This is a genomic window from Tengunoibacter tsumagoiensis (assembly GCF_003967535.1).
In the GTDB taxonomy this organism is placed as follows: domain Bacteria; phylum Chloroflexota; class Ktedonobacteria; order Ktedonobacterales; family Ktedonobacteraceae; genus Tengunoibacter; species Tengunoibacter tsumagoiensis.
This window is the reverse complement of record NZ_BIFR01000001.1, coordinates 1,425,001-1,540,343: the sequence shown is the minus strand read 5'-3', so window position 1 is coordinate 1,540,343 and position 115,343 is coordinate 1,425,001. Positions and strand designations below refer to the sequence as shown.

The 115,343-nt window shown below is 49.4% G+C and carries 86 protein-coding genes, 1 tRNA gene and 2 rRNA genes (2 of these 89 only partly in view); 54 read left to right on the top strand and 35 right to left on the bottom strand.

What is annotated here, in order from left to right; translation table 11 throughout:
- The 3 genes from hrcA to EL628_RS06065 form a co-directional block, all read right to left on the bottom strand.
- A protein-coding gene (hrcA, locus tag EL628_RS06075) for a heat-inducible transcriptional repressor HrcA (protein WP_126579081.1) crosses the window boundary here: on the bottom strand, positions 1-383 show its 5' portion. Its footprint begins 718 nt before the window's first position; 383 of the gene's 1,101 nt are visible here — the first part of the coding sequence; its start codon is at positions 381-383; its stop codon lies off the left edge, out of view.
- A gap of 282 nt (positions 384-665) precedes the next feature.
- Positions 666-3,485 carry a transglycosylase domain-containing protein gene (locus EL628_RS06070; RefSeq protein WP_126579080.1) on the bottom strand — a complete coding sequence of 940 codons (2,820 nt, stop codon included), beginning with the start codon at positions 3,483-3,485 and terminating at the stop codon, positions 666-668.
- A gap of 352 nt (positions 3,486-3,837) precedes the next feature.
- Positions 3,838-6,864, bottom strand: a complete 3,027-nt coding sequence (locus EL628_RS06065) for a transglycosylase domain-containing protein (RefSeq protein ID WP_126579079.1) — start codon at positions 6,862-6,864, stop codon at positions 3,838-3,840.
- A 409-nt stretch (positions 6,865-7,273) separates the two neighbouring features.
- On the opposite strand from EL628_RS06065, the gene EL628_RS06060 reads away from it, so the two are divergent.
- From EL628_RS06060 to EL628_RS06035, 6 genes are all read left to right on the top strand, one after another.
- The gene (locus tag EL628_RS06060) at positions 7,274-8,773 is read left to right on the top strand and encodes a peptidase MA family metallohydrolase (protein ID WP_126579078.1); all 1,500 of its coding nucleotides are present in this window, start codon (positions 7,274-7,276) and stop codon (positions 8,771-8,773) included.
- 10 nt (positions 8,774-8,783) lie between these two features.
- Positions 8,784-9,950: a DNA-processing protein DprA gene (gene dprA, locus EL628_RS06055; RefSeq protein ID WP_161975303.1), complete on the top strand. Its 1,167-nt coding sequence runs from the start codon at positions 8,784-8,786 to the stop codon at positions 9,948-9,950.
- Between the two features lie 224 nt (positions 9,951-10,174).
- Complete coding sequence (locus EL628_RS06050; protein ID WP_126579076.1) at positions 10,175-10,501, top strand: nucleoside triphosphate pyrophosphohydrolase; 327 nt, start codon at positions 10,175-10,177, stop codon at positions 10,499-10,501.
- A 113-nt stretch (positions 10,502-10,614) separates the two neighbouring features.
- Positions 10,615-13,254, top strand: a complete 2,640-nt coding sequence (alr, locus tag EL628_RS29730) for an alanine racemase (protein WP_161975302.1) — start codon at positions 10,615-10,617, stop codon at positions 13,252-13,254.
- Positions 13,255-13,369: 115 nt separating this feature from the next.
- Complete coding sequence (locus EL628_RS06040) at positions 13,370-14,347, top strand: diacylglycerol/lipid kinase family protein (protein ID WP_161975301.1); 978 nt, start codon at positions 13,370-13,372, stop codon at positions 14,345-14,347.
- Positions 14,348-14,557: 210 nt separating this feature from the next.
- The gene (locus EL628_RS06035; protein WP_126579074.1) at positions 14,558-16,309 is read left to right on the top strand and encodes a dynamin family protein; all 1,752 of its coding nucleotides are present in this window, start codon (positions 14,558-14,560) and stop codon (positions 16,307-16,309) included.
- Between the two features lie 235 nt (positions 16,310-16,544).
- Here EL628_RS06035 and EL628_RS06030 read toward each other — a convergent pair whose 3' ends face one another.
- A complete protein-coding gene (locus EL628_RS06030; protein ID WP_126579073.1) occupies positions 16,545-16,934 on the bottom strand; it encodes a hypothetical protein in 390 nt (129 codons plus the stop codon).
- A 260-nt stretch (positions 16,935-17,194) separates the two neighbouring features.
- Here EL628_RS06030 and EL628_RS06025 point away from each other — a divergent pair, with 260 nt between their 5' ends.
- The 3 genes from EL628_RS06025 (at position 17,195) to leuD (ending at position 20,947) form a co-directional block, all read left to right on the top strand.
- Positions 17,195-18,607: an amino acid permease gene (locus tag EL628_RS06025; RefSeq protein ID WP_126579072.1), complete on the top strand. Its 1,413-nt coding sequence runs from the start codon at positions 17,195-17,197 to the stop codon at positions 18,605-18,607.
- Positions 18,608-18,874: 267 nt separating this feature from the next.
- Complete coding sequence (gene leuC, locus EL628_RS06020) at positions 18,875-20,281, top strand: 3-isopropylmalate dehydratase large subunit (RefSeq protein WP_126579071.1); 1,407 nt, start codon at positions 18,875-18,877, stop codon at positions 20,279-20,281.
- 21 nt (positions 20,282-20,302) lie between these two features.
- The gene (gene leuD, locus EL628_RS06015) at positions 20,303-20,947 is read left to right on the top strand and encodes a 3-isopropylmalate dehydratase small subunit (protein WP_126579070.1); all 645 of its coding nucleotides are present in this window, start codon (positions 20,303-20,305) and stop codon (positions 20,945-20,947) included.
- 156 nt (positions 20,948-21,103) lie between these two features.
- On the opposite strand, the gene EL628_RS06010 is transcribed toward leuD, so the two are convergent.
- A complete protein-coding gene (locus tag EL628_RS06010) occupies positions 21,104-21,307 on the bottom strand; it encodes a hypothetical protein (RefSeq protein ID WP_126579069.1) in 204 nt (67 codons plus the stop codon).
- 270 nt (positions 21,308-21,577) lie between these two features.
- On the opposite strand from EL628_RS06010, the gene EL628_RS06005 reads away from it, so the two are divergent.
- The 11 genes from EL628_RS06005 (at position 21,578) to EL628_RS05955 (ending at position 33,505) form a co-directional block, all read left to right on the top strand.
- A complete protein-coding gene (locus EL628_RS06005) occupies positions 21,578-22,282 on the top strand; it encodes a hypothetical protein (RefSeq protein ID WP_126579068.1) in 705 nt (234 codons plus the stop codon).
- A gap of 3 nt (positions 22,283-22,285) precedes the next feature.
- The gene (locus EL628_RS06000) at positions 22,286-23,092 is read left to right on the top strand and encodes an ABC transporter permease (RefSeq protein WP_126579067.1); all 807 of its coding nucleotides are present in this window, start codon (positions 22,286-22,288) and stop codon (positions 23,090-23,092) included.
- 84 nt (positions 23,093-23,176) lie between these two features.
- Entirely contained in the window at positions 23,177-24,103 is a 927-nt protein-coding gene (locus EL628_RS05995; RefSeq protein ID WP_126579066.1) for an ABC transporter ATP-binding protein, read from the top strand.
- Positions 24,104-24,251: 148 nt separating this feature from the next.
- Entirely contained in the window at positions 24,252-25,709 is a 1,458-nt protein-coding gene (locus tag EL628_RS05990; RefSeq protein WP_126579065.1) for a sensor histidine kinase, read from the top strand.
- A 41-nt stretch (positions 25,710-25,750) separates the two neighbouring features.
- The gene (locus tag EL628_RS05985) at positions 25,751-26,404 is read left to right on the top strand and encodes a response regulator (RefSeq protein ID WP_126579064.1); all 654 of its coding nucleotides are present in this window, start codon (positions 25,751-25,753) and stop codon (positions 26,402-26,404) included.
- Between the two features lie 91 nt (positions 26,405-26,495).
- On the top strand, positions 26,496-27,587 hold the full coding sequence (locus EL628_RS05980; RefSeq protein WP_126579063.1) for a Gfo/Idh/MocA family protein: 1,092 nt from the start codon (positions 26,496-26,498) through the stop codon (positions 27,585-27,587).
- A 54-nt stretch (positions 27,588-27,641) separates the two neighbouring features.
- On the top strand, positions 27,642-28,409 hold the full coding sequence (locus EL628_RS05975; RefSeq protein WP_126579062.1) for an SDR family oxidoreductase: 768 nt from the start codon (positions 27,642-27,644) through the stop codon (positions 28,407-28,409).
- Between the two features lie 326 nt (positions 28,410-28,735).
- Positions 28,736-30,253 (top strand): catalase, encoded by a 1,518-nt coding sequence (locus tag EL628_RS05970; protein WP_126579061.1) that lies wholly within the window; start codon positions 28,736-28,738, stop codon positions 30,251-30,253.
- A gap of 302 nt (positions 30,254-30,555) precedes the next feature.
- On the top strand, positions 30,556-31,158 hold the full coding sequence (locus EL628_RS05965; protein ID WP_126579060.1) for a DUF2087 domain-containing protein: 603 nt from the start codon (positions 30,556-30,558) through the stop codon (positions 31,156-31,158).
- Positions 31,159-31,217: 59 nt separating this feature from the next.
- Positions 31,218-31,640 carry a hypothetical protein gene (locus EL628_RS05960; RefSeq protein ID WP_126579059.1) on the top strand — a complete coding sequence of 141 codons (423 nt, stop codon included), beginning with the start codon at positions 31,218-31,220 and terminating at the stop codon, positions 31,638-31,640.
- Between the two features lie 170 nt (positions 31,641-31,810).
- On the top strand, positions 31,811-33,505 hold the full coding sequence (locus tag EL628_RS05955; protein WP_126579058.1) for an MptA/MptB family glycosyltransferase: 1,695 nt from the start codon (positions 31,811-31,813) through the stop codon (positions 33,503-33,505).
- Positions 33,506-33,670: 165 nt separating this feature from the next.
- Here EL628_RS05955 and EL628_RS05950 read toward each other — a convergent pair whose 3' ends face one another.
- Both EL628_RS05950 and EL628_RS05945 read right to left on the bottom strand, forming a co-directional pair.
- Positions 33,671-35,107 (bottom strand): glycosyltransferase family protein, encoded by a 1,437-nt coding sequence (locus EL628_RS05950; RefSeq protein WP_126579057.1) that lies wholly within the window; start codon positions 35,105-35,107, stop codon positions 33,671-33,673.
- Between the two features lie 312 nt (positions 35,108-35,419).
- Positions 35,420-36,874 (bottom strand): glycosyltransferase family protein, encoded by a 1,455-nt coding sequence (locus tag EL628_RS05945; RefSeq protein WP_126579056.1) that lies wholly within the window; start codon positions 36,872-36,874, stop codon positions 35,420-35,422.
- 429 nt (positions 36,875-37,303) lie between these two features.
- Here EL628_RS05945 and EL628_RS05940 point away from each other — a divergent pair, with 429 nt between their 5' ends.
- Entirely contained in the window at positions 37,304-38,206 is a 903-nt protein-coding gene (locus EL628_RS05940) for a Yip1 family protein (protein WP_161975300.1), read from the top strand.
- A gap of 240 nt (positions 38,207-38,446) precedes the next feature.
- The gene (locus EL628_RS05935) at positions 38,447-38,902 is read left to right on the top strand and encodes an SRPBCC family protein (protein WP_126579054.1); all 456 of its coding nucleotides are present in this window, start codon (positions 38,447-38,449) and stop codon (positions 38,900-38,902) included.
- Between the two features lie 98 nt (positions 38,903-39,000).
- Here the strand turns inward: EL628_RS05935 and EL628_RS05930 are convergent, their stop codons facing one another.
- The 10 genes from EL628_RS05930 to EL628_RS05885 form a co-directional block, all read right to left on the bottom strand.
- The gene (locus EL628_RS05930; RefSeq protein WP_126579053.1) at positions 39,001-40,194 is read right to left on the bottom strand and encodes an ABC transporter permease; all 1,194 of its coding nucleotides are present in this window, start codon (positions 40,192-40,194) and stop codon (positions 39,001-39,003) included.
- Entirely contained in the window at positions 40,191-40,973 is a 783-nt protein-coding gene (locus tag EL628_RS05925) for an ABC transporter ATP-binding protein (protein ID WP_126579052.1), read from the bottom strand. Before EL628_RS05925 ends, EL628_RS05930 begins: the two co-directional genes overlap by 4 nt.
- An 81-nt stretch (positions 40,974-41,054) precedes the next feature.
- Positions 41,055-41,666, bottom strand: a complete 612-nt coding sequence (locus EL628_RS05920) for a TetR/AcrR family transcriptional regulator (protein ID WP_161975299.1) — start codon at positions 41,664-41,666, stop codon at positions 41,055-41,057.
- 85 nt (positions 41,667-41,751) lie between these two features.
- The gene (locus EL628_RS05915) at positions 41,752-42,693 is read right to left on the bottom strand and encodes a hypothetical protein (protein WP_126579050.1); all 942 of its coding nucleotides are present in this window, start codon (positions 42,691-42,693) and stop codon (positions 41,752-41,754) included.
- 201 nt (positions 42,694-42,894) lie between these two features.
- Positions 42,895-43,122, bottom strand: coding sequence for a helix-turn-helix transcriptional regulator (locus EL628_RS05910; RefSeq protein ID WP_126579049.1), 228 nt, complete (start codon positions 43,120-43,122; stop codon positions 42,895-42,897).
- Between the two features lie 304 nt (positions 43,123-43,426).
- The gene (locus EL628_RS05905) at positions 43,427-44,650 is read right to left on the bottom strand and encodes a hypothetical protein (protein ID WP_126579048.1); all 1,224 of its coding nucleotides are present in this window, start codon (positions 44,648-44,650) and stop codon (positions 43,427-43,429) included.
- Complete coding sequence (locus EL628_RS05900) at positions 44,631-45,296, bottom strand: sigma-70 family RNA polymerase sigma factor (RefSeq protein WP_126579047.1); 666 nt, start codon at positions 45,294-45,296, stop codon at positions 44,631-44,633. Before EL628_RS05900 ends, EL628_RS05905 begins: the two co-directional genes overlap by 20 nt.
- A 361-nt stretch (positions 45,297-45,657) precedes the next feature.
- Positions 45,658-46,206 (bottom strand): RNA 2'-phosphotransferase, encoded by a 549-nt coding sequence (locus EL628_RS05895; protein ID WP_126579046.1) that lies wholly within the window; start codon positions 46,204-46,206, stop codon positions 45,658-45,660.
- A gap of 478 nt (positions 46,207-46,684) precedes the next feature.
- On the bottom strand, positions 46,685-48,493 hold the full coding sequence (locus tag EL628_RS05890) for an FAD-dependent oxidoreductase (protein WP_126579045.1): 1,809 nt from the start codon (positions 48,491-48,493) through the stop codon (positions 46,685-46,687).
- 352 nt (positions 48,494-48,845) lie between these two features.
- Positions 48,846-49,769 (bottom strand): FHA domain-containing protein, encoded by a 924-nt coding sequence (locus EL628_RS05885; protein ID WP_126579044.1) that lies wholly within the window; start codon positions 49,767-49,769, stop codon positions 48,846-48,848.
- Positions 49,770-50,086: 317 nt separating this feature from the next.
- Between EL628_RS05885 and EL628_RS05880 the strand changes: the two genes are divergently transcribed.
- The 4 genes from EL628_RS05880 (at position 50,087) to EL628_RS05865 (ending at position 54,858) form a co-directional block, all read left to right on the top strand.
- Complete coding sequence (locus EL628_RS05880) at positions 50,087-51,154, top strand: ABC transporter ATP-binding protein (protein ID WP_126579043.1); 1,068 nt, start codon at positions 50,087-50,089, stop codon at positions 51,152-51,154.
- Positions 51,151-52,191: an ABC transporter permease gene (locus EL628_RS05875; protein WP_126579042.1), complete on the top strand. Its 1,041-nt coding sequence runs from the start codon at positions 51,151-51,153 to the stop codon at positions 52,189-52,191. The genes EL628_RS05880 and EL628_RS05875 overlap by 4 nt, the downstream gene beginning before the upstream one ends.
- A 32-nt stretch (positions 52,192-52,223) precedes the next feature.
- Positions 52,224-53,462, top strand: a complete 1,239-nt coding sequence (gene queG, locus EL628_RS05870; protein WP_126579041.1) for a tRNA epoxyqueuosine(34) reductase QueG — start codon at positions 52,224-52,226, stop codon at positions 53,460-53,462.
- A gap of 178 nt (positions 53,463-53,640) precedes the next feature.
- Entirely contained in the window at positions 53,641-54,858 is a 1,218-nt protein-coding gene (locus EL628_RS05865; RefSeq protein WP_126579040.1) for a zinc ribbon domain-containing protein, read from the top strand.
- Positions 54,859-55,037: 179 nt separating this feature from the next.
- Here the strand turns inward: EL628_RS05865 and EL628_RS05860 are convergent.
- A 23S ribosomal RNA gene (locus EL628_RS05860) occupies positions 55,038-57,992 on the bottom strand.
- Positions 57,993-58,467: 475 nt separating this feature from the next.
- On the opposite strand from EL628_RS05860, the gene EL628_RS05855 reads away from it, so the two are divergent.
- Positions 58,468-59,316, top strand: a complete 849-nt coding sequence (locus tag EL628_RS05855; protein ID WP_126579039.1) for a sugar phosphate isomerase/epimerase family protein — start codon at positions 58,468-58,470, stop codon at positions 59,314-59,316.
- A gap of 330 nt (positions 59,317-59,646) precedes the next feature.
- On the top strand, positions 59,647-59,937 hold the full coding sequence (locus EL628_RS05850) for a hypothetical protein (RefSeq protein WP_126579038.1): 291 nt from the start codon (positions 59,647-59,649) through the stop codon (positions 59,935-59,937).
- A gap of 213 nt (positions 59,938-60,150) precedes the next feature.
- Here EL628_RS05850 and EL628_RS05845 read toward each other — a convergent pair whose 3' ends face one another.
- A complete protein-coding gene (locus EL628_RS05845) occupies positions 60,151-60,507 on the bottom strand; it encodes a winged helix-turn-helix transcriptional regulator (RefSeq protein WP_126579037.1) in 357 nt (118 codons plus the stop codon).
- Between the two features lie 202 nt (positions 60,508-60,709).
- Between EL628_RS05845 and EL628_RS05840 the strand changes: the two genes are divergently transcribed.
- Entirely contained in the window at positions 60,710-62,068 is a 1,359-nt protein-coding gene (locus tag EL628_RS05840) for an NYN domain-containing protein (RefSeq protein ID WP_126579036.1), read from the top strand.
- A 176-nt stretch (positions 62,069-62,244) separates the two neighbouring features.
- Positions 62,245-63,309: a M42 family metallopeptidase gene (locus tag EL628_RS05835; protein WP_126579035.1), complete on the top strand. Its 1,065-nt coding sequence runs from the start codon at positions 62,245-62,247 to the stop codon at positions 63,307-63,309.
- 214 nt (positions 63,310-63,523) lie between these two features.
- On the opposite strand, the gene EL628_RS05830 is transcribed toward EL628_RS05835, so the two are convergent.
- The 3 genes from EL628_RS05830 to EL628_RS05820 all read right to left on the bottom strand — a co-directional run bounded on the left by EL628_RS05830 (position 63,524) and on the right by EL628_RS05820 (position 65,731).
- A complete protein-coding gene (locus EL628_RS05830; protein ID WP_126579034.1) occupies positions 63,524-64,690 on the bottom strand; it encodes a serine hydrolase domain-containing protein in 1,167 nt (388 codons plus the stop codon).
- Between the two features lie 132 nt (positions 64,691-64,822).
- A complete protein-coding gene (locus EL628_RS05825; protein WP_126579033.1) occupies positions 64,823-65,230 on the bottom strand; it encodes a hypothetical protein in 408 nt (135 codons plus the stop codon).
- A 427-nt stretch (positions 65,231-65,657) separates the two neighbouring features.
- Positions 65,658-65,731, bottom strand: a tRNA-Gln gene (locus EL628_RS05820).
- Positions 65,732-66,075: 344 nt separating this feature from the next.
- On the opposite strand from EL628_RS05820, the gene EL628_RS05815 reads away from it, so the two are divergent.
- The 5 genes from EL628_RS05815 (at position 66,076) to EL628_RS05795 (ending at position 74,652) form a co-directional block, all read left to right on the top strand.
- Complete coding sequence (locus EL628_RS05815) at positions 66,076-68,088, top strand: tetratricopeptide repeat-containing protein (protein WP_161975298.1); 2,013 nt, start codon at positions 66,076-66,078, stop codon at positions 68,086-68,088.
- Positions 68,089-68,206: 118 nt separating this feature from the next.
- The gene (locus tag EL628_RS05810) at positions 68,207-68,866 is read left to right on the top strand and encodes an MOSC domain-containing protein (RefSeq protein ID WP_126579031.1); all 660 of its coding nucleotides are present in this window, start codon (positions 68,207-68,209) and stop codon (positions 68,864-68,866) included.
- 149 nt (positions 68,867-69,015) lie between these two features.
- Positions 69,016-70,461 carry a hypothetical protein gene (locus tag EL628_RS05805; protein ID WP_126579030.1) on the top strand — a complete coding sequence of 482 codons (1,446 nt, stop codon included), beginning with the start codon at positions 69,016-69,018 and terminating at the stop codon, positions 70,459-70,461.
- Positions 70,462-70,570: 109 nt separating this feature from the next.
- Complete coding sequence (locus EL628_RS05800) at positions 70,571-73,255, top strand: protein kinase domain-containing protein (protein WP_126579029.1); 2,685 nt, start codon at positions 70,571-70,573, stop codon at positions 73,253-73,255.
- Positions 73,256-73,275: 20 nt separating this feature from the next.
- Positions 73,276-74,652 carry a serine/threonine-protein kinase gene (locus tag EL628_RS05795; protein ID WP_126579028.1) on the top strand — a complete coding sequence of 459 codons (1,377 nt, stop codon included), beginning with the start codon at positions 73,276-73,278 and terminating at the stop codon, positions 74,650-74,652.
- Between the two features lie 378 nt (positions 74,653-75,030).
- Here the strand turns inward: EL628_RS05795 and EL628_RS05790 are convergent, their stop codons facing one another.
- From EL628_RS05790 to EL628_RS05775, 4 genes are all read right to left on the bottom strand, one after another.
- Positions 75,031-76,023, bottom strand: a complete 993-nt coding sequence (locus EL628_RS05790) for a zinc-dependent alcohol dehydrogenase (protein ID WP_126579027.1) — start codon at positions 76,021-76,023, stop codon at positions 75,031-75,033.
- A gap of 121 nt (positions 76,024-76,144) precedes the next feature.
- On the bottom strand, positions 76,145-77,617 hold the full coding sequence (locus tag EL628_RS05785) for an LCP family protein (protein ID WP_126579026.1): 1,473 nt from the start codon (positions 77,615-77,617) through the stop codon (positions 76,145-76,147).
- A gap of 698 nt (positions 77,618-78,315) precedes the next feature.
- Positions 78,316-79,515 (bottom strand): Gmad2 immunoglobulin-like domain-containing protein, encoded by a 1,200-nt coding sequence (locus tag EL628_RS05780; RefSeq protein ID WP_126579025.1) that lies wholly within the window; start codon positions 79,513-79,515, stop codon positions 78,316-78,318.
- Positions 79,516-79,585: 70 nt separating this feature from the next.
- Positions 79,586-81,556: a serine/threonine-protein kinase gene (locus EL628_RS05775; RefSeq protein WP_126579024.1), complete on the bottom strand. Its 1,971-nt coding sequence runs from the start codon at positions 81,554-81,556 to the stop codon at positions 79,586-79,588.
- A gap of 318 nt (positions 81,557-81,874) precedes the next feature.
- Between EL628_RS05775 and EL628_RS05770 the strand changes: the two genes are divergently transcribed.
- The 8 genes from EL628_RS05770 (at position 81,875) to EL628_RS05735 (ending at position 90,193) form a co-directional block, all read left to right on the top strand.
- A complete protein-coding gene (locus EL628_RS05770; RefSeq protein WP_307719289.1) occupies positions 81,875-82,444 on the top strand; it encodes a YceI family protein in 570 nt (189 codons plus the stop codon).
- 284 nt (positions 82,445-82,728) lie between these two features.
- On the top strand, positions 82,729-83,724 hold the full coding sequence (locus tag EL628_RS05765; protein ID WP_245993998.1) for an NAD(P)H-quinone oxidoreductase: 996 nt from the start codon (positions 82,729-82,731) through the stop codon (positions 83,722-83,724).
- A gap of 217 nt (positions 83,725-83,941) precedes the next feature.
- Positions 83,942-84,694 (top strand): response regulator transcription factor, encoded by a 753-nt coding sequence (locus tag EL628_RS05760; protein ID WP_126579023.1) that lies wholly within the window; start codon positions 83,942-83,944, stop codon positions 84,692-84,694.
- 9 nt (positions 84,695-84,703) lie between these two features.
- On the top strand, positions 84,704-86,503 hold the full coding sequence (locus tag EL628_RS05755) for a sensor histidine kinase (protein ID WP_126579022.1): 1,800 nt from the start codon (positions 84,704-84,706) through the stop codon (positions 86,501-86,503).
- Positions 86,504-86,639: 136 nt separating this feature from the next.
- Positions 86,640-87,803 carry a mannosyltransferase family protein gene (locus EL628_RS05750; protein ID WP_161975296.1) on the top strand — a complete coding sequence of 388 codons (1,164 nt, stop codon included), beginning with the start codon at positions 86,640-86,642 and terminating at the stop codon, positions 87,801-87,803.
- Between the two features lie 233 nt (positions 87,804-88,036).
- The gene (locus EL628_RS05745; protein ID WP_161975295.1) at positions 88,037-89,308 is read left to right on the top strand and encodes a GAF domain-containing sensor histidine kinase; all 1,272 of its coding nucleotides are present in this window, start codon (positions 88,037-88,039) and stop codon (positions 89,306-89,308) included.
- 176 nt (positions 89,309-89,484) lie between these two features.
- Positions 89,485-89,724, top strand: coding sequence for a hypothetical protein (locus tag EL628_RS05740; RefSeq protein ID WP_245994211.1), 240 nt, complete (start codon positions 89,485-89,487; stop codon positions 89,722-89,724).
- Positions 89,725-89,740: 16 nt separating this feature from the next.
- Entirely contained in the window at positions 89,741-90,193 is a 453-nt protein-coding gene (locus EL628_RS05735) for a hypothetical protein (protein ID WP_126579018.1), read from the top strand.
- 514 nt (positions 90,194-90,707) lie between these two features.
- Here the strand turns inward: EL628_RS05735 and EL628_RS05730 are convergent.
- Positions 90,708-91,577 carry a hypothetical protein gene (locus tag EL628_RS05730; RefSeq protein WP_126579017.1) on the bottom strand — a complete coding sequence of 290 codons (870 nt, stop codon included), beginning with the start codon at positions 91,575-91,577 and terminating at the stop codon, positions 90,708-90,710.
- 124 nt (positions 91,578-91,701) lie between these two features.
- Positions 91,702-92,511 (bottom strand): hypothetical protein, encoded by an 810-nt coding sequence (locus EL628_RS05725; protein ID WP_126579016.1) that lies wholly within the window; start codon positions 92,509-92,511, stop codon positions 91,702-91,704.
- 200 nt (positions 92,512-92,711) lie between these two features.
- Between EL628_RS05725 and EL628_RS05720 the strand changes: the two genes are divergently transcribed.
- The 3 genes from EL628_RS05720 to EL628_RS05710 all read left to right on the top strand — a co-directional run bounded on the left by EL628_RS05720 (position 92,712) and on the right by EL628_RS05710 (position 95,729).
- A complete protein-coding gene (locus EL628_RS05720) occupies positions 92,712-93,125 on the top strand; it encodes a hypothetical protein (protein WP_126579015.1) in 414 nt (137 codons plus the stop codon).
- Between the two features lie 97 nt (positions 93,126-93,222).
- Positions 93,223-94,896, top strand: coding sequence for a hypothetical protein (locus EL628_RS05715; RefSeq protein WP_126579014.1), 1,674 nt, complete (start codon positions 93,223-93,225; stop codon positions 94,894-94,896).
- A 17-nt stretch (positions 94,897-94,913) separates the two neighbouring features.
- Entirely contained in the window at positions 94,914-95,729 is an 816-nt protein-coding gene (locus EL628_RS05710; RefSeq protein ID WP_126579013.1) for a hypothetical protein, read from the top strand.
- Positions 95,730-95,970: 241 nt separating this feature from the next.
- On the opposite strand, the gene EL628_RS05705 is transcribed toward EL628_RS05710, so the two are convergent.
- Positions 95,971-96,741, bottom strand: a complete 771-nt coding sequence (locus tag EL628_RS05705; RefSeq protein ID WP_126579012.1) for a hypothetical protein — start codon at positions 96,739-96,741, stop codon at positions 95,971-95,973.
- 44 nt (positions 96,742-96,785) lie between these two features.
- On the bottom strand, positions 96,786-97,319 hold the full coding sequence (locus tag EL628_RS05700) for a DUF3592 domain-containing protein (RefSeq protein WP_126579011.1): 534 nt from the start codon (positions 97,317-97,319) through the stop codon (positions 96,786-96,788).
- Positions 97,320-97,591: 272 nt separating this feature from the next.
- Here EL628_RS05700 and EL628_RS05695 point away from each other — a divergent pair, with 272 nt between their 5' ends.
- The 7 genes from EL628_RS05695 (at position 97,592) to EL628_RS05665 (ending at position 106,421) form a co-directional block, all read left to right on the top strand.
- Positions 97,592-98,401, top strand: coding sequence for a DUF4097 family beta strand repeat-containing protein (locus EL628_RS05695; RefSeq protein WP_126579010.1), 810 nt, complete (start codon positions 97,592-97,594; stop codon positions 98,399-98,401).
- Positions 98,402-98,924: 523 nt separating this feature from the next.
- Positions 98,925-100,382 (top strand): UDP-N-acetylmuramoyl-tripeptide--D-alanyl-D-alanine ligase, encoded by a 1,458-nt coding sequence (locus EL628_RS05690; protein WP_126579009.1) that lies wholly within the window; start codon positions 98,925-98,927, stop codon positions 100,380-100,382.
- Between the two features lie 18 nt (positions 100,383-100,400).
- On the top strand, positions 100,401-101,519 hold the full coding sequence (locus EL628_RS05685; RefSeq protein ID WP_126579008.1) for a D-alanine--D-alanine ligase: 1,119 nt from the start codon (positions 100,401-100,403) through the stop codon (positions 101,517-101,519).
- Positions 101,520-101,668: 149 nt separating this feature from the next.
- On the top strand, positions 101,669-102,742 hold the full coding sequence (locus EL628_RS05680) for a dipeptide epimerase (RefSeq protein WP_126579007.1): 1,074 nt from the start codon (positions 101,669-101,671) through the stop codon (positions 102,740-102,742).
- A gap of 486 nt (positions 102,743-103,228) precedes the next feature.
- On the top strand, positions 103,229-103,546 hold the full coding sequence (locus EL628_RS05675; RefSeq protein WP_126579006.1) for a hypothetical protein: 318 nt from the start codon (positions 103,229-103,231) through the stop codon (positions 103,544-103,546).
- 244 nt (positions 103,547-103,790) lie between these two features.
- Entirely contained in the window at positions 103,791-104,633 is an 843-nt protein-coding gene (locus EL628_RS05670; protein ID WP_126579005.1) for a sulfurtransferase, read from the top strand.
- A gap of 216 nt (positions 104,634-104,849) precedes the next feature.
- A complete protein-coding gene (locus tag EL628_RS05665; RefSeq protein ID WP_126579004.1) occupies positions 104,850-106,421 on the top strand; it encodes an acyl-CoA carboxylase subunit beta in 1,572 nt (523 codons plus the stop codon).
- Here the strand turns inward: EL628_RS05665 and mce are convergent.
- Together mce and EL628_RS05655 are read right to left on the bottom strand one after the other, a co-directional pair.
- Complete coding sequence (gene mce / locus EL628_RS05660; RefSeq protein WP_126579003.1) at positions 106,418-106,852, bottom strand: methylmalonyl-CoA epimerase; 435 nt, start codon at positions 106,850-106,852, stop codon at positions 106,418-106,420. The genes EL628_RS05665 and mce overlap by 4 nt on opposite strands.
- 72 nt (positions 106,853-106,924) lie before the next feature.
- Complete coding sequence (locus EL628_RS05655; RefSeq protein WP_126579002.1) at positions 106,925-107,482, bottom strand: ribonuclease FAU-1 family protein; 558 nt, start codon at positions 107,480-107,482, stop codon at positions 106,925-106,927.
- Positions 107,483-107,734: 252 nt separating this feature from the next.
- Between EL628_RS05655 and EL628_RS05650 the strand changes: the two genes are divergently transcribed.
- Positions 107,735-111,772, top strand: coding sequence for an adenylate/guanylate cyclase domain-containing protein (locus tag EL628_RS05650; RefSeq protein WP_126579001.1), 4,038 nt, complete (start codon positions 107,735-107,737; stop codon positions 111,770-111,772).
- Between the two features lies 1 nt (position 111,773).
- Here the strand turns inward: EL628_RS05650 and EL628_RS05645 are convergent, their stop codons facing one another.
- From EL628_RS05645 to EL628_RS05635, 3 genes are all read right to left on the bottom strand, one after another.
- Positions 111,774-112,685 (bottom strand): MBL fold metallo-hydrolase, encoded by a 912-nt coding sequence (locus tag EL628_RS05645; RefSeq protein ID WP_126579000.1) that lies wholly within the window; start codon positions 112,683-112,685, stop codon positions 111,774-111,776.
- 47 nt (positions 112,686-112,732) lie between these two features.
- Complete coding sequence (locus EL628_RS05640) at positions 112,733-113,575, bottom strand: amidohydrolase family protein (protein ID WP_126578999.1); 843 nt, start codon at positions 113,573-113,575, stop codon at positions 112,733-112,735.
- 425 nt (positions 113,576-114,000) lie between these two features.
- Positions 114,001-115,343, bottom strand: a 23S ribosomal RNA gene (locus EL628_RS05635); it runs 1,612 nt beyond the window's last position.

Sequence of the window (115,343 nt, the reverse complement as noted above, 5' to 3'; positions counted from 1 at the left end):
GGGGTCATCAACGCCGCACTATTCAGAAGCCTTGCCATCACTGAGGCCGTCAGCCGTACCCACTGGTCCAGTTGATCCTGAACCTGATAGAACATATGACGGATCAGCCGCTGCTCATCAAGCGCTAACGCCGATTCCTGCATAAGATGCTCAACAAAAAACCGGTACCCAAGGTCCGTAGGAACACGACCGGCAGATGTGTGGGGCTGATGGATCAGGTTGGCTTCCTCCAGTCCGGCCAGTTCGTTACGCACTGTAGCTGAGCTGAACGGTAATGCATATTTACGCACAAGCGTCTCAGAGGCAACTGGGGTCGCGTTGTGGATATATTCCTCCACCAGCGCACGCAGTATCTGCTGTTTGCGTGGGCTTAAAGCTGTCATGTCCTGGCTTTCCTCGCTGGTCCTGTGTATCTCCTGGACGGGCTCTGGTTAACCTGCTAGGATGATACAACATCTGTCAACAATGATTGCTAGCAGTCTCACCCGGAGACTGCAAACAAAGCATAGCACTCTCAACAGGGGATTGTCAAGTCCTTCCGCTCGCTTGGAAGCGATTTGTGAGCGCCATTAGATCTTTGCCCCAAAAGTAAAAGAAGGAGGGCCAGGCTGTTTCAGTCTGGCTCGCTCCTTCTTCAGTATGGTCGCTCTGGATCTCTTTACGCCTTAGTTCCTGGCTGGTGGCGTTCCAGCCTGCTGTGGCTGCTGGCCCGCCAGCATCCAATCACATGTTCCTGCTGAGCCCTGAAGGCCGTTATAGCCCGATGATGGGGCACAGACCAGTCCATCTGGCTGGGCAAATTGGGTCGCCGATCCTAGATTCCAGCCCGCTCGATTCACATTCTGCGGGCACGGGATCTGGTCAGTATCCGTATTACACCATCCATTGGCAGCAAACTCCATGACGCTATGCCAGATGGGGGCGGCACCAGTGATACCAACTACGCCCTGATTCATGGGCTCTGCATTAGTATTGCCAGCCCAGACTCCTACGACCAGATTCGGCGTATATCCAATGGTCCAGTTGTCAACAAAGCCATCGGTGGTTCCCGTTTTCGCAGCCACTTGATAGGTGCACCCCTGGTAGTTATTGGGAGAGTGCTGATAGCCGCAGGCTCTGTCATGATCGGTAAATGAGAGATCGCTATCTCCCGCAAATTCATAATGTCGCGCATATTCATCTGAGAGTACCGACGTCATCATGTATGAGACCTGTGGAGACATAACCTGGTCCCCTTTCGCCCCTGGCGCATCATAATGATAGAGATGATGGCCATAGTTATCATAGATGTCCAGCACTCCCTGAGGCGGAATACGGCTCCCCTGATTGGCAAAGACCTGATAAGCACCGGTCATATCCAGCAAAGGCACGCCAGCGGTTCCTAAAACGAAAGGCATGCTAAAGCATTCGCTCAGTGTCGGGCTGGCACAGTTATGCGCGAGTGCATCCTTCTTTAAAGCAGTTTCCAGGCCCATTCGCTCTGCCGTATTGACGGCATTATCCAGGCCCACAAATTGCAGGGCTTTGACGGCCGGGACGTTAAATGAGTTGGCAGTCGCTGTTCTGATGGTCATTGGATTAATATAGGAATGGTACGACTGCATATAATCCGGCGGTGCCCAGGCATAATCTGGATCTTGCTTGTCTTTCTGGGCCTGTGTTAGGGGCACAGGCGCACCTGGACCCAGTTTATTTGGGAAGTAGGTCTCAATATCGGGTAAGACGATACCTGGATACCAGCCCATCTCAAACGAGGTGGAATAGACAATTGGTTTAAAGGTTGAACCCGGCTGACGCGGCGATGTGGCCATGTTGATCAAACCGCCAACTCTCACATCGGTACTGTTGCGGTCCAGGCTCCCATCCATCGCAAGTATCTCACCTGTCTTTGAGTTCATGACAACAACAGCTGCGTTATTCACATTATCGTCTGTGTTCAGAGTAAGATAACGCCCTCCCTGGAATTGTTGATACTCAGGCTGCGTCAGATGACGTTTGACGGCATCTTCGACGTATTTCTCAAGGTTGATATCAATGGTGGTCCGAACGTTAAAACCACCATTGGTGAAGATCGTGGCCCCATCTGGGCCCAACGACTGCTCGATCTGGCTGATAACCCAGTCCACAAAGTACGGCGCAAGGCCCAGCTTCTGATAGGGCACAAAGGTCATCTGGGCGGTCAGATCTTCGGCCTGTTTGGCGATGGCTGGCGTGATAAGTTTGCCAGGTTTGTATTCAACGCCATTGACCATCATCAAATTCAAGACATCTTTTTGACGGGCCAGGGCTCGCTCTTTCGCATCCTTATTGACAGTAGGATCATTATAACCTGGTTTCTGCGGCATACCAGCCAGCAGAGAGGCTCGTGCGAGGGCAAGAACAGGGTTGTGCGGATTGGCATCGCTCTCATAGTCTAAACGCGCCACACCTGGCACACAGTTAAAAGCGGCATCGCACTGTGGCATGAGATGAAAGTATTCTTCAACGGCTGACTCAACCCCAAGATCATGATTGCCAAAGGGGACGACATTAAAGTACATCTCCATGATCTTGGCCTTACTAAATTGTTGGGTTAAGCCGATGGCCATGGCTGCCTCTGTGATTTTGCGCTGATAGGTAGGGGCGTCGTTATGCGATAGCTGCTTAATCAACTGCTGAGCAAGACCGCTACCACCGCCGCTATTATCAGCGTAGGCTCTGATCGTTCCCAATGGATCAAGACCATAGTTGCTCCAGAAGGTCTTATCTTCGGTACTGGTCATGGCATCCTGAAGGACCCGGGGGAGATCTTTATAGGCAACTGGGGTTCGCCGACCATAGAGATCATCATAAGAGTCATAAAGCAAGACGCCATTGCGATCATAGATATGGGTCGTCTGCGAGATCTGGGAATTAGCTAACCGCTCCATTTGAGGAAGCTGACTTTGATAATAATTATAGCCATAAGCGCCCGCTCCACCACCACTGAAGGAGAAGAGTACGATCACGGCGATGCCAAGGGCCAGCCAGACCCGAGCTGTGACGCTCTGTCTACGGCCCTGCCAACGATGACGCCGATGGCGCATCTGATGCACAATCCGGGTCGTACGCGAACGACGCCACCTTCGTCGCGCCAGATGACCCGCAGGCTGGCTATTCTGCACCGAAGAAGGACGAGGCGCTGGTGGATGATAGCGCTCCCTGGGAGGCTCAACAGCATCAGGCTGATAACCTGCCACCGCAGCCATCTTGCCCGACCAGCGCCTCATCAAATCCAGGGTATTTGTGACAAGCTTTGCAGGATCTTGAGGATGTAGCCCTCCCTGACCTCGTGGACGGGCCGGAATGGGAGACGGTACAGATGACCCCTGAGGACCCGTTTGCACTGGATTTACCGCCTGTGACCCCTGAGGAATAGGCGCAATCTCTCCCTTGTATGGATTGTTCTCAAAAGGCAACTGCTTCTCTTCATAGGGCGGCTGAGGTGGCTCGGACCAATTACTCATAATTCTTCCTTTTATCTACACAGAAGATGCTGCCCTTATCTGGCTCATACACATCCCTGTGCCTATCACGTTCGGCTTACTCTCTTCCTGCGCCAACGACATCCAGCCCGAACTCCTATTTAAATCATACGATTTACAAATTATTATTTTTTGTAACAAAAGAGAGGGAACACACAAAACAATACCCTGCCCAACTTCCTCACGACAATGTATATTTGACGCTATCTGTAAGATAGCTCTCTCTTACGCGAGAGTTGACGCTCTATGTTAGATAGCTCTCTCTTACGCAGAGTTGCAACTATAATGCTCACCATCATAGCTGCAACCCTGGTAATCGTCAATGTGCCGAATATTACCCCTGCTTGGCGGGATCTTTTGCAGGATCGGGCGGCATTCCGCTCTGCAACGGTGTCTGGCCATTAATGACCCAGTCACACGGTGCGCCTGATCCCTGAAGACCGTTGTAACTATTCAGACCACAGGATAAGGAAATGCCATCAGGAACTGGGAATTGAGCGGTAGCCCCCAGATTCAGTTTCGCTCGATCGACCTCTGGACAGGGAACCCCATCGCGATCCTGACCACACCAGCCGTTTGAGGCATATTCCATCACACTATGCCAGATAGGGGCGGCTCCTGTGATACCAACCACGCCTTTTTTCATAGGCTCCTGGTTGGTATTACCAGCCCAGACCCCTACAACTACATTCGGCGTGTACCCAATCGTCCAGTTATCTTTAAAGCTATCTGTCGTTCCAGTTTTAGCTGCCACCTGGTAAGGACACGTGCGAGCCAGGTAGTCGCTGGCACAGACGGGATAACGATCCGTGAACGAGAGGTCATGGTCATCCAAGAATTCGCGGGCACGATCCACTTCATCCATCAGGACCGAGGTCATCATATAAGAGACCTGAGGCGAGAAGACCTGTTGTCCTTTCACTGCCGCTGGATCAAAATGATAGAGGTTGTGACCATAATTGTCCCAGATATCCAGCACACCCTGTGCAGGAACCTTCTGGCCCTGATTGGCAAAAGACTGATAGGCATTGACCATATTGACGAGAGGAACTTCGGCTGTACCCAGTACAAGCGACATACCATAACAATTGATTGGGCTGGTCGCAATCACATTCGTAGCACAGGGAGGATCTAGCTTCGCTGCATCAGTCTTCACATCATCTAAGAGACCCAGACGCGCTACAGTATTGGTGATATTATCGAGTCCCACTATTTGAAGAGCTTTTACCGCAGGAACGTTAAAAGAATTGGCAGTTGCCATACGAATGGTGGTTGGCAGGTTATTAAAACCACCGCCATAATCGCTTGGTCGGTAAGCTTGATTTGGCCTTGGATTATTGAGCTCGTCTGGAGTCAGTGGAATGCCCGCTCCTGCTCCCAGACCGTTCGGGAAATAGGTGGGGAAGTCTGGCAAAACAGTTCCTGGATTCAATCCCATCTGGAAGGCGGTTGCATAGACAAAGGGCTTGAATGTTGAACCTGGCTGGCGAGGCTCGGTCGCCATATTATAGTTACCAGCGACCTGAAGACTGGGATCATTGTAGTCTACCGCGCCATCCATCGCCAGGACTTCTCCTGTTTTGGAGTTCATGACCACCACTGCTGCATTATGCAGATTATCATCTTTATTCAGCGTTAAATAGCGATGCCCCTGGAACTGCTGGATTTCAGGCTGAGTGATATGCCGCGTTACCTCAGCCTCAGCATAGTTCTCCAGATTAATATCTAATGTGGTGCGAATATTAAATCCGCCAGTGAGAAAGGCCCCTGTTCCGGCATTTGTATCACCATTCCCCAGCGCTGCCTCGACTTGTCCACTAATCCATTTTGCAAAGTGCTGCGCTTTTCTCGTAGGCTGATAGCGATTGAACGTCATGTGGGTGGTAATATCTTCAACCTTACTCACAATTGCTGGTGTAATCTTGCCAATGCCCGGCTCAGTCATCCCTAGCATCTGATTTAAGACGTAATCCTGACGCGCAAAGGCCGCTTTCTGCTGCTTCGCCCCTTGAGAAACGTCAAATGCCACTGGCTGCTGTGGAATACCCGCCAGGAGCGAGGCTCGTGCCAGACCCAGAAGAGGATCATGCTTATTGGTCTTTGTATCAAGATCAAGCTGGGCAACAGCTGGTACACATTTGAAGTTCTGATCACATTGTGGCTGCAAACCAAAATAATCTTGAATTGCCGACTCAACACCCAGGTTCAAAGAACCATAGGGAGCCACGTTAAAATACATCTCCAGCACTTTCCATTTGGGATATTCCTGGGTTAATCCAATCGCCATGGCGGCCTCAGGGATCTTTCGCTGGATACTCGCATCTTCGTTATGAGATAAGTTTTTGACTACCTGCTGAGTAATCGTACTACCACCACCATAATGGGTCAGAGCAGAACGCACAATAGCCTGTGGGTTAATGCCCACTGGATTGGTCCAAAACGAACCATCTTCGGCTGCCACCTGAGCATCTTGAAGCGCCTGCGGGATGTCTTGATAGCTGACTGGCGTTCGACGCCCTGTGTCGTCAGATACATCATAGATCAAGACACCATTGCGATCATAAATACGCGTGGTCTGTGAGATCTGCGAAGCTGCAAGGCGCTGTAATTGGGGCAGTTGATTCTGATAATAGGTATACCCATAGGCTGTACTGGAGAAGCTGGTGACAACGAGCAACAGAAAGAGAGCGATGGCAATTCCGCTCCAGATCTTCGTTGCTGGCCCATTTTTGCTCCAGCGCTCGCGGCGATTGCGCATCTGTCGAATAATACGCGTGGTGCGCGAACGCTTCCAGGGCTTTCTTGTGCTTTTATACTGCGGCTGAGCCCCCTGGGCAGCCCCAAAACTTCCAGCCATGGGCATCGATGAGTGATAGCGCTCCATCTCAGGAGCGGGTGGTTCAGGCTTATAACCAGCCACCGCAGCTAATTTACCCGACCAGCTACGTACGGTCTGCATCGTATTGGAGACAAAGCTGTTTGCTGGACGGTGGCCGGATAATAATCCTCCATTCCGTGGCGCTCCCTGGCTAACAGGCGGAACCATGGGCGGCACAGGCGCTGGCGACTGGAACGAGGATTTGCCTGGAGCCGGGTTTATGGGGCTGGCTCCTCCATGATTTGTCACAGGTGGGGGGGTGGCGTTCTGCTGAGCATATCCGCTTAAAAGCCCTGTCTTGCGTGGCTGCTCGCTCTTTTCGCTAGCCGCTGGCTGTGGCGTAGAGCCAGGCTGCATAGTGGGCTGCTTTGCACTCTGTTGCGCATAGTTACTTAATAGACCTGTCCGTCGTGGCGGCGGGCCTGCTTGCTCTTGATCTGGCTTATTATTGTCATTAGGAGGCTGTTGATTTGTGTTATTCATAGAAACATCATCCTTTATTTACCACTGAGAAGACCCTTTGCCTGTCTGGGCCGCACTCTGTGATGCATAGGTATTTTGTGCTTGCTCCTTACATATGTTACTGTCTGAAATATTCTTCCTCATACTCCAATTCTCCATTGGAAAGAATATCTATTGTGAGTTCTTCTATCTCATATCCATCCCCGCCCGCCTCTTCGCCCCACTAAGTTATACAGGAGAGCAAATCCTACTAAACAGAACGGATAAAATGACACACGTTAACGTAACTACCCATTTAGGTGATTGCTAGCAAACCCAAATGGATAGGTCTCTTAGCCCCTATCCAAGGTACTAAAAACCTCAGCAAAATGCTCAAAAATCAGGTACAATAAGAATTGATATTCATAAATCGTGATGAGGAGATTTTTCCATGTTCTTATGGCGCGCTCACGTCTTACGGCTCTGGCTACTCTTTCTCTGCATCGGTCTGCTTCTCTCTTTCCTCTCAACCACTTCTGCTAAGGCTGCAGATTCACCAATAACTATTACTTCTCAAACAACAACGGTCGATTTTCCCAAAGCGATTGATTTCTTGTTGAGCGCACAGGATGCACATGGATCAATCACTCAAGCAACGCTGTTCATTAAATATGATGGTGGGAGTTTTGCAGAACAGCACGTTGTTAAACCAGATACCACTGCCTCAACGGTTCATCTCTCCTGGCACGATGATCTGATAACCAATCACTTTACGCCAGCCGATACACAAGTAACATACTATTGGATCGTCTGGGATGCTGCCGGGCAGACGCTTACGGGAAGTATGCAGAACGTTAAGGTGATTGATTCCCGCTTTAACTGGCTGCATCTCACTCAAGATCAGGTACAAGTGAATTGGTATAATCGTCCAGGTGAGTTTGGGCAGACACTTCTCTCACAGGTCATGGCGACGGTCAAGCAGATTCACACGACACTTAGAGTTGGGCTAACCTCTCCTATCGATGTCTGGGTCTATGCTTCTACTGACGACTTTCATGGCTCTTTGCCTCCGGATGCTCATGAGTGGGCTGGTGGGATCGCGTTTCCTCGCTTGAATCAGACCAGTATTGTCGTAGAGGATACCAGTTCCAATCACCTGATCCGCGATATGCCCCATGAATTGACCCATCTGATCTTCCATCAAAATCTCTCAGCCTCGCTCGTCCCCCTCTGGTTCGACGAAGGGCTAGCCGTCTATAATCAGACCTACCATGAGTCCGAGATGGAGCTACGCTATAAAGATGCGGTGGCCCACAATCAGCTCCTCAAACTCAATACCATTACCGACGATTTTCCAAACGATAGCGATCAGGCCTATCTCGCCTATGCCCAGAGTTGGCAGCTACTGAACCATATGTACACGACCTTTGGTCAGACCAGAATGCAGTCTTTTATGCAGGCCATGCATACAGCATCCAAAACGACAACGTTCCAGGATGCGTTCAAAGCTTCGCTGGGCACGACGGTTCAACGAATGGAGAATGATTGGCATCTGAGCCTAGGGCTTCCTCCAACGCTCACGCCCGCCGAACTCCAGGCTCTCGATCAGCCAGTTACACAGCCAATCCCGCTCTCTTCGGTCAGTATCACCGATAGTAACGCACCAATGATGACGCTCCTCTCGCTTATGCTCATTTTTCTTCCTTTAATGGGCTATCTTACGCTGTTCTTTCAACAGCGTCTGGCGCTGCGGCAGGCCCAACAGGCCGAGCAGATGCTCAGGAATGCCTTTTTAGCAACGAAGCTTCCTGCAACACCGCAGTACTATACAGCACCTGGTTGGAAAAGTTTCGATTATCAATCTCCTACCAGTTATGCGCAGTCTTCAGATCCTTTTTCTGATGCACCTTATCACGATAGAACCGTTCCACCACCAGAGATACAGGAGTAAAACCAGATCTATGGGCAAACGACAGCAGAAGATGGTAGTGTATGATGCGGCAGCCCACTATTATCCATCACAGACATTATCGCTTGAGCAACTCGCTCACTGGATTGCATTTAGCCGGGTCCTGGGAATTGGCTCGGTCCGCTTTAAACGCTTACTCGACTACTTTGCAGATGATGCTCAACTTGCCTGGCGCGCTGATAGCAAAACCCTGGCACAGATTGAGGGGCTGGATCAGAAGACGATCGATAGCTTTCTCCAGCAGCGGACAAAGATCAATCCAGAACAAGAATTAGAGCGTCTCACGGCTCGTTGTATCCAGATACTCACCTGGAAGGATGATGCCTATCCACCACTGCTGAAAAAGATGGAGAATCCTCCTCCAATCCTCTATCTCTGTGGAAACCTGACGGATGATGATCGGCGCTATAGTATTGCCGTCGTTGGAACACGCAAAATGTCAGCATACGGTCGTCAGGTGACACAGGAGATGTGCCAGGGGCTGGTCAAAAGCCATGTGACGGTGGTAAGTGGTCTGGCTCTTGGAGTGGATACGGTGGCCCATACGACGGCCTTGTCAGAAGGAGGGCGTACCCTGGCTGTTCTGGCCTGTGGACTGGATACTATTTATCCACAGGAAAATTATCATCTGGCCAGACGTATCGTAGAGTCCGGCCAGGGTGCTCTGATTACCACCTTTCCGCTCGGGGTCAAACCAGATGGCAAGAATTTTCCAGCTCGCAATCATATTATCTCTGGCCTCTCGCTTGGTGTATTGGTGACAGAGGCCCCTCTAAAAAGTGGGGCGATTATTACCGCTAATCTGGCCCTCTCCCAGGGGCGTGAGGTCTATGCTATCCCTCACCAGATCCATGCCGCCTCAGGCAGTGGCACCAATCATCTGTTGCAAAATGGTGCCCACCTTGTGACTCAGATCGATGATGTTCTGGGCAATCTCAACCTCTATATGCTTCCACAACAGAGTGAGATGCAGGCTCTCATCCCTGAAAATGATGCAGAGCGCATCCTGCTCAATCTCCTTGCTCGGGAGAGCTTCCATATCGATGACCTGATCAGAGAATCACAGTTGGAGCCTCAAGTGGTCTCCGCCACCTTAACTATCATGGAGCTTAAAGGCATGGTACGCATGGTCGGTACTATGCAGTATGCCTCGGGGTGAACCTCTTCCTGGCTCATTGTCTCTTCTCATTGTCTCTTCTATAAGAACTATAAAGCCCTGGGTCAATTGTTCTGACAATTGACAAGGTTACTGTTCAGCAGGTATGGTGAATGGTAGCACATTTTTATTGTCTGCTCGCTTGAATTAGTCAGCAGTAGATGCGGTACCATATGCTATCATCCAGTGTTTTTAGCCTGTTTTAAACCGGGGAGAGTTCCACAACGATGCCAACAGAATATATGAAATTAGTACGCGATCGTATTCCAGCCATCATTCAACAGAATGGTTCGACCTGTGAGACAGTTGTCATAGCTGACGATAATGAATATCAACAAGCCCTGCGCGAAAAATTAATTGAAGAGGCCTGTGAACTGGCGGTGGCTACATCTGAACAGATGCTAATTGAGATGGCCGATATCTATGAAGTGCTCGATGCACTGATCAGCAGCTATGGGCTCTCCCCCGAGACAATCAGACGCGTTCAGGCTCAGCGCCGCAGCGAGCGCGGAAGCTTTAATCAGCGCATCCGACTGCTACGCACGAATCCATAAGCTGCGACTCTATAACTATCCATTATCCAGAACAGAGAGAATAATAGTCGATAGACTGTCATGGTCTATATTTATATGAGAGAATTTGTTAGCTCATATGTCAGGGGAGTTTTATGATCTATCTTGATCATCTCTTACAAGCAACACGGGGAGCCCTACAGAACGCTGGCACCGCAACTCAATTCACAGGGTTTAGCCATGATTCCCGCCAATTAGAGCCGGGCGAGCTCTTTGTTGCTGTACGGGGCGAACGTGGCAATGGTCATGACTACCTGCTCGATGCTCTTCGTAAGGGGGCCGGTGGTCTGCTACTGGAGGCTCGCACCTTTTCTCAGCTCTCTGAACAGATGCTCACGACTCTCCAGACCTCCGATTGTGCTCTGGTGGTGGTTGAAGATACCCGCCTGGCCCTCCAGGCGTATGCACAGTTTATTCTGGCACGCTGGAAACCTACGGTGATTGCTGTCACTGGAAGCGTGGGGAAGACCAGTACGAAAGAGGCTATTGCCAGCGTGCTTTCCACCCGTTATCCAACTTTTCGGAGCTGGCAAAACTATAACGACCTGCTGGGGATTCCACTCTCTCTCGGTCGTCTGGAAGAGCAGCATCGCTATGCAGTGCTAGAACTGGGCTGTGATCATCCGGGGGAGATTACTGAGCTCTGCCATCTGGTACAGCCTCAGATGGGGGTGCTCACCAATATCCAGCCTGTTCAGCTTCAGTACTTTGGTTCACTGGATCAGTTAGCCAATGAACTGGGGACGCTCCTGACCGCTTTGCCTAAAGATGGATACTGTTTCTATAATCATCAAGATCTGCTGCTCCAGAGTATGGTCAATACCTATCCCCCCCAACAACAGACTCATCTGCAACCCTTTGTCTCGCTGCCTTCTCATCCTGAAGTTCCCGTTCAGATACGTCTTCGACAACTTGATTGGGATGGTCTGAAGTTCCAGGTTGCGGAGGACGATCAAGAGCTCTCTCTTGAGACGATTGAGCTCAGTTCTCATCTCCTTGGACGGCATGCTAGTGCAACAATGCTTGCAGCCTATCAAGTCGCGATCCGCTGTGGCTTTACCCCTGAAGAGGCGAGCCTGGCTATCCAACTGCTACAACCTCTTGTGGGACGGCTCTCTCCGCTGCCAGGTCTACAAGGTGCCAGACTCCTCGATGATACCCATAATGCATCACCAGCTTCGTTGATTGCCGGTCTGGAGACGTTGAAGGCGCTTACACCTGCACAGGGAGGTGGCCGCATTGCGGTTCTGGGCGATATGCTTAATCTGGGCGCATATGAAGAGGAGGCACACCGTGTGGTAGGAACGGTTGCGGCTGAATGTGTGGATTATCTCATTGTGCGAGGAGAACTTGCCGATATTCTGGCCACCTCCGCCCTCCAGGCCGGTTTAGACAGTGAACGTATTATCTTCACATCAAGCCATGAAGACGCGGCTCAGGCAGTTCGCAACCTCCTTGATAACCTGCCCACAGGGGTTGAGGCCGTTGTGCTCATCAAAGGCTCAGAGGAGACGCGAATGGAACGGGTGACGGAGATGTTACTGGCACGTCCCTGGGAGGCATCTGAATGTCTGGTCCGTCAGACTCCTGGGTGGAAAAAGACGATCTTCCGCCATGCCGATCGTCCAACCTGGGTTGAGATTGATCTCAATGCGATTGGCAATAATACGCACCATCTTCAAGCGCTTGTTGGCCCTCATGTACAGATTCTTATTAGCCTTAAGGCCGATGCCTACGGTCATGGTGCGGTGAAGGTGGCTCGAACGGCGCTCCACAATGGAGCCCGTATGCTTGGCGTGGCAACGGTTACAGAGGCGATTCCCTTACGGGAGGCAAATATTACAGCTCCCATTCTGGTCTTTGGCTATGTGCCACTCTGGCAGATGCGCGAGGCGATCCGGCTGGGCGTGACGATCACGCTGTATTCAAGCGAGGCCGCTCAAGCGTTATCTCATGCCGCTCAGGAACTGGATAAGACGGTCAGGGTCCATGTAAAAGTTGATACTGGTATGGGACGGCTTGGCATACGTTGGGAGCAGTCTGAAGAGATTATTGCGCTTGTCCGCGAGATTACTGCTCTCCCCGGGCTGGAGTTAGAGGGGCTCTATACGCACTTCGCACAGGCCGATGCCAGCGATCAGAGCTATTCCCTGATGCAATTGGCCCGTTTTCAGCAGATTCTCGCTCTATTAGAAGAGCAGAGCCTACGCCCTCCCATTGTCCATGCCGCCAATAGTGCGGCCACGCTGAGTCTAACAGCCGCCCATTTTGATCTTGTTCGTCCAGGCATTGCGATCTATGGTCTGGACCCATCCCCTGAAGTACGGGTTCCCAGTGAGTTTCGTCCGGCCCTTTCGTTTCGTACGCAAGTCTCGCAGGTCAAATGGATTCCGGCTGGCGAGGGCATCAGCTATGGAAGTACCTATTGGACCACGCGACCCACAAAAATTGCGGTCCTCCCCGTTGGATACGCCGATGGCTTTCGGCGCGGCCCCCAGAACTGGGGCTATGTCCTGATCCATGGTCAAGAAGCGCCCATTTTGGGTCGTGTCTGCATGGATCAATGTATGATAGATGTCACAGATATTCCACATGTCCGCGTTGGCGATGAGGTCGTTCTCATCGGAAGACAGGGTGAGGCAACCCTTACTGCTGAAAAAGTCGCTGAACGTCTGGGAACTATCAACTATGAAGTTGTTGCAGAGCTGCTTGCGCGGGTGCCAAGAGTGGATTAAATCGCTCATTCCAATCATACACCTCATTTTCTTGACCTGATGACGTCCAGGCTCGTATAAAGGATAGGGAATGCATGGACCATCGTTTTTCTTGTCGGTGTTAATGAGGAATGTTATGCAAGAAGGCACATCCGAAGAGATCTCAGTCCTATCAACACGCCCAATCAGGGCGCTTCTCATTGCAAATCCCACAGCCGGTGGCAGCTATCTACACCATGAGCAGCAGATAGCTGACACACTGAGCTACCTCCGCACAAATGGCTGGCAGGCTGAACTTCAACTGACGCAAGAGGCTGGCAATGCAGGAACATTTGCGCGCGCCGCTGTGCAGGAACAGATAGATGCTGTCATTGCTATTGGTGGGGACGGAACTATCAATGAAGTGATTCAAGAGCTTGCTGGCAGCTCTACTGCCCTGGGGGTCATTCCCAGTGGAACAGTGAATGTCTGGGCTCGCGAGGTCGGCATCCCGTTAGATTTTGCTGGTGCCCGCGAGGTGCTTGTACATGGCCAGACGCGCACCATCGATCTGTGCCAGCTCAATGAGCACTACTTCTTACTCATGGCTGGCATTGGTATTGATGGCGCTGTGGCTCATGCGGTTGAGCAGACTCCGCTGAAACGGCTTGGCGTTCTGGGGTACTTACTGATCGCCACCTGGTATGGTTTTGGACATTCTCCTTTTCAGGTTATGCTTGAGCTCGATGGGAAAACAATAAAGGTGCATGCCCTGCAAATAATTATTGGCAACACTCAACTCTACGGTGGTGCCCTGAAATATACCTGGCTGGCAAAATGCGACGATGGACTCCTGGATATTTGTGTCGTTCTCAAACGCAACATCTTTGGACGGATTGTGGTTCTACTCGATTTTCTCCTGCGCCGCGAACAGCGCCGTCAATGGATTCGCTATGAACGAGGACAGGTTGTTAAAATCTATACCCGCTATCCCGAACCAATTCAGGTCGATGGAGATTACAAAGGGTTCACAACCTCTCAGCAGGATGAGGCAACGGTCTTTAAGGTCATTCCCGGGGCTTTAAAGGTGATCGTCCCACAACAACTGCCATCAGAACTTTTCACTCTTCGGTAAAATACCTGCTCACATCGGAAGACGCTTCGCTTCCAGGCAATAGATCTGACCTCAGCTTAGATCTATTGCTTCAATGAGAGCCCCTGTAACGTATCATAGAGTAGACCTTCATAAAAGGGTTTCGCCATCCGGTATACAACCTTTATTTTCAGAGAAGAGTCCCATAGATAGAATGAATCATTCAAGAGATCAGGAAGAGAGAAATGTGCGATGGCAAAAGCAGTTCTTCAGGAACAACAACGGCTCCTTTTACAGCAAGAGCGACAGCTAGCCTCTGTCCTCCAGGGTAGCCTGGCTGGTTTCGAGGGCTCTGATGCTCATGCAACAACCCTGCGACAGGTCCTTGATACGCTGGATGATCTTTTTCTTCTCGTTGTCGTGGGTGAGTTCAACGCTGGTAAATCGGCCAGTATCAATGCTCTCTTGCGCAGTGAGGTTCTGGCTGAAGGTGTCATCCCCACGACTGACCAGGTGACCGTCCTGCGCTATGGGGAGAGTCAACAGCAACGCCAGACTGAAAAAGGTCTGCTTGAGATCAGCTATCCAGCCGATTTCTTGCACGATATTAGCATTGTCGATACGCCTGGCGTCAATGCAGTCCTGCTTGAACATCAGCGTCTTACGGAAGAGTTTGTCCCTCGCAGCGATCTCATCCTGTTTGTGACCTCGGTTGATCGTCCTTTTACGCAGAGTGAACGGGTCTTTCTTGAACATATCCGTACATGGGGCAAAAAGATCATCATAATTCTGAATAAGATCGATCTCCTGCGGGATGATGATGCTCTTCAGCAGGTTATCGCCTTTATTCGCGAAAAGTGCAAACAGCTACTGGGCTTTGAACCCGATATCTTCCCTGTCTCGGCCTATCAGGCCGAACAGGTCCATTCGGCAGTAGGCAATCAAGCACTCAAATTATGGGAGAGCAGTCAATTTGGAGTGCTTGAGGAGTATCTCTTCAAAACGCTGGATGCAACTGAACGTGTCCGTCTCAAATTGCTCAACCCGCTCGGTGTGATGAACCGTATCCTGGGCGAGACACGCAATGCCATTGAAGAACGTGCAAAGCTCCTGGCCGAAGATGCTCGCACTGTCCAGACAATTGATGAGCAGCTTCAACTCTATCACACCGATATGCAAGAGGATTTTAAGCATCGTCTGGGCGAGATTGAGAATATTATTTTGGAGATGCGCACACGCGGCGATCGCTTCTTCGATGATACAATGCGCCTGCGCCGCGTGTTAGACCTTGTCCGTGGAGAGAAAATCAAACAAGAGTTTGAGAGTGAGGTCTTAAGTGATAGTGCTGCCCGCATCGATCTGGCCGTTCAAGAGCTCATTGATTGGATGGTCGAGCAGGAACATCGCTTCTGGCAGAATGTGATGGAATACCTGGATCGACGACGTCAGGTCAGTCTTCAACGAGAGGATCGAATGCTTGGTTCGGTCGGAAAACAGTTTGATTTTAATCGTCGAACGCTGCTCCAATCGGTCTCACGCACCGTTACGATAGTTATTCAAGGCTATGATCAGCAAGCAGAGGCCTTACAGCTCTCAATGGATATGCGCAACGCAGTCGCTCAAGCTGCCCTCACAAGCGCTGGAGGTCTAGGATTGGGGGCTCTCATCGTGGCCGTTATGGGGACTCTGGCAGCCGATGTGACCGGTATTATCGCTGGCCTTGGTCTGGTGCTCCTGGGCTATGGCATTATTCCACTCAAACGGCGACAGGCCAAACATACCTTTGATGATAAAATGACGGAATTACAGACAAAACTCTCTTCCGCCATGCAGGAACAATTTCAGAAAGAGCTCAATCATTCTGTCCAACGCGTCCAGGATGCCATCGCTCCCTATACGCGCTTTGTACGCGCTGAACAGCAGAAAACCACTACGGCTCAGGAGAGTCTGGCTCAACTGAACAAAGATCTCCTGGATCTGAAAACTCAGATTGAGGCCCTGTAAACACGGTGGGGTATCTTTATGGTTGAAACAAGGAGCACGCTTGCGCTCCTCTGGTAGCGAGGTTCTCCTTCATTTATAGTTCACATATAGTTCACACGCATCTCTTTGTGGCGCGATGTACATACGGATACGGAAGCTATTCAACTCCCTCCGTATGTACATTGCTTCACTCAATGGATTATGCCCATATAAATCAATCGAGGTCAGGCTGAGACTGATGGGAGCAGGCTCCACATTAGTCAAAGGTCCCATTGAACACGCCATTGATGAGAAAAATCGCCAGACATGCCATGCCAAAAGCAATCAATGAACCAATCCCACCAGCTTCATGAAAACCGGCCAGAATAATCGCAGACAAAGGTACAAGCATTACAACGGAGACAATTCCCAGGGCAAGACGCTGCCCGGGCTCCGGTGAGCTCTTTCTGCGTGGCTCCGCAAAAATCTTCCCGCCGCTCGATTGCGAAGTTCGCTGAGCAATACGGGCTGCGAGATCATCCATAAAAGCGTCATCATAACCCGCCTTCTGACGCCCATAAGTAGGATCTTGATATGGCTGTGCATACTCTGGTGCACCAGTATACCCACTATAGTGCACCTGGGATGGCCCATCAGTCTCCCCCATAGAATATTCCTCCTCAAAGAACCGAGTGCATACAATATTCTCTGCATTCCTCCTCTTGTACGTTTCGCACTCTAAAAAGTTTGATTCCCGGGCTCGCATGGCCTATCTCTCCCTGATCTTTTCCGCTGGAAAGGGGGCATCGCGCTCATCTTCATAGCGTGTCGAAGACGTGTAACGGTTTGCAACGAACAGACGTCTTTTCAACAGTGGCAGACATTCTCATCGTACAGTTTTTTTCAGCATGACATGAGGGTACCAGCATGGATCAAAACCAGCGTCACAGTCCCTGGCGTATCAAACCTATTAATCTGATCCTCAAACATGAAGAGGAGCCAGACAAAAGTCTTAAACGGACGTTGGGCCCTTTGAGTATTACGGCGATGGGCATTGGGGCAATTGTTGGAACAGGTATTTTTGTCTTGACAGGAGTCGCCGCCGCTCGTTACGCTGGCCCAGGCCTGATTCTCTCGTTTGTGATAGCCGGTATCGTCAGTGGTCTAGCCGCCATCTGTTATGCTGAATTTGCCAGTACGGTTCCTGTAGCAGGGAGCGCCTATACCTACTCTTACGCGACATTGGGTGAGCTCATTGCCTGGATTATTGGCTGGGATCTTATCCTGGAATATGCTGTTGGAGCTGCGGCAGTCAGTATTGGCTGGTCTGGCTATGTCACTGATTTCTTGCAGAGCGCCCTGGGCATTACCCTCCCTAAAGCGCTGACGGCCTCGCCCTTCTCAGGGGGTATTGTGAATCTTCCTGCGGTCCTCATTATCATCTTCTTGACCATTCTTTTAATCCGTGGCACATCAGAGAGCAGTACCTTTAATAATATTATGGTTGGCTTAAAGCTCGTGGTAATTATTTTCTTCCTGATTGTGGGCTTTGGACATATCAACCCGGCTCACTGGACTCCCTTTCTGCCCTTTGGAGCCGGAGGGATCTTCCGTGGGGCCAGTGTGATCTTCTTTGCTTACATTGGTTTTGATCAAGTTTCCACTTCAGCCGAGGAGGCTCGCAATCCCTCACGAGATATTCCCATCGGAATTCTGATTAGCCTGTTTGTCTGTACGGTCCTGTATATTCTGGTTACACTTGTGCTCACCGGGATGGTCTCCTACACTCAGTTGGATGTCTCGTCACCAGTCTCACATGCGTTAATCTTGCTGGGCCTGAATGCCGCCGGCTCGATCATCTCAGTCGGTGCTATCTGTGGCCTGACAACCGTTCTCATCGTCCTCCTCTATGGGCAGAGCCGTATCTTCTTCGCCATGTCTCGCGACAGACTGCTCCCTCCCATCTTCTCTCATGTTCATCATCGCTTCCACACACCTTATCTCTCCAGTATCGTTGTAGGCATTGTTGTGGCCCTGGTAGCTGGCCTGACACCAATCGATGTTGTGGCCGAACTGACGAATATCGGTACCCTGGCGGCCTTTGTGATGGTCTCAGCCGGAGTGCTTATTCTTCGTAAAACCCAACCGGATCTCAGGCGCGTCTTCCGTGTCCCTCTGGTCCCCTGGCTTCCCATCCTCTCAATCATATCATCGCTGATATTGATCGTTAGCCTCCCCCTCATCACCATTATCCGCTTTATCATCTGGCTTGCGCTCGGGCTGATCATCTACTTTGTCTATAGCCGCAAGCATAGCTCACTCGAGATGCTTACAGAATGAGAGAGTGAACACGCTCCAGGGACAGGCACAGCTCGCATATCTCCATATGGAGACTTGAAAGATCACTCTATCTATGAGATTATGACAGGCAAGTATACCTATTTTGCCTTCCTTCTCCTTTGCGCATTCAGCAATGTAAACGCTGCATACGGGCTATGGAAAAGTCCACGTCTCCCTTCCTCCCAGGTGACGAAACAGTGAAGCGAGCGCAAGAGAGCAGCAATAAGCAGTAACACACGACATCTTTGGAAAATGGAGAAGAGACTTATGCCGAAGAAGACGATGTTTGAAAAGATCTGGGATGCCCATGTTGTGCGAGATGTACCTGGGGAATCGACCATCCTCTACATTGATCGCCACCTCGTCCATGAGGCCACTTCACCACAGGCCTTCGCTGGATTGAAAGCTGCCGGAAGAACTGTCCGCCGTCCCGATGCCACTGTAGCCGTCCTTGACCATAATGTTCCCACAGTTACTGGTCGGCGCATGCTTGATGTCGTTGATCAAGAGAGTACCCTCTGTATTACGACGATGGAGCAGAATGCCCGTGAGTTCGGTGTGACCCTCTTCGATATGCAGGATGCCAAACAGGGCATTGTCCATATTATTGGACCAGAACTGGGCCTGACGCTGCCCGGTATGACCCTGGTCTGTGGCGATTCCCACACCTCTACCCATGGGGCATTAGGGGTCTTCGCCATTGGCATTGGCACCAGTGAGGTTGAACATGTGCTGGCAACGCAGTGTCTCTTGCAGAAGAAGCCCAAAACAATGAATATCCGCATTGAGGGGACGCTTGCTCCTGGTGTGACGGCAAAGGATGTTGCACTGGCCGTGATTGGGAAATTTGGAACGGGCGTTGGCACTGGCCATGTGATTGAGTTTAGTGGTTCAACGGTGCGCAATCTCTCAATGGAGGGACGGATGACCCTCTGCAATATGGCAATTGAGGCCGGGGCTCGAGCCGGGATGATCGCGCCCGATGAGATTACGTTCGCGTATATCCAGGGCCGCCCCTATGCTCCTCAAGGTGAGCAATTTGCACAGGCCGTGGCCGCCTGGAAGGAGCTGGCGAGCGATCCCGATGCAGAGTTCGATGCCGTCTATGAGCTCCATGTCGATAATCTGGGACCTCAGGTAACCTGGGGCACCAATCCTGGGATGGTTGCTGACGTCAAAGCTACGATCCCTGATCCCGAAGCTTTGAGCGATCCTCTTGCTCGCAAAAGTTATGAGCAGGCGCTCAAATATATGGGCCTGCAAGCCGGCCAAAAGATTGAAGATGTTAAGATTGATACGGTCTTTATTGGCTCCTGCACAAATTCTCGCTTAGAGGATCTTCGTCTGGCTGCCCCCTATGTTAAAGGGAAGCGCGTGGCATCTGGAGTGCGAGCCATTGTGGTACCAGGGTCGATGGGCGTGAGCCGACAAGCTGAGGAAGAGGGTCTGGCCGATCTCTTCCGCGAGGCTGGCTTTGAATGGCGTGAGGCTGGCTGTAGCATGTGCATTGCCATGAATGGAGATCGTCTCAGTGAGGGTGAGCGCTGTGCCTCGACCAGCAATCGTAACTTCGAGGGTCGCCAGGGGCGTGGAGGTCGCACGCATCTCGTCAGTCCGGCCATGGCCGCTGCCGCCGCAATTGCTGGGCATTTCGTTGATATTCGTGAACTCTAACATACGAGAGGAGATCGTATCGTGGAAGCTTTTACTACTCACCGTGGATTGGTCGCTCCCCTGGACCGCACCAACGTCAATACCGATGATATTATCCCCGCTCGTTTCTTGAAAACGATCAAACGCACTGGATTTGCCGATGCGCTCTTTGCAAACTGGCGCTTCCAGGTGGATGGGAAGACTCCCAACACAGATTTTGTGCTGAATCAGCCTCGTTATGCAGGGGCCAGTATCCTGGTCAGTGGCGATAATTTTGGTTGTGGCTCATCTCGTGAGCACGCTCCCTGGGCCATTCGCGAATATGGTTTTCGCTGCGTTATCGCTCCAAGCTTTGCTGATATCTTCTACAATAACTGCTTCAATAATGGTATCCTGCCAGTAACATTGGCAGAGGCAACAGTACAGGAGCTACTCTATCAGATTGTCTCTCACGAGGGCTATACGCTGGATGTCGATCTTCAGGCTCAGACTGTCACAACGCCAGATGGCCGTGTCCTGCGTTTTGAGATCGATCAATTCCGTAAACAGGCTCTCTTACAGGGGCTCGACAACATCGGCTGGACACTCTCTCACCATGATGAGATCTCTACATATGAAGCCGTTCGTAAACAGAGCGCTCCCTGGCTCTTCAAGAGCGAAGGAGAGACAGCAGCGCGCGCTCATTAATCATCACACATAATAGCCCCTTATATGTTCAGGCGATAAATCGCGGTTAGAAGCGATTTATCGCCTGAACATGTAATGGCCCATCATTCATGATGGCCGTTGTCACCCACTCCGCCCTGTCCCACTCTCATACAACAAACTACACCTTACGGGCGATTATGATCGTAAGCCAAGTGAACGTTCAAAGAGGCGAGCCAATCGACCAGGACCTGAATCGCTATCGCGGTGACGTGGGCTGCAATAGATCCGTCCTCGATCAACCGTACGGCAGCGGACACAGATCGGCTCATGACAATAAGAACAGTGCTGCATCGTCGAACGATGACAAAGAATACAGTGTTGGCGGAATAAGCGCATCATACTCCTTCGCCCTCCTCTCTTTCGCATTTTCTCTTCTTCTGCTACAGGTACGAAACAGCCTTCCAAAAGGTTGCGTCTTCAAGGTCATCCGTATCGTATCCAGGAACCCATCTCCAGACCTGCCTGCAATAGGACTATAGTCGCATCAGTAAAGTGTGCTTCTCTAGTATTCTTACTTCTGTAAAGATCAGTCCCCACTCTTCTGGCAGATAAAGCTAAAGAGGGAGACGAAATGAAGATCAGTCAACGAAAAATTAGAATGGAGCATCTATGGATCGTTTACGATATGAACTACGCTTGATGGGTCGGCGCGTTGTGCTCACACCCTTAATCATTATCCTGGCCTTTAGCCTGATTGGGATAGCGATGCATATTAATCAGCAAAATCCCGCGCGCTTACTATCCAGCATACTAGACATGTTTTTACCCCTGGCCGCTGGCGTCATTGTCGCTACAATAGCAAGCAAGGATGCTGCCTTAGAGCTGCAATTGACTATGCCACGTCTCTACTCTCGAACAACCATACTGCGTCTGAGCCTGATTGTCCTCTGGACCCTTCTCCTCTCATTCTTGCTCAGCCTTATGCTAAAGGTCTTGCAGCTTAGCTATCTACCGACACAGCTCCAGACCTGGCCTGCCATCACGGCCTTCCTGCTGGGACAATTAGGCTGGCTGGCCTCGTTGTGCTGGCTCGTAGCGATGGGGCTCTGCCTGGCTCTCGTGTTTCGTAGTGCAACCGCAGCTGGTGGTCTGCTTGCAGTCATCTGGATTGCCGAGGCCTTTTTTAAGGAGATCCTGATCACTACAGACTGGCTGAGGCCCATCTTTCTCTTCCCAACGACCTTAGAACCAGACATTACCTTCTGGCTCACTAATCGACTTGAAGTATTCGGCACCGGACTTGTCCTTCTGGTAGTTAGCTGGTTCATTCTCCACAATACCGAAGGCCTGTTAAAGAGTGCAAGTGAGGAATAAAACATGAAACAGATCTCTGTCCTGTTCGGGGCCACCCGCTATGAATTTTGGATGCAGATACGCCGACGCTCGATGTGGGTCACCCTCATTATTATGTCTCTGTTTATGACTGGTATTATCGCTCTTGTCTTCTCGAAGATGGGAGGAATCGCAAAGGTCCTCTCCTCTTTCTCTTCAGCGAATGTCGAACAGATTGTGGTGGACTGGGCCTGTATTGTGAATGTCCTTCTTCCAATCGGAGTTGGCTGTCTGCTCACCGATCGCTTCATTCGCGAACGCCGGCAGCATACTGATGAGATTTTAACCACGCTGCCCGCAGCATTGAGTGCTCGTCTCGCTGGTAAGTACCTTGGCTCGACGCTGGCAACCATTATACCAGTGATCCTCTTCTACTGTCTGGGGCTGGTACTACTCGGTGGATATCTGCACACCTGGCTGGTCATTCCCTGGGGGATTGCAGCCTTCGCAACCATCACGCTACCAGGACTCTGCTTTGTGGCTTCTTTTTCGATTGCCTGCCCGGCAGCGATATGGGCACCGCTGTATCAGTTTCTCTTCACCGGCTACTGGTTCTGGGGCAATCTGCTCAATCCACATCGTGGCATTCCATCGATTAGCGGGACAATCTTAACACCAATTGGTGGCTATGCGGCGCGCGGCATCTTTAATCCAACATATGGACTGATCGACTATGCTACCGACCCGACTCTGGCGAAGGGCATTGAAAGTATTCTCTTACTGCTTGGATTAGCAGTAGTAGCACAGATTGCTTTGTGGGGACTCTTAAAGTGGCGTCAGGCTCATGCCTGATCGTGAAGCTGACAATCCTGTTTACGAACGACTGTAAAACTGTTTCCTTATCGACAATAATAGCAAATGAAAAGAGAGACAATCATGAAAATTGAGATCAACAACCTGAATAAAGTCTACCGTGGTAACGTCCATGCTTTACGTGATTTGAATCTTACCATTGGTGGTGGCATGTTTGGTCTGTTGGGACCGAATGGAGCCGGAAAGACGACCCTGATGCGCATTCTCGCTGGTATCCTGCACTCTACGAACGGTTCGCTACAGATCGGACCCTATGATGGCACAACAGAGAAGGGTCGTACAGGTCTCAAACAGGTATTGGGCTATCTACCGCAGGATCTTGGTGTCTACCCCGATCTCAGTGCCCGCGAATTTCTGGATTACGTGGCGATCTTAAAGGGGCTTGATGACCGTACATTTCGTCGACGTCGTGTGGAAGAGCTCTTAGAGACCGTCGCACTGAGTGACGTAGCCAATCGTAAATTAAAAACATATTCGGGTGGTATGAAACGCCGGGCAGGTATTGCCCAGGCTCTGCTCAATGATCCACAATTTCTGATTGTAGATGAGCCAACGGCAGGGCTGGACCCTGAAGAGCGCATCCGTTTCCGCAATCTGCTCTCGGATCTGGCCGGTGAGAGAACGGTACTCCTCTCTACCCATATTGTTGAAGATATTGCACAGACCTGCCAGAATATCGCTGTGATGAAGAGTGGTCAGGTCATCTTCTCGGGCACCATTGCTCAGATGCTTGAGGAGACCCGTGAAAAGACATGGATTGTGACAACAAGTGGCAGCAAGCCGCAGGGAGAATTCTCCGTCATCTCGACACTAAACATGGGCCATTCAATACAATATCGCATTGTGGGAGACGCTCATGAGGTGCATCGTCTCAGTCCGACTATTCCATCCGCTAATATCGTTGCGACCGAACCAGGGCTGGAAGATGGCTACGTCTGGTTCATGAGCACGCACCGCAACAATTCTTATGCCACATCAAGCACCTTGTAGAATACCGTCTTACAGATAGTCTTGCGCCTGCTACCTCCTGGCCAGCAACAGGTAGCAGGCGCAAGAGTACAGTCTCTCGTATGGTATAATCCATTATAACTGCTTTAATTGTTATCGTTGCTTTCTCCCCTCATACCGAGGTTTCGTTATGCATCACTGGTTCCATTTCTTTAACCACTTTCGACGCTTACAGTGGAAACTCACCTTATCTTATACGTTCATCACTTTGCTCGCTTTATTGTTCGTTGAAGGGGGCCTGGGAATCAGCACGTTTGCGACAGCGAACGCCAACGCCCCCCAATCTTTAGCCTATCTTCTGGCACAAAAAGGCAGAACACTTGGCTCCTCATTTGAGACACTTGATCAGCATCAACTTACACAGTCACTTACTGATCTACAGCCGACCAGCCATAACATGCCAATTAGCTATGAGGGTTATGTACTGGCCGTCAATGCTCAGGCACAGATTGTAGCCTCGGTCGGTGCTCAGAAACCAGACTCTCTAGAGGCAATTCTCCCCAGTGCAACTCAGCAGAAGCTTCGGAGTCTGTTAGCAGGGCGCGTCATCCCGTCAGGCGAGGTAGATCCCGCAGGCGAACATACCTATATCCTGGCAGCCATTCAGAGCGATGCAGGACAACCGGTCAAAGGAGCCCTGCTCATCGACGCTCGTCATATTCAACTTCCCGTGAGCTTTTTATTTGATCGTTTCCCACTTGTTGTCTATGCAGTCCTGATTAGCTTTATCTTCTTGCTCTTTGCGACAGGAGTCATTGGAACGGTCTTTGGTTTTTTTACTGCCCGCGGCTTTGTTCGTCGTTTTAAACGCCTCTTTGTCGCAGTAGACAAATGGAGCCAGGGAGACTTCTCTGTGTTCGTGCAAGACGTTTCTGGAGATGAGCTGGGACAATTAGCACGGCAGCTCAATCTCATGGCAGGTCAGTTGCAAAATCTGTTACAGGCCAGACAGGAGATTGCCATGTTAGAGGAGCGCAATCGCCTGGCGCGGGACCTTCATGATAGCGTCAAGCAACAGGTCTTTGCCATCTCTATGCAAGTAAGCACAGCCAGGGCGCTGCTACCCCATAGCAGCAAATCAGCCGAACAGCATCTGGATGAGGCTGAAACATTGGTAAGACAGGCACAACAGGAGCTCAGTACACTTATACGCGAGCTCCGACCAGTCGCACTGGAAGAGAAAGGGCTTCCAAGAGCGTTACAGGATCTTGCCTCCGCATGGAGCTCGCAGAACGGTATTGGGGTAGAAGTCACAGTTGAGGGGCGGCAGGTGATCCCTCAACCACTGGAAGAGGCCTATTTTCGCATCACACAGGAGGCACTCTCAAATATTGCTCGCCATAGCCAGGCGTCGCTGGTCCAGATCCGCCTGCTCTGTGAGGAACAGATCGAACTTTTTATTTGCGATAATGGTCGGGGCTTTGATCTCACATCTCATCACGGACGAGGGGTCGGATTATTGTCCATGCAAGAACGGATGCATTCTCTCGGTGGAGAGATCGTCATCGAGAGCGCAATTGGCAAAGGAACCAGCATTCATATCCAGAATCAGCCCATTAAGGATACCATTCATGTATACGGGAAATAATGCTCTGATGAAACATCAGAAGAAGATGAAAGAAGATACTCATGCCAGAGAACATTACAGTGCTCATCGTGGATGATCATGCCATTGTGCGACAGGGAGTACGAGCCTTCCTGGAAATTCAGCCCGATATTACAGTAGTAGCCGAGGCCGATAATGGAGAAGTTGCCGTCAAGTTAGCAGCAGAATATGTGCCCGATGTCATCCTCATGGATCTTGTCATGCCAGGCATCGATGGAGTAGAAACAACGCGCCGCGCAAAACTCGCCAGCCCTCATTCTCAGATTATTGTCTTAACTTCTTACCATGAGGATGAATATATCTTTCCAGCCCTGCGAGCTGGCGCCCTCTCCTATGTTCTCAAAGAGATCAGCCCGAGCGAACTGGCAGAGACAGTGCGTAAAGCAGCAGCAGGTGAATCATTTTTGCATCCCCGTGTAGCGGCTCGTGTTGTTCAGGAGATTCGAGGAGTACGAAAAGATGCCCCCAACCCCTTTCTAGAGCTCAGCGAACGAGAGATAGAGGTCTTGCGGCTGATTGCCGATGGCCTGGCAAATGCAGCCATAGCGGAGAAGCTAATCATCAGTGAGAAGACCGTCAAAGGACATGTCAGCAATATTTTAGGCAAGCTACATATGCTCGATCGAACGCAGGCCGCCGTCTACGCCTGGCAACAAGGGCTTGTCAGAAGAGACTAGCTTGCAGAGAAAAAATATGGTACAACTCATCTATGAAGTCATCTATGTCGATGAACTATGTCTCCATCATAGGTAAGGAGTACCTTTCTCAATGAATAGTGCATTAAACCAGGAAAAAATCCGGGTAGGGATTATCGGGGTAGGTTTTGCAGGCGAGGCCTCTCTAAAAGGATTTAAAAAGAATCCCAACGTTGAAGTTGTTGCTCTAGCGGGCCTGGAAGAGGATCGCCTGGAGTATCTTAGCAAGACATATGCAATCGCCAATAGCTATCTTTCCTATAAAGATCTGCTGCAGCGTGACGATCTGGATGCCGTCAGTATTGGTGTACCAAATCATTTGCATGCTCCAATTGCACTGGCAGCTTTTGAGCGTGGCTTACATGTTCTCTGTGAGAAACCACTGGCTCGTACCAGCGCTGAGGCCGAAACAATGGTTGAGGCAGCTACCAGAGCCAATCGTGTCCTACAGGTCATTTTTAATCACCGCGAGCGTACAGATGTCCAGACCTTAAAACGCTATATTGATGAAGGCAAACTGGGGAATATTTATTATGCGAAAGCATACTGGATGCGCCGGCGTGGTATTCCAGGAGCAGGAACCTGGTTTGTTAACAAAAATACTGCTGGTGGCGGCCCACTGATTGACCTTGGCGTTCATGTGCTGGACATGGCCCTCTTCTTACTGGGCGAACCCTCGATTCTGACGGTAAGCGCATCCACTTATAATGAATTGGGGACGCGAGGCGTTGGCATCAATATCAGCGAGCGTAAGTCTGGTGTCGGCAGCGCGTATGAAGTTGAGGATCTGGCCTCCGCTTTCATCCGCCTCTCAACTGGTGGGACATTGCTGCTAGAGACCAGCTGGGCCACCCACAGCAGTGCTCAAGACGACTATGGAGTCGTGCTTTATGGCACTGAGGGTGGCGCTGAGATCCGCGTCAAGAACTATACCACCGAGAATGCCCTCCATATTTACACCGATATCGCAGGAGTGCCTGCCGATATCTCCCCACGCACCAGCGGCGGAAATTTCCACGTTGCGGTCGTTGATAAATTTGTGGAGAATATCCTCAGTGGCAACTGGTCGCGCTTTAATGGCAGCGAAGGCCTGCGACGGGCACGCGTCATAGACGCCTGTTATACTTCAGCTCTACAGGGTCGAGAGGTTGTCGTCGAGGCTTAACCACTCAATTCTATCAGTATCTTTTATATTTTTGTGTATGGAGAAACCCAACTAATGGAAGAGACAACGTATTCAAAGGTGGCTCTGGTAACAGGTGGATCACGCGGTATTGGTGCAGCTACAGCTCTGGCACTTGCCGAACAAGGCTATGACTGTATCATTACGTATCGCAATAAAGGGGCGCGTGCGAACGACGTTGTCTCCCAACTTACCCAACGTGGTGTTCGTGGGCTGGCCGTTGCCAGCGATATTACCAGTGCAAGCGATCGAGCTAAACTGGCAGAGACGGTGCACCAATGGGCCGGTCACCTGAACGCTCTGGTGCTCAATGCCTCAGGCGGTATGGAGCGCGAAGCCCTGGCTCAGAATCCTGATTATCCTATGCAGATCAATCATGAAGCTCAGATTGGCCTGTTAGAGCTTCTCCTGCCCTCCATGGTTGCTGGTAGCAGCCTTGTCTTTGTCACGAGCCATTGGGCTCATCTCTATGGCCGCATCTCGCAGATCCCCAACTATGAGCAGGTTGCCGCCTCCAAGTATGCAGGTGAACAGGCTATCCGCGCCCGACTCCCGGAGCTCACACAGCGTGGCATTCGCCTGGCCGTTGTGACAGGCGACTTGATTGAAGGAACGATTACCCCCAAACTATTAGAGCGAGCTGCACCGGGCCTGGCTCAGAGCCGCACCGCTTCAATTGGCAATCTACCTACAGCAACTGACATGGGGACAGCAATCGCTGTGGCCGCCTACGATCATACCCTGCCAACGGGGCAGACGATTGTCATTGGAGGCACGCTAGAATCTCTTCTCGCACACAACTAGAAGGGCCTGATCCTATACAAATGCTAGAGTAGGCAATACAGACATGATGGCAGAGGATCAAAAAATAGCTGAGCCTGGTTGGATTAGCCAGAGTAAGGATTTTACGTATGTGTATACACAAAAAGCATCTTCATATAAGAATTCTTTTTGACATGTTTGTGTGTATCTCATATAATTTTGTATAGGTATTACTTATTCATGTTGTCGCTATGCATATTCTGTCTTTTGACAGTGCAATTTGACGGTGCATTTGAAAAACATGAAAGGCCCAAGGTGTTTGTGTGTAGAGGTGTAAAGGGCCAGCCAGTAATGATGAAAGGATCCTTATGAGTAATCAGGAAGAGAATAAACAGGAACAGCCAATTCTGACAACCCGCCAGGGGCATCCAGTGTATGATAATCAGAATCTTCGTTCAGTTGGCGATCGTGGACCAGCAACCCTGGAAAACTATCAGTTCCTTGAGAAGATCGCACATTTTGATCGCGAACGAGTGCCTGAGCGTGTTGTCCATGCCCGTGGTACAGGAGCCCATGGCTATTTCGAGGCCTATGGAACAGTTGGTGATCAACCCATCAGCAAGTTCACTCGCGCCAAATTATTTCAAGAAAAAGGCAAACGCACACCAGTCTTCATTCGTTTCTCAACCGTCATTCACGGTGGGCATTCGCCTGAAACTCTTCGCGATCCACGTGGCTTTGCCGTCAAGTTCTACACCGAAGACGGGAACTGGGATCTGGTTGGCAACAACTTGAAGGTCTTCTTCATTCGCGATGCGATTAAGTTCCCTGATTTTATTCATTCCTTTAAGCCAGATCCAGTGACAAATCGTCAAGATCCTAATCGACAGTTTGATTTTGTTAGCCTGACGCCAGAGGCTATGCATATGGTTACCTGGCTCTTCAGCCCCTGGGGTATCCCCGCTGACTACCGCCATATGGAAGGTGCAGGCGTCAATACCTATAAATGGGTGAATGCCAATGGCGAAGCTGTCTTGATCAAATATCACTGGATTCCCGATCAGGGCGTGAAGAATCTCACTCAGGAGCAGGCCAACGCAATCCAGGCCACAAACTTCAACCATGCGACCCAGGATCTGTATGATGCCATCGAGCGGGGCGAATATCCCTCCTGGGAGTTGCGCGTCCAGATAATGTCTGACGATGAGCATCCCGAGCTCGACTTTGATCCACTGGATGACACCAAGCTCTGGCCTGAGGATCAGTTCCCGATGCTCCCCGTTGGCAAAATGACGCTCAATAAGAATCCTGAGAACTTCTTTGCTGAAGTTGAGCAGTCAGCTTTCGGAACAGGTGTGCTGGTTGATGGTCTTGAGTTCTCGGACGACAAGATGCTTCAGGGCCGCACGTTCTCCTACTCAGATACACAGCGCTATCGTGTTGGGACCAACTATCTACAGTTGCCTGTCAACCATCCTAAACATCATGTCGCAACCAATCAACGCGACGGCAATATGGCCTACTACGTTGATGGTGTTGCCGAGGGCGAAAATCCTCATATCAACTATGAGCCTAGCTCACGTCATGGCCTACAAGAGGCTCCACGCGCCGGTAAGGACTATACACCTGAGGTCAGTGGCAAAGTAGGACGTCAGGCCATTGATCGCAAAAATCCTTATAAACAGGCTGGTGAGCGCTATCGTAGCTTCCAGGATTGGGAGCGCGATGAGCTGATCAACAATCTGGTCACAAATCTGAAAAAATGCAATCCTGACATTCAGGAGCGTATGGTCAACCACCTGAGCCAGTGCGATACCGAATATGGGGCTCGCGTTGCCCAGGGAATCGGCATCTCCGTAAAGACAGCCGTTACCAGCAGAGACTAGCAACCTTTCAAACTAACCATTGAGTTGTTCATAGGGAACGACAACTTGCTGGTCTATCATTAAGGGTGCAAGATGGGCCTTATCTGTAAGGGTCTATCTTGCATCGTTTATCAACAACGAGGGTCAGAGAGCATCTGTCAATGCACTATCAGATGCTCTCTGACCCTCGTTGTTGGCTATCAATGCTATCCCATCCACATATAACACCAACTTGCTTAAAGCCACACTTGACAAACCAATTCCATTTAGATACAATTCTAATTAGACAACAATCTAATTAGAATTGAGAAGGGTAAAAAGGAATGACCCAGGAAGCATTTCAAGAGCTGTTACACTTTTTTAAAGTGCTGGCGGATGAGAATCGGCTCAAATTGTTGGGCATTCTAGCCACTGGAGAGCGGAGTGTCGAAGAGCTGGCTGCACTTCTACAACTTCGTGCTCCGACTGTCTCGCATCATCTTGCCAGATTAAAAGAGCTCGAACTGGTTGGTATGCGTTCAGATAAAAACACTCACTACTACTGGCTCAACACCGAAACATTGCGACAGACAAACAGATATATACTGACGCCCGAGAGCGTTTCCGCACTGGTTGATGATGTCAATGGTGATGCCTGGGAGCGCAAGGTCCTCAAAGACTTTTTTGATGGCATGCAATTAAAAGAGATTCCATCCAGCCGAAAAAAACGGATAGTGATTCTTAAGTGGCTGGCCAATCAGTTCGACTATGGAGTGATCTACACTGAAGCCGAAGTGAACGCCATTCTTAAGCGATATCATCCCGATAGCGCCTTGCTGCGACGTGAACTCATCAGTGAAAAAGAAAACTTCTTGCAGCGCGAAAATGGACAATACTGGCGGCGCGCCGTAGAAGAAAGTTCAACTCCATCCTCCCCATCTTCATAGGAGTAGCTAGAGAAATCAGGTCATGAAAACTGTTGTGAACATACAGTAGAAACTGGTGCATGATGCAAATACAACCTCCACCACTTCTAACGGCTACCGCCGAACAGCTCTTGTGTGAAACCTTTAATGTCCCGCTCAAATTGATTCAGGGAGAAGATCTGGGTGGCAGCAAGCGTTCACAGGTCTATCGCTTTCAAGTAGCATCCACTGTACAGACACTTCCAACCAGTGTCATTGTTAAGCAGGCCAATGTCTCACAGGAGACCCTACAGGGCCAGGTACCGAATGATGAATGGCTCTCATGCTTTTTCAATGATTGGGCCAGCCTGGAGTTTCTGCACAAGATTGGCTTACAGATCAGCCCTCGTGTCTATACTGGTGACCCCCTACAGAGACTCATGGTGATGGAAGATCTAGGCAATGGTCTTATTATCCTACTAAAAAAGGAGAATTGTGGCTCCTCAAATCGTACTGCTTTATAATGAGATGTTGTGTGTTGAAATAATTTTCTCACAATAAACTTTTTATTTGTTGTGAGAGAGCCCCTGACGATGCTCGTCATGCTCTAGATTTGTACAGTTGTATTGACTATTGGAGAGGATATACTCCTTTGAGGAAAGATACACTAGTTTCCTTACCATCAGATCACTCTATGACTAATGATGAAGAACAAGAGAAACTTCCACATAAGCAGAAAACGACACTTATCTTAAGCTGTATTTTGTGTCTGTTCGCTGGAGCTTATCTTTATAGCTTAATCTTAAATATCACGCCTATTGCAGCTCTTGCTCAGAGTTTATCGCTTGGCGGAGGTCCGGCATCACGGATTCAGAGAAAGCTCCTACAGTCTGGAAAATGGATGGGGACAGACTGGCACTTGATGCCATCCACTTATCTATCCCAATATCATACGGCCTATTTTCAATTACTTCTTCTTATGGCAACAGCCTTTCTCTTCTATGGTTTGTGCGCACTTTGTATTCATTTTTCACCCTCGTCAAAACGCTATGCGGCTGGCCTTATCGCAGCCATCTGGGTACTGGTTATATGTTCTGCACTCATCGCTTTTTACACACCAGGAATGCTATCAGGCGATATTTATTCCTATACTATTTATGGAAGATTGTTAGGCATTCACCATGCCAATCCTTACTTTGTAACGCCTACGGCATTCCCCAATGACCCTGCCTATGTCTATGTTTACTGGAAGAATACAACCACCATTTATGGTCCGGTCTGGACTATTATTTCGGCTGCCTTAGCTCGTCTGGCAGGAAATACTGGCCCGGGATTTGTCCATATCTTTCGCTTATTTGCGATTGCGATGTATTTTTTAAATACACTTCTGGTCATGCTCATTATGCGGGCGCTAGGGCGTTCTTTGCGTACTATTGCCCTGAGTGCATTCCTCTATGCTTGCAATCCATTGACTGTGCTAGAAGGCTGCATAGGAGCACATAACGACATTCTTATGCTCACTTTTGTGTTGCTAGGAGTACTCTTCTCTATCCACACATTGAAGGCTGATACGGATGCCAGGAGATTTCGTGCGTATGCTCTCCCAATAGTAGCCTTTAGCCTGGCAGTTCTCGTTAAGTTCACCGCCCTGGCCCTGCTTGCATTTTTCATCATTGCCCTCTTTTATAAAGTGCTGCGTGCGAAAATTTCAGTGACGAACAGACGTTATCAGTGGGGGCATGCTATTCTTACGCTATGTTGCGCCAGTCTATTAGCAGGGGCGACGATTATTGCATGCTACCTCCCATTCTGGATTGGGCACAGCCTGGCAGAGATCGCCTACAGTTTTACATCCTCTCCTTTTGCCAATCAGGTCCTTAACTGCCTACTGTACGTGCTCTATGGCTGGAATGGAGAGTATCCATTATCTCCTACGCTTCACTTTCTGGTTGAACAGAAATTTTGGAGCACTGATATGATGATAGGGATGGGGGTCGTAGGCCTTCTAGGGGTCTTTATTCTCTGGCGATCACAGAACATAAGAGCGATTCTGCTCATCGTTGTAGCCCTTTTTGCAGTCTTTCAACTTTTCACAACCTGGTTCTTTGCCTGGTATCCAACCATCCTTGTTGGATTGATTGTTCTCTGTTTACCAGTAAGGGCGAGTCGTATTGCACGAGCTTTATTTGTGTTTGTGATACTGTTTTCGCTTGGGGTTATCTCTCTCTATTATACACCGATTCTTACTGAGCTCCATGGTCAGAAAGCTCCATTTTTTAATTGGCTGTTCTTTTGTGGCCTGGCTGCATTTATTGCTCCGGTGCTCATTAGTCTCCTGAGCCTCTGTTTTCCTGTGGCAAAGCTCCATCTACAGGAAGAGCAAAGCTAACAAAACATTCAACCTTACACTGATCTGACAGAACTCTGATCTTAGATGATGCGAGATTCAAGTCCTCACAAAAAGACATGCATCATACCGAATTTTAAAGAGACAGAAGAGGCCATCTTCAACAATGGAAGATGGCCTCTTCTGTCTGGACTCACTAAGCGCTTATTAAACACCAATAGCTTCGGGAGCAGGCACCTCTTCCTGAAGCGGCAAGCTCTTTCTAAAAAGAGGCCTGACCTGTTGAAGTGGTTTACGGAAGCTATAGGCGACTAAGCAAGCTAAAGTAAAGCCAGCAAACAAAAAGTTACGCGCAATCGTTACTGGAAAGAACAATGGCCCCAACGGAACCCATTCAAAATGAGGCTCCATCCAATAGATATAAGGGAAGATCCAGGTCGTTAGATACCCAATCACCGTCCAGGTGCCCAACCACCAGGAGTTTGACGCGCCAACATAGGCGACCAATGGAAGAATCCAGATTAAGTATTGAGGGCTGAAAACCTTACCAGTGACAATAATAACTAACAAGATTAAGAGCGTAGAGGTCGCAAGGTCGATCTTATAACGCCATTGCAGCCACAACGTATAGAGAATACCAGCCACCATTGCATAGGTATCAAGGCGTGAGACAAGCGTGGTATGTGGGCCATACATATTGAGTGAACCAAAGGTCAGAGCAAAGTAGACCTGCCCCGTCGAATGATGATACACATTCTGTAACCAGGCCACCGAGGCGGCCAATGATTCAACCTGGATCGGTCGATTCCCAAAATAAGTGAAGGGCGCAATTGTTCCTTCCGCATAGAGCAAGAAGGAGACAGCCATAACACATGCACAGATGACACAATAGATAGCCAGAGGTTGCCAACGCTTCCAGGCAGACCATTTTACCTGGACTTCCCGCTGCTGACTCAATAAAAATGGGAGTAAGAGGAGAACTGGATAGAATTTCAACAATGTAGCAAAAGCAAGGAGCACAAAGGCCCAATTCCACTTTTTATAGGCAGCCAGCATAACCGCAAATAATGTTAAAGCCGCAGGGTAGATGTCAAAGCGTGCTCCTACAACCCATTCGGTACCGATACTCATGAGAAGCGCAAAGGCAATAGCTGATGATCGGGATCTCCAACGTACAAGCGCAAGATAAATCAGAATACAGATCGCAATCTCAAAATAGGAAAAGGTTACCTGATAGTTATTAGCTGTACCCAGGAGACCAAAGGTCAGTGGAATAAGCACAAGCATGGGATATTCATGAGGAAGATCATGAAAACGGCGGCTGGTAGATTGAGCAGAAAAGTACGCAACGATAGCGGAAGGCACATGAACTTTTTGCATGATACGAATAATTCGCGCCTGCGGATAGGTCAACTGTTGGGGATCAACATTCACAAGAAACGCACATTGATTGCCAAGATCCGTCGCAGCTTTCTCACCATGCACAAAAGCGAGAGCGTAACATTGATAGCGAGACGCGTCATTGCCCCAATCCTGATATTTATTACTATCTCCAAATAAGACACGGACCATTAAAACAATGATCAAAAGATCAAGGGCAATGAAGAGAAAACGAAGATACCGTTTTGGGGGAGCAATTCTCATATTGAATGATCCTTTCAAAAGCCATGCTCTATTCCTTTTGTGCACACATAATGACGTTTACTGTGTTCGGAAAATTAAAAGAGGTTAAGCATAGTGTTTATGTATATATGGCAGTAAGACAAAAAAAATTTTGTACCAGAACACGTCATCAACAAGCTGTATATTTATATACATCATTTAAGTTTTCCGGGGCAACCTTTTTATCCTTTTGGCTAGTGTTATGCCTGGAAAACAAAAAACCGCAAAAAGAAAGGACTGTATCACAATGATACAGCCCTTCAAATGCTTTCTGTATTCTGCGAATACACCACTTTAAGAGACAACCAGTTCAGTTGAAGCTGTTATTTGAGGTTCAACTTTCAGAAGGTCCTTTACATTCTGAGAAGTGGTGAGGACAGCCAACTTTTCAGGGCGCTGTACCGCATAATACCCAAGACTGGTCGCCACAAAAACTATCAGCAACATATTCCGTGCAATTGTCACTGGGAAGAAGAGCGGCATCAATGGAACCGCCTCCAATCCAGGGGCCGAAGCATAAATGTAGGGAAAGATCCAGGTAGTGAGGAAACCAATCGCAAGCCATGTGCCAATCCACCAGCGATTGGTGCCACCTACATAAGCGACCAATGGAAAAATCCAGATCAGGTATTGGGGACTAAACACCTTGCCAGTAACTATGATCACGAGGAGCAGAAACAGAGTGGCCTTCGCCAGATCGATCTTTCGTCTCCATTGCAACCAGGTAACAAAAGCAATTCCACCAACCATGACATAGGTATCTAATTTCGATACAATGCTTGTGTGTGGCCCAAATATGTTGAGCGATCCAAAGGTATTTCTATAAGCAAGTACATTGGTATGATGCTGAACTGCATTCCAGAGCCAGACGACTGATGAAGCGCAAGACTCTACCTGAATTGGACGATTGCTAAAGAAGCCAAACGGAGCCAGAGTCCCTGTGATATAGAGTACGAGGGAGACCCCCATCACAAAAGCGCAGATGCCACAATACACAATCATTGGTTGCCAACGTTTCCACGTCAACCACTTTTTGCTAGATAGCTCTCTCTGCTGCGCAAGCAGAAAAGGGATTAAGAGCAACACTGGATAGAACTTTAACAATGTTGCGACTGCAAGAAGCGCAAAAGACCAGTTCCAGCGCTTATAACTTGCTAAAACGACGGCTAAAAAAGTACAGAAAGCGGGATAAATATCAAATCTTATCCCCAACAGCCATTCTGTACCTACAATCATATAGAGCGCAAAGGCCAGGGCGCTGGCACGTGAACGCCAATGAACCAGCAGAAAGTAGATAACGATTGTTAAGGCAATCACAAAATAGGCAAATGTTTGTTCATAACTACTAGAATCACCAAGAAGTCCAAGGGATAGAGGAACGACAACCAGCAATGGGTATTCCTGTGGCAGATCATGGAAAGCTTGTGTTGGTGATTGTGATGAAAAATACGTAACGACGGAAGCAGGAAAATGTGCCGCCTTCATAAAAGAGATAAGACGGAGCTGTGTATTCATGGGCTTATGTTGACCAAAGGTCGTAATCCATGAACACTGATCACCGATCTGCGTGGCTGCCGTTTCACCATGCCAGAAAGCCGCCATATAACAGCGATAACGCCCAGCATCATTCCAGGGATCCTGATACTTATTTGTATCTCCTAAAAGGAGCCGCCCCATCAATACTACAACAAGGAGATCAAACACAAGGAACAAATAAGGAAGATACTGTTTCTTTTTCTTAAGACCCATTTTCAATTGTTTCCTCTCAGATGCTATGATCCAATCATGTCAATATGCATCTGCTTTATCATATGAAATACACCTGATAGTTACACTCCGTATGGAGAGATTACAGAGATTTTCTCTAGCTGAGACTGTATAGGTTTGAGCAGTTATGTAAAATAGCCTAAACAATATACATTTATATATACCACATCTAAACGCATAGGCAAACCTAATGAGACTTTTGGCAGGGGTTTTCAATTCAGGATAATTCTTCATCGAAGAGTCTAATAAGAGGGGGCAAACGAGCCACTGGTATAGTGGAGATTTCAGATGAAAATACGCTATACTATAGAGAGCTATGCAAACGTTCACATATGGTATTCAAGCTTTTTCTTTATTGCTTTGTTTTTATAGAAAGCATTTTGTATCGATCTTTTTCAATAGGAGATGTGTATGTCACAAGATCCACAGCTGCCCAATTCTGAGGATAAAGTACAAAATCCTTATGAGACGCCACAAAATCCTTACCAGCAAGCACCCACTCCGGGTGGAACTGGTGCTTCCTATGCTTCACCTCAAAGTAACTATGGCTATAACATTCCGCCTCAATCCACAGCTGGAAGGGTGTTCAATGGGAATGAATATGATCCTAATGCACAGATCCCATTGACGCCTCTCCCCCTGGGTGTCGCTCTGAAGCAACTGCCAAAACAGTATGCTCGCATCCTCTTTCATCCTTCAGCCCGCACATTCGATGGCGAGCTACGCAAAGCCAGTTGGGATATTGTCTGGGTGCAATTACTCATCTACGCGCTTGTTTCCAGTGTCTTATATGGCATCACCTATTCAATTAGAACGACATTTGATACACTCTTTATCACACACTCTGTCAGTTCCCCAGCGTCTCTGTTTGGAATGGGTGCATTCTTTGGCATTATCGAAGCCATTGCATTCATTTTTCTCATTCCACTCGGTTTCTTTGCCTCCGTTGGCATTTATTACTTAATTGCTAAGGCGTTTAAAGGACAGGGGACATTCCTGGTACAGAGTTATGCAACCTTGCTCTATACGGTGCCAACAAGCCTGGTTGTAGCAATCGCTTCATTGCTGTTTGCTTTTATCCCTATTGCCGGTACGCTGCTGGTCTCGGCCATTTCGTTCCCCATTAGCATTTATACCATTGTTTTGAATGTCTTCCAGATTCAATCAACCCATCGTCTAAGTGGTGGTAAGGCGACGGCGGTTGTCTTAATTCCCGTTGGCATCGGCATTCTGCTTGCAATTGTTCTTGTTGTGATCCTCTTTGTCTTCTTGTTTGCGTTGATGTCACATTTACCGCATTCGACCACCTACTAATCCCTACAAGGGCGAAGGCATCACACATTTTCAAAAATGTATGATGCCCCCTCACTAGTACTTAAATACTCATCCATTGAGTTGAACCCACATTGTCCCCTATACTATCGGCATAAGAAGGATACATTTCTTCTTATTAACTGCGATTTTTTGCTCGTCTTCTATGAGAAAGGCCTCCTTCCTGATAGATAAAGTACGAACATATAATTGATAATTCGACCGCAGAAGGGATTAGAGACAATGGAAATTACTGGTAGCCAGAAAATTAAAGCTTCTCGGGAGCAAGTATTTCAGGGTTTACTCAATCAAGATGTGTTAAAGAACAGTATTCCTGGTTGTGAAGGTGCTGAGACATTTGAGGATGCCAATGGCAAACACACCAGCTTTACGGTAACCACTGGCGTCCCTGGTTTCAAAGGCCCATACCGCATTGATCTACAGACTACTGAAGTAACTCCACCCAGCCACCTGGTGTTGACGGCATCCCCCTCCAGCTCCGTTGGCTCTGTCGTTGCTCGCTGTCCCATCGATCTAACCCAAGAGGCTGATGGTAGCACTCTGCTCAGCTATAGCGCACATGCCGAACTGTCTGGCAAAATTGCTGCTACCCCAGAGTTCATCCTCAAAGGTGCTGTTAAAGGCGCTCTCGATCACTTCTTCAAAAGCTTTGAGAAACAGGTTCTTGCTCTGGCCTAGATCTTGTTCTCTCCTCCCAATTCGCAACAAGCCCACTCTATCGCTCGCGACAGAGTGGGCTTGTTCGCTCCTCCAATTTCTCTACACTGGATGCTGAGCTAGATCTTCTCCTGTCTTGTTACAACAGCGCTCAAGAAGATCATCAATAACGCAAAAAGACAGAGAGCTCCTAGCTGATTACCTATCTCGCTAAAACTATACCCTTTGAGCATGACGCTTCTCAGCGCATCATTGGCATATGTCAATGGTAGCAGATAGGAGATCAAGCGCAGAACCTGAGGTAGCTGGCCAACAGGCCAGAGAATACCTGACAAAAGCACCTGGATTCCAAAGACGAGTGGCACAAACTGAATGATCTGAAATTCGTTACGCGCAAATGTTGATAAGAAAATGCCCAGGTTGACGCTTCCAATGGTTAAGAGGAGCGAAACTAAGAAGACCAGGGCAAGGTTACCACTATAATGAATGCGCAAAGCAAAGACAACAAACAGAAGTATAAGCAGCGATTGGATAAGCGCAAAGAGGAGGAAACCTGCCACATATCCCAATACGAGTTCCGTCCGTTTGAGCGGTGAGACCAGGACACGCTCCAATGTCCCCTGCGTTCGTTCACGTAAAAAAGCTACCGAGGTCAACAGAAAGACAAAGAAGAAAGAGAAGAGCCCAATAAATGCCGGTGCCAATGAATCGTTGAATGTATATTCGGCTCCTCCATAGAGATACTGCGGCTCCTGAATATGAAAGACTGAGATACTACTCGGTGAGATGGGCTGCACCGGGCCATTGGCTGGTGGCTGCTGACCAGGACCAGCATGTGCAGAAGTGCTGGTGAATGTGCTGATTGCAAGAGCAATATTGAGCTGATGAGCCAGCGCTTCTGTGATATCCCGCAATCCACTGGCTACTGTTGGATCTGAACCTTCTAAGGTAATCTGCACAGTTGGCTGCTTACCATTAGCAATCTGCTGCCCAAAATCGTCTGGAAAGATCAGGGCTGCATCAGCATCACCTTTTTTTAAGGTACTCTCAACCTGATCCGCCTGGATAGAGATAACGTGAAGTTTGTCTTTAGCTGGTAAGAACGAATCTAATAAGGTGTTTGTCTGTTCGCTTCCACTCCCGGTAGGGCGGACCAGAGCCAATGTATGAACACTATTCGTGTTAGTAAGCACCAGATAAAGAATGGTCATAATAAGAATTGGCACAAAGAGAATTAACGCTAACGTCCGCTTGTCACGTAAAATCTGGCGAATAATTCGTAGGGAAAGAGCTGCAATCCTTCTACCGTTCATGCCTGCACCTCCTGTTGACGACTGGCAAAATAGAGAAACGCATCTTCCATGGTGGCTTTTCCTGACAGACGCAGCAATGTCTCTGGCTCATCTTGCGCTAACAAGCGCCCAAATCGTAGCAACCCTAATCGTGTACAGCGAGCAGCCTCATCAAGGTGGTGGGTTGAGACAATAATAGTAACTCCCTCTTGATTTAGCTGAGCAAAATAATCCCAGAATGAACGCCGCAATTCCGGGTCTACGCCGACTGTAGGCTCATCCAGTAGAACCAGACGCGGCTTGTGAACCAGCGCACAGGCAAGAGAGAGTCTCTGCTTCATACCCCCGCTAAATGTTCCGACAATCGAAGCGGCACGATCGGCCAAATCGACCCGCTCTAACATCTCATGAATACGCAAACGTTGCTCTCTGCCACGCAGGCCATAAATGTCACAAAAAAACTGCATGTTCTCCTGTGCAGTCAGGTCGGTGTACAGAGCACTGGACTGTGTCATATACCCCATCGTAGCTGCAATCCTCGCATCCGACTGGCGCAGGCCCATAATTGTGATGCTCCCACTATCTGGCCGGGTTAATCCCACAAGCATCCGAATGAGCGTTGTCTTCCCCGATCCATTCGGACCGATCAGACCAAACGTCTCACCCTCTCTAATCGTCATTGTCAGATCATCGACAACCCGCAACTTGCCAAACTGCTTTCCCAGGTGCTCAATCACAACCATTGGCTTCTCTGCCTCCCTCTCAATCCGCTCTTGAGGGCTCTCATGGATCTCGCTCATAGACTAAACCTCCTTGTCTTCTAACAGGTATTAACTAATCAATCAATTAATAAATGGCCTAAAAAAAAGCGACCTGCCTGATCATGGTAGAGGAAACATACTCTGGCAGGCCGTCGATACAATAGCTTCAACCAGTTGCTCTTGACTATAGGACAGCATAACGGGATCGCGTAAGATCTGGCGTCGCAGGACCATCCCCACAATACAGCTAATCAGTATCTGTGCACTGATCGTTGGATCAACCTGACGTAGTTCTCCAGTCGCAACCCTGGCTGCAATATATTTCTCTGGAAAGGCTGTGGCTTGCAGAAAGGTGCTGGCGACCAGTGAGGCAAGTTCTGTGCTGTAAATAAGCTCTGGCAAAAAGATGCGAATAATCTGTGTAAATTGTTCGCTTTCCACAAATGCCAGGATCTGTGTAATTAATAAGCGAAAGAAGCGTTCTGGCGGTAAGCTAAAAAACTCGGTTGGTAAAGACCGCAGGAGGCCTAGAGGAGAGCGCTCCTCTACCAGGGATGTAAGGACAGCCTCCTTATTGTCAAAATAGTGGTAGATCAGCCCCGCTGTAATCCCGGCCTCCCGCGCAATATCCTTATTGGTCGCGCGATGAAATCCCTTATGGGCGAAGACACGCAGGGCAGCATCCAGAATCTGCTCTCTACGATCCTCGACTATTTTAGGGGTTCTCGCCATCTCGCTTCCTCTCATTCTATAGATGCTATCTAATTAATTGTTTGATTAATTAAATTGTAGTGAAATAAGCGGAGCCTGTCAAGTCTCAGGCGCGTACAACAAAGTAAAGACGTTGCACCAATTGCATATTCCAATAAAGCTCAACATAGCCTTCGGCTGGAGTAAGATAAAGCATTGGGATGGCCAGATTTCGAGCTACGGGAACGTTGATCAATTCCGAGCTTTTAAAGAAATGACCATTGATATACCATTTAGCCATCACTATGCCGCCGCCCGCTGGTGGCTGAACATTACAGGTAAGGTAGAGCTCTTGATCTGGTTTAAAGACCGTATCAACTTTAATTGGAAGATTCAATCTATCTACACGAGCAGAGATCGCAACGGAAGGAATGATCGCTCTCACCTCAGGAGCGCCAAAATCCCCCGTTGAGGGAGTTGGCGGGTCCGGCAGTTGGGGTGCAACGGCATTCACGCTCTGAAGTTTCTGTCCCCAGAGAAACTGTCCAGCGCGGTCCAGAAGCCCACTTGTCTTTACATAATAGCTGGTCCCGGCACAGAGAAAAATACTTACAATCAGTATGCTAAGTAGCCCGCTGATAATCCGATAGCGCGGAATCAATGGTCGCAACGCTGGATAATCAGGACGAATATAGACAATCTCCGGCTGCTCAACAGGCTGTAACTGTTCTAAAATATGCTCTGGAACAAGTTGGAGGGCAAGTGTATTCTGGTGTTCAGTCTGCTCAGGTGGCAAAGGGATCGACTGATAGAGGGCAGGGATTTGAGATGAGAGGGAAGAGGCCAATGGCCCTAGAGAGACCTGACCCGTTTCTGGGCGCGTCAGTGAATTTGTCTGATCCAGGAGATGTTCATCAAATGAGAGTTGCGGGATAGCGTCTATCTGTCCTTCCTCACTATGATCACTTTTGTCTTCCTGCTTCAGCTTCTCGAAAAAAGGCAGCCCGCAAAATGGACAGATCTCGCCCTGTTCAACAGATCCTCTTTGACAATACTGACAAGCCATCATGACCCTCTCTCTATTACTCCTAAGCTATTTTCTTACTCTTATAACCCGAATTATTCTCTTACAGCTTACGCTAAAGAGAAGAGCATTACCAATAAATAGGAGAAATGGGGTCTTATGAAATGCGACGATCCAGAGCAGGTCTATCTCTACACACAAAAACACAGGGCATCTTTGCAGATGCCCTGATAAAAAACAGTCCCGTTATGATACGAGATCAAAGGTTGCTACGCCAAGTACGCGTGCAAGAATACGCAAGTGATAAGGTTGCGGTTCTTCACGTCCAGCTTCAAAGTGGGTAATGGTATCACGTCGCAGACCTGACAGATCGGCCAGTTGACCCAGGCTTAACCCTCTCCGTTGCCGTAAAACACGCAGCTTTGGAATGCCATGAGGTCTAGTAGACCTGGCCTTAGCATTCATCATTTTCATAATCCCTCTCCTTCGAGGTAGTCCTTACCAACTATTCTCAAGCCACGCTGCTGGAGAAATATAGCACTAAGTTATGTTAACACAACTATCCACAGAGACAGGATACCAGATGATACATACTGTTGTCTAGTGAAACAGGTGCCAATTTTTGTCTCAAATATATCTTGTATCTATCAATGAACCCGCTCCTCACCAGCAGCCATATTCAATACGGAGCATCGTATTTTTTCGTTTCAAAACAAGAAAATGGCCCATTGCTTTTTGCACAGTGGGCCATTCTTGTCGGAACTGGATAGATCGCCTTTTATGAATCGGAATCAAGATCGCCATGAAGACCATGATTATGTATGGTCGTTGAAGGGGCCTGTGGAGCTCCCACTAATTTAAAGATGGGGCCATTTGGATTGTCAGGATTATCCATATAAATAACGTCGTTTGCTAAAAATGAAGGCTCATTATCTACGCCCTTCACGACACGAACCGGGTGTCCATTGATCAATGTCGTCCGCGTAGTATCAAGGAGCGAGAGAGAGGTGGCAATCGACTGTAACTCTTCTTTATCAATGCCATCACGCTCATCACCAACGATCCAGAAGACCACACCACGATCGTTCTCATAGATCAACTGGCTTCGCTCGCTATAGACCCATGTTGGTGTGGATGCATTGTTCTGATTCCACTGACCCTGAACATAGACCGCCGCCGCTGAACCATCACGGCCAATCTTTAACTGTTGAGCCGCACCATCCTGGACCACCTGCAATACTTTTCCCTGCGGCTTAAATTCACAGATTAAGATCTGGCGTGGCGACAGGCCAGGACGAGCATTGTAAAAGGTAGAGACAACAATTGGCCCATCAGACCAGGCAGGATCACCCTTATAAATAAAGATATCTCCTGAAGCGTGCGAATATTTTTCCGGTATATATTGCGGCCAGAAGATCGGAAAATGGAGCCGCTGCTGTGCCTGCATGACCGTCATCTGCTCTGGAATGTCGGGCAATGCGTTTATAACAGTTTTCGCGGGGCGTGCGTTATTTAGTGCGGTTGGATAGTGTTTGACTTGTAACACACCACTGTGGGCACCTGCCCAGAGGTATTGAAAGCCAGAAGCGAAGGATGGACTGATATAGACCGCAGTCAAAACCATAAAGAGGAGACAGGCCAATCCAATGGCCATAAAAGGACGTGACATTCCCACTCTGTGCGCAGAATGGGAAGAGCGAAAAAGGCGACGTTTAAGTTTTAAGCGGCGAAATACACGAGCATAGGTCTTCTTTTCAAAACCTACTTCCACCGCTTGAAAGCGAGGGTCAGCCGATTCTAAAAGCGTTTGCACAAAAAGTGGCGGCACTTCTTCTTCTTCTAAAGCAAAGAAGTGCTCTAACTCTTGCGCAAATTCTAGATCACACTCGGAAAAATCAGCAGGAAAATCTTCTAAACCCTCTAGAAAATCTTCAGCGCCAGTCAGGCCAAAGAGCTCGAATTCTGATCTCTGTTCCTGGCCATCAAATTCGCTCGTACTCATGTGAGTGCTCCTTGAGCGCTTCGCGTAAATTCTTTCGCGCTCGCCAGAGTCGTGTGTCAACGGCATGGCGGGTGAGGCCCGTCTTCTTCGCAAGTTCTTCCGTGCTAGCAAATTTAAAATAACGTTGATATATCAAAAAGCGATCAAGCTCGGGCAACGTTGCCAAGGCCAGGCGCAGCTCCTCACGCCTCTCACTCTGCTCTAGCAAATGTTCCATACTGGTCTCGGGATGTGGTGGCAAAGCAGCTCGCTTGTCATTCTCTCCCCAACCAGAAAAACTCCGACTGTTGTTGCCATCCGATGAACTCCATTGCCGGATCTCATCAGCTGATTGTATATTGTGTGTCTGACGGCGACACAACTGGCGTCTGCGATCCAGCGCAATATACTTTGCACGCATGGTAAGCCATGTGCGCAACGCCCCACGAGTAATGTCAAACGTATCAATCTCTTGCCATACAGCTACAAAGAGATCATTGACGCACTCTTCTGCGTCCTGTGCTACGCCGACTCCATCAAGTACCAGACGAATAAAATAAAATACTTCACGAGAATACCGGGAGATGAGCGTTTCCAATGCCTCGGGATCTTTCTCATGCAACCGTTGGGCTAAGTCCTCATCAGACCAGTCATGTCGCACCATCATCGCTCCTTGCAGACCAGAGGACACCTCTCTTCAAATTTCAGTCGCTGGCACCCGCTTTCTTTGGCTCGAAAAGCTTGGCGACTTTATGGGGGGAAGAGAGCGACCTTATCGGTGGTACACTCGCCATCGTCCTGTTAGATATATACGTCCTTGGCTACGTATATCTCTCACCGACCTGGCTTTTTTCTAATTTTGCGGAAAAACCAGAGAAAAGTCAAGTAGCTACGTTAAGAAAACGTTAAAGTACTACCCAGAAATGGGGCCTCTACCCACTTCCAACGCACATAAATCACACCAGGATAGGGGTATTCATAGATGTTTTGTCTATACGTCATTATAAAAAAAGAAGTTTTAACAAACATTAGTCAAAGTGCAGAAAGTCTACGGAAATGGGCTCGGCAAGCCAGATATCATCGTTCCCTGAATAAAAGGCGATACCTTGCCGATAGGCTTGCTGAGCCTCAACACGAATTATAACTGGCTTATGCGTCCGCCTGAGCGCAACCTGACGGGCCGTCTCTATATCTGTTGCCAGATGCACATACTGACGCTGCATGGGTTTAAGGCCCTGACGACGAATGGAAGGTGCAGCCTCAGGAGTGGTCCCATGATAAAGGATCACTGGAGGCTCTACCGGTTCATGCTGCATTTTCTGCTCGATCGAATGCCCATAATAGGCGCGAATTCTCCCCTCACGTATCTCATAACGCTTTTTATCGGACTCTGCAATGACGCGCTCTAGATCGGTCGTCTGGAGCAATCTCCATGCGCTCCGCTGTTTTCGCAGAGCCTCCAATAAGGTAGAAACCTCCACCCAGCCCTCTTCATCCAGCGTTAAACCGAATTGTACTGGCTGATGACGCAACGCATAGGCCATGGTCTTGCTCAAACTTTTCAGGTCAATTGCCATTCCTTACCTCCTGGATGTTTCTCAATGCGAGATCAGTCATCTCTAGTGTATACTAGTGGCAGGAGTTTTACCAGCAATTCACTTGATAAAAGCGCCTCAATCTGCTACCCGCTCTCCGTTTCTGGTGGCTATCTACCTCTCTCCTGTACAAAATAACCACATTTTATTTTTGCACACCAATGTTCTGCATGTATGTTTGAGAGCCCGGACTTGAGACCAATTGATCATAAAGAGTATACATAAACTCTACCGTAAATCCTGACATAAACTCTACAATGTAGAGAGGCAAAAGCTTCTCAGGTCAGTCGCAATTGTGACTGCGGAATAAGGGGATGGATGCCAGGGGACAACATAGTGTTGAACATGTTGATAAAAGTGAAGAGATTATAAGATACGTGTGGGCGGAGGTCAGTTTTGGGTGGAGGTTGCAAACAGCTCACCTGTAGAACGGGGGGATAGCCCCGTTCTACAAGAACATCTACTTCAAGTTGAGAACGGGGATCTTTGAAACGGACCAGCGAGCATTAGGACTCGAGACCTCAAACTGGACCATCGAGATCGCATCCGTAGGACAGCGCACAATGCACAATCCACAGCGAATACACTTCTCCTCATCAATGATCATATCCGCGCCACCTTCCCAATTGCTGGTACCAGTGTGCATAGGATCACCCTTAACGACACGGGATAACCCTTCCATGCTGATGCAGTCATAAGGACAGATATCAACACAGCCAGAACACAGGATACAGATGGATGGATCAATCATGATGTTCAATTGACACTGTAGACAGCGACGCGCCTGAATAACCGCCTGCTCGGGAGTATAACCAGTCTCTGTCTCACGCGTGTGACTATAACGATCGGCAAGAGGCAACGCTGGAATGAGCTGATGCGGAATAGATTCGTAGTTGTCCACCATACCACGACGATAATCGGGAAGCTCGATCTCTTCAGCAGCCTCGGCAGCTTTATCCTCACCACCAAGGTAACGGTTAATCGCAGCAGCAGCATCGCGACCATCACCGATGGCCGAGATCAGGTTACGGGCACCCTGCGTGAAGTCGCCACCAGCAAACAGGCCGGGATGGCTTGTCATCCAGTTATCAAAATCGATCAGCGGCACACCCCATTTATTCACCTCGAGCTTTAACTCATCGGCTGGCAGCCAGGAGACATCGCTATACTGACCAAAGGCTGGAATGACTGTATCCAGTTCGACTTCAAACTCGGTACCAGGAATAGGAACTGGACGGCGGCGGCCACTGGCATCAGGATCACCCAGTTTATTGCGGATGAAACGCATACCACTAACATGTACACCATCCTCGCTTAATACGGCAAGCTGCGTGACAAGATAGTTGAACTCAACATTCTCAAATACAGCCTCATCGACTTCGTACTCATCCGAGCCCGCCTCTTCCTTCGAACGACGATAGAAGATATATACTTTCTCGGCGCCAAAACGAATCGCTGTACGGCAGCAGTCCATAGCGGTAAAACCTGAACCCAGAACCGCAACCTTTTTCCCAATATAGACTGGCTCACCATAGTTAGACTTTGCCAACAGGCGAATACCATCTTCAACACCCTGTAGATCAGCACCAGGAATGACTTTATTATCGGGACCGGCCACAGGATTTGGAATATAACAACCAGCCGCCAGGAAGACAGCATCATACTGCTCGAGCAGTTCGGTCACCTGAACGTCACGCCCAACGCGGGTATTATATTTCACCTCAACACCCAGATCGGCCATGTATTCGTCACACTCTTCGGTGGTCACATAACGTGGCAGACGCCAGATGGGGATACCATTAACCATGACACCACCAGCGGTGGGGAACTGCTCGTAGATTGTGACGGGATAGCCCATCTCTCGTAGCTCACGTGCACAGGCCAGACCAGCGGAACCAGCACCGACCACTGCTACTTTCTTCTCCTTGGTGATTGGAGGGCGTACCGCATGATGGCGATACTCGCGGTGATCGGCTGCGGCTCGCTTCAGCCAGCAGATGGTGATTGGTTTCCCATCAATTTTGTTACGACGGCAGACAGGCTCACATGGGCGAGCACAGGTGCGCCCCAACACGCCAGGCACAACGTTCGCCTGACGGTTTAAGAGGTAGGCCTCGTCAAAACGAGCCTGTGAGATAAGACCAATGTAGGTTGACACATCTGTGTGCGCAGGGCAGCCAACCTGACAGGGAATGTTTGTTTGATACCAGTCTGGCGTTACCCCAATCGAATGGTATCGAGCTTCCAATTCGCTATCGGGATCAATCATCGCACAAGGTCCTTTCCTGAGTACCGGATATGCTTACTCCAAGCAGGAGGTACATGAATTGTGGAACAGGGAAGATAAAATGCATAGCGCTAATCGTAGGCAGACAGCCTATTCCTTCTATACAGCGTCTTATTTGCTAGCTGTATGGGCAGACATGTTTTTCTCTGCAAAGCATGAGACCGATGCTGACAGGAAAACATAATTGCTCTATTAATAAATGCAAAACTCGCTTATTTTTATCGAGAGAGATCGCGGGATACGTCCCCATTTGAGATTATAGCATAATGCCAGGATCCCGAACAAGATGAATGCAGCTTGATCCCTTGCTTTACAAGGCCCAACAGAAGAGGCCCTAAAAGCTGGGGGTATCGCTCATCTGGATATCGCTAATCTTCCAGCTCCCATCGCTCTCTTTGATCAAGGTCATAGGAAGACTCAAAGGGGCTGACTGCGTCGGTGAAGTAAGGATAACTGTCGCGGTCGCCTTGTTGCCATTTTCTACTGGTGTGCCATGTGTGCAGCTATTGATAGGCTGCTTCGTAAAGAATTGTGTAAACAGCGGTTCTGGCACACGGCTCTGTAGCGCTGGATCAAGCTCCCCATAAGCTGCATGGGCATCAGGTTTTTGGAGATCTGTACAGAATGCATTAAGCGTATTATCAGGAGAGGCTCCCCCTTTGCTCAGGCTCACGACCACAAAGAGAAGGCCACAGAGCACGACCACGCCCAATAGAACACTCCCCAGAATAATCCAGAGCCGACGACCCGAGCGTTGCGGTCGCCCCTGGTTTAGTGGTGCACCCGCGTAATTGTTGGGTAATTGAGGATACTGGGGGTACTGAGGATACTGAGGCGGAGCTGCCGCATACAGCGGAGGAGTCGCCACGGGAGGAGTAAATGCCTGATCAGCAAAAGGTTGAGGAGCTAGAGCTGTAGGTGGTAATCCACCAGCCGGAGGGGCTGCATATACGGTGGCTTCAACCGGTCTGGCTTCTGGATAACTATATGAAAAGGTCGTGTCGCCAATCCGGATAACATCTCCATTCACTAATGGGCGAACCTGCTGCGGAAGAAGCCGTTGCTCATTTACATAGGTACCATTAGTGCTCCCTTGATCTACAATGCCAAATCCCTGTCCCCATGGCTTTAGCTCAGCATGATGACCCGAAGCCTTTACATCTTGCAAAACAAGCTGATTATCCTGTGCACGACCAATCTTAAGCCCATTGGGGGTAAGAAGCATCTGACCAAAGGGACCAGTAAGCTTCGCATCCATGTATCTATCTCCTCAATCTTTTTCTTTTGTAATATCTCTTCTGAAAATAAAGGTTTCATACTGGGTGGTGAAACCCTTTTCATGAACGTCTACTCTATAATTGACAAAAGTCTAACATAGTTGCTTAAAACTTGTCTATGGTCTTACTGGATAGGACTATTTTCAGCCTGGATCTGCTGGGCATAAAGCAAGCCTGCGGCCTGAGTGCCTTGCTCTAACGATGAAACAGTCGCTGTAACCGAAAGAGGAAAATAACGTATAGTATGGGGATACAATGGTAATTTATACGCAAAATTTATAAAAAAAAGGAGCCGGTAATGAACAAGACATTACCCCCTCACGATGAGAAGACGATCATCAGCACATCCAGGCTCACGAAAGCTTTCGGGAATCTGGTTGCCGTCAATGACCTCAATCTAGAGGTGCAACGTGGGGACGTCTTCGGTTTTCTGGGCCCCAATGGTTCTGGTAAAACGACTACTATTCGTATGTTATTAGGATTGATTCGACCTTCAGCTGGTCGAGCTCTCCTCTTTGGCATGGATACAGCGTATCAACTCCCTGAGATTCTCCAGCGCATTGGTGCAATTGTCGAGATGCCTATTTTCTATCCTTATCTCTCAGGCCGTGATAATCTACGCGTCATTGCGGCCAATTCTGGTATGGTACTGGGCAAAGCCAATGAGGCCAGAATCTCTGAGATCCTGGATATTGTCGAGCTACGCACCTATGAGAAGCTGGCATATCGCAAATACTCATTAGGTATGAAGCAGCGCCTGGGCATTGCGGCTGCGTTGTTAAATGATCCTGAGCTGGTGATGCTCGATGAACCAACAAATGGTCTCGATCCTGCCGGCGTCATTGAGATCCGCCGACTGATCCAGCGACTGGCTTCGCTTGGTAAAACAGTCTTTCTCTCTAGCCATATCCTTTCTGAAGTACAGCAGGTCTGCAATCGTGTCGCCATCTTACGCAAAGGCAATCTGGTGAAGCTGGGCGCAGTGGAGGATCTCTTGCGCACTGATGAGGAGATTGAAGTGAGAATGAACGATACAATCCAGACTGAGCAGGCGCTTGCTCTGTTACAAGAGTTGCGAGGAGGCGCTATCAACTGGCTTACTGACGTGCGTATCGATCAAAATAAACGTAATCAGTCAATTATCAAGCTAGCAGCCCCTAATGATCGCTCTGCCGAAGTTAATCAGTTGCTGGCCCAGCATCAGTTGTATGCTGCTGAAATCCATCCGCGTGAGGGCAGCCTGGAAGAGGTGTTCTTACAGCTGGTGGCTCCTTCATCGGCTGCTGGCCCTTATATTGGAGGGACAATGGCTGGCTCCAATGAAACATCCACTGCCGCAACAGCTCTGAAAGGGGATCAAAAATGAGTAGCCAATCGCAATTCGAACCGATGATTGCAACTCCCGTTCGCAGCAAGAATGTGATTATGGGGAGCCAGAATTATCTTAATGTGCTCTTTCGCTCGATTGGCGGGGAGCTCTATAAGCTCCGTCGCCGACTGATGCCAAAGATTGTGCTGCTGGTCGCCTCGCTGGTGGTGATTGCTGCCTTCGCCCTGATCTCTACTACTGCCATTTATCAGGCTTCGCGCTCGCCTGAAAGCTTTGGTGGCTTTACCTGTAATAACAGTGAAGAATGTTCACAGGCTGCGGTCAGTCACGATCAGGGGGTACAACTTAAGCATCAGGCCGTTGAGGCTGCGGCTTCGCCTCTCCATCTCCCTGGCTCGCTCAATCAAGCAGTTGGAATTGTTAATTTCATTGGGGTGATTGTTCTCGTCATACTCACGGCTACTATTGTAGGAGGCGAGTATAGCGTGGGGACTATTCGCATTATGCTCTCTCGCGGCCCCACACGAACTCAGTTCTTCCTGGCAAAGTTGGGAACGGTCCTTATTGCGATCTTTGGGACGCTATTGTTTCTGGTCGTTGTTGGCATCATTACCGGGGCTCTCTTCAATCTCATCCCTGGTGGTACGATAGATTTTAGCTTCTTAACCGGTACATGGCTCCTCCATGCCTTTCTCTTGCTACTGATCGCAACTCTTGGCATCTTTACCTATTGTTCAATCGCTTTCTGTCTTTCTACGCTTGGGAAGGCAACTGCTGCCGGGCTGGCAGGGGGCTTGATCTGGTGGTTCCTGGAGAGTATCATTGCTCCTATCTTAACCTTTATTGGATCATCTATTGGAGGCGGCTTCGGCGATTTTCTGAAGGCTGTACCAGATTACTTCATTGGGCCCAATATTTCAGCTCTGCTGATCAATCAAAATGTGTATCTAGAGAATGATGTGAAAGCTTCTCCTATCTCAGATCTCCATGCTTTGCTGGTCATTCTGGCCTATCTCATCGTTCTTCTGGGTGGCAGCTGGTGGGTCCAGCAGAATCGTGATGTCACCAATTAATGAATTAACGCTAACCCTGGATTGCACAGACTATGCTTGAGACACAGACAATTAAAGACTATGCCTACTCACTTGGCTTTGATCTGGTTCGCGTGACTACAGCCTTGCCTTTCCGTGAGGCCAATCAGGCGATTAAAGATCGTGTGTCTCGTGGATACTTTGCGGGCCTCCCCTGGTTCAGTGCGGAACGGGCGGATGTCTCTTGTGATCCTACTGCTCTTTTGCCTGAGGCACAGTCGATCATCGCGCTCGGTATGTGCTATCTGACTGAACAGCCAGATGAGGGTGGTCCATTGCAAGGCCGTATCTCGCGCTATGCCTGGGGCGAAGACTATCATGATCTCATTAAGCCTAAACTTCAGCAGTTCACGACCTGGATCAATGAAGCTGTCCAGGAGCGTCCAGGAGAGTTACCTGGAGAACGGCTCGAGACGCGGCTCTTTGTCGATACCGGGCGTATGGTCGATCGAGCGGTGGCTCAACGCGCTGGCCTCGGCTGGTATGGCAAAAATACAAATATTCTGACCAAAGGCTGGGGATCATGGGTCTTTTTGGCTGAGATTGTGACCAATCTTCCCCTTATTCCTGATGAACCTCTCAAGTCCAATTGCGGCAATTGTGAGATCTGCCTTCACGCCTGCCCTACTGGAGCCCTCCCTCATCCCTATGAGCTGGACAGTACGCGCTGCATCTCTTTTCTCACGATTGAACTTAAAGGAAGTATTCCTATTGAGCTTCGTCCGCTCATGGGGAATCTAATCTTCGGCTGCGATATCTGTCAGGAGGTCTGTCCTGTCAATCAGGTAGCTGAACGACGGCTGGGGCTGCGCGATGAGCAAGGTGCTCCGCTCATTGGTCTTACGACGATTAAACGTCGCTCAACAGATAAGCCAGCCTTTCAGGGTCGCACAGAGTTTCAGACCCGCCCTCCTATCGGGACAACACCTGAGCTGATCCCTCTTCTTGCTTTAACCGAAGAGGAGTTTCGGCTTCGTTTCCGCCATAGCCCCATTAAGCGTACCAAGCGCCGTGGCTTCTTGCGCAATGTCTGCGTTGCTCTGGGCAATAGTGGCGACCGCAGCGCTGTTCCAGCTCTTCGTCTGGCATTACAAGACGAGGAGCCACTTATCCGTGGTCATGCAGCCTGGGCGCTTGGCCGTTTAGGGGGGGACGAGGCGTTGCAAGCGCTTCAGGCGGCCATGGCACAGGAAGCTGATCAAGAGGTACGGCAAGAGGTACGCTACGCGCTCAGTCTGCTCAATGCGCTCTAATGTTCAAGGAAGCAGGATCTTTCATTCTAAGACAGAGATAGTATCAGGCTGCCTTGAGAGATCAAGTCCTCGATGAAGCTTCCATACCTGGATGGTGACACTGTTTTTCTCCCAAAAAACTGCTCCAAAACGTTTATCTTTCATAATGGTAAGTTAGAACATAGAGGAATAACTGCTGATGAATGTCTCATCAATCTTTTGTCCCAATTGTGGACAGCAAAATCAGCGTACCGATGCTTTTTGTGCTCATTGTGGCCATGCCCTTCGTACCACTGAAGGTGCGCAGCATACATCTAGAGCAACGGAGCGTGCAAGCGGACCTCAGGCGGGGCAATCGGCATTGCCACCAACACAATATGCCTCGCTCCCACCTTCCTCTCAACCACCGACACAATACGCTGCACCGATCACAGAGCCCCCACCCCCACCACCATATTCAACGACGACGAATCAAGCACCGCTCTATCCTCTCTATCCTCCCGTTGAAAGCTATCCCTCAAATCCTGCCCCTTTGCCCATGATCACAACACCCCGAATGGTCGATCGGCGCTACCCTCAATGGCCTGTTACGACGAGTATTGTTATCACTATTATTAGTGCTCTTATATTGGTGATCTTCGCTAACTGGATCGATCAACAGCAGAGTTACTCTTCAACATGCATCAACTATACCAGTTCTCAGAGCTGTGCTACGTCGTTCAGAACGGTTGATATAGTGCATCTACCAGTCTCTCTGGTCCTGGTTGTGACTTTTATCGTTTTATTTCTGGGATTGTTCCTGGTGATCATGGCTGGACTCATTGTGAATCGCACGTATGGCGGCTTTATTATTCGACTGGTTACTCATGCTGATCCAGAGAAAGCACCTGGTTTCTTTGCTCGCGCTCTGGCAATTCTCTACTATAATAGCTTTTTTGTGGTCGTGTTAACGCTGGTCGGGCTCGGGATTGGGGAGTTGGTGGCTTTAATTCCAGGTGTCCATACCAATTTTCATTTTCTAACCAGTTCCTGGCTTCTGCATGCGGGTATCCTGGTGCTTCTCGGTATTTTAGGAACGTTTACTTATACCTCGATGACCCTCTTCTTCTCTACCTGGACGCGTTCAGGAGTGTTTGGGATCTTCCTGACCTATCTCTGGTTCTGCGTTGAGTTGACTATCAATATTATTACGCTGTTTACCCCCCATGGGCCGCTGGAAGTGCTCCAGAAATGGCTGATCAGCAATAATATCTTTTCTCTCCTGGTTAATCAGAATCACTACCTTACCAGTACTACTACCAATACCACAACTCAGTTCTTCTCAGATCAACAGGCTCTTTCTGTGCTGGTAGTCTATCTGGCGATCTGGCTGATAGGAAGTTTGCTACTACATATCACAAAGAAAGCTCCTCGCTAGATCTTTTTACATCTTGTGGCCGTCGTTATCGTGGTTCCACAACAAAACAAAGGACCATCAACTTCATCGTTGACGGTCCTTTGTTATAGAATCTGTATCATTTCCTCAATTTTGCCGAGCGCGCCGTATGCAACCACGCGTTCAAGCCGATTTCCGCTCGCTCACCCATTCAAGACCTGAATGACAAGCCGTACGATCATTAGGGCGACTTCGCTCCACCTGTTACCAGGCGTCCACGTGTCGTCTATCGACCAGGTCTTCTTCCTGGGATCTTGATCACACAAAGTGATGGGAAGACTCATCTTGGGTGCGGCTTCGCGCTTAGATGCCTTCAGCGCTTATCCCTTCTGAACATAGCTATCCAGCTGTGGCCCGGGCAGGCCAACTGGCACACCAGCGGTTCAGCCATCTCGGTCCTCTCGTACTGGAGATGACGCCCCTCAATCTTCCTACGCCCACGACGGATAGAGACCGAACTGTCTCGCGACGTTCTGAACCCAGCTCGCGTGCCGCTTTCATGGGCGAACAGCCCAACCCTTGGGACCTACTCCAGCCCCAGGATGCGACGAGCCGACATCGAGGTGCCAAACCTTGCCGTCGATGTGAACTCTTGGGCAAGATAAGCCTGTTATCCCCGGGGTAGCTTTTATCCGTTGAGCCACACTCCTTCCACTCGGGAATGTGGGATCACTAAGTCCGACTTTCGTCCCTGCTCGGCGCGTCTGCCTTGCAGTCAAGCTCTCTTCTGCCTTTACACTCTATAAGGGTGATGTCCATCCACCCGGAGAGAACCTTTGAGCGCCTCCGTTACTCTTTGGGAGGCGACCGCCCCAGTCAAACTACCCACCTGGTCCTGTCTGCCAACCGGTTCACGGTCTGGCGTGAGACACAAAACACAACGAGAGTGGTATTTCACTGCTGCCTCCTCCACCCCCACAAGGATGGATTCTCCGGCTCCCACCTATGCTACGCACGCTGTCCCTCGTATCCAGGCCAAGCTGTAGTAAAGCTCCACGGGGTCTTTTTGTCCTGTCGTGGGTAACCCGTATCTTCACGGGTACTTCAATTTCGCCGAGTCCTCTGTCGAGACAGTGCTCAACTCGTTACTCCTTTCGTGCGGGTCGGAACTTACCCGACAAGGAATTTCGCTACCTTAGGACCGTTATAGTTACGGCCGCCGTTCACCGGGGCTTCACCTCGTGGCTACGAACACCACTTAGCTTAACCTTCCGGCACTGGGCAGGAGTCAGCCCCTATACTTCCGCTTTCGCGTTCGCAGAGACCTGTGTTTTTGGTAAACAGTCGGTTGAGCCAATTTCTTGCAGCCCCCTCGCGCATCGAAACACGCTACTGGGGCACCCCTTCTACCGAAGGTACGGGGTCAATTTGCCGAGTTCCTTAACAGAGGGTCGCTCGATCACCTTGGGGGAGTTCCCCCTGCCTACCAGTGTCGGTTTGCGGTACGGGTAGCGTCAGCTCTCACGAGAGGCTTTTCTTGGCAGCCTGGGGTCCGATGACTTCCGCACGATTGCTCGCGCTCGGTGCCGCTGTCATGCACAGGAGACCGGGATTTGCCTCGGTCTCGCACTTCAAACGACACGCCGATCCTGTCCATTCGATCGGTTCACCTTCCCTACTGCGTCCCCCCATTGTTGATCACGATCTGACGCTAGTGCAGGAATCTCTGACCTGCTTTCCATCGCCTACGACTATGACGTCCTCGGCTTAGGGCCCGACTCACCCTGGGACGATTGACGGTGCCCAGGAACCCTCAGGCATTCGGTGTCTCTGGTTTTCACAGAGATTACGCTACTCATTCCGGCATTCTCACTTCTCGTCGCTCCACCAGTCCTTCCGGTCTGGCTTCTCTGCTTGAGAACGCTCCCCTACCATTGCACCTCAAGGATGCAATTCACGGCTTCGGTACACTGCTTAAGCCTCGCTACGTTGTCGGTGCCACTACACTCGACCAGTGAGCTATTACGCACTCTTTCAATGATGGCTGCTTCTAAGCCAACATCCTGGCTGTTATTGCGTACTGACTCCCTTTGACACTGAGCAGTGATTTGGAGACCTTAGCCGGTGATCTGGGCTGTTTCCCTTTTGACAATGAAGCTTAGCCCCCACTGTCTCACTTGCATGCTCCACTCTGCTGGCATTCGCAGTTTGAGAAGGGTTGGTAACCCGCACAGGGCCCCGAGCCTTTCCAGCGCTCTACCTCCAACAGACAACACATGCAGCTGTACCTCAATACATTTCGGGGAGAACCAGCTATCTCCACGTTCGATTGGAATTTCTCCCCTATCCACAAGTCATCCCCCAGTTTTGCAACACTGGTGGGTTCGAGCCTCGACGGACTGTCACATCCGCTTCACTCTGCTCATGGATAGCTCACGTGGTTTCGGGTCGCATCGCCGCAACGCGCGCCTGCTTCAGACTCGGTTGCCCTCTGGCTCCCCAGCTTTACCGCTGGTTAACCTGCTACGACGATGCACTCGCCGGATCATTCTACAAAAGGCACGCCATCAGCCCTTGGTTCCTCCTGGAACAGTGGCCTCTGACTGCTGGTGAGTACGTGGTTTCAGGGTCTCTTTCATCCCCCTCTCGGGGTGCTTTTCACCTTTCCCTCACGGTACTTGTTCGCTATCGGTCACGAAAGATGTTGAGCCTTGGAGGGTGGTCCCCCCAGCTTCCCACAAGGTTTCACGTGCCTCGTGGTACTCAGGATCCTCGCCCACGCCGGTTGATCGTCTTCTACAGGACTCTCACCTGCTCTGGTTGCGCTTTCCAACGCATTCGAATGATCGGCCATTGTTTGTTGCGAGTCCTACAACCCCGCCCGTTCCGAAGAACGGATGGTTTGGGCTCCTCCCGGTTCGCTCGCCACTACTACGGGAATCTCGGTTGATTTCTTTTCGTCGAGCTACTGAGATGTTTCAGTTCGCCCGCTGCCCTCTCCCCTGTCTATGTGTTCAACAGGGAGTATCCAGACATCACTCTGGATGGGTTGCCCCATTCGGAATCTCGAGGTTCATGGCTTGTATGCAGCTCCCCTCGAACGTTTCGCCGGTCTCCGCGTCCTTCATCGGTCTTTCGTGCCAAGGCATCCACCTCGTACTCTGTGTAGCTTGTTCGTTTCTTTGGTCTTGATGGTGTCTTGCTTGTCTCTGCTTCAACTCGTGCTTGCAATCTTCATCGCTCAGCAAAATTGAAGAAATGATACATATTCTATTGTGAATGTGCGTTGCGTTTTTCAACTCCGCGTCGCTCTCAGCGGCGCTCAGATAATATGCCACACTTTGCAAAAGCTGTCAACACTTTTTAAGGGCAATTTTCTTCATCTGGACAAAACTCATCTTTATTTCCTCACTATTTGCCACCAGGTTGGCATGGTCTCTCCTGGCAGATAGTGAGAGCAGGAGCAGACCCGTTACGAGGACAAGGCGGCTCACGGCAGTTTGATCACATTATTGGAAGCAATCAGCCGCTTCCTCACCTCTTCCGGCAACAATAAGCAGAGGCGGACCCTACTAGAGATCAACTCATCGACATAGATCAGATATAATACATTTCAATGGGAATACGTACTTTTCAAAGGAGAACTAAGCTATGTCTCACGATCGTTCATCATTGGTGGCACCTCGTCTCTCTGTCTCAACCTGGAGCCTGCATCGAACACTGGGAGATCCTGAAATCTATGGACCAGACAGCGCACAGCCATGGCAACCCAGGACGGCACTTAAGGGCTCATTATCCTTATTAGAGCTGCCTGCGCGCCTGGCAAACTTCGGCATTCATACGCTAGAGATCTGTCATTTTCATCTTCCGACGCTCGACGCGGGTTATCTGGCAGAGCTTCGCGCGACTCTGGAGCAAGAGAAGATTGAGCTCTTCTCGCTTCTGGTCGATGAGGGAGATCTCACCCATCCCACTCAGGCTACCCATCACCAACGCTGGATTGCAGGCTGGATTGAGATTGCCGGCCAGCTTGGTGCAAAGCGCACTCGTGTTATTGCAGGCAAAGCGCAACCAGGCGAGGAGACATTGAAACGAAGTGCACAGGCACTAGCAGAATTGGCAAGCCAGGCGGAGACAGTTGGCATACGCCTGATGACAGAAAACTGGTTCTCCTTACTTTCACAGCCTGAGACCGTCCACGCGCTATTTGAACAATTAGAGGGACGCGTCGGACTCTGTCTGGACTTTGGCAACTGGTCTGGACCAGATAAATATGAGCGCTTAAACCAGATCGCCCACTACGCAGAATCCTGTCATACAAAGGGACATTTCTCTAAAGAGACAGGGCTGGACACAGTAGATTATGAACGCTGCCTCAACATAACTCACACTACCCATTTCTCTGGTCCCTACACTCTCATCTATGATGGGCCCGATTCGAATGAATGGGCAGGCCTGGCAAGAGAACGTCAAGTCGTTCAAGCTTATCTGCACCCCTGAGCAGACGTTCATGAAGGGGTTTCACCACCCTGCATGAAACCTTTATTTGCAGGAGAGAAAAAGCAAACCCTGCTACTATTATTGCTTATAAAGGGCATATTTGCATTTTTCAATTTTATAACCCGGGGGAAGTTATAAACGCATTTGTTGCTAGTGCGAAGTGGAAACAATAACTTGACGTTTAATGACGGGTATGATAAACTTGACTGAGTGTAGTATGCAGGCTGCTTATCCACATATCATTGTGGTGCATCGTAGCCTGAACGAGTAGTCCCACAACAAGTATATTGAAGAAAAGAAGATATCTCCGAATTATTTAGGGAGGGAGCAATGCCGGCCACGTTTAGTTATGCGAGCATCTTGCGCGCAGTCGGTCAAGTGTTGGATCAGATTGGTGCTAGAAGTATCGCGATCCATGAAGAAGAGGATGGGCTCTTCGTAGAAGGGTTTAATAGTGACGGCCAGTTGCAAGTACAGCTACGCTATGATATTGCTAGTCTGTATGACTTGGTAAATAAGTCAGAAAATCAGGTGGATGAAGCAACCCCAATAGAAACAACCGGCGTGCTCCACCGCTTTCTGAGCAATCATGACCGGGAGTTAGCTGGGACTCTCCTTTAAAACGTTTAAAAGGGCAAAACCTTGAGGGCGTTTTGAAGGTATTAAAGCGTTTTTAAACGACTTAAGACGTTTTTCTTCTCATTATTGTGCCAGGGGTTGGGGGCTCCACCTCCGATTCTACTCCCTGGCCTTTCTTTTTCTATAGGTTGCTGTTGGGAGGGGATCAATACTTACTAAAGGTGATATGATATCTATCAGTTGGGATGATGCGAACTATTTATCCTGTTCTTTATCTGCACAATGACATAACCACTGCGTACCGTAGCTTCGCATACTCTCTATCACCCCCACAAGGTCTCTCCCTTTTTCACTGAGTTCATACTCAACACGAGGAGGTACTTCGGCAAAAGTAGTTCGGATGATAATGCCCTCTTCTTCCAGGGTACGCAATCGTTCCGATAACGTTTTGGGGCTTATTCCTTGTAACGATCGCTCTAATTGATTAAATCTTTTGATCCCGGTTGTTAGATCACGAATAATAAGAATCGTCCATTTACCACTGAGGATCTGGGCCGTACGGGCCACAGGACAGATGATCTCATTTATCGGGTTCGTTGGTAGTAGCTCCATAATTTTTTGCTCTTTGTCTCTGAGTTCTTTCTCAACTACAGAATATACCATAGTAGCTACACAAAGTAAAGCGCAGACCTCTCGACTTTACCAATAAAGTATGATATGCTCATAGCTATGAGGATATACTGCTAGGTAATCCGAGCACCTGAACAATTCAAATCTTGGCCTGCGCGGTTTCTCCCCATGAGAGGAGAAGGTTGTGCCCGAAGATATTGCTTTATTCATTGATTTTGAGAACATACGGTACAGTATGCTGAATATACAACGGCGGGAGCCTGACCCACAGGAACTTATTGCTGTTGCCCGCCGCTATGGCACCGTGATGGTGGCACGTGCTTATGCCGATTGGTCTCGTCAACCTGAACCGTTTAAAGGCAGCTTAACTGCCGCTATGATCGACCGCGTTGATTGTCCCGCGAAGCAGCGAGACCGTATCCGTATGGGCACGATCCACCATGCTTCCGGGAATCCACCAACTGGTTCTCTTGGCTCACAGAATTATGTCGCTGAACAAGGAACTGGCTCTTTCCCCAGGCAGTGGCCTTCCAGTGTCACCGGGAACTCAGGTTCTCTTCCCGCTATCCAGTCTCAAGGCTCCAGCTGGGGGGTCGACCCTGATCTTACTCTTCATAATGACCTGGATGATCATCTCCTTGATGATGACCAACCTACGGAGGAGTCGTTCTCAGTCTCCGAGTTTCAGCAACGTGAACCCTATCGTCAACCGTTCCACTATCAAAATTCCTATGGCCAGTCTAGTCCATCCGGTTCTCTTGGTCAAAGTAACACTGGTCCTTTAGGATATCCCTCTTCACCATCTCAGCAGCATACTGGGTCTACAGGTCATATGCCTGCGGTCACACCTGGCAGTAATACAATCGTTCAAAGTACGGTTGTACAAAGCACGGTTGACCTGAATATGTTGATGGATATTATTGAAACTGTTTTTGATCGCCCTACCATCTCAACCTTCGTTCTGATGACTGGCGATAAAGATTTTACTCGTATTAGTGCTCGCTTAAAGTTACGTTTGAACAAAACTGTTATTGTTGTAGGTATTCCAGGAACCGTTAGCCGAGATTTAATTAGCAGTGCCAGCCAGTTTGTTCCTCTTGTTCCCGGTGGGGTGAGTGGTAATACCGGTGCGTTACCAGCCATCTCTGGGCTCGTTCAAATGTCTCCTAGTAGTGCGCTGAATACAAATACCGGTTCGATGCCCGCTATCAATTTTGCCAATACTGCGGCTCAATTTCAGTCTCCCTATGGGGCGGCTCAGATGGATGTGCTCGATCCTCAGTTCTTACAATTTTTAGATTATATCGACCGCAATTGGTCCTGGCGCACTATTATTGGTGTCTCCAATTTTATTGGTGATCCGGTCAATCCAAAAAATCGCTTCCGCGGTCGGTTGACCCGCGAGTCCGCTCGCGAATTGTTGAATACGTGCATCCAGCAGAATATTCTTCTGGTTCAGACCGATTCAACGGGCGCTGAAGACTTGCGCTTGAATCGTTCTCATCCCGGTGTGGACGAAGTGCTCAAGCAGTTTGTACGCTAAGCTCAATGGCGCCGCCATTGTATTGCTCTATGGTCTCGCTGGCTCTTTTCTCATTAGCCAGTCGACAACTTCCATTTGCTCTACGGGGCCTGGTGAAAGTTTACATTCTCTCGCAGGAATGAGGTTTTCACCAGGCCTCCGTTTTTTGGCCTCCACGTCTGGAAAGGATCTTTCTCATGAATGAAACTCGTCTCGATTTTCTTCGTCATCTCATCGCCACTCCCAGTCCCTCGGGGTTTGAACAACCTGCGCAACAACTGATCCGTGAAGATCTGGCTCCTATTTGTGATGATGTTCGCACTGATGTTCATGGCAATGTGATTGCTGCTCTCAATCCCTCTGGCACGCCTCGCGTGATGCTAACCGCTCACTGCGATGAACTGGGCTTTATTATTCGCCATATTAATGAAGAGGGCTTTCTATATTTCTCTCCCATCGGTGGCTTCGATCCCTCAACTCTGGCCGGTAGCCGTGTGCTTGTCCATGCCCCTTCCGGTCCTCTCCTGGGCGTCATCGGCAGGCCCGCTGTCCATACAATCAGCAAGGATGATCGTGGCAAGGCCCCCGATCTCGCTGAATTGTGGATCGATATCGGGGTTGCTGATAAAGCTGAAGCCCAGAAGCTGGTCCCTCTGGGGACGGTCGCAACACGTGCTGCCGAGCTGGAGCGGCTACGCAATGATCTGGTGGTCTCACGGGCTCTCGATAATAAATCAGGGATCTTTACGTTGATTGAGACAATGCATGCTCTCCACGCTCGACGCAATGAGCTTAAAGCTGGCGTCTTTTTTGCCTCCGCTGTTCAAGAAGAGGTCGGTCTCCGTGGAGCTCGTACGGCTGCCTTTAGTATCGATCCGCTGATCGCTGTGGCTGTGGATGTGACCTTTACTGCCGATCATCCTGGGACGTCTAAGCGCGATCTCGGCGATATTAAGCTGAATGGTGGCCCTGTGCTGACTATTGGCGGTCATGTGAATCCTCGCGTCTATCAGTTGCTGGTCCAGACTGCTGAAGCCGCTGGTCTCGCCTGGCAGATCGATGTTCAGGCCTCTCATACGGGGACCGATGCAGATATGATTCAGGTGACACGCGCTGGCGTCGCAACGGCTGTGGTGAGCATTCCCTGTCGCTATATGCACACTGGCTCAGAAACGGTCTCACTTAAAGATATGGCTGAGATCTCGGATCTGCTGACACGCTTTGTGCTGGCACTCGATGCTCATACGAATGTGATTCCTTAAAAAGTTCTTTACCTGCCGCAACTGTCATCAATGGTGGCTGTTTCCATAAGAGCTTCTGCCGTCGAGAGGCCCTCGATAATCATCGGAGGGCCTACCTTAAGAGCTTCTGCCGTCGAGAGGCCCTCGATGATCATCGGAGGGCACATTATGGCCATTGTAAACGCAGCTCTATCTCTGCGCTCCCCTCAGGAAACAACCACTATGACGACGGAGACTATGATGTGGGGAAGAGGCTGTTTTCGATTAATCCTTCTTCATCGTAGACTTGAATTGGATCTGTTGTCGCGTTACTGAGAATAATAACGCTTACCTTCTGATCTGGATAATAGATGTTTGCTGATGAGAAACCTTCATAATCTCCATCGTTAAAGTAGACCTCCCTCTCTGAACCATTATCCCCTCTCTCTTTACCGATAAACCAGCCATACCCCAGGCCAGCTTCAACATATCTTCCACCACACGATGACTCGGCGCCACAATAGGCGTATTTTGTGGTAAAGAGGTTTTTCCATAGCGCTTGAGTGCCAATTTTGTGCTGGATAAGCGCCTGATCAAAGGTATAAAGGTCGTCAACGGTCGAGTAGATACCACCAGATGCATACAGGACCGATGCATCAATAGGGTCGCTCACAACTCTTGGTTGAGAATAGCCGGTGGCATAATCTGGCAATGGTTCGTTGTTTTTGACATAGCTTGTATGAGTTAAATGCAATGGACCAAAGATAGCGCTCTGTAAGTAGTCTCCATAGCTCTGACCAGAGACTTTTTCCATAATATAGCCTTCCAGGATCTGGTTCGAGGCGCTAAACACTGGCCGCCCCTTGTAGGCTTCGGTCAAAGGCTGGTCTTTAAACAGAGCAATGAGCTGCTCAGGGGTGATTGTTCTGGCTTTAATATCACTGTATGTTCCTCGTGAGACATAATCTGGAATCTCCGATGTATGCAGAATGAGCTGTTCAATGATGATACTTTGCCAGTTCGCCGGGCAGTCTGCAATATATTTACAGATCTGATCGGTCAACGATAGCTTCCCCTGATCCTGTAAGAGAAGAAGGCCTAACGCATTAAATTGCTCTGAGAGGGTGGAAATTCGAAATCGTGTCTCTGGCTTGTTGCTAATATCCTGACCCCAATCAGCCTTACCATAGCCCTCGCGCAGCAGTATTTTGCCATTCTGTACGATTAAGACTGCCCCGGTGAATTGTTCACTACGGCCCTCATTTCTCAGTGTACTCTTCATTTTGCTAATACTATCAGTACTGATTGTTGGAGTTGACTTTGCTGCCTGATTATTTCCTCCGTCCATACAGCCTGTTAGCGCGAGTATACAAACAAGAGTCATGATGATGAAGCAAGGATGAAAACATATTTTTCGCTGCATAAGCCATCTCCTTTATAAAAAATTTGTGTATTACCACTGTAGCCTATTGATGCGTCTACAGGCAATAACACAAATTTTTCACAAAGGGTTATATATTCTCGTTTCATCCACCCCTTCCCGTTCTATATTCCACTACATCGGTGGCAACTGCTGCGGGTACTCTGCTCGCGGCTGATCATAGTCCTGGTAGGGGGACTCGGCGGGATAGTGTGCTTCAGGCTCTTGTGGCGCCCTTTCGCTCTGAACTGGAGCCTGGTAGCCCTGCTCATATGACTGATATGGTGGGGTAGCAGGCTGGCTCGGCTGGTAATAGGGTTCACTGGATGGTGGCTGATAATATGTCTGTTGCTGCCCAGGCTGATAATAGGGCTGTTGGGGAGGCTGGCTATTGCGCATTACGTTGTTTAAGATAGCGCTAACGACGATGCTAATGACAATCGCTGGTATGATGAAGTTCCAGTTTTGTGTAATCACAATAAAGAGGAAAAAAATTCCCCACGGAAAACCCTGTATACCTCTACGAAATGAGCGATTACGCATGTTTTGGTTCCTCCTTAAGGAACATAAGGACTGTCTGTCGCACATGGAAAGTTCTTTAGGAAGAGGTTACTGAAAAGGTAAGTGCGACCCATGAAGTAGCCTCTGATCTGATTCCGGCAATGGGCTATAAGCAAACGAACAGGTAAATAACCTGGAGATATTTATCTTTTGGACCACAATGTATCCATATTACTATCAACTAGTATACGCTAAAAGGTATCTACGAGTTACCTTTTACTTTTCTTTTATCTAAACGCAAGAGGCGCGTTGGTACCAAATTACATTTCTCGTACTTCCGGCACAAACAAGATAGCACTTCTATCAAAAAAGGCACGGTCAGATGACGTCAGAAGCCAAAAAAGGGCAAAAAAAGGCACTTTCTGATTGTTACAGAAAGTGCCCGAACCGGCTCTACAAGCCGGTTGAGTGGCTGGGGTACAGGGATTCGAACCCCGATCACCTGATCCAAAGTCAGATGTCCTACCGTTGGACGATACCCCATTGGCTTAACCAAGAAGTATCTTACACTCTTCTATGTTGGTTGTCAAGCTATTTCTGCTCAGTTTTCCAAACTGGTCCGATTCTCTCTCCTTCTCTGACTTACGATCCTTTACGAGTCTTATCTGAAAATGATGGGGTTGTGGCTTCACTATTCTATAATGCCAGTCTATACGATATAGTGTACTTAAAAATAGGGATTTATCATTGTACGCTTGTTGATAATCTCTTATTTTTACTTGCATTTTAACTGCTAAAATGTTAGATAAATGGAGAGAGATTCATGGAAAAATGCTGATGTTTAAATATTAATTCTGTCGATGAAGATCGAAGTGAAGGATAGTTGTATGATCGTTGGACCGTTTTCTTTTCCGGCTCTTCCTCCGGCTTACCGTCAACTTGATGTTGTGTGTCTCTATGCTCAAGAGGATGGGAAGTTCTTTGCGGGCATCGAACGCCATCTGCTCAGTATGCACAAACGAGGTCTCTTCCGCACCTGGTTCGCTTGCTCTATTCAGGAATGTCTGGGGTCCGAGGAATTGCTGCCATCGCAGATCTCCTCAAATTCTTTGTTGCTCTTGATGCTTAGCCCGGCTTTCGTGGCGGCTGTACCTCACGCTCTCTCTACTTTAACCAGACTCCTGGACTGCCAAACACAGGTACCAATGCTGCCATTTCAAATGCGAACGGTCAGACTTGAAGGGACCGCTCTTGCTCCTCTAGCTCAAACTATGATCTATCCACCTGCCTTGAATAGCCGGATCAGAACGCGAGAAGAGTCTTATTTTGCACTTAGCGTAGAGTTACGGCGCGTTATTGAAGCTCAATCCTTGCTTCGGTGCACCACTGAAGCCTACGAGCCATCTGACGCGCAACTCTCTTTGCCAATACATACGCTCCCTGCTCAACGCAATCCACTCTTTACTGGTCGCGAAGAGCTCTTGCTTGATCTCCACTGCCGCTTAACAGCTTCTCAGTCTACGCCCCATCGAGAACGGCTTGCAGCATTGGGTGGGCCAACTGGCTATGGGAAATCTCAGATCGCGCTGGAATATGCTTATCGCTTCTCGCCACACTATCGGGCCATTCTCTGGGTTGATGCCTCCTCTACCACTGCTCTGATACGCAGCTATGAGATCATTGCGGCGGCACTCCGTCTACCAGAGCGCGAGGCTCCCAATCAAGTAGAACTGATTACTGCTGTTAGAACCTGGCTGACCACTCACTATGGCTGGCTCCTGATCCTCGATGGAGTTGAACCTCATACATTGACACAGGAGTATCTACCAGTGCAGCATCGAGGCTCTGTTCTGCTTACAACAACGCATTATGATCTGGTTGAGGTGGCATACTATCTCCCAGTCTATGAGTTTACAGATAGCGAGGGCACCCTATTCTTCTTGCATCAGACTGGCCTTCTGGCACGAGATCAACCACTATCAGCCTTAGAAGGGCACAAAACTGATCTTGTGGCTCAAGCGAAAGAACTGGTCGCTTTCTTGAAAGGTCATCCAACTGCCCTGGCGCTGGCTGGAGCCTATATTGCTGAACAGGAACTTGAGATCAATAAATATTATCGACGCTATCGGCAGCAGCATAAGAAGTTGCTCAAAGAACATTTTGAGGAGGCTCGTTATACACCTGATCCATTGGAGGTTGTCGGCTGTCTGAATCTGGCTCAGATCCCCTCGCCAGCCTTGGAACTGTTACGTATCTGTGCCTCTCTACCAGCCAGAGAGGTTCCGCGTGAGCTGTTTGAACATAAACATTATCAGCTCAGTTATGGGCTCTATCTGCTCGCTCATGATACGCTCGCTCTCGATGAAGCATTAGAGGTCCTTCACAGCTATGCTCTCATCCAATTACAGACTGACCAGACCTTCTCGCTCTCACCTGCGATAAGCTCCTGCGTGCTGGCCGAGCTTTCACCACAAGAACGCCACAATTGGGCAGAGCAAGCGCTTCACGCTGTCAATATTCTCTTCCCTACGCTCTTTGATCATGAGACGCATCGGCTCTGTATCCGCATATTGCCGTTTGTACAGGCCTGCCTGCAGAATATTGAACACTTGAAGCTGCATTCGTTTGAGGCCTTCTCTCTTCTCAGTCGAGGCGGCTATTATCTGTATGCTCGCTCACAATTTATGGCTGCCCAGCGGCTCTATCAAAACGCTTTTGCACTCCTGGCTTATAGCGAGAATGCCGATTTTTTCCAGACATTAAACTACACCTGCCACAATGCAGATTATCAACAGGAGATCTGGGATGCCCTTCAGCGTGCACTGCTCATCTATGAGCACTATCTTGGCTGCGAACAAGATTTTTCGTCAACACAGTTCTCGCTCCCATGGCTGCTTTAACTGGCTATCAGAATAGTGTATTATTGATCTAGCATCAATCATGATACGATCCTGTATTCTCTTTGTTCCAAAGAAAAACATATTTCATATACTTTTGCAGTCAAAAAGGGGGTCCAATATGCTCCAGGAGGCACGCCTTCAATCAATCCAGGTGGGACATCCACAGCGATATGGGGCGGATCAGGCGAAAGATCCAATGGAGCGGAGCTGGTCTACGTCCTTCTTTCGGACGCCTGTAACACAACCACTCTGGCTCTACAGTACGCATTTAGAAGGAAACGAGCAGGCGGATAAAAAGAATCATGGACGCCCCTCGCAGGCTGTGTTGCTCTACTCTGCGGCTCACTATCCTCTCTGGCAACAAGAGCTCCAGCGACCAGAGATGAGTAATGGGGGCTTTGGCGAGAATTTTACAATTGCAGGTCTTTCCGAGGAGACGGTCTGTCTGGGTGATGTCTATAGCTTAGGCAAGGCCTGTATCGAGGTTTCGGGTCCGCGCTACCCTTGCTGGAAAATTGAACGTCGCTGGCAACAGCCTGGCCTGACAAAGCGCGTCGCAGCGACAGGCCGCACTGGCTGGTATTGCTCTGTGCGTCATGAAGGTCTGGTCCAGCCAGGTGAAGCCCTTGAATTGCTCGAACGGCCCTATCCTCGCTGGACTATTGCTTTGATTAACGATTTTGCTCATGGTCGCCGACAGGATGAGCCAGATCTGGCTCGCGAACTGGCCCAATGCCCGCTTCTCGATGAGTTCTGGCAACGTTTGATTATCCCTTGACTCACTTTGATCGGCTCAGTGCATATTGAGCCGATCTCTTCCAGTGCCTTTTCCATAGATATTTAAAGTGAAGCATATGATACTATTAGTATCGTCTTGCCTGTTATGCTACTATTGAGGAGTCTCTATTCTGGAATAGAAGGTGCTTGATGTATTCTAATAATTACCACGATGAGGACGATTTTTCAGTTGAGATCGTCGATCTAGAGCCAGAGTCGCAAAAAGTTCCTGCTTTTCTACCCGTTTCGCTCCAACAAAAACGAGAGCATAATCAATCTTCCTCCCCCTGGCACCAGCGACGATGGCAGGCAATGATTTCGGGGGGGACTGCGCTCCTTATTCTGCTCTTCCTCTTCTGGGTCTCGCCTCTTCCATCGCTATTAAGCCCTTATTTCATTCACCCCACTCCGCCCACTATCACGCCTGCCTCGGATAATCAGTTTTATTTTACCAATCTATCCAGAGGCACATTGCTTATCGATGGCACAGCAACTCAAACGAGCAAGGACCATCCCTTAACGTTGCCTTCGGGCAGACATACACTGGTCTGGCATGCGAGCCCATTAATAGATAAGCCATGTATCTTAGTGGTTCCTCTCAATCCACAGCAGACAACGTGTGAGATCTCACCAACTCCGATCCTGAATACTGCAACTGGAATCATGGCCTGGTCAATTACTGTGCCAGATAGCTTCCCTCCCCTCACTCAGCTCCCTCCTTCCCAGAGAGCGACTCTGATACAATCAGTCCAGGCAGAGCTTGACACACATACCCTGTCTACAACCATCCAGTCAGGTGAGCCATATGCAACCACTTCTTTAACCAATCCAATCGCTATAGCGCAGGAACCGCTACAGGCGCGGATGCATCTGGTCCTGGATACGGAGGTGAACACACAACTCAGGTGTATTGGACTACTTCAGGTCAATGGCGGAGAATGTCAGACTGGAACCCAGGATTGTCATCAGTTCTGTGATACGACCAACTTTCAGCTTACCTATACAAATATGGGCCTGGACGCTGGTAACGCGATGGTTGTGGTGCGTGCGGTCTGGGACTATCTAGATCAAGAAGGCAACCCTATTGCTTTGAATCAGCCCGATTCGGTGCTGTCTACGACCCATAACGCAAAGGTAAGCGAAGGATATGAATCGCTCGTCTTGATGCAGATCGCCTGGAATGGTGCACATTGGCAGAGCAAGGCGATCCTGAATGCCATGTATGGAACGTCTGATCTCGTTCCGCTTCAACCTGCCTACGCCACTTCATGGGAAGAACAGAGGCTGTTGTCTCTCACTCCTCAAGTGTCAGAGACAACAATGCTCCATCCCGCTCTTGCTGCACATTCAGGTGTGGGCTCTACAGCCCAATTCTGGAGTGGACAGAATCTTGCCGATGGGGTACTCATCTCCCAACAAAACCTTACAAAGACAGGTCAGGGCACTGGACCTTTGCTGCTCTATCATCGTTTTGGCATCCTTTATGCCGTCAATCCCTTCGCCCACCAGACCTATCCGTCGTTGCCATTGATCACCAATCAGGATACCCAGGGACTTCTACAACATCTGAACATATCAGCATCACCTGCCCATTGAATATTTGTTATGTTCGTACGTTCTATAACATAGGTTGAATTTTCTTCATTATCTCTTCTCTTTATAGAATCAAATATCATTTTTATTGTTGCTTCGAGGGGGCTATAAGATGGAATGTCCTTACTGTAATGCTGAAAACAGGGATGGAGTACGCTATTGTAGCAGTTGTGGCCGTCTGCTTCAGGCAAGCTCGGCAGCGCTACCAAAAGCTGGTCGGACCCTTCTGCCTGGTGCAAAATTGCAGGGGGGGCGCTATGTTATTCAGCGGGTGCTCGGACAGGGTGGGATGGGAGCTGCGCTCCTGGCTGTAGATATGCGCGTTGATAGCAAGTTGGTTGTCATTAAAGAGCTCCTCTCGGATGCGGTGGATCAAGCAGCACGTGAAGACGATGTGCGCAATTTTAAACGTGAGATGGCGACGCTGGCCCATATCGATCATCCGCTTGTCCCTAATGTCACAGATCATTTTCAAGAGGATACGCGCTACTTTCTTGTTCAGGAGTATGTTGAGGGCGAGAATCTTGAGGAACGGCTCGAAAGAACGGCTCAGCCAATGGGAGAACGCGAGGCATTGATCGCTATCTCTGAAATCCTGGATGTGCTCGATTATCTCTCGCATCAGACGCCGCCTATTGTTCATCGCGATATTAAGCCTGCCAATATTATTATTGGCACTCGCGATCGACGAGCCCATCTGGTCGATTTTGGGATTGCCCGAGCGGATGAGACACGCAATGCTCGCCGTAAACAGACGACTGCTCTGGGGACGCCAGGGTATGCCCCTCCTGAGCAATATCAGGGCAATGCTGATCCTCGCTCTGATCTCTATGCTCTGGCCGCAACGCTGCATCATCTTCTAACAAACCGCGATCCACGCAATAGTGCTCCCTTTGCCTATCCTGCTGTGCGGCTCCTTAACCCTCAATTATCTCCAGAGATTGAACAATTCTTGCAGAAAGCGCTGCAAAACGATGTCAATAAGCGCTTTCAGAGTGCGTCTGCCATGAAACAAGAGATTGATCTTATCCTGCGTCAGCGCTTTGGCCTGGCAGGAAATATTGATAGTTATCTCCTTGGCACCTCTGGAGCAATGCAGGCCATTCAAAGTCAGCCCAGCCCTTCCCAATCGGGCGGCTATAATACATACAATACATATAATCAACAGGCAACGCTTCCAGTATATAATCAGTCTCAACCTGTTCCAGCGATGGCAGCCCCACCACCACCTCCAACGTTCACACCGAAGAAGAAACGACGAATCTGGCCACTGCTGATCTTCCTGGCAATCGTGGTAGTGGCCGTAAGCGTCGGAGCCTCTGTCCTTCATCTGGGTGCCAATGGGTCCAATAAGCCGAACAGCACTCCTACCGCTACGATACCAGCAACAGGACTGGGTATCACGCGCCTTCAGGGGGAGCCGATAGGAATCAGTGATGGCAGTTTTGCCTTTGATACGACGCTACCAGATGGTTCACTTAAAGCTCAAGCGGCGCAGGCATTTAAACAGAATAGCGGCGATAGTAATCGGGTTATCTCGCTTCTCAATGCTGGCGTTGAACAGAGCGCTAACGATGCTGAGTCTCTCATCTATCTGGAAGATATTCGCGTGGCTAATTCTGGCAGCCCTTATCTGACACTGGTGATAGCTACTATGCTGACGGGAGATAATGGCACTATTACGATTGGCCGTGATGATCTGCAGGGTGCCTATGTCGCTCAGAAAGAGTATAACTCTCATTCTAAACTCCATAATGGCACTCAGGTTCGCCTGCTTATCGCGAATACTGGAAGCACGCAGGAAGGCGTGGCACCAGTGGCGCAGCAGATTGTACAGCTGTCCCATGCTGATGCAACGTTTGTGGGTGTGATGGGATGGCCTTACAGTTCACGTACATTGGCGGCACTGAAGACGCTGGCGGATGCTCATATTCCGCTGGTCTCGCAGACTGCATCTAGCGATCTCTTGACTCAGGCCTCGCCCTACTTTTTCCGTGTTGTTCCTTCCAATAAAGTGCAGGGGATTGCCGGAGCCAATTATGCAGAGCAGACGCTCCACGCCAGCCGGGTAGCAATGTTCTCGGATGATGGCGATGCCTACAGCCAGAGTCTTGCACAAGATTTTGCCCGCAAGTTTACCGATGATGGGAAAAGCATTGTTGTACAAGAAAAGTATACTGTTGGTAAGCCACAGATGTTGCCAGGTCTGCTCAAAGATGCATTAAGTAAGGAGCCTGATCTTATCTACTTCTCTGGTTACTCTAGCGACTTAAGTATTCTTCTGGAGAACCTACCGGCTGGAAGCACCCTACCCATCCTGGGTGGTGATGCGCTCTATGAGTTAGGAGGCTATCCACCAGAGGCCAGATCAGGTTTTAAGCATCTCCATTTTACCGCGTTTGCCTATCCTGATGAGTGGAGCATTCTGGGCTATGGGGGGCAGCAGCCTGATTTCTTTGGAGCATATGCCGCAAATTTTAATGCCAATGGCAAGCAAAGTGGTGGAGCTTATGGCTTTACGCGGTCCGATAATGATGCGATGCTCTCATACGATGCAACGGTTGTATTGCTGAATGCTGCTAATTTGGCGTACAATTTAGGTAAGCAGAAAATTACACCCCAGGATCTTCAGCAGGGCTTAAGCCAGATCAAAGGGGATAATACAGTGCAGGGGGTCAGTGGACAGATTGCTTTTGGGAGTGATGGAGATCCAGTAGATAAAGCAATTGTGGTACTATATGTGGATGATAACGGGCATATTCACATGGAGTCCGCGCTCGGGCGCTTTCTAAAATAAGAGATAGTAAAAGGCAGACTATGAAATGTCCCTATTGCGGTACGGTAAATCCGGCTGGTGAAAATTTCTGTATCGATTGTGGAGGCTCCCTCGACCCTACAACTATGGCAGTGCAGGGAGCACCATCTCAGTCTGAACTGCACGAGCCTGTAACCAGTGGCACTGGCAATACAACGACCAGTACACTGGTCCCAAGTTCACGCTTGCAGGGTGGGCGCTATGTGGTCAAAAAGATTCTTGGGCAAGGAGGGATGGGGGCAGCTGTTCTTGCACAGGATACACGTATCGCCAATAAAGAAGTCGTTATTAAAGAGCTGATCTCTGATAAGGATGATCCTGAACAGAGACAGGAAGATGTACGGAACTTTAAACGCGAAGTCGATACATTAGCTCATCTCGACCATCCACTCATCCCTACGGTAACCGATCTCTTTGAAGAGAGCGGTCGCTACTATATGGTGCAGGAGTATGCGGCGGGGCAGAATCTTGAGGATTATCTCGAAAAAAATAAGAAGCCAATGAGCGAGCCAGAGGCATTAACGTATGCCTCTCAGGTACTCGACATTCTAGATTACCTGAGCCGCCAGCATCCACCAATTGTCCATCGTGATATTAAGCCAGCCAATATTATTGTGAGTTCGCGAGATCGACGTGCACGCCTGGTTGATTTTGGCATTGCACGTGCCGATGCTCTTGATACGAAACGTAAGCAGACCACTGCACTGGGGACGCCGGGGTATGCCCCTCCTGAACAATATCAAGGACGGGCAGATGCTCGCTCCGATCTCTATGCTCTGGCCGCGACTTTGCATCATATCTTAACCAATCGTGACCCTGCCGATTATCCTCCCTTTAACTATCCTCCTGCCCGCACGCTCAATTCTGCTATCTCTCCGGAGACTGAACGCCTTCTGGAACGAGCTTTGCAGATGGAGATTAGCAAACGCTATCAGAATGCCGCTGCAATGAAGCATGATGTTGACGAGATTCTTCAGCAGCGCTTTGGAGCGAAAGAGAATGATAGTACTTATCTCTTAAGTGGCGGTCTAACCGGCAAACGCCCAATGCCCAGACCATCGGGTGCCTCTCAGCCAGGAAGTCCAGCGTCTCCCTATGAGCAAGGATATCGTCCAGAGCCTCTGCCGAGGGCACAACAGCCCGGACGACAGTGGGCCGAACCCGATCCATCCGGCTGGAGGGATGGTGGACAGGGACAACGACAAAGACAACGGGAATGGGAGAGTCGCCAACGTCAGATGTATGCTCCCCCTCCACCTCAGTACGAGCAAAGGCCAGTAGGAAATAGTGGCAATTATATGCAGACCAGTTTCCTGTTATTGGTGATTGTGCTGGCTATCATTGGCTTTATTTTGTATGTGTTACCGTACTTTGGGTAGGGTAGGACAGTATAGGAACATGGTGCACTATGGTCATCGTCGGGAGGAGACAGAGTGGTGGGGCTCACAACGGGCATCATGATGGACTTTAACAAATTGATTTGTGTTATCCCTGGCTCTATTTCAGCTCTAGTCGGACCTGGTGACAATTGGATAACCAGGATTTATTGTGTTAAAATCCATCATTGATCAAAACAGGCGTGCAAAGTGTAAGGCACTCATTTTCTTCAGTCCTCGCCTATGGGGGCCTCGCTCAATTTCCCTCCCTGCCAAAGTTGGCAAAAAGATGAGAACTTGAAAGCCCTGGATCAACGTGCCCCCTGCTAGAAAGATAGATGGCGAATGCTGGCGGCTAACTCCAATGGTGAGCTCCAATGACTAGCTCCAGTGGAAAGCGGCAGTAAGCAGGCTGCTATCAGGTGTTTTAAGTTCAGAGTAGGTAGTGGCCGCCTGTTCCGGATCTCTCACAGCACTGATCAGATCTCGCACGTGCAACTTCTCTCTAGCCAGTAGCTCTATGATTATACGAATATCACGCGGTTGTTGATCGCGTGGGAGCAGGAACGACAGCTCTTTATAGAAAGCCTGGACATATGGGATACTAAAGGTGTTGTCGTAGCTGCCCTGTATAAGATAGCGAGGAGCCGGAGTAAGCGTGTCATCCCAGGGTAAGTCGCTGGCCAGCGCGATGGCCTGTGGGAGCACCGCTGGATGGCCGGTAGCATCTACGACGATATCAGCCCCCTGTGGCAGAACCTGATGCAGCGTTTCGAACAGGCTCCCCTGCAACTGATACGCCTCCAGACCTGCCGACCGTGCAAGCTCAACACGAGAGGCTGACAGATCAGTGCAGACAACGCGGGCACCCGTCATGGCGTGTAGACGAGCCGAGAGCTGCCCAATCAAGCCCAGCCCGACGACTGCAACCGTCTCCGATGGCTGTGGGCGACTGAGCCGAAGACCATGGTAGGCAATGGCAGCCTGCTTCGCCAGTGAGCTATCGAGCAAGCTCAGGTTGAATGGTAGCGGATAGACGTTGGACTCCTCGAGAATGGCATGACTGACATGACCGCCCCAACCTCTCGCGGCACCGCTCACCTGCTCGGTACCACCACAGAAAACCGGGGTGCCGACCGCCAGAGAGGTTTCAGGGCCGACCGTGCTGATCAGTCCACTGGCGGCATAACCAGGAATAAAGGGCCAGTCATCAAGCCCATTCTGCTTGCCACTCAAGCAGCGCAGCTCGGTCCCCGGGCTGATACAGGAATACTGGATCTCTACCAGTACCTCGCCGGGTCCCGGCTCGGGAATGGTTACACTGTCAAGTGCTACCTCGTCTGGCCGCCGAAAAAGAATCGCCTGTGCTTGCATAATAATGAAAATCCATTCAGCTTGTAAAATACAAAAAAGATGTCATGCTTGTATTTTACAGGCTGAGGCTGTCGTAAGACAAGCCGGGAGCTGCTATTTTACTCTAAACGGGATCAATTTGTTAAAGTCCATTATGACGACCACTCCGTGGTGTAGGCGTAGGTAGCAAGGTTGGCGCAATCGTGGGGGTTGGAGCACTCATGGGTGTGCTGGTCGGAGTGCTTACTGACCCTGAGGGCGTTACCGTCACTGTCGGGGTGGCTTGAGGTAAAACTGTACTGGTATCATTACTAACTCCCACAACTTCCTGGGTCAGGCAGGTGCCTTGGATATCGAACATCTGGGAGATCTTTGGCGTAATCTGTGAGCAATCGGGAAGATAGTTGGTATTGATCTCATTAGGGTTCGAGTAGGGTGGGCTTAAGGTCAGGCGATCAATCTTGTTGGAATCGATGCCACGAGCTAGATTAGCCAGGTAAATGATGTCATTTGGCTGCATATCCGTCAAGACGGAGCCACTGAGCTCACTCAAAAGCTCCGATGCTCTGGCAATAATCTCGGGTTGGGCCAGCTTCATCTTGAGCTGATTTAAAACCTGCTGCTGTCGCGCAGAGCGACCAAAATCACCCTGGAGATCAGAGTGCCGGGTGCGTACATATTCGAGCGCTTCAGTCCCATTAAGATGTTGTGGACCCGGCGCAAAATACAATCTTTTATAATCAATATTATGCCCGGTCGGATTATTCACATCATCGGGATAGTTATCTTCCACGATGGGATGCAGTATATCCACATCGACTCCTCCAGCCGTATCAATAACCTTCACAAAGCCCTGAAGACCTACCCAGGCATAATGATCAATATGAATACCAAAGTTATAAGCCAGTGTATCCTCCGCCAGACCAGCCGCACTCTCCGCATGACCAGCGAAATCTCCGCTACCCGCTTGCCAACCATAACGAAAGGCAAAATCCATCTTATTCTCGCCCTGACCCGGGATTGTCACCTGGAGATCACGCGGAACCGAAAGCATTCCTACGTAACCGCTCTGCTTATCAATTGTGACGACAATATCCGTCTGCGCCAGTGGGCTTCCGCTAACGCCATCGTTCTGCTTACCATCAGTGTCACTGCCCAGGAGCAGAATATTAATACGATTCTTGCCACTCAGCGTGCTATCATTCCCGGTCGGCACTGTCATCTGCGGCGTACCTCCACCTTGTGTGTCCACACGACCATCCGATAGAAAATGTTGATGGATCGCTTGATGACCAATAATCGCGGAGAGCTTCGGAGCAATGATAAGTTGATAGTAGCCCCAGACTCCTCCTATAAGCAGTACCAACAATACCAGGAAAACAGCGATTACTCGTGACCAGACAGGAAAACGCCTGCTCTTTCCTGCTGGCAAAGGTCTACCGGGCAGGGTAGAGACCGGCACTGGCATCCGCATCGTCGGAAACACAGAGATCTCCCGATCCGGTTGCGGTCCTTGAGGCAGAGGAAAAGGCTGCCGAGGAACAAATTGTCGCCGTAGAGAAGGTGAGACGCTTTTATGCTGAGAGATGTGTGTAGAAGATACTTTTTTGTTCATTCTATTCCTCTACCATTGGATATATCATTAGATATATCATTGGATAAAAAAAGAGATTGTATACTCATTGTGTGCCATGTAGATAGAATTCCCCCATATTCATACTTTACTCGGATACAAAAATAGAGGGTGCAACAGGGAGGTGTGGGTCACCACGGCCATCATTCATGATGGGCCCTACGAGATTTTGCGATAAATCGCTCTTAGATTATATAACATATGTTTACTATAAATTATATGTTATACACATTTATGCAATAAATAGATCATTACATATGACTGCACTTCATTGCCAAAGGCCACCACCCACCATTGTACAAAGCTCCCTGACGAGAGAGAACACTTGCAAAGAGAATGTCCATAGGAGTGGGCATGCTTTCCGTAGACTAACTGGCAAGAGGTTCGCGATCCAGAGGAAAAAGTAGTAGCAGAAACGAAAAGAAATACAACAGTCACGGTTACCCATTTTTAATGAAATATTAATACCGATCTGTAGAATGTACCTGGAGATTCATGGTATTCTGAAGTGGTTACAGCGCAATGAAAAAAACGGTTCGACATGCCCGATGTGTTCATGTGCTGCCACTTTGTTCGCTCACGCGATCATCTTTTTACCGCAAAAGATGACAAAAGGATATGGAGGAACCGCGCCTCCATATCCTTTTTTTATCCTGGTAGTCTGATCTATGAACTCTCCTCTAGGCCAGCAGTTCTTTCTCAATCACTGCACCTGCAATCGAACCATCAGCCTGACTGTTTGTGAAAAGGGCTACCAGACCTTCCTCAGTCCCACCTTTAAAGGTCTTTGTGTAGGTAACGCTGGCCGAAAAAGGTGTATTCGCTCCATTACCACCACCCTTTGCCTGAACACTTCCAACCTCATCATACAAATGGTTGAGCACCTTCACCGTCCCCACTACCCCCTCAAATGCATTCCCTTTACCCGCCACCGAGACTGGACTGCTGATCCGATCCTGGTTGTTGGGAGCCGTCAACGCTAAACCATCCGTCGCCACCGCCGTCACAATCCAGATCCCACCATTCGCATTCCCCTCCAATCGGCTCATTGAAACCTTGACAATTCCCCCACCAATCTTAGGGCTTTTTACAGTTGTCTCAGCAGACACATCGGTCTGGCCACCGCCACTTGTAATTGTTACTTGAGCATTCTGCCAATTAAGTAACTTATCCGCAAAGTGACTGACAGTCTGTGTAGCATCGCGCTCCCAGAAGTTCTGTCCTTTGTTGACGTTAAGCTGTTCGGCTTCGGCTTCATAACGCGTTAGTACTGGATAGATGCCAGGAAAGCTTACTGGCACCAGTGTGGCTGAGCTATCAGACCACTTGAATTCTCTGTAAAGATCTTGTTTTACACCTGCATTTGGCTGATTCTTATTCACACTCGAATCCAGATCTACCTCAGCAGTCACTACGGTATTATAGTTACTAATTTTTGCATCACCTTTATAGAGCCCCATCAATTGAAAATCTTTTTTAGGCTTTGGATTGGTAATGTTGCTATAAACGTAAACATCTAAAATTGAGCCAGTCCCTTGATTACGTACTAACACAAGTGCTTGTAGTGTTGTATTGCCTTCAAGGTTACCACATGCAACGCTTTCAACTTTATTAATATTCGCTTGAGTTGCAATAATAGCATCCCAATAGGTTGGAACGCTGACTGCACTGGGACATGTTTGTGCCCCTAAACGTATACCCGCTGGCGTGGCTGTAGCAGATGTGGAAGGAGTGCTTTTGCTAGCACTTGTAGTCGCTGTAGGGGATTTTGCAGGGCTACTTTGTCCTCCGCCCATATCACAAGCTGAAAGCATAAAAGTGAACAAAATAATAAAACACACCATTATTAACTGCTGTGGACGTGATCTGTAATGTTTCATAGGAACAGTGCCTCCAAATTTATATTTACGTTCTTAAATATAAACGTTAGTAAACGAATTTATATGCTCTCTATATTGCTTGCCAGATTTGTACAGTTCGGTCAGCACTTCCAGATGCGATATGATTTTCACTCCACTTCACACAATGTACAAATCCTTCATGCCCACGGTAGATATATAATTTATTACCATTTAGGGCTTCCCAAATATGAACTGTCCCATCGTAACTTGCAGATGCAATATATTTTCCATCAGGCGACCATGCAACAGAAAATACTGCCGCTTGATGACCTGTATAAATAAAGGCATTTCCTGCACTAGAAGGACTCCAGACATGAACACTATGATCATTGCTACCAGATGCAAGAAAGTTTCCATTAGGAGACCATGCAACTGTATATACAAAATCTTTATGAGCTTGATAAGTAAATATATTATTTCCTAATTTAGCATCCCATAGATGTACGGTATTATCCCTACTTGCTGATGCAACCATGTATCCATTAGGAGACCAATCAACAGACATAACGTCGTTTTTATGCTTATCATATTTAATGAGAGTTATACCATCGCTGACTCTCCATAATTGCGCGGATAAATCAGCTCCTCCAGAAACAATACATTGAGAATTAGGAGACCATGCAACACAATTAACTGCATCTGTATGTTTGGAATAAGTTGAAATTATTGCAGCTGTATTAGCATTCCAGATTTGGACCGTATGATCAACACTTCCCGATGCAATTAAATGAGATCCAACAGTTGTCGAATCAGAATTGGGAGACCATGCAACACAATTTACAAAATCCTGGTGCAATCCATAGATTTTTTGATTCTGTCCACTATATGCATCCCAAATTTGTACTGTATGATCAGCACTTCCAGATGCAATACGCTTTTTATCTGGTGACCATGCAACTGAATAGATATAATTCGTATGCCCTGTGTATTTGTATAGTAATGTGCCCTGTTGGATTGGCTGAGACGTATTAAGTTGACTCATATGAGAAGAATTTATCTCTTCTCCATTCTTCCTCTTCTCATATTGCCATAAAGCCACTCCGCCCAGGCCTGTTCCGGCGAGAAGGATGCCGCCGCCGATGCCCATCAGGAGGTTGCGGCGTGTATGGGTATCTGCGGCCTGTTCGTTATCTTCTGCTTCTACGGGCTGGTCAGCGTCGCGATAGTCTGATGGGCGTCTGGTTATTTGCCTGGGGCGAGATTGCTGGCTGGCAATAAGATCGCTCACAAAGTCGCTGACGGTGGGAAAGCGCTGGGCTGGATTTTTGGAGAGGGCGATGAGGACGGTCTCTTCCAGCTCTGGTGAGAGCCGGGGATTATGACGGCGGAGCGGTTGTGGTGCAGTATGAAGATGCTGGGCGGCGACTTCGGCAAAGCTGCCACGAAATGGACGGACTCCACAGAGCCATTCATAGGCTACGACGGCCAGCGCATATTGATCGCTGGCGGGTTGAGGTTTACCTCGTAGCTGTTCAGGGGCCATATAGGCAGCCGTTCCTGCTACGTCTGGTGTGGCCGTGTTAATTGAGTCAAAGATGACGGTTGCGATGCCAAAGTCGCTGAGGAGAAGCTGCCCACTATCGGAGAGGAGCATATTTTCAGGCTTGACATCGCGGTGCACGATACGGGCCTGATGGGCAAAGTCCAGGGCTGCTGCCATCTGCTCTAGATACGCCAGGGCTCTGGTGGGGGCCAGACGAGTGCCGGATGGAATCTGCTGACGAAGCGTCCCTTTCTGTGCATACTCCATGATCAGATAGGGAATCGCTTCGTCGGCCACACCAAAGTCGAGCACCTGGACAATATTAGGATGCCTGAGCCCCGCAACCAGCTGAGCTTCGCGCCGAAACTTTTTGACCGCCGATGATTGCAGAGAGGTATGAAGCACTTTGACGGCAACCAGGGTCTGGAGATGAATATGTCGACCCAGATAGACCTCCGCAAACCCTCCCTTTCCTATCTGACGAATTAATTGATAATGACCAATGCGGCGTCCCGCGCGCGTCACACGCTCAACCATCTTTTATGACACTCCTTGTCAAGTAGAGCCTTTTTATAACTATAACATCTTAAGTTATTGTAACTAACAAAATGCTAAATGTAAATTGTAGAATATATCTGGCAGATGATGACAGAGATAGTTCTGCTGTACCAGGTCCACCCCTCCATGTTGGAAATGATGGTATGAAGGGGCTGGCATGGCGGAGCTTCACGATTTTGCGCGCCACGTATTTGACTAATTAAATGTTAGCTACTTGACAAAAGAAAGTATTGATGGTATGATCACTACAGTTGAAGAAGATACTAATCTTTCGATGGTAGCTAGTACAAAGTCAGTATGACGATGTACCAGGAAGTCAAGTTTTATATTTGGAGGATTCTAAAAATGGCCTGGGAAATTGATGCGACACACTCACAGGTAGTGTTTGCTGTTAAACATATGGTTGTTAGCACAGCCAAAGGTAGTTTCAACGTATTCCGTGGTTCTTTGAACATCGATACCGAGACCCCATCCAACTCCTGGGTTGAGGCCGAGGCCGATGTTGCGAGCCTCGATACTCGTGACAAAAATCGCGATGGTCACCTGCTCTCCCCTGATTTCTTTGATGTTGAGAAATATCCAACGATCACTTTCAAGAGCACCAATGTTGAGTCAGTTGGCGGTAACGATTACAAAGTAACTGGCGATCTGACCATTCACGGTGTGACGAAGTCGGTGGTGTTTGATGCTGAGTACGGCGGTCAGGTAAAAGATCCCTATGGTCTGCAGCGCGCTGGCGTCAATGCTCACACGAAGATCAGCCGCAAAGATTTCGGTCTGACCTGGAGCGCCACGCTCGAGACCGGCGGTCTGGTTTTAGCTGACGATGTGAAGATTGAGATTGAGCTCGAGGCCATCGTAAAATAAGGTCGACGCCCCTTTTGTCTAAAGCGACACGTCTATACAGGCGTGTCGCTTTTTGTATGTCCTCCACCCAATCACAGAATTGTAAGCCCGGCTGAATGAATGGGTCAGGTTGGTAGATAGGATGCCAGTTCAGGCTGGTAAGATGCTCTGTTATGCCTGTGTGCCTGAAAATCTGGGGATTGAAATGTTCTAAAGTTGGATGGCATACAATGTGATTGAGGCTATTGAAAAGAAGAGGCCTACCTACCCATACAGATTTGATACAGGAAATAGGAGTGAAACATATGAGTACAACAGAGACAATGCGTGCGGTTATCATTACAAAGCCAGGTGGCCCTGAGGTCTTACAGGTGCAGACCGTGGCGCGACCTGTGCCAGTGGGCGATCAAGTCCGTGTGCGCGTACGAGCTGCTGGACTGAATCGAGCGGATCTGGCGCAGCGGATGGGCTTTTATCCGGCACCAGCCGGTGTACCAGCGGATATTCCAGGTTTAGAATTTGCAGGTGAAGTTGATGCCGTTGGCCCTCTGGTAAGCGCATGGAAGCCTGGTCAACGTGTGATGGGGCTGGTTAGCGGAGGTGCACAGGCCGACTATCTTCTGGCGCAAGAGGGGATGCTGGTGAAGATTCCGGAGAACCTCGATTTTGTGCAGGCAGCCGCTATTCCTGAAGTGTTTATGACTGCTCATGATGCACTTTTTACGCAGGGTGGTCTCCAGATGGGGGAGCGCGTGCTTATTCATGCCGCCGGGAGTGGCGTGGGAACGGCGGCGATTCAGCTGGCCCATGCTGCAGGTGCAACGGTCTATGGAACCTCACGTACACCGCAGAAGCTTGAGCGGGCCAAAGAACTTGGTCTGGAGGTTGGCCTCTCGGATCAACACTTTGCAGATGAGATTAAGGAGCTGACCCGGGGCGAAGGGGTGCAGATGGTGCTGGATTTCGTGGGGGCAAGCTATATGGAGCAGAACTTACAGGCACTGGGGACGTGGGGTCGCCTGGTCTTTCTAGCTACTATGGGTGGAACCAATGCGCAGGTCAATCTAAGCCTGGTGATGGCCAAACGGATTCAGATTCGTGGCTGTACCCTGCGCTCTCGGACCCTGGAAGAAAAGTTGGGTGTGACGCGCCGTTTTGCCACGCATGTAGTGCCTTTGCTGGCAAGCTCACAGATTGTGCCCATTGTGGAAGAGGTCTTCCCATTACACGAAATAGCTCGCGCCCATCAGGTAATGGGTGAAAATCGCAACTTTGGAAAATTAATTGTACAGCTTGACTGATGCAGTACTCCAGAGTCACCGCGCTCAATAACGTTCAAGATTTGCTCAAGATTGAGTGGAGCCTGCAAAAAGCTGTGTAATTTTGGAGCAACTATGCTACTATAAAAAAAAAAGCCCATCGCTAAAAAAAACCAAGCCCATCGCTGTACATGGCGACCTGATCGCACGTATCGTATGTCGTCTGAAAATGGTCAGGAAAGACTGAGGAGCATAAACTATGGCGCAGAAGATTCTAGTCATTGAAGATGAGGAAGGGATTATTCATCTCCTCAATCTCTATTTGAAGGATGCTGGTTTTCTGGTCGTTGTAGCGAAGGATGGGGCAGATGGGCTGGCTTTACATGCTCGTGAACTGCCTGATCTGGTCATCCTCGATATTATGCTCCCTGCGATTGATGGCTTTGAGGTTTGTCGGCGTATTCGGGCCTGGTCTCAGACCCCCATTTTGATGCTGACGGCACGGGGAGATGAAGAAGATCGCATTGCCGGATTGGATCAAGGGGCCGATGATTATCTTGTGAAGCCTTTTAGCCCACGTGAGTTGGTGAGTCGGATCCGGGCGATCCTGCGGCGAGTCAATACAACGGCTGAAGTGGCGGAGAAAGGCGAAACGATTTCGTCCTCACCACTCCCTCCACCGGCAAGCGAAGAGCTACTCCGTTTTCCTGGTCTGAGTATTGACCTCCTTGCCCGTCGTGTAGAGGTCAAGGGCCAGGAAGTGGCTTTGACCCCAACTGAATTTGATCTCCTGACCCTGATGGCAAAATCGCCCGATCGTGTTTTCACCCGTGAAGTATTGATGAATAAAGTCTGGGGCTACGACTATCTGGGTGATGGGCATACGATTGATGTGCATATTAGCGCATTGCGCAAAAAGATCGAAGGCGACTCAGAGCTACGCTATATTAAGACCGTCTGGCGTGTTGGCTATCGTTTTGAGGCTAAATCGCGTTCAAAAGTTACCTCGTAGGAGAGCACGATGGCGAACAGACGTGAACGGACAATGCGTATACAGTGGTGGCAAAGCATTCGCTGGCGTTTCGCCCTGGCTTCGGCCCTGATTGCTCTGATTGCAACCAGCCTCCTTGCCCTGGTCGCTATTTTAATGATCAGCCATTATTATGGAGAAGATCAGAGGGGCCGTCTGGGCGCAGTGGTGGGAGGGATTGCGGATGATAAGGCACATGGGATAGTCAAACGTTTTCAGGATGATCCCAGGCATAATCTGGAACTGGCAGTGAACCAGGAGCTCGATGGCTGGCTCACTCAACAGGATCAACAGCCTCTTGTGATCGTGTTTCGTCCCAATGGGGTCCCTATTTATCCTTTTCGTGCAGAGACAAACCCACTGGCCACCCAGGTTCCGACTCATGCCACTGCCACCGCAGACGCATTGTCTATTGAGCAGGCTACGGCAATCGCACGAGCAACGGCTACGGCTCTGCCCACCGATCCAAACAAGAGGATCGCACCCGATGTACAGGAGACAGCAACAGCAAAACGTCTCTCCAATGCCCGCTCGACGCTTGATAAAGTTGTTGCCTATTCGCTGGGCCTCCAGAATCGCACGCTAGAGGCAAAGGATCTGGCGCTGCTTGAACAGGCCATTGAGCGGGCCTGGGGCCGGAAGCATCAATCAACGGATGGTGAGTTTGGTCGTAACAACCCCATTGATAATGTGCAGCCATTCTCGGTGCGACCACTGATGGATGATAAGCGTCTCCTGGGCGTTATTGTCGTCACAAATCGAGAACAGAAACTCCCCCCCTTTATCTTTTCGGTTGGCGAGGCTGTGCTGTTAGCTTCGTTAGCTGTGGCAATGCTGGCGGCATTGGCTGCCATTCTCTTCTCACAGACGATTACGAACCCCCTGAGCCGTCTGACGCAAGCCACACGCGTGCTGGCACAGGGCAATTATGACGCTCAGGTGACGATGAAGGCTCCTGGTGAACTGGGTGAGCTCGCAGACAATTTTAACCATATGGCTACCCAGCTGAAGCAAGATGTAGAGGAGCTCAGGCGACAGGAGGTCTGGCGTCGTGAACTGATTATGAACATCACTCATGATCTGGCTACTCCATTGACTGCGATTGCCGGTCTGGGAGAGTCTTTGATGGATGGCGTCAATCAGAGTCGAGAAGATTATGAGATTACAGGTCGCATTATTATGAATGAGACCCTGCGCCTGCGCCGGCTGGTACAGGATCTGCATATGATGGCCAAAGTAGAGGGGGGGGCTTTGCAGCCAAAGCCAAAGCCTGTACGGCTGGCCGCTCTTATCGATGAGGTTCTGGCGGTGCAGATTGCTGAATTTGAGCGCCATCAGATCGAGCCAAGCAACCTTGTTCCGTTCCAGCTGCCACTGGTGCTGGCTGATCCCGATATGCTCACGCGGGTCTTTGCAAATCTCTTCAGTAATGCGCTACGACATACTCAGGAGGGTGGGGGACTGACGATCTCTGCCATTGCGGAGCCACAACGTGTGATTATCTCCTGTACCGATACAGGAGAAGGTATCCCTGAAGATGCTCTGGATCGCATCTTTGAGCGCTTTTATCGTGTGGATGGTGCCCGCCAATCCTCAACAGGTGGCAGTGGTCTGGGATTAGCAATCGTCCGAGCCATTATTGAAGCGCATGGCGGAACTATCTGGGCCAGTAATGCCCCTGGTGGTGGTGCAAGCATCTCTTTTTCCCTGCCCTTGCCTGCCGCTCCTGATAATGAGGTGACGCAACCCATGGTACGCTTACCTGCGTCGGCCCGAAAAAAAGCTCGTTAATTACTGGTTACTCGGCTAGCCCTTCCTTCGCTTGTATATTGGAGTATGTATCTCTATTCTCAGCTGGAGTATGTATCTCTATTCTCAGCTGGAGTATCTATCTCTATTCTACGTTGGAAGGATTGTGCTAGTATTTATGCAACGGAATGCTTGGAGAGAAGCAGCGTGGGTCTTTGGGTTGAGCCGCCTGGCTCTACTATTAATTACCTTTGCGGGCATCAGTAATTTTCCACCTCTGGGACAGGCAGCTCCCCGTCATTGTACACCCGATCTGACCCCATGCCTGCAAGCCTGGTGGCGTTGGGATGTGGTCCATTATGTCGATATTGCAAGTAAAGGATATATACACCTTTACGATACCGCTTTTTTTCCTTTCTGGCCCCTGCTCATGCACGTTGTTGGAGCTCTTTTTGGTGGAAGCCCCACGGCTGATTATGCGGCGGGGCTATTACTGGCAAATCTCTGGTATTATCTGGCTCTGGTATTCTTCTATGAGCTGGTGAGTACAGAGTTTGAGCCAGCAGTTGCGAAGATTGCCCTCTTCTATTTGAGCTTCTCGCCCTTCTCGCTCTATTTTTTTGCGGGTTATACAGAGTCGCTCTTTTTATTTCTGTCGCTGCTCATCTTCTGGCTCTTGCGACGTGGGCGACCATTGGACTGGTGGCTGGCGGGATTGTGTGGGTTTGTTGCGACTCTGACGAGGTCAACGGGCATTGCTCTGGCGGTCCCTTTTCTGGTACTGGCAGGTCAGCGCTTCTGGCTTGAGCAGCCAGACAGAAGGATTCGCTGGCGGGAATTGGTGAATGCTCTTCTACCAATCTGTTTATTAGGTCTGGCCCTTTTGACCTATATGGCGTATCTCTGGCAGACCAGAGGTGATCCCTTTCTCTTTAGTAAGCAAGAAGAGATTGGCTGGCAGAGGCATCTCACCTTCCCCTGGACCGGAATTGTGAGCGCAGTACTCATTATCTTCACCTCGCCCGGGGGAGCCTTTAATGTTCAGGACATTATTTTTACCATCATACCATTGATCGTGCTATGCGTGGGTTGGAAACGTCTGCCCTGGCACTATAGCCTGTTTGCATTAACCATGATCCTGTTCTTTCTCAGCCATCCGGCGGCCAACAAGCTGCCTCTGGCCTCAGCTCCCCGCTATATGCAGGCAGTCTTTCCGATCACCATTATCTTTGCGCTTTGGGCCAGGCGGTATCCGCGCTTTGATCGGCTCTATCTCGCAATCTGTCTACCATTCTTTGTCATCAATACGATTTTATTTATCAGCTATGTCTGGATAGCATAAAGCGAATCAAGATCATATACCGGGGTAAGATGCAATGTCCTGCCTTTATCACTTCATCTTTGCTTGTTTTTGTTTTTAGTGTTATGCTGTTTGTAAATCATAACTGGGTGGCCTGATGATCTGGTGTGTGGAGAGCGTTGGCTCCAGACTGGTCAAGATGTGCTATTGAAAAAAGAGAGTGTAGTGGCATGACCTCCAGGATATATTTTGTTCGTGATGCAAACAGGTTGCAGATGAAGTCAACATATGATGTAAAGATGCCAAATGTACTTGAGGCGATGCAGAAGACGGTGCAGAATGCGGCGGCACTGGTGGGTGCCCACTATTGCGAGATAGCATTGGTGGATGAGAGTGGGCAATTACTGGTAACGCAGGCCAGCTGGTCCGCACAAGATAGAAAGAGAGCACCAGGACAATTTCGGTGGGGAGAGGGTCTGATCGGACAGGTTGTGGCCCGGCGAACAAGTCTGTGCGTTGAAGCAGTAAAGTCATGGCAGCAGGAAATTTCTTACGCTGATGGAATACATTTCTTGCGACAGACACATCCATATGGTGATGCCATTCAGTCAGTGCAGCCAGATCCTGTCACCGAGGAATGGCTGGGAGGCTCATTGCTGTGTGTGCCTATTCAGCACGGAGAGATCGTCTTAGGAGTGTTGATAGGAGAGAACCTGGAAGAAGGTGCTTTTGGGGCAGCCCAACTTCAGCAGATGGAGATCATGGCTGATCAAGCAGCCATGATCCTTATGCAGGCGCAGCGTACAGAGCCTCCGCTCAAGCAGTTACCACAGGCCAATTTTCTCTCAATGATCACACATGAGTTGCGCTCGCCTCTCAACTCAATCAATGGTTATTTAGATTTATTGTTGGATAAGAGCACTGGTGAGCTCACCGATGCGCAGCGCGAATATGCCCTGCGTGCCCGTTCAGGGAGCGAGCAACTGTATGCTCTGCTTGAGGATCTCTTCCTCATCTCGCGAGCGGATGCCGGTCAATTGCGTTTGACACGTGAGATTGTGCGCCTGCCAGATATTATTAGTCAGGCGACAGAAGAGTTAGAGCTGACAGCCGCAGACTATGATATTACCCTTCAGATTGAGGTAAGCAACACCCTTCCTCCTCTCTATGCAGATGCGATCCGATTACAGCAGGTGCTTCGTAATCTGTTAAGCAATGCCCTGCGTTTTACACCTGCTGGCGGGCATGTACAGATCTCCGCAACGATCGAGGAGAGCCAGGATGAAACATTCGCCGTTACCGAGGATCTGCCGCGCGTCGTTGCCCTGCGTGTGAAAGACAATGGCATTGGGATTGCCCCTGAATATCAGGAGCAGATCTTTCAGCGTTTCTTTCAGGTCTCGGCAGCAGGCCGATCCGGCGGACAGGGGCTTGGACTGGCTATTGTGAAGATGATCGTTGAGCTGCATGGGGGTCAGGTCTTAGTAGAAAGCCAGATTGGTAAAGGCTGTACCTTCACCTGTTTATTACCTTGCTTATTGACATAACAGGTCTATTTTCTGCCTTCATCTTTGTCTGGCCTCAAAAGGTTAAATACTAGCCCTTGACGTACAAAAATATGCGTGCTATGCTCAAAATATCTCAAGATGTTCCTTGCTGATGAGCAGCAAGAAGGGGGCTCGGTACTGGAAGCTTGTACAGGAGAAGGAGACTGACTGTGGGTATGCTACGGGTCATGTCCCGCCGCGGCGACGATCGAATCACCTGGGATTCTCAGGGAATCGAGACGAATGAGCTTGATGCAGTGGCGGCAGTCCGCGAGGCTGAGCGGATCTTTAACGACGAGCGCAAAAAGGGAGCCACAGCCTTCAGGGTTGAGGCCGGAAAAACTGTAGGACGGATCGACACATTTGATCGTACAGCCGAACAGATTGTCCTTGTTCCGCGAGTGGTGGGCGGGTGAGGAGTTGAGTGCAGCTATGTTGGAAACGCTGAGTTTATTCCTGGGTATCTGGCTGCTCTTTCTTCTCCTGGCGATCTACTACCTCTCGCAATCGCCTGATGGCGGAGTTGGTCGTCTGCGTGAATCAGTAAGCGAGCATCTTTCAGCCGAGAGCAGAGCCAAAGCGCTTCTGCGAGAGATGCTCTCCGAGAATCAGTATCAGCAGCTTATCAAGTTTGGATACCTGGAAGTCATCAGTCCATCGATAGATAATCGTGTCTATCGCATTCCAGGCTCAGGGGGTCTGGTAAAGGTCTACGAGCGTGGATGTGCGGTAATGGAATTGTGCTTACAACCAGCCGAACCTCTTCCGGATGGAGATGTTGTAGTGATGCACAAACTGATGATTGAGGCGAATGAGCAGGAATATTTGCAGAAGGCAAATCACTTTGCTCCAGGCATCATCTCTTTGCGTTGCCAGCATCTCTAACATCAGAATAGGCAGAAGAGGTATTATCTGGAGGTCGAGACGCCAGCCGATGTTCTTTTGGCAAGCATCTCGGCCTCCAGATGATACCTCTTCTTCTCATCCCATTAGAGCATAAAACTCCAGAGATACTTTGTATTGGTATATGGTTGCCAGATAAATTGATCTGGCAAAACTTGCTGCTTAGAGAAGCTGAAAATGACATCCCCCTCCAGACTAGCTCCGCCATCAATGGTGAACGATGAATTGGCAGCAAAGAGATTATGGCCTTGATATCCAGAAATATCCGCGTCAGAATAGCCCCCACAACAGCAGCCCCACCACTGGTAATAACCCGAGTAAGCATCCCCCTATTAAAGATCGTTGAGGTGTTGATTGAGCTCTTAGCTGTTTGCCCATTTTTTAGTCCTCTAGCCCACTATATCCATAGATAATGTCTTTGAGGGCTTGAAGCCCAGATAAATTGATATGCAAACTCTTATTCTCAGTTATTGCTACACTTCTGCTCTGGCCTGCCTCACTGTTGAGCGCTCATCTGCCAGATAAAGTGTTTCTGTGGACCCTCCGACCAGATAAACTGATCCGGCAATGGTGTCCCGGGTGCACTACTATAGCTAAAGATGAGATCTCCCTCGAGCGTTGACCAACCCTTTAATGAAATCTCCCCATTGTGGCCAAACAGGTTGTTACCCCGATAGTCAAAACCATCAGCAGTCAACTCTGCCGAATTATCGCTATCGTCGAGATTGTGTGTGACCGTATGAAATTTCAGTGGGAGCAAGTTCAAGTCATCAGCGAAAAGATTCTGGAGACGAACATGAATAATGAGATCTACCCGTTCTCCTTCCGGCAGCTTATCATAGGAGAGATAGGTCACTGCGATCAGATCTGCGGTCGCAATCTGTCCTGGTTGCAATGTGATGGTATCGGAGACTGGATCCACCCAGGGCTGCAACAAGGTGACATTGAGCAGTGGCGCTGCCAGCTGATTGAGCACAACAAACAGCGAGAACACGGTAAAGAGGGATGCGGGAAGCCAGCCCAGAAGGAAGGACAGACTATTCCTGCCCGCAAGCGTATTCAGAAAAAGGGCAAGCAGAGCGGTAAACAGACAGAACCAGAAGATCCAGAAATGCAGCAAGAAGAGCTGCGCATTCACCGACTCCGGCCACTGTGCCACAAAAGGCAGAATCCAGAGCCAGATACCCAGAGCCGGGAACAGGCCAACAATCAGACCTCTCCAGAAGGCTTTTGCACCCCAGACTCTCCAGAACCAGGGCTGACCGGATACCACCGTTCTCTCAATTGCCATCGACGCAACTTTCTCTCCATCAACACTGTCAGTTGATGGGTTGGCCTCAACTGGAGGTCCATCGCCAATAGACATCTCGAAGTATCCTCTCGTCATTAAGTAGAGGGCTTTCCATCCTCGTAAGAAACCTTGAGGGCTGACCATTTATCAAGCCTCCAACACGAGCCAGAAGCGCTCATAGAACCCCCTCTGACCTGCCTCACTGTTGAGCGTTCATCTGCCAGATAAAGTGTTTCTGTGGACCCTCCGACCAGATAAACTGATCCGGCAGTGGTGTCCCGGGTGCACTGCTATAGCTAAAGAGGAGATCTCCCTCGAGCGTTGACCAGCCCTCTAATGAAATAGACTCATCATGCCCAAACAGGTTGTTTCCTTGGTAGTCAAAGCCATCAGCAGTCAACCTTGGAGAATTATCACTATCATCGAGATTGCGCGTTAACGCATGAAATTTCAACGGGAGCAAGGTCAAGCCATCACCGGAAAGATTCTGGAGGCGAACATGAATAATGAGATCCATTCGTTCTCCTTCCGGCAGCTTATCATAGGAGAGATAGGTGACCGCAATCAGATCTGCGGTCGCAATCTGTCCTGGTTGCAATGTGATGTCATCGGAGACCGGATCCACCCAGGGCTGCAACAAGGTGACATTGAGCAGTGGCGCTGCCAGCTGATTGAGCACAACAAACAGCGAGAACACGGTGAACAGGGATGCGGGAAGCCAGCCCAGAAGGAAGGACAGACTATTCCTGCCCGCAAGCGTATTCAGGAAAAGGGCAAATAGAGCAGTAAACAGACAGAACCAGAAGATCCAGAAATGCAGCAAGAAGAGCAGCGCATTCACCGACTCCGGCCACTGTGCCACAAAAGGCAGAATCCAGAGCCAGATACCCAGAGCCGGGAACAAGCCAATAATCAGGCCTCTCCAGAAGGATTTTGCATGCCAAATACTACTAAATAGTAATTTGACACTCCTCACTTTTTCTTTATCCTTGTTCTTGATAGTATTCATGCCACCTCCTTATTTTATAAACACAAAAATAGCATTAAATACTTACAGCATCCTACTTGATTTATATAAATTGATATGCTATTCTCTTAAGAAACTAAATCTAAATTCATATATGCCATTATAGCAGAAAGCATGAACTTTGAGCAAGGTCAATAGTAATATCTGTAGAGTATTTTTACCATAAAGGAGGCTAATCTTCTATGAGCTTCGTTAAAGATACAGATACCTTACAAGTAGAATACACACCTATTCAACTTGCTGGACAAGCAATAGAAAAAGATTCTACCCACCTTGCAGGTGAGCTAAAAACAATGTGGGAGGATTTTCAGTCTGAATATACTGGGCAAGCGTATGGTTGCAGTACTCTTCCTGGCTGTTTACAGATCGCTTTTTACAACTATGACACCACACACAAACCTCAGCTAGATACAATCATTAGCAACCGACAAAATATTGGCAAAATCTTGGAAGGATCCGCAGATTTATTTGACTTTCATGACAAAATAGTTTCAAAAAGCTTTAATATCTACACTGACCAATATGAAAACGGCAGTAAAGATGGTGATAGACCTTTAGATAATTTACAGATTCCTAATGACTTCCAAATACAGTAACAGCAGTAAAGATGGTGGTAGACCTTTAGATAATTTTTAAATTCCTACTAATTTTCAAAATTAGCAGCATCATCACGCAAAAATGTAGGGAGACTTTATGAGCAATTGGTTACAGAATCACACTTCACCAGTAAAAAACACCTTAAATACGATTTGGAATAAATTGAAAGACTTGCAAAATGAATTTTTTAAATACAATGATGACTATTACGTCAAATCACAAGACGTCGCAAATCATTATCAGGGTGCAAGTGCGGTAGCTTTTTTAGATGCAGTTGGAACTGATATCAATAAGGCTAAGTCTCATCTTGAACATCTTGGACATGTCTCCAGTGCCTCGTCTGTTCTCTCCAGTGCTATCACCAATACCAGCCAATCTTATGATGGAAAGTTAGATGGAATTATAAATGAAAGCAAATATGAAGTACCTCAGAATGTCTTTGACAGCTGGAGAGATGCCTTGATTAACGGAGTTTTACAGGCAGATGGTACGCAGCAGACTTTCCTCAATGATGTTTTAACGACTGGTAGTACAATTATTACTCAGAAGTGGAGTGCAGTCTACAATGATAGTGCTGCATGGATAACGCTCGCTGCGGATTCAATAGTCCTCGATGCCGTTACCTACGATAATCCCTGGGCAGATACTAATTCTAAAGATACTCAGAAGCTGGAAAAAGATTTAGAAGGCAAGTTTACCAATTCATTCGACAATCTGGCACAAGAAATAGAGAAGCATCTCAAAGACTGGGCGGATGAGATCCATTCAGCTTATACAACTTTTCAGGGCGTCATGAACAACCCGGATTACTTGAGTGCACGCGATCTCTTCTATTATATTGGTTCGCCAAGAGATCACACTCAAAATACCAATAAACCTATTACCATCACTCCTTATACCAATAAAGAAGGTCAAAAGGGGCTATTAATCACTATTGCTGGAACAGATATCTCTCATTGGTGGGATACGAGCCTCTTTACTGCACTCCAGACAGGAGTTGGTGCTCCCGATAATCCTTATCTGACCGAGATTGGCAATGCCATAAATACTTATATGTCGCAGCATCCTGAAATGAATGGGGCTGATGTGACTTTTGCTGGCTATAGCCTCGGTGGTATGGCAGCCCAGGATTGGGCCAGCGAAATTATGGACACGAGCAAGACAAATCAATTAAGTCAGTATCATCTCCATGTCGCTAATGTAGTTACTTATGGTGCTCCTGTCATGCACTCTCCAGATGCTCATGTAAACTATCAAATGTATGATGCAAATCATGATCCAATCCCACTTCTTTCAAGCTACGAAAATCCACAATTAAGTGATAAGCATCTCGTAGACATCGTGAATCAATTAGTAAAAAACCCTCTTGGTGTTAATGTTTGGGATATTCTCAATAATAGTGATCGCATTGAGACAGCCTACCAATCATTGCAAAAAGCAGATACATTGCCATGGGACAAAAAATTAAGCAGTTACATTGATACTAAACATGAATATCAAGATAATCTTCATGCGATTCATGATCTTACCGATATCGGTAATATTGATGATGGAAATAAAGAGACATTCCATGTCGACTATGTATGGGAAATGACTCAAAATGGGTTTCAACAAGTCCCTGTATTTATCCCCGGTCATTCACTTAATTTCGAGAATCACACTAAATATACAATAAGCAATCAATTGAATATGTCTTCTACTGATACCACAGGGATCGATCCTCAAACCTTTGGTCCCACTGAGTATTTTGGTCTTTATACCCATCAATAATTCTAGCAGGAAAATCAATGAATAAGACGCCTTTACGCTTTACTCGCGAAGAACTGGCTCTGCTTCAGCAGGCACTACACCTCTCTTCGCTGCCCGGCCTGCCTGATAATCTCCTGGCTTCCCTGCCTGAGGAGCAGCAGGCTCAGATCATCCAGGCTGCCGATCATTCTCTGCGAGCTCGGACGCTCGTTGGGTGGAATTCGGCTGGGGAGCGCGTGATTGATGATCGTTTGCAAGCGCTCTTCCACGATTATGCCAGGCCCGATGCTACCCTTTTCGTCGATACGCTGGTCGCAGGCAAACGCCAACTGCCGTTCCTCTATGTCTTTGCACGAGCACTCTATGAGCAGTGTCAGCCGGAGCCAGCTGTCTATCAACTCCGCCTATTCTCTTATTATCATGAGCTTCTGCAACGTCTGACACCGGTGATCTCTCTCCGATCCGCTCAGCGATTTGAGGAGCTATCGGGTGAGATCACACAGTCCCTCCTGACGGAAGGTGTAAAGATTGCGCAGCAGAACAGGGAGAAGGCTTCCGCGCTCTTCGCTACCTCACTCCCCGACAAGCTTGCAGAGACGCTGGCCCGGGCCTATGCTGAGCCAGCGGAGGTGATTCAGTATCTGGCACGCTGGCGTCCCCTGCCTTCGGCTGAACAGACGAAGCCTGAGGCTGCTCTGACGATTATTCTGTTTCACCAGCAGATCTTTCTACTTGAGGTAGATAATCCCGATCAAGGCACAAACGCTCACGTGACGGTGAAGGCTGCGACTCCACGTATGCTTGAGCAAGCGATCACTCAGATCCTCCCTCAGGTGACTGATCGTTACCTGTAGGAAGAGGCTGAGTGATACTCAATGACCTCCATGTCGGCATGAGATAGCCTGAGGAGACGCTCCACCTGGGAAAAAGCCTGGAAGGAATGAGCTGGTCTGAGTAGCGCGAGAACTTCCCACGGTATGCAGGGTATGAGCCGGATTCCGGAGATATCTCGCGCTTGCAAGGCTCCTCTGGAAAGCAGTTTCTCCAGGCCCATCCTGCCTTGAGCCTGGATCTTTCCCATTCCTCTGACCTGCCTCACTGTTGGGTGTTTATCTGCCAGATAAAGTGTTTCTGTGGACCCTCCGACCAGATAAACTGATCCGGCAATGGCGTCCCGGGTGCACTGCTATAGCTAAAGAGGAGATCGCCCTCGAGCGTTGACCAGCCCTCTAAGTCAAAATAACTATCATGCCCAAACAGGTTGTTTCCTTGGTAGTCAAAGCCATCGGCAGTCAACCCTGGGAGATTCAGACTGTAGTCGAGATTGTGTGTGACCGTATGAAATTTCAGTGGGAGAAAGGTCAAGCCATCACCGGAAAGATTCTGGAGGCGAACATGAATAATGAGATCCATTCGTTCTCCTTCCGGCAGCTTATCAAAGGAGAGATAGGTGACTGCGATCAGATCCGCGGTCGCAATCTGTCCTGGTTGCAATATGATAGTATCGGAGACCGGATCCACCCAGGGCTGCAACAAGGTGACATTGAGCAGTGGCGCTGCCAGCTGATTGAGCACAACAAACAGCGAGAACACGGTAAAGAGGGATGCGGGAAGCCAGCCCAGAAGGAAGGACAGACTATTCCTGCCCACAAGCGTATTCAGGAAAAGGGCAAATAGAGCAGTAAACAGACAGAACCAGAAGATCCAGAAATGCAGCAAGAAGAGCAGCGCATTCACCGACTCCGGCCACTGTGCCACAAAAGGCAGAATCCAGAGCCAGATACCCAGAGCCGGGAACAGGCCAATAATCAGACCTCTCCAGAAGGCTTTTGCACCCCAGATCTTACGTAACATGGAATTTAGCATATATTTCTCCTTCTGCCACTTCTTAACAGATGGCATCGTAAACATCAGGGAGCCCAATCTCTCTGAAAGCTATTTTTGAGCATCTGGAACCAGATAGCGAGGAAGAGAATAAGTACAAAGATCGCAATAATCGTTGGAACAAGCATAATTGAGGTATAACTCAGGAGATTTCCACTAAAATTATAGGAGCGATCTAGCAAGGCCTGGGTGGGATCAGCTGGATCATACCAGCATTTACGCTGCTGTCCAATCACAACGTTGTACTGTTGGAGGAGCCCGGTGTCAGGTTGTCGGGCAGTTGTATGGATATCCTCTGATTCCCATGCAAAGCGTGTAGCCTCATACGCCTTTGCAGCCTGGACAGTATAGTGTACGTGCAGATTGACGACTGGTGCTCCATGATCGGCTGTTTGCAACAACTGATCAACCTTTGTGATGACACAGGTTCCTTCAGTATAGTGATTAATCGTGTTGAGGGTCCAGAATTGTGAACCAAAAAAGCTTATATCTACAAGGATGATCAATACAGCAATCCCTACCATAATGAGAATAAAGCGGAGCAATTTCCACTCACGCATAGAGGTAATCCTTCCTGCTCGTCTCTCTTGCTGCACTACCCAGCCCGTCTTTCATAAGACGCTTACTCTATCCAGCTCATCTTTTAATAATACGCTCAATATGGTAGAATTTATAGGGATCAATGATATATTTCAGCTTATCTTGCAATTGCCATACTTTTGACACATTTTTTTCCTATACTAATGCTGTAAACTAACGCTGAGTGGAAGACTTCGCGGTTTTCTCGCCTTCCAAAAGATACATATGGAACTGGTTGAAAGGACTCATCTGTATGCAAGAACAACAGCGCTCTGACTGGCCTTATACGCCAGGTGAAAAGTTGCAGCCTCGCAGGCCCAGACGCCGTTCGCGGCGTACGATTATGACGGGGATTACAGTCGTTGTCGTGTTCTTTATTTTTGCTCTTTTCACCCTAAACTGGCTTCAGGGAGACACTGTTTCTGAGAATCTATCCTCGAAGACCTTTGCAGTTGATGCTCAAGCCCATCTCATTGTTCATCAGGCCTCAGGTCTGCTTCGTATTCAGAGTGGTGGCTCCGGGTCAGAGATTATTGTTCATCCTGTCCTCAAAAAGCGTGGACTCTGGATGGGAAGTCATCCTACAGTCAGCTATAGTACGCCTTCATCCAACACTGTTCAGGTAGATGTGAGTGGCTCTACAGGAATGGGTCTGAACATAGATACGGCGGAACTGGATATTACTGTTCCCAATACCCTGGCGCTGGATCTTCATCTGGATAGTGGAGATCTAGAGATTAAAGGTGTCACATTGAGCGATCATGGTACGATCTCTAGCAATATGGGAAAAATCTCCTTTGAGGGCAAGCTCGCTCCTCAAGCCCATTATTCAATCACGAATAACGCCGGAGAATTATCGGTGACCCTGCCAGCCGATAGCGCTCTCCACGTAAGCGCTCAAGTCAATACCGGAAATGTCTCATCAGATTTCTCAGAGCTCAAGGTTGAGCGCAAAAATTTTACTGGTGCCTCTACCGATGGGGATCTTAATGGAGGCGGCTCCGATACAAAGCTCATTCTGACCGATAATAGTGGCTCGCTTGAGATCAAAAAAGCTTCCTGAATATAATCTAGAGATCCCTACCTGTGCCAATGGGAAACGGCGCTATCGAGGGGCTGGCATTGAGGAGTGTCGCGAGGAGGAGGGAGACAAGCTACTTGTATTATCATTTTTATATCGAAAATACACATAATGAACCTTTAAGTAGGGAAAGTCGCTTGTCTCTTTCCTCTCGTCCGGTTCCGCTGTGTGAGCCCCTTCATAGGACAGTTTCCAATTGAGCCATGGTAGGGCTGGCATTGCGGAGCGTCACGATTCGGAGGGAGACAAGCTACCCTCCCTACTTGCATTATCTTTTTTATGGAAAAAGCATTTTCCACACTTAAATCATTCCAGGTAGGATGTCTCTTTCCTCTGTTGCCCCTCCCACATGGTCACCCTTCCATAGCTCCGTTGGAAATGAACTGCCCCGAGACCCTATTCCTGATCATAATTGAGCCGAAAGAGAAAAGTAAAACGCAGACGGGGAAGAGCTAACCATGATATAATCCACTCGAAGTATGCTAACAGAAAAGGATACAACGGCATGTTTACCCTCAATGATATCCTGCAAGCCACGGTTGATAAAGCCACTGTGCTAAGCAGTCTTCCGCCCGACCCCCATTTGATCTTCCGCTCCGCACACCATGATAGTCGGCAGATTGCAGCGGGTGACCTATTTATTGCTATTAAAGGGGCGAAAGTGGATGGACACCGTTTTATTTCGGCTGTCGCTCAGGCGGGAGCGCTGGGAGCACTCTGTACAGAAGCTGCGACGGATGTCCCCCCCACATTTATCCAGATTGTAGTGCCCGATGTGGTTGAAGCTCTCCATGCCATCGCACGTGTACGCACACAGCGTCAGCGCGACGAACAGGGGACCACCCTCATCGGCATCACCGGGAGCAATGGCAAGACCAGTACTAAAGAGGCCATTGCAGCCGTACTGAGCCGTCATGCCCCAACGTTAAAGACCCATGCCTCCTACAATACAGAGATTGGCTACCCTCTGACGCTCTTACGTCTGGAGCCTCAGCATCGCTATGCCGTCCTGGAAATGGGGGCTCAATGGGTAGGAGAATTGGCCTGGCTCTGTACAATTGCGGCCCCCGATTGGTCGGTCATCACCAATGTTGGCACCTCTCACCTTGAGTTTTTTGGCTCACAGGAGCGTATTGCCATTGCTAAAAGCGAGCTCGTTCAGGCATTGCAACCAGAAGGAATCGCAATTCTGAATTATGATGATTTTAGAGTACAGGCGATGAAAGCCAAAACACAGGCTCGCGTCCTCTTCTATGGCACAGCACCAGAAGCCCATGTGCGAGCAACTGCAATCGGTGGCGATACGCTCCGTGGCCATAGTTTTACCCTTCACTATGGCGAAGAGCAGCAGCCCGTCCAGCTGCATATCCCGGGCGAACACGGCATTACGATTGCCCTGGCCGCAGCGGCTGTTGGTTTTGCAGCCGGACTTCCCATCGGAGAGATCGTTGCAGCATTGGAAGAACTGGCACCCGCCAAACGACGCGGCGAGATCAAAGCAGGCCCCAATGGGAGCACACTGATCGATGATAGCTATAATGCTAACCGTCAATCAATCGTGGCCATTGCACAGGCTATGCACTCAGCACAGATTACAGAAGGAGGCAAACGCTGGGCAGTTCTGGGTGATATCCTGGAACTGGGGAGCTACTCAAGAGACGAGCATCTCGCCACTGGCGCTGCTCTAGCCCACCTGGTTGACTATCTTGTCGCCATTGGCGAGCAGGCACGCTTCTTTGTCGAAGGAGCGCTCGAAGCCGGTATGCCTTCTGAAAACGCTTACTTCTTCTCAGCCAATCTTGAGCAACCACGCGAACTAGAAGCCGCTAAGAGCGCGGCAGCCGATCTCTTGCGGGAGCAGGTCCAGCCCGTTGATCTGGTTCTGCTCAAAGCCTCGCTCGGCCTGGGGATGGATACCCTTCTGACGATGCTACAGACCAACCATACACACAGCGCCCATTAAGCGAAAGGATAGAGCACAGTGTCAAAGAAAAAAGTGCGCATCGGGATCGTCTTTGGAGGCCGTTCAGGCGAACATGAGGTCTCCATCGCCTCTGCCAGAGCCGTTATGGAGAACCTTGATCGCTCAAAATATGAGGTCGTTCCCATTGGGATCACAAAGGCAGGAACATGGCTCCTTGGGAGCGAACCTGAGCTCTTGCAGGCTGCAAGCCAGAACGTCCATGCCAGTGAAGACCCTGCCATTCAAGCAGTAACGTTAACTGGCGATCCAACCGTTAAACGTCTTATCCCTCTCCACGCCAATGAGGAGCTTCAAGAGAATGGTGCATTAGATGTCATTTTCCCTGTCTTGCATGGCACCTATGGCGAGGATGGCACCCTGCAAGGCCTGTTGGAGATGGCGAATCTTCCCTATATTGGTTGTGGAGTCCTGGGCTCAGCACTCGGTATGGACAAAGAGAAGATGAAGATGGTCTTCGACTCCGTTGGACTCCCCAATGTAAAGTATCTCGTCTACCGCCGCAATCAATGGGAGCGCAATCCAGAAGCGATTCTTAACGCCATCGAACAACAGATTGGCTATCCAAACTTTGTCAAACCTGTGAACCTTGGCTCGAGCGTTGGCATCAATAAGGCCCATGATCGTACAGAGCTTGAACATGCCATCAATGTTGCAGCCGAATACGATCGCAAGATTATCATTGAGCAGGGCATCAATTGTCGAGAGCTCGAATGTGCCATCCTCGGCAACGATGAACCCCTGGCCTCCGTGGTTGGCGAAGTCATTCCCAGCAACGAGTTTTACGATTACAACGCCAAATATATCGATAACAAATCGCAAGTCCTGATTCCAGCCCACATTCCACAAGAACAGGCAGAAGAGGTACGCCGCCTGGCAATACAGGCCTTTCTGGCTCTGGACCTCAGTGGGCTGGCTCGTATTGACTTCTTCATCGAAAAAGAGACTGGCAAGGTCTATATTAATGAGGTCAATACACTCCCTGGCTTTACTCAGATTAGCATGTATGCCAAACTGTGGAACGCAAGCGGCATCTCTTATCCAGAATTACTTGATCGCCTGATTGAACTGGGCATTGAACGCCATGAGGATCGACAACGCAATCGTACCAGCCTCTAAAGGCGAAAGTACCAGTCCTTAACAACCTCTTCATTTTCTGTTGACTGGCTGCTTTTCATAGCTATTTTTTAAAGCTATTATGAACAGCCAGCCAGCGATCGCTGATCCATCAACGAACATCCAGGCCAGGGAAACAGAAAGGCGCGTCTATGTCACATACCACCATTCGTTCTGTCGCTGTTGAACCCTTAACAATTCCACTTCGAGAACCCTTCACCATTGCTACAGGAAGCGTCACAGCCGCACGAAATGTCTTGATCACAATCACGCTCGAGGATGGAAGCATTGGTTATGGAGAATGTGCTCCTTTTCCTCCAAGCACTGGCGAATCACAGGAGACAGCTCTCGTCGCAGCCTCTGCTTGCGCGACACTGATCAAAGGCAAAGATGCCGCTCACTGGCGTACCCTCTCAGCTCTGATCCAGAGCGTCTATTTTGCTCAAGCAACCGTCTGCACCGGCATGGAGATGGCGATTCTCGATGCCCTGACCCGCTCCTACAATATCCCTTTGTATTTATTTTTAGGAGGAGCCAGTAGCAGCGTTGAGACAGATCTCAGCATCCCAATGGTTAAACCAGATCGAGGCTATGAGATAGCACGTGAAGCAATGCAAATGGGCATTAAAAGCCTTAAAGTGAAGGTAGGTGGCGAGCTGAGAGAAGATGTAGACCGTGTCGAAGCCATTCGTAGCGGCGCTCCTCATCTTAGCATAACGCTTGACGCCAACCAGGGTTATACACCAAATGAGGCACTCCTCTGTCTGGAAGCACTCGACAATCGTGATATCCGGCCACTGATGATGGAACAACCGGTCCACAAGGATGATTTTGCGGGACTACGCTATGTCTCCCAGCATACAGCGGTCCCTATTGCTGCCGATGAGAGTGCATCCAGCCCGGCAACCATTGCTCGTCTCCTGACCGATACTTGTGTCAATATCATCAACCTCAAAATCATGAAGTATGGCATCGTCAAAACCCTCGATAGTGCCGCCCTCTGTCGCAGTCTGCATACTCAATTAATGATTGGAGCAATGATGGAGTCACGACTCGCCATTAGCGCCTCAGCCCATATTGCCGCAGGTCTGGGTGGCTTCAAATTTATCGATCTTGATACCCCTATGCTGCTTACGGAAGATCCCTTCATTGGAGGCTATGAACAACAGGGCTGCCACTATGATCTTTCCCAGGTCCAGAGCGGCCTTGGCATCTATCGCAAATAGGGCACACCCATCTTCATACTATCAACCTTCAGAAGAAAACCAGCCAGGCGAAAGGACAAAATGAGCCACAAACGATAATCCCCATCCTGGCACAACCGTCGTCATGGGGTCTGTTTTCTTTATGAAGAGAGCTATGAAGAAAGCAAATACCATGACGACGGTCATAAAGAGCAATAATTTCTTATTTTCCCGGCAGAAATCGACATTTTTGTGTTTCTATGCTAGAATAGAAATACAGAAATTTTGTGCTCGTTGATGTGATAGAGAGGGATGAAAAGAGGAAAGCACAGGAAAGCAAGCATCTTGCTACTTAAACTAAACCACAATCATCATCAGCAATACCATCTCAAGTAAGCAGTGAGAGCAGACCTCTTTCGCCAAACGCTATACTACAAGCAAGGTAGTCATTTTGTATCACACAACAATAGGGATAGGTGGGTCTGGAGTAGGATGGGGTTGGATAAAATACACGAAATATTACGCGATATGCCACTATATCAAGAAATTCTCCGCGCTGGCCGCGAGGAAGGGTTAGCTCGTGGGCGCGACGAAGGACAGCAAGCCGGACAGGTCACAGGCCGCAAGATCGGCATACGCGAAGGACAGCTCTTCGCTCAACGCCGCGCCATTATGAGCATTGTTCACGAACGCTTTCCCAAATTAGAGCTACTCGCTAAAAAACATATGGCCCTCGACAGCAATGCCGATCGCCTCAATAACTTGATTGTACAACTCAGCATTGTCCGCAATGAACGCGAAGCTACACGGCTCCTTTACCTTGAAAGCAAAAGCTTGACCGAGTGAACGACCAGAATCTACCCGAAGTCAAGGCCTGATAGCATCTCGTATCGCATACAAGGCTATGACCTCACAGCTCATCCATGTAGTCAAGAAAACCATATTTCGCTTGAACCTATGGATAAAACATGTTGGGACAGCGTTTGACCCTTGACAGTCACCCGCCCAACCTTTTATACTACAGAAGATAGTTTTGAATGTTGATCGACTAAGTCAACTTTCAATGGTGAGATATAAGGAGGCCTGTTTCATGTCCGAGTATGCACATCCAGAAGCCCTTGTTGAGACCAGTTGGGTAGCGGACCATCTTAATGATTCTTCCATCCGCTTAATCGAAGCCGATGAAGATGTTTTGCTCTATGAAGTGGGGCATATCCCAGGAGCCGTAAAGCTCGACTGGCACGTCGATGTTCAGAATCCTCTGAGCCGCGACTTCATCGACCAGGAAGGCGTTGATAAGCTGCTGGGTGGCTGGGGCATCAGCAACGATACGACAATCGTGCTCTATGGCGACCGCAACAACTGGTACGCCGCTTATGCCTACTGGCTCTTCACTCAGTACGGACACAAGAACCTGAAGATCCTCAACGGTGGTCGCGCCAAATGGGAAGCTGAAGGCCGCCAGTATACCAAAGAGGTTCCTCACTTCTCTCCCGTGACCTATCATGCACAACCTGCTGATGAGAGCCTTCGCGCCTTCCGCGATCAGGTCCTGGCTGGTTTAGGTGATTCTAACCGCCGCCTGATTGACGTTCGCTCCCCACAGGAGTACAGCGGTGAGCTGCTACACATGGTCAACTATCCTCAGGAAGGTGCTCAGCGCGCCGGCCATATCCCAGGCGCAAAAAATATTCCCTGGGCAACGGCTGCTAATCCTGATGGTACATTCAAATCAGCTGAAGAGCTCCGCTCGATCTATGAGGGGAAGGATATCACCCCCGATAAAGAGATTATCTCTTACTGCCGTATTGGCGAGCGTTCGGCTCATACCTGGTTCGTTCTAACCCGCTTGCTGGGCTATGAGAATGTCCGCAACTACGATGGTTCCTGGACCGAGTGGGGCAGCCTGGTCCGCTCTCCCATCGAAAGATAGAAGTCGTTCGGGCTTCGTTATTTTTCGCATCTAATCAACTCAAAGGCCTTCCAGGAGGATGCTCAGTGGAGCATCCTCACTTTGGAGGCTTTTTTTGTGGCTTCTTGTTGGTAATCTCCTCAAAACTCTTTCAAACAATTAGACACTCTCCCTTTTGCCGTGTTATACTGCCAACATGTTCCGCGTAGGTTATAGAGATCAACGGAGATATCACACATGACTACAAGCAAACAAAAATCGGAAGAGCAGGAGAAAATTGCTACGCTGCACGCCCTCCAGGCTGAAGCACTTCTTGGGGGCGGCGAAAAACGCATTGCAGCTCAACATAAAAAAGGAAAATTGACGGCTCGCGAGCGGCTTGATCTCTTGCTCGATCCCGATAGTTTCAATGAGCTCGATATGCTGGTCACTCATCGCGCCAGCGACTTTGGCCTGGATGAGCAGAAGATCCTTGGCGATGGCGTGGTGACTGGCTATGGGCAGATCGATGGTCGGCTCGTCTATGTGTTCTCACAGGATTTTACGGTCTTCGGTGGCTCTCTATCAGAGACACATGCCGAAAAGATCTGTAAGGTGATGGATCTTGCGCTCAAGAATGGGGCTCCTGTGATCGGACTCAACGATTCTGGCGGGGCTCGTATCCAGGAAGGTGTGGTCAGCCTCGGGGCCTATGCCGATATCTTCCTACGCAATACCCTGGCCTCCGGCGTTGTCCCACAGCTCTCCGCTATTATGGGGCCCTGTGCTGGTGGCGCTGTCTACTCGCCTGCCATTACTGATTTTATCTTGATGGTGGAGGAGAGTAGCTACATGTTTGTGACTGGCCCCAATGTGTTGAAGGCGGTAACCCATGAGGATGTGACGTTTGAGGAGCTTGGTGGAGCTCAGGTTCATAATAGTACCAGTGGAGTAGCGCACTTTTCCTGCCCCAGCGAACAGGATTGCCTCCGCCTGCTGCGCCAGTTGATGGGCTATCTCCCTTCCAATAACCTTGATGACCCTCCCTATCTCACCCCAAAGGATTCTCCACGCCGCCTCGTTGAAGAACTCGATACGATCATCCCTGATAATCCCAATAAACCCTACGATATGAAGACTGTTCTGCAATCATTGGTTGATGATCATGATTTCTTTGAGGTACAGGCACACTTTGCTCCCAATATTTTAATTGGTTTTGCTCGTCTCAATGGTCGCTCGGTCGGTATTGTGGCTCAACAGCCCAAAGCGCTGGCCGGTGTGTTGGATATCAATGCCTCGGATAAGGCGGCTCGTTTTGTACGCTTCTGCGATTGCTTTAATATTCCGCTGCTCACGTTTGTAGATGTGCCTGGCTTCTTACCTGGCGTGGGGCAGGAACATAGTGGCATTATTCGCCATGGTGCCAAGCTCCTCTATGCCTATTGTGAGGCGACGGTCCCCAAAATTACGGTGATTACGCGCAAGGCCTATGGGGGGGCCTATGATGTGATGAGTAGCAAACATATCAGGGGCGATATCAACTATGCATGGCCCACGGCAGAGATTGCTGTTATGGGGGCTGAGGGGGCTGTGAATATTCTCTTTAAAGATGAGATTGAGCACTCAGCCAATCCTGAGCAGCGCCGTAAAGAGCTGATTGCCGAGTATAATGAGAAGTTTGCCAATCCCTATATTGCCGCGAGCCGTGGCTATATCGATGAGGTCATTGAGCCTAGATATACCCGTGTCAAGCTCATCAACGCTCTGGAGATGCTCAAAAATAAACGCGATACCAATCCTCCAAAGAAACACGGCAATATTCCGCTTTAACGCTCAACTCTCCGAGTGGCCTGGGGTCTTTTCTCTATCAATTCTAAGAGCACACCATGCGTTGCTTTCGGATGAAGGAAGATCGCTCGCCCCTCGGCTGCCAGGCGTGGCTGAGTATCGAGAACAGCAACCTCTCGCTCGTTCATCTCTTGCAGGGCTGCATCGATATCATCTACCTCCAGACAGAGATGATGCATACCTTCACCGCGCTTCTCGAGGAAACGGCTCAGGCTCGAGTCGGGAGTAGTTGGTTCAATCAGTTCAATCTCACTACCCTGAGGGCCACCCATCGGCAAAAAGGCTATACGCACCTGCTCCGAAGGTACATCCTGAATCGCTCGGGGCTCCAATCCCAGGGTATCGCGGTAAAAGATCAATGCCTGCTCGAGATTGCGGACAATAATTGCAACATGATCGATACGCCGTGGCATAGCACTATGCTCCTTCATCAAAGCTGCGACAGAATAGAGGGTAACGAGGACGGCCTGATTTGCGTCTGTTGATCAGTTATCGCCACAGCGGACGGAAGGGATATTTGTCAGGTTGATACGATATGGGACAGCAGAAAATACGCCAATGCTGCGCTGAAGTGAACTGGTTAGAGCGCGCAAAGCCGTTAAAGCGCTCTGGCTTGTCTCTTCGCTATATCCCAGGGTCTCAGCCATATGTTCAAATTCGGCCTGGGTCAGAACTTCATAGCTCAGGTCGGGCTTAACAAGTATACTCAGATCAAGATCAATGTAGGAGAGCTGATTAAACAGAAGCTGTACAGGCTGAATAATCGTAGCATAGGTATGAATAAGGCGATCTTCATTATAGAAGGCACTTAGCATATACCAGCGTTCGGGCCAGAAGATCTGTAAGCAGTTGGAGCGCAATGGACGTGTACCAGAGGCCCAATACATAAGATTACCAGCGGGCAACCAGAAGCGCATCGCTCCTTCCAGTGCTAGCATCTGTTCATCACCAAGTTGTCTGATTGGTTCTAAAAACTGAGCTTGCCACGAGCCTCGCAATAGCTGATCGTAACTTCGAGACTCGATCCGAAACTCCTGTGACATGATAGTTCTCCCTTCTATTAAGACATAGTACGTAATTAAAAGGAAATCGTCAAGCGAAAAGAAATTCTCCAGGGCTTTCCAGTTCTGGCAGAAGAGGCTATCTTCTGCATTTAAAAGAGCAAAGATGGCAGAGAGGCAAGCTCAGCGGACGCGACTGTGGTCTTGCTATTTTCCGCCAGCCTGATAGATATTGTAAAATAAAGAAGAACAATTGAATGCTAACAAACCGCAATAAGGAAATTGCAAGACAGGATGACTATGCTTTGCCCTCAATGCCACACAATCAATCCCGCTCATGCAAAATTTTGTCTCGAATGTGGCACGCGCCTGATGGTCTGCCCACACTGTGGGACAATCAATCCACCAGCCGCAAAATTCTGTATTGAATGCGGAAATGCCCTGCAATTCAAAAGCGAGGGGGCTGGTGCTACGATAAAACACGAGACTGCATCCATTATTGAGGCAAGCAGTCAAAAAGAAGAGTTTGCGCCTCTTCAGCCGCCGGAAGAGCGACGAGTAGTTACTGTCATGTTTGCTGACATTACAGGCTCCACTCCTCTAGCCGATCGCCTGGATCCCGAAGAGATGCGTAGTCTACTTACCAGCTATTTTAATCTGATGGCCGAACAGATTCGCAAACATGGTGGAACTATCGAAAAATATATTGGCGACGCTATTATGGCCGTCTTTGGTGCGCCAATCGCTCATGAAGATGATCCTGACCGCGCCATTAGAGCCGCTCTCGATATGCAGACTGCACTCACAAACTTTAATCAACAGCGCCTTCTTTATGACACAGAGAATGCTCAGTTGCAGATGAGGATCGGCATCAATACTGGAGAAGTGGCCGCCCCCAATAATGCTGGTCGGCAGCGCCAGGATTTTCTTATCACTGGCGATGCAGTCAATATCGCTGCTCGTCTCCAACAAGTCGCCACTCCTGATACTATTCTGGTAGGCGAACGAACCTATCTTTCAGCCCGTCAATTGTTCGCGTTCCGCGCCATCTCCCCGCTGCAACTCAAAGGCAAACCAGAGCCGATTGCAGCTCATGTTGTGATTGGGCTACAACAGCAGAGTTCGATCATTTTACAGCCGCCTCGCGGTATCGGAGGCCGCTCTGTTCCACTCATCGGGCGTACGCTGGAGCTGACCTTACTCCATGCTAATTATGCTCGCGTCCTGGCCGAACATCATCCTCATCTCATTACCATTCTAGGGGCACCTGGCATTGGTAAATCGCGCATGGTGCAAGAGTTTATTACGCGTGAAAAAAAACTTGCACAGCGCAAGACGAATCAGGAAGAGCACATTCCTCCACTGGTGCTCAAAGGCCGTTGCCCGCCCTATGGTGAAGGAATTACCTACTGGCCTTTTATTGAGATCGTTCGCACCTTGATCAATGTGCAGACATCCGATAATAACGAGATGATACAGCAGCGCTTTCTAACCTTTGTCAATGAGACACTGTCTAGAGCCAGGAGCACAGAGTCGGCGGAAGAGATTGCCTCAGCTATCTTACCCCAGATTGATCGTGATCCCACGCCTAAGGACTTCGGATCAGAAAGCCTCAAGCCCGAACGTCAGGGCCTTTCAACGCCAACGTCTCCGCTCAAACAGGGCGGAACACAGGGAACATTATTGCGCGCCTGGCGCGTCCTATTGGAGGCGCTGGGAGAACAGCAACCATTAATCATTGTTCTGGACGATCTACAATGGGCTGATGAAGCCTTTCTTGATCTTCTCGAATATCTCACCGATAGAATTACAGCTACCCCTGTGCTCTTTCTCTGTCCAGCACGACCAGAATTTCTTGAGCATCGGCGCGATTGGGGAGGCGGCCATCGCAATTTTACCGCCATTGAACTGGAGACGCTCACATGGCAGGAGAGCAGCGATCTGGTAGATGCGCTGCTTAATCCCAATGACCTCCCTGAGACCTTACGCTACACCATTCTTACCCGCGCTGAAGGCAATCCGTTCTTTGTCGAAGAGATTGTACGTATGTTTATTGATCAGGGTATTCTTGTTCGTGAACAAAGCGATGAGCATGAGACACCAACCTGGCGCATTGGCTATCGGAATGATGTGCTCCTGGGCGAGCTCAGCACACCGGGAGAACCACCTGAAGATGCACTGATTGAGCAGCATTACCTCCTGCCGCTCTCGCATGTCCCCGATACTATTCAGGGTGTTCTAGCCGCTCGTGTCGATCTACTGGATCCTACTGAGAAGTTGATTCTTCAGCATGCAGCCATTATCGGACGAACTTTCTGGCTCTCCAGTCTGCTTGAAATGGCCTCTGACCTTTATCCAGAGTTGGTGATGGAAGCATTGGTCTCGCTACTCAAACGGGACTTTGTAACGGAGATTGGCAAGCAGCGCAATAGTCCAGATGAGAATGATCGCACTTTTAATTTTAAACATATTCTGATTCGGGATGTGGTCTATAACACTATTCCCCGCCAACGTCGCACACGCGAACATGCTCATCTTGCCCTCTGGCTAGAAGGCAAAACCCAGACCAGGCAGGAAGCTTTTATCGAACTGCTGGCGTACCACTATCAGCAGGCTCTGGCGAGCTGGTCCGCAAATCTGGCTCTTGAATGGCTTGATATCGGCAATCTTCCGCTTCACCATCTCACCCGAAAAGAGCTACGTCAACGCACGCTGCACTTTCTGATCCTCACTGGCGATCAAGCTCTACACAATTACTATACTCTGCGTGCGCTCAAAGCCTATAACGATGCGCTCGAATTGCTCGTGGAGGAGCAAGCAGACGCTCCATCGCGGAGCTCTATGCATGAGAAACTGGGAGATGCCTATTCCCAACGAGGAAACCTGGATGAAGCCTGGCAACATTATCGCCAGGCGCTTCAGTTACTGAATGCACAGGGAACATCCGAGGATACGGCCAGCCTGCTTTTCCTCTATGAGCGGCTCGCTCTGTTAGCCACACGCTGGCTGGCCCGTTTTGATATCCAGCCAGACGTGCAGGAGACATGGACCTATATTGATGCCGGGCTACAGCTACTAGAAGGACAACCAATTAGCCGTGAATCGATTGCCTTCCTCACCTACCGGGCCTTCTGGTATATCCGTCAGTTGGAGACAGCTCCAACCGAGCGCAAACAGGAACTGGCGGAGCAGGCTTTTGAAAGCGGAAAAGCCGCGCTTCGACTGGCAGAAGAGCTCGATAATCCACGGACGCTCTCATTGACGCTGGATGCAATGGGCTTTATCTACGATGAATATCACAAATATCGGGAGGCACTGGAGCTACAGCAGCGCCGCCTCAAGTTAGAAGGTCTGCTAACTGATCGAGAAGAGCTCTATGATCTCTATTTCTCCCTGGGCGCAGCCTATGAAAAGGTGGCCGACTATCCCTCTGCCCTCATGTGGTATGGGCGAGCATGGAGCGATGCACAGACGATGGAGAGCCCATCGATGCTCTTAACCAGTATTGTAGGCCGCATGCGGGCCTGGCGACAATGGAATCGCTGGGAGAATGCTCATCAGGTTGCGTTGGAGATACTGCAACTGATTGAGAAATATCAACAGGATGAAAAGCGCCAGCTCTGGGCACTGGAGACCCTCTCGGTTATTGCCTACCATCAAGGAAAGCTCGAAGAAGGTGACCAGTATGCAAGGCAATATAAACGTTTGATTGATCAGCAGTCTACCCGCTCGGGAGTGGACGAAAAGACCAGATTCCATGCCATCCATCTGGCTCGTGGCGATTATGAGCGAGCCTTGCTCGACTATAAAGAGAAGATTAGCCATAGTGAGCCATATCCTCAACCAGAAACTCTGGCTACGCTGGCTGAGCTCGTCGTAAGAACTCCAGAACAGGGCGAGGAACAGCTACAGATCTGCCAGCGCGCCATTCAAGTTGGTGAACAATCGGGGGCTCGAAAAAGTCTGGCCGTAGCTCTACGTGCGCGCGGAAACCTCTGGTTACAAAGACACGATTGGACGGCTGCTGAAGAAGATCTGCGTCGGGCCCTCCAACTCTGCGAGGAGCTGGATCTCCCCTGGGAGCGAGGACATACGCTCTATGCACTTGCACTCCTTTATCAGCAGAGAGCAAGCGAACTGACCACGACCGACCAGAAAGAAGCACACAGCTATGCCAGTCGCGCCCGCTATCATCTTGAACAGGCCCATGGCTTCTATAAATCACTGGGAGCTACACCTGCTGCCGCACAAGTAGAGGTAGCGCTCAAACAAGAACGCCAGTCTCCATCTCCAGCCGAAGATCGAGTAGATAGCAAAGAAGTGAGCCATTGAGCTAACGCGACATCTCCCAGAGCGAGGAAGCATGCCATAACTGGGTGGAGTCCCAGACTCCACCCAGCGTTGGCGGGAGCACCGAGAGATGCACCTGTGCCAGATGAGCTCCTGCCTTCTGTAAGGATGTGCGCATATGCTCCAGAGCCAGGGTTGGCGTATTATTGGTGCGGCTCAAATGGGAGAGCCAGAGCCAGCGGATGCCATGAGGCTGCCACGTCTGTAGCACCGCTTCAGCGGCCTGATCATTCGATAGGTGCCCTGTAGAACTTAAAATACGCTGCTTTAAACGATAGGGGTAAGGTCCACGTAGCAGACGAGCACGATCATGATTGGATTCTAAAATTAACAGATCGGCGTTCTTCATGGCCTCCAGCATGGGCGGAGTTACCTCTCCACTATCGCTCACAATACAGAGGCGGCAGCCACCAGCCTGTAAAAGATAGCCACAGGGGGAGACGGCATCATGAGGAATGGGAAAAGAAGTGATCGTTATATCACCTATGCGGCCCTGTCCTCCAACCGCCAGCGGACGAAACACCGTCTCCTCGGCCCTCTCCACGACTTCCAATTCTCGCGCCAACTCCTCCGCTGGAACCAACCGTCCAGAATCTGAGCGCCACCCCCCAGTCCGGAGTCCATCTTCAAAAGCGGCATAAGTTCGTGGGTCAGTCATGATAGGAAGAGCAAACCGCTTGAGCAGCATCGGAAGACCCATCACATGATCGCTATGCTCATGCGTAATCAAGACTCCGCTCAGTTGAGCCGGTGTCACTCCAATCGACAGGAGCCGTGTGGTCAGCGTACGAGCACTCAGCCCAGCATCGACAAGCAACTTTGTGCGTCCTCCTGGACCAGCCTCTACAAATAAAGCATTTCCGCTACTGCCACTCCCTAATGAAACAACACGCATAGCATCTCTACCCTTAACTATTCGCCCTCATAGGGGAAGATAGCCTGTCAAATAATTCCCAATAAAGATCGCGCATTCTGACCGAGGATCATAGCAAGTGACTGAGTATCCAGGTCAGCCTGTTGCAGGTGCTTAATAATCCTCTGCTGTCGAAGCAATCCATAATCGCTGGCAAAGAGAATACGCTCTGCCCCTACTAATCTAGCAACTGTAGGCACAATAAGATCGCGGTAAAGATAGACAGTTGCAGCAGTATCATACCATACATGGGCAGTAATGCGTTGAATCTCTGGCATCAGACTATAGAAAGGAAGCCCTCCACCCCAGTGAGCCGCAATAAAACGCACCTCGGGAAAGGCCGTCAGAAATGCGACGACATCCTGTACTGAGACATCACCTTTTCCCGGGTAAAGATGACCAACAGGTTCACTACAATGCGAAAGCACCAGCAACTGATAATGTCGGACAATATCCATCAAAGGTGTCAGCAGGTGGGTATCACATAACCGATACCCCTGCCCATGCGGCATTAATTCTCCAAGCCCAATCATACCAGCCTCAGCGCAGCGCTGAAGCTCGCGCTCTGCTCGCGCCCCGGCCAGAGGCTGTAGAACAGCCATACCATAGAGGCGACCCGGATAACGACGTACGGCATCAAGCACATAGCTATTGCACTCTTCAATCAGCCCCGGATCGCTCCAACCAAACGAAAACGTGACAGAAGCATCCACACCTGAGATTGCCATCTCAGCAATGAGATCCTCAGCCGTTGCCAGTGAGGCCCGAGGATTGGCATACAGTTCGCCAAACCAGGGATCACGCTCGCAGTAACGGGCGCGATGCTGGATAATCTCAGGTGGAAAGATATGAGTATGAAAGTCAATTATCATTCTACTTGCAATTTTCTCATGACTTCAGCCTGTAGCAGTTCAATATAGCTCTCTCTACTAGCGTACCTCATCAGCCAGGAGATATGCAAGAACATCCTGCATAGTCTGGACTAGTTCAGTTCAAGGGTTCTTTTTACCCTGGACATTTGCACAGAGCCGCTTGCTACTGGCTGGCATTGGTATTGCTCTACTCTTCCTGACATGCCTGCTGGTCAGGTATCGCAGAATGCGGTTACAGTGAAATCAGTTTGATGAGGCTGGTCAAAACACAAAAAAAGCCAGGATCTCACAATCCTGACTTCTCTCTTTGTTCCATTGCACCTGATGGTACCAACTGTTGAGGATATTCTCTCAATTTTGCCGAGCGCGCCGCTTGCAACCACGCGTTCAAGCCGATTTCCACTCGCTCACCCATTCAAGACCTGAATGACAAGCCGTACGATCATTAGGGCGACTTCGCTCCACCTGTTACCAGGCGTCCACGTGTCGTCTATCGACCAGGTCTTCTTCCTGGGATCTTGATCACACAAAGTGATGGGAAGACTCATCTTGGGTGCGGCTTCGCGCTTAGATGCCTTCAGCGCTTATCCCTTCTGAACATAGCTATCCAGCTGTGGCCCAGGCAGGCCAACTGGCACACCAGCGGTTCAGCCATCTCGGTCCTCTCGTACTGGAGATGACGCCCCTCAATCTTCCTACGCCCACGACGGATAGAGACCGAACTGTCTCGCGACGTTCTGAACCCAGCTCGCGTGCCGCTTTCATGGGCGAACAGCCCAACCCTTGGGACCTACTCCAGCCCCAGGATGCGACGAGCCGACATCGAGGTGCCAAACCTTGCCGTCGATGTGAACTCTTGGGCAAGATAAGCCTGTTATCCCCGGGGTAGCTTTTATCCGTTGAGCCACACTCCTTCCACTCGGGAATGTGGGATCACTAAGTCCGACTTTCGTCCCTGCTCGGCGCGTCTGCCTTGCAGTCAAGCTCTCTTCTGCCTTTACACTCGAAAAGGGTGATGTCCATCCACCCGGAGAGAACCTTTGAGCGCCTCCGTTACTCTTTGGGAGGCGACCGCCCCAGTCAAACTACCCACCTGGTCCTGTCTGCCAACCGGTTCACGGTCTGGCGTGAGACACAAAACACAACGAGAGTGGTATTTCACTGCTGCCTCCTCCACCCCCACAAGGATGGATTCTCCGGCTCCCACCTATGCTACGCACGCTGTCCCTCGTATCCAGGCCAAGCTGTAGTAAAGCTCCACGGGGTCTTTTTGTCCTGTCGTGGGTAACCCGTATCTTCACGGGTACTTCAATTTCGCCGAGTCCTCTGTCGAGACAGTGCTCAACTCGTTACTCCTTTCGTGCGGGTCGGAACTTACCCGACAAGGAATTTCGCTACCTTAGGACCGTTATAGTTACGGCCGCCGTTCACCGGGGCTTCACCTCGTGGCTACGAACACCACTTAGCTTAACCTTCCGGCACTGGGCAGGAGTCAGCCCCTATACTTCCGCTTTCGCGTTCGCAGAGACCTGTGTTTTTGGTAAACAGTCGGTTGAGCCAATTTCTTGCAGCCCCCTCACGCATCGAAACACGCTACTGGGGCACCCCTTCTACCGAAGGTACGGGGTCAATTTGCCGAGTTCCTTAACAGAGGGTCGCTCGATCACCTTGGGGGAGTTCCCCCTGCCTACCAGTGTCGGTTTGCGGTACGGGTAGCGTCAGCTCTCACGAGAGGCTTTTCTTGGCAGCCTGGGGTCCGATGACTTCC

Excerpts from the sequence above, each read along its gene's own strand:
- EL628_RS06070 (WP_126579080.1), bottom strand. The coding sequence starts at position 3,485 with ATGAGTAATTGGTCCGAGCCACCTCAGCCGCCCTATGAAGAGAAGCAG.
- EL628_RS06065 (WP_126579079.1), bottom strand. The coding sequence starts at position 6,864 with ATGAATAACACAAATCAACAGCCTCCTAATGACAATAATAAGCCAGAT.
- EL628_RS06060 (WP_126579078.1), top strand. The coding sequence starts at position 7,274 with ATGTTCTTATGGCGCGCTCACGTCTTACGGCTCTGGCTACTCTTTCTC.
- dprA (WP_161975303.1), top strand. The coding sequence starts at position 8,784 with ATGGGCAAACGACAGCAGAAGATGGTAGTGTATGATGCGGCAGCCCAC.
- EL628_RS06050 (WP_126579076.1), top strand. The coding sequence starts at position 10,175 with ATGCCAACAGAATATATGAAATTAGTACGCGATCGTATTCCAGCCATC.
- alr (WP_161975302.1), top strand. The coding sequence starts at position 10,615 with ATGATCTATCTTGATCATCTCTTACAAGCAACACGGGGAGCCCTACAG.
- EL628_RS06040 (WP_161975301.1), top strand. The coding sequence starts at position 13,370 with ATGCAAGAAGGCACATCCGAAGAGATCTCAGTCCTATCAACACGCCCA.
- EL628_RS06035 (WP_126579074.1), top strand. The coding sequence starts at position 14,558 with ATGGCAAAAGCAGTTCTTCAGGAACAACAACGGCTCCTTTTACAGCAA.
- EL628_RS06030 (WP_126579073.1), bottom strand. The coding sequence starts at position 16,934 with ATGGGGGAGACTGATGGGCCATCCCAGGTGCACTATAGTGGGTATACT.
- EL628_RS06025 (WP_126579072.1), top strand. The coding sequence starts at position 17,195 with ATGGATCAAAACCAGCGTCACAGTCCCTGGCGTATCAAACCTATTAAT.
- leuC (WP_126579071.1), top strand. The coding sequence starts at position 18,875 with ATGCCGAAGAAGACGATGTTTGAAAAGATCTGGGATGCCCATGTTGTG.
- EL628_RS06010 (WP_126579069.1), bottom strand. The coding sequence starts at position 21,307 with ATGATGCGCTTATTCCGCCAACACTGTATTCTTTGTCATCGTTCGACG.
- EL628_RS06005 (WP_126579068.1), top strand. The coding sequence starts at position 21,578 with ATGGATCGTTTACGATATGAACTACGCTTGATGGGTCGGCGCGTTGTG.
- EL628_RS06000 (WP_126579067.1), top strand. The coding sequence starts at position 22,286 with ATGAAACAGATCTCTGTCCTGTTCGGGGCCACCCGCTATGAATTTTGG.
- EL628_RS05995 (WP_126579066.1), top strand. The coding sequence starts at position 23,177 with ATGAAAATTGAGATCAACAACCTGAATAAAGTCTACCGTGGTAACGTC.
- EL628_RS05990 (WP_126579065.1), top strand. The coding sequence starts at position 24,252 with ATGCATCACTGGTTCCATTTCTTTAACCACTTTCGACGCTTACAGTGG.
- EL628_RS05985 (WP_126579064.1), top strand. The coding sequence starts at position 25,751 with ATGCCAGAGAACATTACAGTGCTCATCGTGGATGATCATGCCATTGTG.
- EL628_RS05980 (WP_126579063.1), top strand. The coding sequence starts at position 26,496 with ATGAATAGTGCATTAAACCAGGAAAAAATCCGGGTAGGGATTATCGGG.
- EL628_RS05975 (WP_126579062.1), top strand. The coding sequence starts at position 27,642 with ATGGAAGAGACAACGTATTCAAAGGTGGCTCTGGTAACAGGTGGATCA.
- EL628_RS05970 (WP_126579061.1), top strand. The coding sequence starts at position 28,736 with ATGAGTAATCAGGAAGAGAATAAACAGGAACAGCCAATTCTGACAACC.
- EL628_RS05965 (WP_126579060.1), top strand. The coding sequence starts at position 30,556 with ATGACCCAGGAAGCATTTCAAGAGCTGTTACACTTTTTTAAAGTGCTG.
- EL628_RS05960 (WP_126579059.1), top strand. The coding sequence starts at position 31,218 with ATGATGCAAATACAACCTCCACCACTTCTAACGGCTACCGCCGAACAG.
- EL628_RS05955 (WP_126579058.1), top strand. The coding sequence starts at position 31,811 with ATGACTAATGATGAAGAACAAGAGAAACTTCCACATAAGCAGAAAACG.
- EL628_RS05950 (WP_126579057.1), bottom strand. The coding sequence starts at position 35,107 with ATGAGAATTGCTCCCCCAAAACGGTATCTTCGTTTTCTCTTCATTGCC.
- EL628_RS05945 (WP_126579056.1), bottom strand. The coding sequence starts at position 36,874 with ATGGGTCTTAAGAAAAAGAAACAGTATCTTCCTTATTTGTTCCTTGTG.
- EL628_RS05940 (WP_161975300.1), top strand. The coding sequence starts at position 37,304 with ATGTCACAAGATCCACAGCTGCCCAATTCTGAGGATAAAGTACAAAAT.
- EL628_RS05935 (WP_126579054.1), top strand. The coding sequence starts at position 38,447 with ATGGAAATTACTGGTAGCCAGAAAATTAAAGCTTCTCGGGAGCAAGTA.
- EL628_RS05930 (WP_126579053.1), bottom strand. The coding sequence starts at position 40,194 with ATGAACGGTAGAAGGATTGCAGCTCTTTCCCTACGAATTATTCGCCAG.
- EL628_RS05925 (WP_126579052.1), bottom strand. The coding sequence starts at position 40,973 with ATGAGCGAGATCCATGAGAGCCCTCAAGAGCGGATTGAGAGGGAGGCA.
- EL628_RS05920 (WP_161975299.1), bottom strand. The coding sequence starts at position 41,666 with ATGGCGAGAACCCCTAAAATAGTCGAGGATCGTAGAGAGCAGATTCTG.
- EL628_RS05915 (WP_126579050.1), bottom strand. The coding sequence starts at position 42,693 with ATGATGGCTTGTCAGTATTGTCAAAGAGGATCTGTTGAACAGGGCGAG.
- EL628_RS05910 (WP_126579049.1), bottom strand. The coding sequence starts at position 43,122 with ATGAAAATGATGAATGCTAAGGCCAGGTCTACTAGACCTCATGGCATT.
- EL628_RS05905 (WP_126579048.1), bottom strand. The coding sequence starts at position 44,650 with ATGAGTACGAGCGAATTTGATGGCCAGGAACAGAGATCAGAATTCGAG.
- EL628_RS05900 (WP_126579047.1), bottom strand. The coding sequence starts at position 45,296 with ATGATGGTGCGACATGACTGGTCTGATGAGGACTTAGCCCAACGGTTG.
- EL628_RS05895 (WP_126579046.1), bottom strand. The coding sequence starts at position 46,206 with ATGGCAATTGACCTGAAAAGTTTGAGCAAGACCATGGCCTATGCGTTG.
- EL628_RS05890 (WP_126579045.1), bottom strand. The coding sequence starts at position 48,493 with ATGATTGATCCCGATAGCGAATTGGAAGCTCGATACCATTCGATTGGG.
- EL628_RS05885 (WP_126579044.1), bottom strand. The coding sequence starts at position 49,769 with ATGGATGCGAAGCTTACTGGTCCCTTTGGTCAGATGCTTCTTACCCCC.
- EL628_RS05880 (WP_126579043.1), top strand. The coding sequence starts at position 50,087 with ATGAACAAGACATTACCCCCTCACGATGAGAAGACGATCATCAGCACA.
- EL628_RS05875 (WP_126579042.1), top strand. The coding sequence starts at position 51,151 with ATGAGTAGCCAATCGCAATTCGAACCGATGATTGCAACTCCCGTTCGC.
- queG (WP_126579041.1), top strand. The coding sequence starts at position 52,224 with ATGCTTGAGACACAGACAATTAAAGACTATGCCTACTCACTTGGCTTT.
- EL628_RS05865 (WP_126579040.1), top strand. The coding sequence starts at position 53,641 with ATGAATGTCTCATCAATCTTTTGTCCCAATTGTGGACAGCAAAATCAG.
- EL628_RS05855 (WP_126579039.1), top strand. The coding sequence starts at position 58,468 with ATGTCTCACGATCGTTCATCATTGGTGGCACCTCGTCTCTCTGTCTCA.
- EL628_RS05850 (WP_126579038.1), top strand. The coding sequence starts at position 59,647 with ATGCCGGCCACGTTTAGTTATGCGAGCATCTTGCGCGCAGTCGGTCAA.
- EL628_RS05845 (WP_126579037.1), bottom strand. The coding sequence starts at position 60,507 with ATGGAGCTACTACCAACGAACCCGATAAATGAGATCATCTGTCCTGTG.
- EL628_RS05835 (WP_126579035.1), top strand. The coding sequence starts at position 62,245 with ATGAATGAAACTCGTCTCGATTTTCTTCGTCATCTCATCGCCACTCCC.
- EL628_RS05830 (WP_126579034.1), bottom strand. The coding sequence starts at position 64,690 with ATGCAGCGAAAAATATGTTTTCATCCTTGCTTCATCATCATGACTCTT.
- EL628_RS05825 (WP_126579033.1), bottom strand. The coding sequence starts at position 65,230 with ATGCGTAATCGCTCATTTCGTAGAGGTATACAGGGTTTTCCGTGGGGA.
- EL628_RS05815 (WP_161975298.1), top strand. The coding sequence starts at position 66,076 with ATGATCGTTGGACCGTTTTCTTTTCCGGCTCTTCCTCCGGCTTACCGT.
- EL628_RS05810 (WP_126579031.1), top strand. The coding sequence starts at position 68,207 with ATGCTCCAGGAGGCACGCCTTCAATCAATCCAGGTGGGACATCCACAG.
- EL628_RS05805 (WP_126579030.1), top strand. The coding sequence starts at position 69,016 with ATGTATTCTAATAATTACCACGATGAGGACGATTTTTCAGTTGAGATC.
- EL628_RS05800 (WP_126579029.1), top strand. The coding sequence starts at position 70,571 with ATGGAATGTCCTTACTGTAATGCTGAAAACAGGGATGGAGTACGCTAT.
- EL628_RS05795 (WP_126579028.1), top strand. The coding sequence starts at position 73,276 with ATGAAATGTCCCTATTGCGGTACGGTAAATCCGGCTGGTGAAAATTTC.
- EL628_RS05790 (WP_126579027.1), bottom strand. The coding sequence starts at position 76,023 with ATGCAAGCACAGGCGATTCTTTTTCGGCGGCCAGACGAGGTAGCACTT.
- EL628_RS05785 (WP_126579026.1), bottom strand. The coding sequence starts at position 77,617 with ATGAACAAAAAAGTATCTTCTACACACATCTCTCAGCATAAAAGCGTC.
- EL628_RS05780 (WP_126579025.1), bottom strand. The coding sequence starts at position 79,515 with ATGAAACATTACAGATCACGTCCACAGCAGTTAATAATGGTGTGTTTT.
- EL628_RS05775 (WP_126579024.1), bottom strand. The coding sequence starts at position 81,556 with ATGGTTGAGCGTGTGACGCGCGCGGGACGCCGCATTGGTCATTATCAA.
- EL628_RS05770 (WP_307719289.1), top strand. The coding sequence starts at position 81,875 with ATGACGATGTACCAGGAAGTCAAGTTTTATATTTGGAGGATTCTAAAA.
- EL628_RS05765 (WP_245993998.1), top strand. The coding sequence starts at position 82,729 with ATGAGTACAACAGAGACAATGCGTGCGGTTATCATTACAAAGCCAGGT.
- EL628_RS05760 (WP_126579023.1), top strand. The coding sequence starts at position 83,942 with ATGGCGCAGAAGATTCTAGTCATTGAAGATGAGGAAGGGATTATTCAT.
- EL628_RS05755 (WP_126579022.1), top strand. The coding sequence starts at position 84,704 with ATGGCGAACAGACGTGAACGGACAATGCGTATACAGTGGTGGCAAAGC.
- EL628_RS05750 (WP_161975296.1), top strand. The coding sequence starts at position 86,640 with ATGCAACGGAATGCTTGGAGAGAAGCAGCGTGGGTCTTTGGGTTGAGC.
- EL628_RS05745 (WP_161975295.1), top strand. The coding sequence starts at position 88,037 with ATGAAGTCAACATATGATGTAAAGATGCCAAATGTACTTGAGGCGATG.
- EL628_RS05740 (WP_245994211.1), top strand. The coding sequence starts at position 89,485 with ATGCTACGGGTCATGTCCCGCCGCGGCGACGATCGAATCACCTGGGAT.
- EL628_RS05735 (WP_126579018.1), top strand. The coding sequence starts at position 89,741 with ATGTTGGAAACGCTGAGTTTATTCCTGGGTATCTGGCTGCTCTTTCTT.
- EL628_RS05730 (WP_126579017.1), bottom strand. The coding sequence starts at position 91,577 with ATGTCTATTGGCGATGGACCTCCAGTTGAGGCCAACCCATCAACTGAC.
- EL628_RS05725 (WP_126579016.1), bottom strand. The coding sequence starts at position 92,511 with ATGAATACTATCAAGAACAAGGATAAAGAAAAAGTGAGGAGTGTCAAA.
- EL628_RS05720 (WP_126579015.1), top strand. The coding sequence starts at position 92,712 with ATGAGCTTCGTTAAAGATACAGATACCTTACAAGTAGAATACACACCT.
- EL628_RS05715 (WP_126579014.1), top strand. The coding sequence starts at position 93,223 with ATGAGCAATTGGTTACAGAATCACACTTCACCAGTAAAAAACACCTTA.
- EL628_RS05710 (WP_126579013.1), top strand. The coding sequence starts at position 94,914 with ATGAATAAGACGCCTTTACGCTTTACTCGCGAAGAACTGGCTCTGCTT.
- EL628_RS05705 (WP_126579012.1), bottom strand. The coding sequence starts at position 96,741 with ATGCTAAATTCCATGTTACGTAAGATCTGGGGTGCAAAAGCCTTCTGG.
- EL628_RS05700 (WP_126579011.1), bottom strand. The coding sequence starts at position 97,319 with ATGCGTGAGTGGAAATTGCTCCGCTTTATTCTCATTATGGTAGGGATT.
- EL628_RS05695 (WP_126579010.1), top strand. The coding sequence starts at position 97,592 with ATGCAAGAACAACAGCGCTCTGACTGGCCTTATACGCCAGGTGAAAAG.
- EL628_RS05690 (WP_126579009.1), top strand. The coding sequence starts at position 98,925 with ATGTTTACCCTCAATGATATCCTGCAAGCCACGGTTGATAAAGCCACT.
- EL628_RS05680 (WP_126579007.1), top strand. The coding sequence starts at position 101,669 with ATGTCACATACCACCATTCGTTCTGTCGCTGTTGAACCCTTAACAATT.
- EL628_RS05675 (WP_126579006.1), top strand. The coding sequence starts at position 103,229 with ATGCCACTATATCAAGAAATTCTCCGCGCTGGCCGCGAGGAAGGGTTA.
- EL628_RS05670 (WP_126579005.1), top strand. The coding sequence starts at position 103,791 with ATGTCCGAGTATGCACATCCAGAAGCCCTTGTTGAGACCAGTTGGGTA.
- EL628_RS05665 (WP_126579004.1), top strand. The coding sequence starts at position 104,850 with ATGACTACAAGCAAACAAAAATCGGAAGAGCAGGAGAAAATTGCTACG.
- mce (WP_126579003.1), bottom strand. The coding sequence starts at position 106,852 with ATGCCACGGCGTATCGATCATGTTGCAATTATTGTCCGCAATCTCGAG.
- EL628_RS05655 (WP_126579002.1), bottom strand. The coding sequence starts at position 107,482 with ATGTCACAGGAGTTTCGGATCGAGTCTCGAAGTTACGATCAGCTATTG.
- EL628_RS05650 (WP_126579001.1), top strand. The coding sequence starts at position 107,735 with ATGACTATGCTTTGCCCTCAATGCCACACAATCAATCCCGCTCATGCA.
- EL628_RS05645 (WP_126579000.1), bottom strand. The coding sequence starts at position 112,685 with ATGCGTGTTGTTTCATTAGGGAGTGGCAGTAGCGGAAATGCTTTATTT.
- EL628_RS05640 (WP_126578999.1), bottom strand. The coding sequence starts at position 113,575 with ATGATAATTGACTTTCATACTCATATCTTTCCACCTGAGATTATCCAG.